General features: G+C 71.5%; 108 protein-coding genes (2 of these 108 running past the window's edge). 51 read left to right on the top strand and 57 right to left on the bottom strand.

Annotated features, from left to right (window positions below; translation table 11 throughout):
• Both LRD69_RS18900 and LRD69_RS18895 read right to left on the bottom strand, forming a co-directional pair.
• Positions 1–175, bottom strand: partial view of a serine/threonine-protein kinase gene (locus LRD69_RS18900; protein ID WP_277327763.1) — the 5' end (the start) only. Its footprint begins 1,622 nt before the window's first position; the window shows 175 of its 1,797 coding nt (coding positions 1–175); the start codon lies at positions 173–175; its stop codon lies beyond the left edge, outside the window.
• A 316-nt stretch (positions 176–491) separates the two neighbouring features.
• A complete protein-coding gene (locus LRD69_RS18895) occupies positions 492–1,370 on the bottom strand; it encodes a menaquinone biosynthesis protein (protein WP_277327762.1) in 879 nt (292 codons plus the stop codon).
• A 340-nt stretch (positions 1,371–1,710) separates the two neighbouring features.
• Here LRD69_RS18895 and LRD69_RS18890 point away from each other — a divergent pair, with 340 nt between their 5' ends.
• Both LRD69_RS18890 and LRD69_RS18885 read left to right on the top strand, forming a co-directional pair.
• The gene (locus LRD69_RS18890; RefSeq protein ID WP_003967102.1) at positions 1,711–1,914 is read left to right on the top strand and encodes a cold-shock protein; all 204 of its coding nucleotides are present in this window, start codon (positions 1,711–1,713) and stop codon (positions 1,912–1,914) included.
• A gap of 173 nt (positions 1,915–2,087) precedes the next feature.
• A complete protein-coding gene (locus LRD69_RS18885; RefSeq protein ID WP_277327761.1) occupies positions 2,088–2,915 on the top strand; it encodes a MerR family transcriptional regulator in 828 nt (275 codons plus the stop codon).
• A gap of 58 nt (positions 2,916–2,973) precedes the next feature.
• On the opposite strand, the gene LRD69_RS18880 is transcribed toward LRD69_RS18885, so the two are convergent.
• Positions 2,974–4,200 (bottom strand): amidohydrolase family protein, encoded by a 1,227-nt coding sequence (locus tag LRD69_RS18880; RefSeq protein ID WP_277327760.1) that lies wholly within the window; start codon positions 4,198–4,200, stop codon positions 2,974–2,976.
• A 261-nt stretch (positions 4,201–4,461) separates the two neighbouring features.
• Here LRD69_RS18880 and LRD69_RS18875 point away from each other — a divergent pair, with 261 nt between their 5' ends.
• The 3 genes from LRD69_RS18875 to LRD69_RS18865 all read left to right on the top strand — a co-directional run bounded on the left by LRD69_RS18875 (position 4,462) and on the right by LRD69_RS18865 (position 8,163).
• Positions 4,462–7,428 carry a BTAD domain-containing putative transcriptional regulator gene (locus LRD69_RS18875; RefSeq protein ID WP_277327759.1) on the top strand — a complete coding sequence of 989 codons (2,967 nt, stop codon included), beginning with the start codon at positions 4,462–4,464 and terminating at the stop codon, positions 7,426–7,428.
• Between the two features lie 210 nt (positions 7,429–7,638).
• Complete coding sequence (locus LRD69_RS18870) at positions 7,639–7,830, top strand: hypothetical protein (RefSeq protein ID WP_030975677.1); 192 nt, start codon at positions 7,639–7,641, stop codon at positions 7,828–7,830.
• A gap of 195 nt (positions 7,831–8,025) precedes the next feature.
• The gene (locus LRD69_RS18865; RefSeq protein WP_277327758.1) at positions 8,026–8,163 is read left to right on the top strand and encodes a hypothetical protein; all 138 of its coding nucleotides are present in this window, start codon (positions 8,026–8,028) and stop codon (positions 8,161–8,163) included.
• 110 nt (positions 8,164–8,273) lie between these two features.
• Here LRD69_RS18865 and LRD69_RS18860 read toward each other — a convergent pair whose 3' ends face one another.
• Positions 8,274–9,830, bottom strand: a complete 1,557-nt coding sequence (locus LRD69_RS18860) for a FadD3 family acyl-CoA ligase (protein ID WP_277327757.1) — start codon at positions 9,828–9,830, stop codon at positions 8,274–8,276.
• 91 nt (positions 9,831–9,921) lie between these two features.
• Here LRD69_RS18860 and LRD69_RS18855 point away from each other — a divergent pair, with 91 nt between their 5' ends.
• From LRD69_RS18855 to LRD69_RS18845, 3 genes are read left to right on the top strand one after another with little or no spacing between them, the layout of a single operon-like run.
• Complete coding sequence (locus LRD69_RS18855) at positions 9,922–11,070, top strand: lipid-transfer protein (RefSeq protein ID WP_277327756.1); 1,149 nt, start codon at positions 9,922–9,924, stop codon at positions 11,068–11,070.
• 1 nt (position 11,071) lies between these two features.
• A complete protein-coding gene (locus tag LRD69_RS18850; RefSeq protein WP_277327755.1) occupies positions 11,072–11,512 on the top strand; it encodes an OB-fold domain-containing protein in 441 nt (146 codons plus the stop codon).
• Between the two features lie 4 nt (positions 11,513–11,516).
• Positions 11,517–12,311, top strand: a complete 795-nt coding sequence (locus LRD69_RS18845; protein WP_277327754.1) for an enoyl-CoA hydratase/isomerase family protein — start codon at positions 11,517–11,519, stop codon at positions 12,309–12,311.
• Between the two features lie 24 nt (positions 12,312–12,335).
• Here the strand turns inward: LRD69_RS18845 and LRD69_RS18840 are convergent, their stop codons facing one another.
• Positions 12,336–12,890, bottom strand: a complete 555-nt coding sequence (locus LRD69_RS18840) for a hypothetical protein (RefSeq protein WP_277327753.1) — start codon at positions 12,888–12,890, stop codon at positions 12,336–12,338.
• A 168-nt stretch (positions 12,891–13,058) separates the two neighbouring features.
• Here LRD69_RS18840 and LRD69_RS18835 point away from each other — a divergent pair, with 168 nt between their 5' ends.
• The gene (locus LRD69_RS18835; protein WP_277327752.1) at positions 13,059–13,730 is read left to right on the top strand and encodes a hypothetical protein; all 672 of its coding nucleotides are present in this window, start codon (positions 13,059–13,061) and stop codon (positions 13,728–13,730) included.
• 129 nt (positions 13,731–13,859) lie between these two features.
• Here LRD69_RS18835 and LRD69_RS18830 read toward each other — a convergent pair whose 3' ends face one another.
• Positions 13,860–16,277, bottom strand: coding sequence for a PQQ-binding-like beta-propeller repeat protein (locus LRD69_RS18830; protein ID WP_277327751.1), 2,418 nt, complete (start codon positions 16,275–16,277; stop codon positions 13,860–13,862).
• Between the two features lie 175 nt (positions 16,278–16,452).
• The gene (locus LRD69_RS18825) at positions 16,453–17,535 is read right to left on the bottom strand and encodes a VOC family protein (protein WP_277327750.1); all 1,083 of its coding nucleotides are present in this window, start codon (positions 17,533–17,535) and stop codon (positions 16,453–16,455) included.
• Between the two features lie 314 nt (positions 17,536–17,849).
• Here LRD69_RS18825 and LRD69_RS18820 point away from each other — a divergent pair, with 314 nt between their 5' ends.
• A complete protein-coding gene (locus LRD69_RS18820) occupies positions 17,850–18,497 on the top strand; it encodes a TetR family transcriptional regulator (protein ID WP_277327749.1) in 648 nt (215 codons plus the stop codon).
• Positions 18,498–18,626: 129 nt separating this feature from the next.
• Here LRD69_RS18820 and LRD69_RS18815 read toward each other — a convergent pair whose 3' ends face one another.
• Together LRD69_RS18815 and LRD69_RS18810 are read right to left on the bottom strand one after the other, a co-directional pair.
• Complete coding sequence (locus LRD69_RS18815) at positions 18,627–19,121, bottom strand: nitroreductase family deazaflavin-dependent oxidoreductase (protein ID WP_277327748.1); 495 nt, start codon at positions 19,119–19,121, stop codon at positions 18,627–18,629.
• Positions 19,121–20,359: an acyl-CoA dehydrogenase family protein gene (locus LRD69_RS18810; RefSeq protein ID WP_277327747.1), complete on the bottom strand. Its 1,239-nt coding sequence runs from the start codon at positions 20,357–20,359 to the stop codon at positions 19,121–19,123. Before LRD69_RS18810 ends, LRD69_RS18815 begins: the two co-directional genes overlap by 1 nt.
• Positions 20,360–20,497: 138 nt before the next feature.
• Here LRD69_RS18810 and LRD69_RS18805 point away from each other — a divergent pair, with 138 nt between their 5' ends.
• From LRD69_RS18805 to LRD69_RS18780, 6 genes are all read left to right on the top strand, one after another.
• Positions 20,498–21,679 (top strand): acetyl-CoA acetyltransferase, encoded by a 1,182-nt coding sequence (locus tag LRD69_RS18805; protein WP_277327746.1) that lies wholly within the window; start codon positions 20,498–20,500, stop codon positions 21,677–21,679.
• Positions 21,680–21,820: 141 nt separating this feature from the next.
• Positions 21,821–22,180, top strand: a complete 360-nt coding sequence (locus LRD69_RS18800) for a DUF805 domain-containing protein (protein ID WP_277327745.1) — start codon at positions 21,821–21,823, stop codon at positions 22,178–22,180.
• 139 nt (positions 22,181–22,319) lie between these two features.
• Positions 22,320–22,997, top strand: a complete 678-nt coding sequence (locus LRD69_RS18795; protein ID WP_277327744.1) for a pyridoxal 5'-phosphate synthase — start codon at positions 22,320–22,322, stop codon at positions 22,995–22,997.
• Between the two features lie 111 nt (positions 22,998–23,108).
• Entirely contained in the window at positions 23,109–24,017 is a 909-nt protein-coding gene (htpX, locus tag LRD69_RS18790) for a zinc metalloprotease HtpX (protein ID WP_277327743.1), read from the top strand.
• Between the two features lie 18 nt (positions 24,018–24,035).
• A complete protein-coding gene (locus LRD69_RS18785; RefSeq protein WP_277327742.1) occupies positions 24,036–24,620 on the top strand; it encodes a hypothetical protein in 585 nt (194 codons plus the stop codon).
• 22 nt (positions 24,621–24,642) lie between these two features.
• The gene (locus tag LRD69_RS18780) at positions 24,643–25,245 is read left to right on the top strand and encodes a DUF1707 domain-containing protein (protein WP_277327741.1); all 603 of its coding nucleotides are present in this window, start codon (positions 24,643–24,645) and stop codon (positions 25,243–25,245) included.
• Between the two features lie 34 nt (positions 25,246–25,279).
• On the opposite strand, the gene LRD69_RS18775 is transcribed toward LRD69_RS18780, so the two are convergent.
• Together LRD69_RS18775 and LRD69_RS18770 are read right to left on the bottom strand one after the other, a co-directional pair.
• Entirely contained in the window at positions 25,280–25,690 is a 411-nt protein-coding gene (locus LRD69_RS18775; RefSeq protein WP_277327740.1) for a Zn-ribbon domain-containing OB-fold protein, read from the bottom strand.
• Positions 25,687–26,139, bottom strand: coding sequence for a DoxX family protein (locus LRD69_RS18770; protein ID WP_277327739.1), 453 nt, complete (start codon positions 26,137–26,139; stop codon positions 25,687–25,689). Before LRD69_RS18770 ends, LRD69_RS18775 begins: the two co-directional genes overlap by 4 nt.
• A 172-nt stretch (positions 26,140–26,311) precedes the next feature.
• Here LRD69_RS18770 and LRD69_RS18765 point away from each other — a divergent pair, with 172 nt between their 5' ends.
• The 5 genes from LRD69_RS18765 (at position 26,312) to LRD69_RS18745 (ending at position 32,326) form a co-directional block, all read left to right on the top strand.
• Positions 26,312–27,502, top strand: a complete 1,191-nt coding sequence (locus LRD69_RS18765; RefSeq protein ID WP_277327738.1) for an NAD(P)/FAD-dependent oxidoreductase — start codon at positions 26,312–26,314, stop codon at positions 27,500–27,502.
• 279 nt (positions 27,503–27,781) lie between these two features.
• A complete protein-coding gene (locus LRD69_RS18760) occupies positions 27,782–28,240 on the top strand; it encodes a carboxymuconolactone decarboxylase family protein (RefSeq protein WP_277327737.1) in 459 nt (152 codons plus the stop codon).
• A gap of 253 nt (positions 28,241–28,493) precedes the next feature.
• Positions 28,494–30,722, top strand: a complete 2,229-nt coding sequence (locus LRD69_RS18755; protein WP_277327736.1) for an acetate--CoA ligase family protein — start codon at positions 28,494–28,496, stop codon at positions 30,720–30,722.
• Positions 30,723–30,817: 95 nt separating this feature from the next.
• Positions 30,818–31,657 (top strand): enoyl-CoA hydratase-related protein, encoded by an 840-nt coding sequence (locus LRD69_RS18750; protein ID WP_277327735.1) that lies wholly within the window; start codon positions 30,818–30,820, stop codon positions 31,655–31,657.
• A gap of 72 nt (positions 31,658–31,729) precedes the next feature.
• The gene (locus LRD69_RS18745) at positions 31,730–32,326 is read left to right on the top strand and encodes a flavin reductase family protein (RefSeq protein ID WP_277329785.1); all 597 of its coding nucleotides are present in this window, start codon (positions 31,730–31,732) and stop codon (positions 32,324–32,326) included.
• A gap of 8 nt (positions 32,327–32,334) precedes the next feature.
• On the opposite strand, the gene LRD69_RS18740 is transcribed toward LRD69_RS18745, so the two are convergent.
• Both LRD69_RS18740 and LRD69_RS18735 read right to left on the bottom strand, forming a co-directional pair.
• On the bottom strand, positions 32,335–33,672 hold the full coding sequence (locus tag LRD69_RS18740; RefSeq protein ID WP_277327734.1) for an MFS transporter: 1,338 nt from the start codon (positions 33,670–33,672) through the stop codon (positions 32,335–32,337).
• A 197-nt stretch (positions 33,673–33,869) separates the two neighbouring features.
• Entirely contained in the window at positions 33,870–35,102 is a 1,233-nt protein-coding gene (locus LRD69_RS18735) for an MFS transporter (RefSeq protein ID WP_277327733.1), read from the bottom strand.
• Positions 35,103–35,284: 182 nt separating this feature from the next.
• Between LRD69_RS18735 and LRD69_RS18730 the strand changes: the two genes are divergently transcribed.
• On the top strand, positions 35,285–36,274 hold the full coding sequence (locus LRD69_RS18730; protein ID WP_277327732.1) for a helix-turn-helix domain-containing protein: 990 nt from the start codon (positions 35,285–35,287) through the stop codon (positions 36,272–36,274).
• Between the two features lie 88 nt (positions 36,275–36,362).
• Here the strand turns inward: LRD69_RS18730 and LRD69_RS18725 are convergent, their stop codons facing one another.
• The 3 genes from LRD69_RS18725 to LRD69_RS18715 form a co-directional block, all read right to left on the bottom strand.
• Complete coding sequence (locus LRD69_RS18725; RefSeq protein WP_277327731.1) at positions 36,363–37,412, bottom strand: Zn-dependent alcohol dehydrogenase; 1,050 nt, start codon at positions 37,410–37,412, stop codon at positions 36,363–36,365.
• A complete protein-coding gene (locus tag LRD69_RS18720) occupies positions 37,409–38,560 on the bottom strand; it encodes an acyl-CoA dehydrogenase family protein (RefSeq protein ID WP_277327730.1) in 1,152 nt (383 codons plus the stop codon). Before LRD69_RS18720 ends, LRD69_RS18725 begins: the two co-directional genes overlap by 4 nt.
• Positions 38,561–38,629: 69 nt before the next feature.
• The gene (locus LRD69_RS18715) at positions 38,630–39,544 is read right to left on the bottom strand and encodes an SDR family oxidoreductase (protein ID WP_277327729.1); all 915 of its coding nucleotides are present in this window, start codon (positions 39,542–39,544) and stop codon (positions 38,630–38,632) included.
• Positions 39,545–39,644: 100 nt separating this feature from the next.
• Here LRD69_RS18715 and LRD69_RS18710 point away from each other — a divergent pair, with 100 nt between their 5' ends.
• Entirely contained in the window at positions 39,645–40,571 is a 927-nt protein-coding gene (locus LRD69_RS18710) for a cyclase family protein (RefSeq protein WP_277327728.1), read from the top strand.
• 13 nt (positions 40,572–40,584) lie between these two features.
• Here LRD69_RS18710 and LRD69_RS18705 read toward each other — a convergent pair whose 3' ends face one another.
• From LRD69_RS18705 to LRD69_RS18690, 4 genes are all read right to left on the bottom strand, one after another.
• Complete coding sequence (locus LRD69_RS18705; protein ID WP_277327727.1) at positions 40,585–41,079, bottom strand: ATP-binding protein; 495 nt, start codon at positions 41,077–41,079, stop codon at positions 40,585–40,587.
• Between the two features lie 489 nt (positions 41,080–41,568).
• A complete protein-coding gene (locus LRD69_RS18700; RefSeq protein ID WP_277327726.1) occupies positions 41,569–42,525 on the bottom strand; it encodes an acyl-CoA dehydrogenase family protein in 957 nt (318 codons plus the stop codon).
• Between the two features lie 7 nt (positions 42,526–42,532).
• Positions 42,533–43,687, bottom strand: coding sequence for an acyl-CoA dehydrogenase (locus LRD69_RS18695; RefSeq protein WP_277327725.1), 1,155 nt, complete (start codon positions 43,685–43,687; stop codon positions 42,533–42,535).
• Positions 43,687–44,886, bottom strand: a complete 1,200-nt coding sequence (locus LRD69_RS18690; protein WP_277327724.1) for an amidohydrolase family protein — start codon at positions 44,884–44,886, stop codon at positions 43,687–43,689. The genes LRD69_RS18695 and LRD69_RS18690 overlap by 1 nt, the downstream gene beginning before the upstream one ends.
• Before the next feature lie 179 nt (positions 44,887–45,065).
• Here LRD69_RS18690 and LRD69_RS18685 point away from each other — a divergent pair, with 179 nt between their 5' ends.
• On the top strand, positions 45,066–46,610 hold the full coding sequence (locus tag LRD69_RS18685) for an AMP-binding protein (protein WP_277327723.1): 1,545 nt from the start codon (positions 45,066–45,068) through the stop codon (positions 46,608–46,610).
• Between the two features lie 170 nt (positions 46,611–46,780).
• Here the strand turns inward: LRD69_RS18685 and LRD69_RS18680 are convergent, their stop codons facing one another.
• Complete coding sequence (locus LRD69_RS18680) at positions 46,781–47,302, bottom strand: EF-hand domain-containing protein (protein ID WP_277327722.1); 522 nt, start codon at positions 47,300–47,302, stop codon at positions 46,781–46,783.
• Positions 47,303–47,395: 93 nt separating this feature from the next.
• On the bottom strand, positions 47,396–47,770 hold the full coding sequence (locus tag LRD69_RS18675; RefSeq protein WP_277327721.1) for an STAS domain-containing protein: 375 nt from the start codon (positions 47,768–47,770) through the stop codon (positions 47,396–47,398).
• 276 nt (positions 47,771–48,046) lie between these two features.
• Between LRD69_RS18675 and LRD69_RS18670 the strand changes: the two genes are divergently transcribed.
• Positions 48,047–48,658 (top strand): sigma-70 family RNA polymerase sigma factor, encoded by a 612-nt coding sequence (locus LRD69_RS18670; RefSeq protein ID WP_277327720.1) that lies wholly within the window; start codon positions 48,047–48,049, stop codon positions 48,656–48,658.
• Positions 48,655–50,031, top strand: a complete 1,377-nt coding sequence (locus LRD69_RS18665) for a zf-HC2 domain-containing protein (protein ID WP_277327719.1) — start codon at positions 48,655–48,657, stop codon at positions 50,029–50,031. The genes LRD69_RS18670 and LRD69_RS18665 overlap by 4 nt, the downstream gene beginning before the upstream one ends.
• A 12-nt stretch (positions 50,032–50,043) precedes the next feature.
• Here LRD69_RS18665 and purU read toward each other — a convergent pair whose 3' ends face one another.
• Together purU and LRD69_RS18655 are read right to left on the bottom strand one after the other, a co-directional pair.
• Entirely contained in the window at positions 50,044–50,922 is an 879-nt protein-coding gene (purU, locus tag LRD69_RS18660; RefSeq protein ID WP_277327718.1) for a formyltetrahydrofolate deformylase, read from the bottom strand.
• A 28-nt stretch (positions 50,923–50,950) separates the two neighbouring features.
• A complete protein-coding gene (locus tag LRD69_RS18655) occupies positions 50,951–51,397 on the bottom strand; it encodes a hypothetical protein (protein ID WP_277329784.1) in 447 nt (148 codons plus the stop codon).
• Positions 51,398–51,571: 174 nt separating this feature from the next.
• Here LRD69_RS18655 and LRD69_RS18650 point away from each other — a divergent pair, with 174 nt between their 5' ends.
• Entirely contained in the window at positions 51,572–52,852 is a 1,281-nt protein-coding gene (locus tag LRD69_RS18650; RefSeq protein ID WP_277327717.1) for an ABC transporter substrate-binding protein, read from the top strand.
• A 160-nt stretch (positions 52,853–53,012) separates the two neighbouring features.
• On the opposite strand, the gene LRD69_RS18645 is transcribed toward LRD69_RS18650, so the two are convergent.
• Positions 53,013–54,332 (bottom strand): hypothetical protein, encoded by a 1,320-nt coding sequence (locus LRD69_RS18645; protein ID WP_277327716.1) that lies wholly within the window; start codon positions 54,330–54,332, stop codon positions 53,013–53,015.
• 149 nt (positions 54,333–54,481) lie between these two features.
• A complete protein-coding gene (locus LRD69_RS18640) occupies positions 54,482–55,864 on the bottom strand; it encodes a transcriptional regulator (RefSeq protein WP_277327715.1) in 1,383 nt (460 codons plus the stop codon).
• Positions 55,865–56,174: 310 nt separating this feature from the next.
• On the opposite strand from LRD69_RS18640, the gene LRD69_RS18635 reads away from it, so the two are divergent.
• From LRD69_RS18635 to LRD69_RS18625, 3 genes are read left to right on the top strand one after another with little or no spacing between them, the layout of a single operon-like run.
• Positions 56,175–56,852 carry a bifunctional DNA primase/polymerase gene (locus LRD69_RS18635; protein WP_277327714.1) on the top strand — a complete coding sequence of 226 codons (678 nt, stop codon included), beginning with the start codon at positions 56,175–56,177 and terminating at the stop codon, positions 56,850–56,852.
• A 40-nt stretch (positions 56,853–56,892) separates the two neighbouring features.
• Positions 56,893–57,747: an ABC transporter ATP-binding protein gene (locus LRD69_RS18630; protein ID WP_277327713.1), complete on the top strand. Its 855-nt coding sequence runs from the start codon at positions 56,893–56,895 to the stop codon at positions 57,745–57,747.
• A complete protein-coding gene (locus tag LRD69_RS18625; RefSeq protein WP_277327712.1) occupies positions 57,744–59,396 on the top strand; it encodes a transporter in 1,653 nt (550 codons plus the stop codon). Before LRD69_RS18630 ends, LRD69_RS18625 begins: the two co-directional genes overlap by 4 nt.
• A gap of 65 nt (positions 59,397–59,461) precedes the next feature.
• Here the strand turns inward: LRD69_RS18625 and LRD69_RS18620 are convergent, their stop codons facing one another.
• Both LRD69_RS18620 and LRD69_RS18615 read right to left on the bottom strand, forming a co-directional pair.
• Positions 59,462–60,355: an alpha/beta hydrolase gene (locus LRD69_RS18620; protein ID WP_277329783.1), complete on the bottom strand. Its 894-nt coding sequence runs from the start codon at positions 60,353–60,355 to the stop codon at positions 59,462–59,464.
• 680 nt (positions 60,356–61,035) lie between these two features.
• Positions 61,036–61,728 carry a metal-dependent transcriptional regulator gene (locus LRD69_RS18615; protein WP_277327711.1) on the bottom strand — a complete coding sequence of 231 codons (693 nt, stop codon included), beginning with the start codon at positions 61,726–61,728 and terminating at the stop codon, positions 61,036–61,038.
• 211 nt (positions 61,729–61,939) lie between these two features.
• Between LRD69_RS18615 and LRD69_RS18610 the strand changes: the two genes are divergently transcribed.
• Positions 61,940–62,707, top strand: coding sequence for an SIS domain-containing protein (locus LRD69_RS18610; RefSeq protein WP_277327710.1), 768 nt, complete (start codon positions 61,940–61,942; stop codon positions 62,705–62,707).
• Between the two features lie 63 nt (positions 62,708–62,770).
• Here the strand turns inward: LRD69_RS18610 and LRD69_RS18605 are convergent, their stop codons facing one another.
• Positions 62,771–64,123, bottom strand: a complete 1,353-nt coding sequence (locus LRD69_RS18605) for a PAS domain-containing protein (protein ID WP_277327709.1) — start codon at positions 64,121–64,123, stop codon at positions 62,771–62,773.
• Positions 64,124–64,489: 366 nt separating this feature from the next.
• Positions 64,490–65,116 (bottom strand): pyridoxamine 5'-phosphate oxidase, encoded by a 627-nt coding sequence (pdxH, locus tag LRD69_RS18600; protein ID WP_277329782.1) that lies wholly within the window; start codon positions 65,114–65,116, stop codon positions 64,490–64,492.
• 225 nt (positions 65,117–65,341) lie between these two features.
• On the opposite strand from pdxH, the gene LRD69_RS18595 reads away from it, so the two are divergent.
• Positions 65,342–66,442 (top strand): citrate synthase 2, encoded by a 1,101-nt coding sequence (locus LRD69_RS18595; protein ID WP_277327708.1) that lies wholly within the window; start codon positions 65,342–65,344, stop codon positions 66,440–66,442.
• A gap of 140 nt (positions 66,443–66,582) precedes the next feature.
• Here the strand turns inward: LRD69_RS18595 and LRD69_RS18590 are convergent, their stop codons facing one another.
• Genes LRD69_RS18590 through LRD69_RS18555 form a run of 8 tightly spaced genes read right to left on the bottom strand, consistent with a single transcriptional unit; the run spans position 66,583 to position 76,867 of the window.
• Entirely contained in the window at positions 66,583–67,176 is a 594-nt protein-coding gene (locus LRD69_RS18590) for a TetR/AcrR family transcriptional regulator (protein WP_277327707.1), read from the bottom strand.
• Positions 67,164–67,898: an enoyl-CoA hydratase family protein gene (locus LRD69_RS18585; protein WP_277327706.1), complete on the bottom strand. Its 735-nt coding sequence runs from the start codon at positions 67,896–67,898 to the stop codon at positions 67,164–67,166. Before LRD69_RS18585 ends, LRD69_RS18590 begins: the two co-directional genes overlap by 13 nt.
• Positions 67,895–69,514 carry a 4-coumarate--CoA ligase family protein gene (locus LRD69_RS18580; protein WP_277327705.1) on the bottom strand — a complete coding sequence of 540 codons (1,620 nt, stop codon included), beginning with the start codon at positions 69,512–69,514 and terminating at the stop codon, positions 67,895–67,897. The genes LRD69_RS18585 and LRD69_RS18580 overlap by 4 nt, the downstream gene beginning before the upstream one ends.
• Before the next feature lie 47 nt (positions 69,515–69,561).
• Positions 69,562–70,758, bottom strand: a complete 1,197-nt coding sequence (locus tag LRD69_RS18575) for an acyl-CoA dehydrogenase family protein (RefSeq protein ID WP_277327704.1) — start codon at positions 70,756–70,758, stop codon at positions 69,562–69,564.
• Entirely contained in the window at positions 70,755–72,704 is a 1,950-nt protein-coding gene (locus LRD69_RS18570; protein WP_277327703.1) for a biotin carboxylase N-terminal domain-containing protein, read from the bottom strand. Before LRD69_RS18570 ends, LRD69_RS18575 begins: the two co-directional genes overlap by 4 nt.
• 8 nt (positions 72,705–72,712) lie before the next feature.
• On the bottom strand, positions 72,713–74,311 hold the full coding sequence (locus LRD69_RS18565) for a carboxyl transferase domain-containing protein (protein WP_277327702.1): 1,599 nt from the start codon (positions 74,309–74,311) through the stop codon (positions 72,713–72,715).
• A gap of 49 nt (positions 74,312–74,360) precedes the next feature.
• Entirely contained in the window at positions 74,361–76,076 is a 1,716-nt protein-coding gene (locus tag LRD69_RS18560; protein WP_277327701.1) for an acyclic terpene utilization AtuA family protein, read from the bottom strand.
• Positions 76,073–76,867, bottom strand: a complete 795-nt coding sequence (locus tag LRD69_RS18555) for a TIGR03084 family metal-binding protein (RefSeq protein WP_277327700.1) — start codon at positions 76,865–76,867, stop codon at positions 76,073–76,075. Before LRD69_RS18555 ends, LRD69_RS18560 begins: the two co-directional genes overlap by 4 nt.
• 132 nt (positions 76,868–76,999) lie before the next feature.
• Here LRD69_RS18555 and LRD69_RS18550 point away from each other — a divergent pair, with 132 nt between their 5' ends.
• On the top strand, positions 77,000–77,743 hold the full coding sequence (locus LRD69_RS18550) for an NUDIX domain-containing protein (protein WP_277327699.1): 744 nt from the start codon (positions 77,000–77,002) through the stop codon (positions 77,741–77,743).
• A 28-nt stretch (positions 77,744–77,771) separates the two neighbouring features.
• On the opposite strand, the gene LRD69_RS18545 is transcribed toward LRD69_RS18550, so the two are convergent.
• On the bottom strand, positions 77,772–78,749 hold the full coding sequence (locus LRD69_RS18545; RefSeq protein WP_277329781.1) for an EamA family transporter: 978 nt from the start codon (positions 78,747–78,749) through the stop codon (positions 77,772–77,774).
• A gap of 162 nt (positions 78,750–78,911) precedes the next feature.
• On the opposite strand from LRD69_RS18545, the gene LRD69_RS18540 reads away from it, so the two are divergent.
• Complete coding sequence (locus LRD69_RS18540; RefSeq protein ID WP_277327698.1) at positions 78,912–79,814, top strand: LysR family transcriptional regulator; 903 nt, start codon at positions 78,912–78,914, stop codon at positions 79,812–79,814.
• 80 nt (positions 79,815–79,894) lie between these two features.
• Positions 79,895–81,037, top strand: a complete 1,143-nt coding sequence (locus LRD69_RS18535; RefSeq protein WP_277327697.1) for a serine hydrolase domain-containing protein — start codon at positions 79,895–79,897, stop codon at positions 81,035–81,037.
• A gap of 43 nt (positions 81,038–81,080) precedes the next feature.
• On the opposite strand, the gene LRD69_RS18530 is transcribed toward LRD69_RS18535, so the two are convergent.
• The gene (locus tag LRD69_RS18530; RefSeq protein ID WP_277327696.1) at positions 81,081–83,906 is read right to left on the bottom strand and encodes an FAD-binding and (Fe-S)-binding domain-containing protein; all 2,826 of its coding nucleotides are present in this window, start codon (positions 83,904–83,906) and stop codon (positions 81,081–81,083) included.
• A gap of 277 nt (positions 83,907–84,183) precedes the next feature.
• Here LRD69_RS18530 and LRD69_RS18525 point away from each other — a divergent pair, with 277 nt between their 5' ends.
• From LRD69_RS18525 to serC, 6 genes are all read left to right on the top strand, one after another.
• Positions 84,184–85,665: an ATP-binding protein gene (locus LRD69_RS18525; protein WP_277327695.1), complete on the top strand. Its 1,482-nt coding sequence runs from the start codon at positions 84,184–84,186 to the stop codon at positions 85,663–85,665.
• Positions 85,662–86,108 (top strand): roadblock/LC7 domain-containing protein, encoded by a 447-nt coding sequence (locus LRD69_RS18520; RefSeq protein WP_277327694.1) that lies wholly within the window; start codon positions 85,662–85,664, stop codon positions 86,106–86,108. Before LRD69_RS18525 ends, LRD69_RS18520 begins: the two co-directional genes overlap by 4 nt.
• Entirely contained in the window at positions 86,105–86,470 is a 366-nt protein-coding gene (locus LRD69_RS18515) for a DUF742 domain-containing protein (protein ID WP_277327693.1), read from the top strand. The genes LRD69_RS18520 and LRD69_RS18515 overlap by 4 nt, the downstream gene beginning before the upstream one ends.
• A complete protein-coding gene (locus LRD69_RS18510) occupies positions 86,451–87,101 on the top strand; it encodes an ATP/GTP-binding protein (RefSeq protein WP_277327692.1) in 651 nt (216 codons plus the stop codon). The genes LRD69_RS18515 and LRD69_RS18510 overlap by 20 nt, the downstream gene beginning before the upstream one ends.
• Positions 87,102–87,168: 67 nt before the next feature.
• Positions 87,169–88,377 (top strand): cytochrome P450, encoded by a 1,209-nt coding sequence (locus LRD69_RS18505; RefSeq protein ID WP_277327691.1) that lies wholly within the window; start codon positions 87,169–87,171, stop codon positions 88,375–88,377.
• A 93-nt stretch (positions 88,378–88,470) separates the two neighbouring features.
• Positions 88,471–89,589 (top strand): phosphoserine transaminase, encoded by a 1,119-nt coding sequence (gene serC / locus LRD69_RS18500; protein WP_277327690.1) that lies wholly within the window; start codon positions 88,471–88,473, stop codon positions 89,587–89,589.
• 64 nt (positions 89,590–89,653) lie between these two features.
• Here the strand turns inward: serC and LRD69_RS18495 are convergent, their stop codons facing one another.
• The 3 genes from LRD69_RS18495 to LRD69_RS18485 form a co-directional block, all read right to left on the bottom strand.
• Positions 89,654–90,064: a DUF4259 domain-containing protein gene (locus tag LRD69_RS18495; RefSeq protein WP_277327689.1), complete on the bottom strand. Its 411-nt coding sequence runs from the start codon at positions 90,062–90,064 to the stop codon at positions 89,654–89,656.
• A 70-nt stretch (positions 90,065–90,134) separates the two neighbouring features.
• Positions 90,135–90,659, bottom strand: coding sequence for a GNAT family N-acetyltransferase (locus LRD69_RS18490; RefSeq protein ID WP_277327688.1), 525 nt, complete (start codon positions 90,657–90,659; stop codon positions 90,135–90,137).
• 52 nt (positions 90,660–90,711) lie between these two features.
• Positions 90,712–91,716: a WD40 repeat domain-containing protein gene (locus LRD69_RS18485; protein WP_277327687.1), complete on the bottom strand. Its 1,005-nt coding sequence runs from the start codon at positions 91,714–91,716 to the stop codon at positions 90,712–90,714.
• A gap of 58 nt (positions 91,717–91,774) precedes the next feature.
• Here LRD69_RS18485 and LRD69_RS18480 point away from each other — a divergent pair, with 58 nt between their 5' ends.
• Complete coding sequence (locus LRD69_RS18480) at positions 91,775–92,473, top strand: GDSL-type esterase/lipase family protein (RefSeq protein WP_277327686.1); 699 nt, start codon at positions 91,775–91,777, stop codon at positions 92,471–92,473.
• A 41-nt stretch (positions 92,474–92,514) separates the two neighbouring features.
• Here the strand turns inward: LRD69_RS18480 and LRD69_RS18475 are convergent, their stop codons facing one another.
• From LRD69_RS18475 to LRD69_RS18465, 3 genes are all read right to left on the bottom strand, one after another.
• The gene (locus LRD69_RS18475) at positions 92,515–92,679 is read right to left on the bottom strand and encodes a hypothetical protein (protein WP_277327685.1); all 165 of its coding nucleotides are present in this window, start codon (positions 92,677–92,679) and stop codon (positions 92,515–92,517) included.
• Between the two features lie 62 nt (positions 92,680–92,741).
• A complete protein-coding gene (locus LRD69_RS18470; protein ID WP_277327684.1) occupies positions 92,742–94,541 on the bottom strand; it encodes a serine/threonine-protein kinase in 1,800 nt (599 codons plus the stop codon).
• Between the two features lie 204 nt (positions 94,542–94,745).
• Positions 94,746–95,186 (bottom strand): hypothetical protein, encoded by a 441-nt coding sequence (locus LRD69_RS18465; protein ID WP_277327683.1) that lies wholly within the window; start codon positions 95,184–95,186, stop codon positions 94,746–94,748.
• Between the two features lie 117 nt (positions 95,187–95,303).
• Between LRD69_RS18465 and LRD69_RS18460 the strand changes: the two genes are divergently transcribed.
• Genes LRD69_RS18460 through LRD69_RS18445 form a run of 4 tightly spaced genes read left to right on the top strand, consistent with a single transcriptional unit; the run spans position 95,304 to position 98,574 of the window.
• Positions 95,304–96,080 (top strand): helix-turn-helix transcriptional regulator, encoded by a 777-nt coding sequence (locus tag LRD69_RS18460; protein WP_277327682.1) that lies wholly within the window; start codon positions 95,304–95,306, stop codon positions 96,078–96,080.
• Positions 96,077–96,259: a DUF397 domain-containing protein gene (locus LRD69_RS18455; RefSeq protein WP_277327681.1), complete on the top strand. Its 183-nt coding sequence runs from the start codon at positions 96,077–96,079 to the stop codon at positions 96,257–96,259. The genes LRD69_RS18460 and LRD69_RS18455 overlap by 4 nt, the downstream gene beginning before the upstream one ends.
• 9 nt (positions 96,260–96,268) lie before the next feature.
• Positions 96,269–97,513, top strand: coding sequence for an ATP-binding protein (locus LRD69_RS18450; protein ID WP_277327680.1), 1,245 nt, complete (start codon positions 96,269–96,271; stop codon positions 97,511–97,513).
• Positions 97,510–98,574 (top strand): tetratricopeptide repeat protein, encoded by a 1,065-nt coding sequence (locus LRD69_RS18445; protein ID WP_277327679.1) that lies wholly within the window; start codon positions 97,510–97,512, stop codon positions 98,572–98,574. Before LRD69_RS18450 ends, LRD69_RS18445 begins: the two co-directional genes overlap by 4 nt.
• 18 nt (positions 98,575–98,592) lie before the next feature.
• Here the strand turns inward: LRD69_RS18445 and LRD69_RS18440 are convergent, their stop codons facing one another.
• From LRD69_RS18440 to LRD69_RS18415, 6 genes are all read right to left on the bottom strand, one after another.
• Entirely contained in the window at positions 98,593–98,871 is a 279-nt protein-coding gene (locus tag LRD69_RS18440) for a hypothetical protein (protein WP_277327678.1), read from the bottom strand.
• A 29-nt stretch (positions 98,872–98,900) separates the two neighbouring features.
• On the bottom strand, positions 98,901–99,764 hold the full coding sequence (locus LRD69_RS18435) for an ABC transporter permease (protein WP_277327677.1): 864 nt from the start codon (positions 99,762–99,764) through the stop codon (positions 98,901–98,903).
• A complete protein-coding gene (locus LRD69_RS18430) occupies positions 99,724–100,578 on the bottom strand; it encodes an ATP-binding cassette domain-containing protein (RefSeq protein ID WP_277327676.1) in 855 nt (284 codons plus the stop codon). Before LRD69_RS18430 ends, LRD69_RS18435 begins: the two co-directional genes overlap by 41 nt.
• Positions 100,575–101,030, bottom strand: a complete 456-nt coding sequence (locus LRD69_RS18425; protein ID WP_277327675.1) for a MarR family transcriptional regulator — start codon at positions 101,028–101,030, stop codon at positions 100,575–100,577. The genes LRD69_RS18430 and LRD69_RS18425 overlap by 4 nt, the downstream gene beginning before the upstream one ends.
• Before the next feature lie 186 nt (positions 101,031–101,216).
• A complete protein-coding gene (locus LRD69_RS18420) occupies positions 101,217–102,578 on the bottom strand; it encodes a C1 family peptidase (protein WP_277327673.1) in 1,362 nt (453 codons plus the stop codon).
• A gap of 290 nt (positions 102,579–102,868) precedes the next feature.
• Positions 102,869–103,363 (bottom strand): hypothetical protein, encoded by a 495-nt coding sequence (locus LRD69_RS18415; protein WP_277327672.1) that lies wholly within the window; start codon positions 103,361–103,363, stop codon positions 102,869–102,871.
• Positions 103,364–103,574: 211 nt separating this feature from the next.
• On the opposite strand from LRD69_RS18415, the gene LRD69_RS18410 reads away from it, so the two are divergent.
• Positions 103,575–104,570 (top strand): aldo/keto reductase, encoded by a 996-nt coding sequence (locus LRD69_RS18410; RefSeq protein ID WP_277327671.1) that lies wholly within the window; start codon positions 103,575–103,577, stop codon positions 104,568–104,570.
• Positions 104,571–104,680: 110 nt separating this feature from the next.
• On the opposite strand, the gene LRD69_RS18405 is transcribed toward LRD69_RS18410, so the two are convergent.
• Positions 104,681–105,214 carry a PadR family transcriptional regulator gene (locus LRD69_RS18405; protein ID WP_277327670.1) on the bottom strand — a complete coding sequence of 178 codons (534 nt, stop codon included), beginning with the start codon at positions 105,212–105,214 and terminating at the stop codon, positions 104,681–104,683.
• A 93-nt stretch (positions 105,215–105,307) separates the two neighbouring features.
• On the opposite strand from LRD69_RS18405, the gene LRD69_RS18400 reads away from it, so the two are divergent.
• Positions 105,308–106,087: an alpha/beta hydrolase gene (locus LRD69_RS18400; protein WP_277327669.1), complete on the top strand. Its 780-nt coding sequence runs from the start codon at positions 105,308–105,310 to the stop codon at positions 106,085–106,087.
• Positions 106,088–106,219: 132 nt separating this feature from the next.
• On the opposite strand, the gene thpR is transcribed toward LRD69_RS18400, so the two are convergent.
• From thpR to LRD69_RS18385, 3 genes are all read right to left on the bottom strand, one after another.
• The gene (thpR, locus tag LRD69_RS18395; RefSeq protein ID WP_277329780.1) at positions 106,220–106,783 is read right to left on the bottom strand and encodes an RNA 2',3'-cyclic phosphodiesterase; all 564 of its coding nucleotides are present in this window, start codon (positions 106,781–106,783) and stop codon (positions 106,220–106,222) included.
• Between the two features lie 273 nt (positions 106,784–107,056).
• Positions 107,057–108,391 carry an MFS transporter gene (locus LRD69_RS18390; protein WP_277327668.1) on the bottom strand — a complete coding sequence of 445 codons (1,335 nt, stop codon included), beginning with the start codon at positions 108,389–108,391 and terminating at the stop codon, positions 107,057–107,059.
• Between the two features lie 98 nt (positions 108,392–108,489).
• On the bottom strand, positions 108,490–108,930 hold the full coding sequence (locus LRD69_RS18385) for a MarR family transcriptional regulator (RefSeq protein WP_277327667.1): 441 nt from the start codon (positions 108,928–108,930) through the stop codon (positions 108,490–108,492).
• A gap of 135 nt (positions 108,931–109,065) precedes the next feature.
• Here LRD69_RS18385 and LRD69_RS18380 point away from each other — a divergent pair, with 135 nt between their 5' ends.
• The gene (locus LRD69_RS18380) at positions 109,066–109,299 is read left to right on the top strand and encodes a hypothetical protein (protein ID WP_277327666.1); all 234 of its coding nucleotides are present in this window, start codon (positions 109,066–109,068) and stop codon (positions 109,297–109,299) included.
• A gap of 4 nt (positions 109,300–109,303) precedes the next feature.
• On the opposite strand, the gene LRD69_RS18375 is transcribed toward LRD69_RS18380, so the two are convergent.
• Positions 109,304–110,761 (bottom strand): NCS2 family permease, encoded by a 1,458-nt coding sequence (locus LRD69_RS18375; protein WP_277327665.1) that lies wholly within the window; start codon positions 110,759–110,761, stop codon positions 109,304–109,306.
• A gap of 187 nt (positions 110,762–110,948) precedes the next feature.
• Here LRD69_RS18375 and LRD69_RS18370 point away from each other — a divergent pair, with 187 nt between their 5' ends.
• Positions 110,949–111,233, top strand: coding sequence for a DUF2530 domain-containing protein (locus LRD69_RS18370; RefSeq protein WP_277327664.1), 285 nt, complete (start codon positions 110,949–110,951; stop codon positions 111,231–111,233).
• Positions 111,234–111,415: 182 nt separating this feature from the next.
• Positions 111,416–112,666, top strand: partial view of an HAD-IC family P-type ATPase gene (locus LRD69_RS18365; protein WP_277327663.1) — the 5' portion only. Its footprint extends 1,218 nt past the window's final position; 1,251 of the gene's 2,469 nt are visible here — the first part of the coding sequence; it begins with the start codon at positions 111,416–111,418; its stop codon lies off the right edge, out of view.

Raw genomic sequence — 112,666 nt, 5'->3', positions numbered from 1 at the left:
ACCGGGCCCGGAACTGTTCGTCGAGCGCGAAGTGGGGATGGACGACCTTGACCGCGACGGTGCGTCCCCCCGCGCTTCGCCCCAGATAGACCCGGCCCATGCCGCCCGCGCCGAGTCTGCCGAGCAGCCGGTAGGGACCGATGGTGAGCGGTTCGCCGGCTTCCAGCGGCTGCATACGGACTCCCCCTGTGGACCGGCCGGACCTCCGACCGAAGCCTAGGGGGCGAGGGTCATGCGATCACAGAGAAACCATCCGCCGATTTCGCCCCTATGGGAACGAACAGCGGTTTTCGACACCGTGAAAGGCGCGAATACATCGTTCACTCGAACGATTCCCGGGTTCGCCCCGGACACACCCCGGACACCGTCACCTATTCGGGGATACGGCGTACGGGGTGGCCGGCCGCGGCATTCGCGGCATTCGCCGGAAGGGAATCCGCGGAACCGGGAAATAAATACCGGACAACGAATAGCGCCGGGCGACCGGCGGATCAGTGGTCGAGCAGCTCGACGTCCACATCCGCCGGGAAGCCGGTCGTCGGTCCGGTCCGGCGCGCGAACTCCTTCACGCCCTCCAGCTGGGCCGTACCGAAGCGGAAGTCCAGCGTCGTGAAGTACCGCTCCAGCAGCTGCGCGTCGAAGACCTCCCAGCGCGCGGCGGTCTCCGCGACCTTGGTGACCTCCTCCAGGGAGAGGTCGCGCGAGGCGAGGAACGCCCGGTGCACCTCGTTCACCATGGCCGGGTGGGCCGCCAGGTAGTCCTTGCGGGCGGCCCAGACGGCGAAGACGAACGGCAGCCCCGTCCACTCCTTCCACATCTGCCCGAGGTCATGGACCTGCAGGCCGAGCCTCGGCGCGTCGTGCAGGGAGGCGCGCAGCGCGGCGTCGCCGATGAGCACGGCGGCGTCCGCCTCCTGCATCATCAGGCCGAGGTCGGGCGGGCAGGTGAAGTAGTCCGGCGACACCTCGTACCGCTCGGCGAGCAGCAGCTGAGCGAGGCGTACGGAGGTCCGCGAGGTGGAGCCGAGCGCCACCCGGGCCCCGTCGAGCTCCTCCAGCGGCCGCTGCGAGACGATCACACATGACATGACGGGCCCGTCGCAGCCGACCGCGATGTCGGGGAAGGCCACGAGCTGATCGGCGTTGCGCAGGTACTCGACCAGCGTGATGGGGCCGATGTCGAGATCACCGCGTACCAGCTGCTCGCTGAGCTTCTCCGGGGTGTCCTTCGACAGCTCCAGGTCGAGCAGGGTCCCGGTCCGTGCCAGGCCCCAGTAGAGGGGGAGGCAGTTCAGGAACTGGATGTGGCCGACGCGCGGCCGGCTGCGACGGTCGTCGCCTGCTGCGGGAGAGACGGTTGAATTGTCCACATCGCGAGGCTAGACCCGTGCGGGGAACGCGGCGCCACCGGGGCTCGGGGCTCGCCCGATCCCCTCGTCCGGGGGAGTCCGGAGCGTCCTCGGACGGCTCCCGGGCGACCCCCGGACCGCCGTGTTCGTCAGCTCCTCGGCACGGCAATCAAACATCCGAGTGAAGTGATCTTTCCCTCTACCCCTCCACACATGCTGCGTGCTAGGCTCAACGCCAAGTTGCAGTTTGGTTTCCCTTGCAGTACAGAGCCTGCGGAGCATGTAACCCGCAGGCTTTTGTAGTTTTCAGACTTCTTTGCAGGTTCTGGAGCAGGGCAACCCTTTGGCCCAAGGAGGGCTTATGGCTACCGGAACCGTCAAGTGGTTCAACGCTGAAAAGGGCTTCGGCTTCATCGCCCAGGACGGCGGCGGCCCGGATGTCTTCGTTCACTACTCCGCGATCAACGCGTCCGGGTTCCGCTCCCTCGAGGAGAACCAGGTCGTGAACTTCGACGTCACTCAGGGGCCGAAGGGCCCGCAGGCTGAGAACGTCACCCCGGCCTAGTTGCCCGGGTCGGCCGATCGCGGCCGGTATTGCAGTACCCAAGGAGCCCCGCTCCTCCGCTTCGGCGGGGGAACGGGGCTCCTGCCCTTTCCCGCCCCTGTCCCCGCTCCGTCCGGCCACCGCTGCATCCGCTTGACCTTCACACCGTGTCAGGCCGTGCACTGGGAGACGTCATGTTCACCATCGGAGACTTCGCCAGGTACGGACGGGTGTCGGCCCGCATGCTGCGTCACTACGACGCGATCGGGCTGCTGCCGCCGGACCGTACCGACCCTGCCACCGGCTACCGCTTCTACGGTGCCGCCCAGCTCGCCCGCCTCAACCGCATCATCGCGCTGAAGGATCTCGGCTTCACGCTCCAGCAGGTACAGGCCGTCCTCGACGAACAGGTCGGCCCGGAGGAACTGCGCGGGATGCTGCGGCTGCGGCAGGTGGAGCTGGAGGCGGCCATGGCGGCAGCGGCGGCGCGGCTGGCCCAGGTCGAGGCGAGGCTCCGGTCGATCGAGAGCGAGGGGCACATGCCCACGGACGAGGTTGTGATCAAGACCGTTCCTGCCGTACGCGTGGCGGAGCTGACGGGAACGGCGGCGGGCTACCAGCCGCAGGACATCACTCCGGTGATCAACCCCCTGTACGACCGGCTGTTCCCGCTGCTGGAAGCGGCCGGGATCAGGCCCACCGGTCCCGGCATCGCACGGTACGAGGACGCACCGGACGGCGACGGCACGATCGTCGTGCACGCCGGGGTGACGGTCACGGCGCCGGCCGGCCCGGTGGGCGACACCGGCGTCACGGTGGTGGAACTGCCCGCGTTCGAGGCGGCGACCATCGTCCACCGCGGTTCGATGGACGGGGTGCTGACCACCGAGCAGACGCTGGCCCGCTGGCTGGACACCCATGGATACCGCTCGCTCGGCTACACGCGGGAGGTCAATCTGGAGTGCCCCGAGGACAAGGACGAGTGGGTGACGGAGCTCCAGGAGCCGGTCGTGAGGGCCTGACCACGGCCCGCGGGGCCCGCCGGAGACGGTGGGCCCCGTGCCGCACCGCCCTACGCGCTCACGCCCCCGGCCCCGCCCACAGCCCCTCGTCCGTCAGCCCCAGCAGGTCGATCGCGTTGCGGCGTACGATCCGGTCCACGACGTCCGCGTCCAGGTGTCCCATCTGCGCCTCGCCGACCTCGCGGGACTTGGGCCAGGTCGAGTCCGAGTGCGGATAGTCCGTTTCGTACAGCACGTTCCCCGCGCCGATCGCATCCAGGTTCTTCAGCCCGAAGGCGTCGTCGAAGAAGCACCCGTACACATGCTCGCCGAACAGCTCCGACGGCGGCCGGTGCACCTTGTCGGCGACTCCGCCCCAGGCCCGGTTCTCCTCCCAGACCACGTCGGCGCGTTCCAGGATGTACGGGATCCAGCCGATCTGGCCTTCCGCGTACATGATCCGCAGGTTCGGGAAGCGTTCGAACTTGCCGCTCATCAGCCAGTCGACCATCGAGAAGCAGCAGTTGGCGAAGGTGATCGTCGAGCCGACCGCGGGCGGCGCGTCGGCCGAGGTGGACGGCATCTTCGACGACGAACCGATGTGCATCGCGATCACGGTGCCCGTCTCGTCGCAGGCCCGCAGGAACGGATCCCACTCGTCCGTGTGAATGGACGGCAGGCCGAGATGCGGAGGTATCTCCGAGAACGCGACGGCCCGCACCCCGCGCGCGGCGTTCCGTCGGACCTCGTCGGCGGCGAGCTGCGCATCCCAGAGCGGGACGAGGGTGAGCGGGATCAGCCGGCCCTGCGCCTCGGGGCCGCACCACTCCTCCACCATCCAGTCGTTGTACGCCCGCACGCCGAGCAGTCCGAGTTCGCGGTCCTTCGCCTCGGTGAACGTCTGACCGCAGAACCGCGGGAAGGTCGGGAAGCAGAGCGCGGACTGCACATGGTTGATGTCCATGTCGGCGAGCCGGTCCGGCACCGCGTACGAGCCCGGGCGCATCTGCTCGTACGTGATGATCTCCAGCTTGATCTCGTCCCTGTCGTAGCCGACGGAGGTGTCGAGCCGGGTCAGCGGCCGGTGCAGGTCCTCATACACCCACCAGTCACCGATCGGGCCGTCATCGCCCCGCGCACCCATGACCGGTGCGAACCTGCCGCCCATGAAGGTCATTTCCTTCAGCGGGGCCCGGACGATGCGCGGGCCGCGGTCGAGGTACTTCGACGGGAGCCGGTCCCGCCAGACATGAGCGGGCTCCACCGTGTGGTCGTCCACCGAGATGATCTTCGGGAAGGTCTCCATATGCACCACGGTAGCGCTAATCTGACGAACCGTCAGCTATCGTGACCGGACCCCGGTCCCGAATCGTTGTCGAGGGCTTGTGCAGAGAGTCACCCATTGCTGACGTGTCCGCCCATGACAAGGCAGACTGTTGAGCGCGATACCAGCGGTAGGGCGCAATCCGGATCGACTCGGCCCACATGGGTGCACCAGTGGGCCTTCCGGGCGGAAGCAACAGCGGTACGGGCAGGACTGGCGGGGCGGGCAGGACAGGGGGCATCAATGGACCGTGACAACGGGCCACGCGCGCGTGTTCCGGAGCAGCGGGCTCCGCAGCAGCGGACGGCCGACACCGGCCTCCGCTTCGCCGTACTCGGCCCGGTACGCGCCTGGCGCGGCGACGAACCACTGCCCTCCGGCTCACCGCAGCAGCGGGCGCTGCTGATCGCACTGCTCCTGCGCGACGGCCGCACGGCCACCGCCGCCGAACTCATCGACGCCATCTGGGGCGAGGAGCCGCCGTCCCAGGCGCTCGCCGCCGTACGGACATACGCTTCCCGGCTGCGCAAGATCCTCGACCCGGACACACTGATCAGCAACGCCGGCGGGTACGCGATACGGACCCGGCCCGACGCGCTCGACCTCACGGCGGCGCAGGAGCTGGCCGCGGACGCGGAGAAGGCGCGGGCCGGCGGCGACCGTTCCCGGGCCCGTGCCCTGATCAATGAGGCGCTGGCGCTGTGGGACGGCGAGCCGCTGGCCTCCGTCCCCGGGCCGTACGCCGAGAACCAGCGCACCCGGCTGGAGGAGTGGCGGCTCCAGCTCACCGAGACCCGGCTCGACCTCGACCTGGAGCTCGGCTGCCACGCGGAGGCGGTCTCCGAACTCACCGCACTCACCGCGGCGCACCCCCTGCGGGAACGCCTGCGCGAACTCCTCATGATCGCCCTGTACCGCAGCGGCCGTCAGGCGGAAGCACTCGCCGTGTACGCCGACACGCGTCGGCTGCTCGCCGACGAACTCGGGGTGGACCCGCGCCCGGAGCTCTCGCAGCTCCAGCAGCGGATCCTGCAGGCCGACGAGGAACTGGCCAACCCGGCCGCCGAGGCGGCGCCCGCACCGGCCGCCGTCCGCCCGGCCCAGCTCCCGGCCACGGTCCCGGACTTCACCGGCCGCGCCTCCTTCGTACGCGAACTGGGCGACCGGCTGGCGACCGCCGAGGGTTCGGTCATGGCGGTATCGGCGCTGGCCGGCATCGGCGGCGTCGGCAAGACGACCCTGGCCGTGCACGTCGCCCACCAGGCGCGCCCGCACTTCCCGGACGGCCAGCTCTACGTCGACCTGCAGGGCGCGGGCCCGCGGGCGGCGGAGCCGGAGACGGTGCTCGGTGCGTTCCTGCGGGCGCTCGGCACCGCGGACTCGGCGATCCCCGACTCCCTGGACGAACGGGCGGCGCTGTACCGTTCCACGCTCGACGGCCGCCGCATCCTGGTCCTCCTGGACAATGCCCACGATGCCGCCCAGATCCGCCCGTTGCTCCCCGGCACCGAAGGCTGCGCGGCGCTGGTCACGAGCCGCGTCCGCATGGTCGACCTCGCGGGCGCGCACCTGGTGGACCTCGATGTGATGTCCCCCGAGGAGGCGCTCCAGCTCTTCATCCGGATCGTCGGTGAGGAACGGGTCCGCTCGGAGCGCAAGGCGGCCCTGGACGTGGTCGCCGCGTGCGGTTTCCTCCCCCTGGCCATCCGCATCGCCGCCTCCCGCCTGGCCGCCCGCCGCACGTGGACGGTCTCGGTCCTGGCCACCAAACTCGCCGACGAACGACGCCGCCTGGACGAGCTGCAGGCGGGCGACCTGGCGGTGAAGGCCACCTTCGAACTCGGCTACGGCCAGCTGGAACCGGCCCAGGCCCGCGCGTTCCGCCTACTGGGGCTGGCGGACGGCCCGGACATCTCCCTGGCGGCGGCAGCAGCGCTGCTGAACCTGGAGGTGCATGCGGCGGAGGACGTGCTGGAGTCCCTGGTCGACACGTCACTGCTGGAGTCGGCGGCGCCGGGCAGGTACCGGTACCACGACCTGGTCCGGCTCTACGCGCGCGCATGTGCGGAGCGGGACGAACAACCGCCCCAGGAGCGGGAGTTCGCGCTGTCGCGGCTGCTGGACTTCTACCTGGCCACGGCAGCGGGGGTGTATGCGCTGGAGCGGCCGGGGGATCGATTGGTGGACCACTTGGAACCGACGAGCTATCCGGGCCTCGCATTCGCGGACCGGCACGCGGCTCTGGACTGGCTCTACGCGGAAGCCGGCACGCTTCTCGCCTACGTACGCCAATCGACCGGCCCCGGCACCTTGCGCCGGGCCGTGGACCTTCTCTGGGCGGCGCTGGATCTGGGCGAGTCCGGTGCCAACTCGAAACAGTACGAGACCACCGCTTTTGCCGTACGGAACGCTGCCCGCACCTGCGACGACCGACGCACCGAGGTGCGCGCTCTGGTCACACTGGCCGATGTGCACCACACGTCGGGGCGCTTCGACCAGGCCGAGCAGGAGGCAGAGGACGTCATGCGGCTCGTCGAAGCCGACCTCGATCCGTTGCCCGGCTGCTGGGCCCCGAATGCTCGCGGCATCATGGCGCTCTACCAGAGCCGGCACGACGACGGCGAGACATATCTGACCCAGGCCATCGACAGCTTCCGTCGGATTCAGGACCGGCCGGGCGAGGCGAGCGCGCTGTGCAACTTGTCGCGCATTCACCTGGCCACAGGCCGCACCAACAGTGCTGTGTCTCTGGCCCAACAGGGCATAGACATATACGACAGCCTGGGTCATGCCCTCCGAAGTGCCAACGGTCGCTATGCGCTCGGCATGGCTCTCACGCAGAGTGGCCAGTTCACCGCTGCCACGGAGAGACTTCTGGAAGCACTGGACGTCTTCCGGGACAGTCGCCAGCGCCTGTGGGAAGGGATGACTCTCTTCAGGCTCGCCGAGGTCGACCTCGCTGCCGGATGCTCGGCCGATGCCGCGACCAAAGCCGAGCAGGCTCTGACCGCGCTGCGAGGCATCGGTGGCGAATGGCGGAGGGGCAACGTGCTCACCGTGCTCGGACGCGCCCTTGGGGAGATCGGGCAGTTCGGGCGCGCTCAGGTCTGCTGGCGCGAGGCCCTGGTCATCTACGAGGAACTGGGTTCGCACGAGGCGGCCGATGTGCGCACCCTGCTGTCTGCCGTTGCCACCGTGACGGCTGCGTAGGACGCCCGCCGGAGGCGTTCATCGTTCGTTTATCACGATCCGGCAGTCTTCTTCTCAGTCGATCCGTCGCGTCGGGGGGCAGACGGGGCGACAGACGGCCGCGGCACTAATGTGAGCGGCCCTGAAAGGCCCGTCCGGCAGTCCACGGGGGAACAGCCGGGCGGGCCTTGCCCACCCATCACGAAGAAATGCCAAGGGGAGCAGATCAACATGGCTGACGCGACGAAGAAGGACACGGAGATCAAGCCGCAGGACATGCACGCCACGGGTGGTGACGCCGACCAGATCACCACTCAGGACATGCACGCGACCGGTGGAACGATCAAGCCGCTGGACATGCACGCCACGGGTGGCACGGCCACGACCGACGACATGCACGCGACGTCGGAGCCCACGAACTAGATCTACTTTTCGGCGGGGGCACGGGGGACGGCCGCGGCGGCGCGGAGGGGGAGCCGTCGCGGCCGCTGCATGTCCGCGCAACATCAGTGCAATCGAGTCATTGTTCGACTGGTTTGCGGCTGAGGGACCGCCATCGCCCCCCTGTCACTAGCGTCACTTCACGTCCGGAAGCTCTCTCCTATCCCAGGAGTTGGAATGACCCGCACGAAGAAGACGCTTGTCGCCGCCGCGTTCGCCGTGGCCGTCGGCCTCGGCTCGGCAACCCCGGCCCTGGCCGACCAGCATGCCATCGGCGACACCCCCGTCACCACGCAGGACCAGCACGCCACCTGAGCCACCGCGCGCACGAAGGGGCCGAGCCACCCTGGCTCGGCCCCCTTTCCGCATCCCCGCCTCACCGCCGGCCGCCCCCGCATGGTGGCAGAAACCTGATCGGTCGGGCGCTACCCCCGCCCCCGCAGCTCCCCCTTCACCACCTTCCCGCTCGCGTTCCGCGGCAGTTCCCTCACGAATTCCACCGCTCTCGGCACCTTGTAGTTCGCCAACTCGCGCCGGGACCAGGCGATCAGGTCGTCGGCCGTCAGCGTCGCGCCCACGCGCCGGACCACGTACGCCTTGCCCACCTCGCCGAGCCGCGGGTCCGGGATGCCGATCACTGCCACGTCCGCCACGTCCGGATGCAGGCCCAGGAGTTGTTCGATCTCGGCCGGGTACGCGTTGAAGCCGCCGACGATGAACATGTCCTTGATCCGGTCCGTGATGCGCAGGTTGCCCGCCTCGTCGAGGATGCCGATGTCGCCCGTGCGGAGCCAGCCGTCCGGGGTGATGGTGGTGGCTGTGGTGTCGGGGTCCTCGAAGTAGCCCTGCATCAAATGGAAGCCGCGCACCAGGACCTCGCCGGGCGTGCCGGGGGCCGCCAGGACGCGGACCTCCGTGTCGGGGATCGCGCGGCCCGAGGTGGAGGAGATCACGTCGGGCCGGTCGCCGCGGCGGCACATCGTGACGATGCCGCTCGCCTCGGAGAGGCCGTACGCCGTCAGAACCGTGCCGATGCGCAGTTCCGTGCGCAGGCGCTCCACAAGCCGGAGGGGGACGACCGCCGCCCCCGTCACCACCAGGCGCAGGGCGGAGAGGTCGTACGCCGTCCGCGCCGGGTGGTCCAGCAGGGACTGGTGGAGGGTGGGTGGGCCGGGGAGGACCGATATGCGTTCGGCGGCGATGTTCGCGAGGACCGTGTCCACGTTGAACACCGGCTGCGGGACCATGGTCGCGCCCCGCATCAGGCATGCGATGACGCCCGCCTTGTAGCCGAAGGTGTGGAAGAACGGGTTCACGATCAGATAGCGGTCGCCCTCGCGCAGGCCCGCCAACTCGCTCCAGATCGCGTAGCAGCGCAGGGTCTGGGCGTGGGTGATCACGGCGCCCTTGGGACGGCCCGTGGTGCCCGAGGTGTAGATGATGTCGGAGGGGGAGGCGGAGGTGATCGCGGCGGCCCGTTCCCGTACCTCCGCGGGCGATATCCGCTCCCCCGTCGCAAGGAAGTCCTTCCAGGTGACATAGGACTCGGGGGCCGCGTCCGCCAGCACCACCACCTTTTCCAGGTGGGGGAGTTCCACCTCGGACCGGCGCAGCGACGCCACGTACGACGTCCCCAGGAACGTACCCGTGACGAAGAGCAGCTTCGCCCGGCTGCGCTGCAGGATGTACGCCGCCTCCGTGCCCTTGAAGCGCGTATTGAGAGGGACCAGGACCGCGCCCGCCGTGACCGCTCCCAGCGCGGAGACGATCCAGTCCAGCGTGTTCGGCGCCCAGACCGCGACCCGGTCCCCCGGCTCCACACCCGAGGCCATGCATGCGGCGGCGGCACGCTCGACACGGTCGCCCAGTTCGGCGTACGAGATGCGGGTGCGGCCCTCGACGACCGCCTCCCGGTCCCCGTACCGTTCGGCCGCCGCCCGCACCAGCCCCGGGATGCTGCCCCACTCCTCGTCGCCGCGCATCGCATGCCCCCTGACCGAGTAGCTGACTATCCGTCAGATTAGCTGTAGCCTCTGCCGCTGTCAGCAGTCATGACGGCCCCGGAGGTGGCGGGTGGCGACGCTCAAAGACGTGACGGCGATAGCCGGTATCGGGCAGACGGCCTTCGCGAAACAACTTCCCGAGTCCGAGAAGACCTTGGCGTGCCGGGCGATCGTCGCGGCGCTCGACGACGCGGGCATCGCCGCGTCGGAGGTCGACGCGTTCGCCTCGTACACGATGGAGGAGACCGACGAGGTCGAGGTCGCCAAGGCGATCGGAGCCGGCGACGTCACATTCTTCTCCAAGGTCGGCTACGGCGGCGGCGGTTCGTGCGCGACCGTCGCGCATCTCGCCGCGGCCGTCGCGACCGGGCAGGCGAGCGTCGGGGTCGCGTGGCGGTCACGGAAACGCGGCTCCGGGCCCCGACCCTGGAAGAACACCACCGTGCAGCTGCCGACCCCGGCCCAGTGGACCCGCCCGTACGGCCTGCTGCGTCCGGCCGACGAGATCGGGATGCTCGCCCGGCGGTACATGCACGAGTACGGGGCCACCCGCGACCATCTCTTCAACGTCGCGCTCGCATGCCGCAACCGGGCCAACCAGAACCCCGACGCGGTGATGTATGAACGCCCGCTGACCCGCGACATGTATATGACCTCGCGCTGGATCAGCGAGCCGCTCTGCCTCTTCGACAACTGCCTGGAGACGGACGGGGCGCTGGCCTGCGTCATCGTCTCCGCGGAACGGGCCCGCGACTGCCGGCACAGGCCCGTCTACATCCACTCGGTCGCCCAGGGCCTGCCCGCCCAGCACCACGGGATGGTCAACTACTGGAACGACGCCCCCCTCACCGGCCCCGCCTGGACGGCCGCCCGGCAGCTGTGGAAGCAGGCCGACTTCGGGCCCGACGACATCGACGTCGCCCAGATCTACGACGCGTTCACCCCGCTCATCCCGCTCTCGCTGGAGGGCTACGGCTTCTGCGGGCGCGGCGAGGGCGCCGCGTTCACCGAGGGCGGAGCACTGGAGAGCGGCGGACGGCTGCCCATCAACACGGGTGGCGGCGGACTCAGCGAGGGGTACGTGCACGGTTTCAACCTCATCAACGAGGGCGTGAAGCAACTGCGCGGCACCTCCACCGCACAGGTACCGTCCGCTGCCACCTGCCTGGTCACCGCCGGTGAGGGCGTGCCCACCTCCGCCGTACTGCTGAGGAGCTGAGATGGATTCGCTGCTGCTGCCCGTCGTCGACGAGGACGGCGCGCCCTTCTGGGAGTACGCCGCCCGGAGCGAACTCCGCGTCCAGGCATGCGCCTCCCCCGACTGCGGCAGGCTCCGCTTCCCGCCCCGGCCCTGCTGCCCGCACTGCCGGTCCTTCGAGAGCGAGTGGCGGGCGATGAGCGGGCGCGGACGCATCTGGTCGTACGTGGTGCCACATCCGCCGCTGCTGCCCGCGTACGCCGCCCAGGCTCCGTACAACGCGGTCGTCGTCGAACTGACCGACGCCCCGCACATCCGGCTGGTCGGCAATGTGGTCAGCGGTCCCGACGCACCGCTGAACTCGGTCGATCCGGCAAGGCTGCGGATCGGGGCGCCGGTGAAGGCCGTCTTCGCACCGGTGAGCCCGGAGTTGACCATGGTCCGCTGGCAGCTGGAGCGGTGACCCGATGGCGTTGCGCACGGAGACCGACAAGGAGACCGGGGTCGCGGTCGTCACCCTGGACCGGCCGGAGAAGCTGAACGCGATCGATCTCGCGACGGCCGGCGAACTCGCCGCCGCCTGGCGGGCGTTCCGCTTCGACGACGGCGTGCGGGCCGTCGTCCTGACAGGTGCGGGCGGCCGGGCCTTCTGCACGGGGATCGACCGCGGCGTGGAGGTGCCGCAGCCTTCCTCCCCGTACACGATCGACGATCCGCTGCTCGCGATCGGCCCGAAGGCGAACGACCTGTGGAAGCCGGTGATCGCGGCCGTGGAGGGGATGGCCTGCGGCGGGGCGTTCTATCTGCTGGGCGAGGCGGAGTTCGTCATCGCGTCCGAGGAGGCGACGTTCTTCGACCCGCACACGTCCTACGGCATGGTCAGCGCGTACGAGGCGATCCACATGGCGCAGCGGATGCCGTTCGGGGAGGTCGCCCGGATGTCCCTGATGGGTACGGCCGAGCGGGTGACGGCCCGTCGCGCGTACGAGACCGGGCTGGTCAGCGAGGTGACGGCGGCCGGCGGCGCGGCGGAGGCCGCGGTGCGGGCGGCGGGCGTGATCGCGTCGTACCCCACGGAGGCGGTGCAGGGGACGGTACGGGCGGTGTGGTCCGCGAAGGAGGCGGCGAGGGCGCAGGCGCTGGCCCATGCACCGCACCTGATCGCGCTCGGGAACCTGCCTGCCGAGCGGCAGAGGGAGCTGTTCGAGGGGCGGGGGCGGCGCGGGCGCGGGTCCGGCCACGGGGAGTTCCGGCTGCGGTGAGCCGGAACTCCCCGTACTCGACGGTCAGGGCTTGAGCTCGGCCACGGCCCGGCACTTCTTCACGCGGGCCACCCTGCTCGGGTTGTGCATCCGCACGGAGACGGTCGCGCTGTCGTCACCCGTCAGCTCCACATCCGCTTCGCCGGTGTCGACGGTGTTGCCGCTCGCGTCGAGGAAGGTGACGTCGACCTCGTACGTGTACGTGCCGGACTCCTGCACGCTGACCTGGACGGTGGAGGATGTCACGGCCCGCCGCTTGCCCTTGCGGGGCTGGACACAGCGGATCACGGTCGCCCGGGGCGCGTTGCCCGCCGCGGCGGCGGGGGTCGCGGTCTCGTACGTGGAGCCGCCGGACGAGGTGCTCGACGAGTCGTAGTCGGAGTCGTAGTCATCGTCGTCGTAGGTGCTCTGGTGGTAGCTGCCGTTGCTCTTCTTGGAGGTGGAGCAGCCACCGCCACTGCTCGAGCCGTGGCTCTTGCTGCCCCGGCTCCTCCCGCTGTGGGTCGACGTCGAGAAGCCGGTGAGTGCCAGCACCACCACGACGAGTACCGCTGAGAGTTTCAGATGCTGCCGCATCATCGATGCAGCCCCCCTTGTTTGTTGTCATGCTTCCGTCGAACAGTCGCGCGACACAGTAGCGGCCGGCCGATCCGTCCCTGGTGGCGGGGGTGAACGGCCGGGCGTAGCGTCGACGCCGAGAGCGGTGCAGGTCCGCAACGCGATCCGCACGCCCACAGGAGGCCGGCGATGATCCGCAACATCCTCGGCTCGATCGTCGCTCTCGCAGGAGCGGCGGCCGCCGTGCTGAGCCCCTTCCGTGACTGGTACGACGGCCGCCTCGGCCGGAATTACCGGGTCGCAGACCTCGTCAACGGCATCAGTGCGGACAGCAACGTGATCACCGGTGTGCGGCCGGGCCTGTGGGGGTCGATCTGGCTGCCGCTGCTGTTCGGTGCCGCCGTGACCGTGGTGGGTGTGCTGCTGCGGTCGAGGCTGCTGGTGGCGTTCGCGGGAGTGGTCGTACTCGGCTTCACCGTGCTGTGGATGGTGCGGCAGGGGCAGGCGACCGGGAGTCTCACCGTGGCGTCGGACGGGACCGGGCTGCAGACCGGAGTGGCGTACGCGGCGGGAGGCGCGGCGCTGATGCTGCTGGGGGCGGTCCTGATGCCGGGGCGGCGGGCAGGCGGCAGTCGCCTCCGCCGCGGGGACCGGAACCGGCCGTACGCGGCGCCGGGATCGGCGGAGCCGGATACATGGCCGCCCACGCAGGAGCCGGGGCCGTCGGTGCAGACGAGTCCGTGGCCGGAGCCGGAGGCCGACCCGTACACAGGTCCGGGCCCCTCCCGCGCGGACCAGGACACGGCGACGTACCCGGTGCAGGACGAGGGTCCCGAGGGCCGGCGTCCTCCCCGACCGTGACATGCCTCCCACGGACGGCGGCGTACGCGAACGCCGGACCGGCCGGGAGGAGCACTCCTCCGCGACCACGGCAGCCCCCGCGCCGCGCCTCGTCCTCGGAAAACGGGGCGGCCCGGACGCCGCCCGCCCCTACGCCCGGGACCTGTTGCCCGTCCCCGTGCCCTTCAGCGCGTCCAGCGCGTAGACGCAGCGGTCCTTGCTGCAGGCGTACACCACGCCGCCCTGCACCACCGGCGAACCGGTGATCTCGCCGCCCGTCGCCAGCTTCCACCGCAGCTGGCCGCCCGCCGCGTCCAGCGTGTAGAGGACGTGGTCGGCGGAGCCGAAGTGGACCCGTCCGTCGGCCACGACCGGGGCGCCGACGACGCCCCCGCCCGCGGCGAACCGCCACTTCGGGGTGCCCGTGACCGCGTCGAGCGTGTAGAGCGCGTTGCCGCTGCCGACGTGGACGTTGCCCGCCGTCACCAGTACCGGTTCGATCGACGGGCGGGCCTCCGTCGCAATGCGCCAGCGGTCCTTGCCGGTCGACGCGTCGAGTGCGTACACCGTGCCGAGGTAGTCGGCCAGATACACCCCGCCGCCCGTGACCGCGGGTCCCGGCGCGACAGCCGGCGGGGAGAGGAAGACCGCGGGCGACTCGAAGTGCCAGCGCACCCGGCCCGCCGCGCTGTCGACGGCGAGGACCCGGGTGCCCGCAGCGATGTACACGCAGCCGTCCTGCGCGGGGGTCACCCGGACCGGCACCCCGCCGCAGGACGCCGCGTCGCCGATCGGGTACGACCAGCGCTCGATGCCCGTGCGGGCGTCGACGGCGCGCAGCCGGGCGTCCTGCCACAGATACACGGTGCCGTCGTGGAGCGCGGGTCCGGCCTCCGCCGTCTCGAAGTCGGTCTGTACTCCGCCCGTCTCCCACAGCTTCTCGCCGGTGGACGCCTCCCACGCCTGGACGCCGCCGCCGCGCGTGCCGGTGACGACCGTGCCCCGGTCGGCCTTGAGCGAGTACACCCAGGCGTCCGTCTGCAGCCGCCACCGTTCGGCGCCCGTCAGCGCGTCGAGGGCATACAGCGAAGGGCCGTCGGAGCCGTGGATGCGGCCGCCGTCGAGCGTCATCGACCAGGCCACGTCACGGGTCTTGAACTGGCGCCGGCCGTTGCCGACGTCCAGGGCGTGCACCTCGAACGACGTCACGTACAGCAGGTCCCCGGCCACGACCGGCGTGCCCCACACGTCGTTCGACATCCGGAACCGCCAGGGGCGCCAGCGTTCCGGCCCGGCGGGGGACCCGTCGGGGGCGTGCGAAGGAGCGGGGACGGGTGCGGGCGGGGCGGCCGAAGGGGCCGTGCCGTTCAGCCCGGTGGGCGGGCGCACCCAGCCGGTCGCGGGACCGGCCTCGGCGCCGGCCATGGCCCGTACGTCCCCGGCACGCGGCCCGGGCCCGATCGGCACCTTCGCCCCGGCCAGCCGCACCGGACCGCCCCCGTCCGGCGCCTGCCCGGCCGAAGGAGCGGGGGACGGCGATCTCAGGTCCGCGCCGCTGCGCCACGCCGGCTCCCAGTCCGCGCCCGGCGGCGGCTGCTCGGGCGGCAGCGGCATCGGCATCGGAGCGGGCGCGGGGGCGGGGGCGACCGGAGCGACGGGCGCCGCCGTGCGTCCCCCGCCGCGCCGCAGCTCGATCATCGCGGTGGCCGGTGCCGGCAGCCAGGCCGACGCCGTACCGCTGTCGTCGCTGCCGGAGGCGAAGAGATGCGGGGCGAGCTGCGCCTGCAGATCGGCGGGGCTGGGCCGCCGCCCCGCCTCCATCTGCATGCAGGACTCGATCAGGGGCCGCAGATCGTCGGGCAGGCCCTCCACATCGGGACCCTCCCGCAGCAGCATGAAGACCGTCTCGACCGGGTTGGCCCCATGGAACGGCGCATGGCCTGTCGCGGCGAAGACCAGCGTCGAGCCGAGCGAGAACACATCGCTGGCACCCGTCACACTGCGCGAGTCCCGCGCCTGCTCGGGCGACATGTACGCGGGGGTGCCGACCGCCACATTGGTCATGGTCAGCCGGGTGTTGGAGACACCGGACGCGATCCCGAAGTCGATCACCCGCGGGCCGTCCTCGACGACGAGCACGTTCGACGGCTTGAGATCGCGGTGGACGAGGCCCGCACCGTGGATGGACTGCAGGGCCTCGGCGATCCCGGCGGCCAGCCAGCGCACCGCCTGGGTCGGCATCGGGCCGCACTCATTCACTATCTCTTCGAGCGAGGGTGCGGGCACATACGCGGTGGCCAGCCACGGCACGGCGGCGCGCGGGTCGGCGTCGACCACGGCGGCCGTGTAGAACCCGCTCACCGCGCGGGCGGCCTCCACCTCACGCGTGAAGCGGACCCGGAACAGCTGATCCTCGGCGAGCTCCGTACGAACCGTCTTGATCGCCACCCGCCGGCCGGACGCCGAGCGGGCGAGATAGACCAGCCCCATGCCGCCGGCCCCGAGCCGTCCCAGCACCTCGAACGGGCCGATCCGCCTCGGGTCGTGCTGCGTCAGCCGCTCCACCACTTGCCTGCCACCTCCCCGTACGGGCTCCAGGAACAGAAGCCCGCCAAAAAAAACCCGCCCCGTGCAGGGTCTCACCGCTGGGCACCACCCGGCGGTGCGCACCCCGATTGTTCCTGGCTGAGGCGACGGTTGCGAACCCGGGGGCGGATCGGGGTGTCACCTGTCACTCTGCCCTCTACCCGGACACCAGGGGCTGAAGTACGGCGAACTCGGCGCCCTGGTCGTCGTGGAGCACCGCCATCCGCCCGTACGGGATGTCGAAGGGCGGTTCGGAGACCCGGCCGCCGAGCCGCACCACCGTCTCGGCCGTGGCGTCGCAGTCCTCCACGGTGAAATAACTGAGGAAGTAGCTGGGCATCTCGGCCGGGAACGCGTCGGTGATGACGCTGCGCCCGGCGACCGCGGTGTCGGGGCCGGGCTCGGTGCCCGCCGGGGACCACATCCGGAAGTCGACGCCGAAATCGGCCGTGCCGGGTTCGGAGCTGCGGGCATCGCCGGTACGTGCCTCGCCCTCACCGGACTCCACGGCACGCACCTCCTCCTCGCCCTCACCGGACTCCACGGCACGCACCTCCTCCTCGCCCTCACCGGACTCCACGGCACGCACCTCCTCCTCGCCCTCACCGGACTCCACGGCACGCACCTCCTCCTCGCCCTCACCGGACTCCACGGCACGCACCTCCTCCTCGCCCGGCTCTCCGGTACGCGGCTCGTCGGCGCCGGCACCGTCGGTACGCCTCCCGCCCAGATCGGTCCCGCTGAAGCCGAACACGTCCTCGTAGAAGGCGTCCACACGATCCTTCCGGCGCGTGTACACCTCGGTCCAGCAGTAGGATCCCGGCTCGTTCTGTTTCTCGAACCCGCCGCGGACACCCGCCTGCCAGAGCCCGAAGACCGCGCCCCCGGGGTCGGCGGCCTGCGCGAGCACCCCGGCGTTGCCCGCCCGTACGGGTTCGGTGATCACCTGGCCGCCCGCCTGCCGGATCCGGTCGACGGTCGCCGCGATGTCGTCGGTGGCGAAGTAGATGCCCCAGGCGGTCGGCATCCGGCCGTCCCGCTTGGCGGCGAACGCGGCGACGAGCTTGCCGTCGCTGAGGGCATCGGCGTACGGAGCGTCGGCATACGCGCCGTCCGAGTCCGCGTCCTTGCCCGACCGGAACGTCCACCCGAAGAGTTCACCGTAGAAGCGCTTGCCCGCTTCGAGGTCCGGGAGCTGCACATCCACCCAGCACGGCGTGGACGGCGCGAATGCGGCCATGGGCCCGGGTCCTTCCTTAGCAGTGACGCCCGTCACACCCAAAGTAGCCGCGAGCCGGGCGTGTCGCGCAACGACAGCTTCGACCGAATGCGCTACAGAACATACTTTCGATAGCGGTCGATTCACCCCTATACCGCAGTGCGGAAAGTTATCCACGGAAGTTGTCCACAGGCTGTTGATAACACTATTCAGGCTGTGGATCGCCATCGCCGAAATCCGGCCACTCCCACCCACAGCACCCCACCACAGCTGGGGAACTCCCCATTTGCAGTCGGCCGAATCGCGCTCGGATCACCCCTCGGTAAGCTGACGGCATGACAGGACAAGTACGCACCGTCGACGGCCGCGTAGCCGGTCGACGCGGACAGGCGACGCGGCAGAAGCTGCTCGACTGCCTCAGCGAGATGCTCAGCTCCTCGCCGTACCGGGACGTCAAAGTCATCGACGTCGCCCGGAAGGCAGGGACTTCACCCGCGACCTTCTATCAGTACTTCCCCGACGTCGAGGGCGCGGTCCTCGAGATCGCGGACGAAATGGCCAAGGAGGGCGCCGCATTGACCGAGCTGGTCTCGGGCCGCTCCTGGGTCGGCAAGGCCGGCTGGCAGACCGCGGAAGAACTCGTCGAGGGATTCCTCGACTTCTGGCGGCGCCACGACGCGATCCTGCGCGTGGTCGACCTCGGCGCGGCCGAGGGCGACAAGCGCTTCTACAAGATCCGCATGAAGATCCTGAACTCGGTCACCAACTCCCTTACCGACTCGGTGAAGGAGCTCCAGTCGAAGGGCAAGGTGGACAAGGACATCAGCCCCGCGGCGATGGCGGGTTCACTGGTCGCGATGCTGGCCGCGGTCGCCTCGCACCAGAAGGGCTTCCAGACCTGGGGCGTCAAGCAGGCCGAACTCAGGCCAAATCTCGCACTGTTGGTGCATCTGGGCATCACCGGAAAGAAGCCGGCCAAGTAGCGCCGGCCCCGGATCCCCCTGCCCGCGGGCACCGTACGGCCGTCCCGGGCTGCGTACTTCCTGTCTCACGACGGCGGACCACATGCTGTGGTCCGCCGTCGGCGCATCACGGCGCGGGACGGGCGCGGATCACGCACTCGGACGCGACTCCAGCCGGAAGAGCCTTATCTCCCGTTCCACCCGGGCCTGGTACGTGGCGTACGGCGGCCAGAACGTCAGCGCCGCCCGCCACACCTCCTCCCGTTCCGCACCCTCCAGCAGCCGGGCGCGCACCGCGATGTCGTGGCCCTTCCAGTTGATGACGGCGTCGTCCGGGTGGGCCAACAGGTTCGCGGTCCAGGCGGGATGACCCGGACGGCCGAAGTTGCTGCCGATGAGAATCCACGAAGGGTCACCGCGCTCGCCCCGCTCCGGCATGCAGGCCAGCGGGGTGGTCCGCAGGTGCCCGCTCCTGGCGCCGGGCACGGTCAGGATCACGCCCGGCAGCAGCTGTGCGCTGAGCAGCACCTTGCCGCGGGTGAGCCGGTGGACCGTGCGGTCCATGGCGGGCACGACGTGCGGGGCGAGCCTGGCGAAGGTGCGGGTCGAGGACACCTTCTGGACCAGCCGGACTCCGAGCGCCATCAGACCGCCACCTCGACGCGCGCCGCCGGCCCCGTCCCCTGCCCCCGGCCCCGTCCCCGGACGTCCGGTGTGAAGAACCCGGCCTGTTCGGCGGCGTGATCGCGCAGCCGGTGGACCGGCCCGAAGAGCAGCTCGTCGCCTGCGGCCCGCTTGAAGTACAGATGCGCCTCGTGTTCCCAGGTGAATCCGATCCCGCCGTGCAGCTGGACGGCCTCGGCGGTGGTGATCCGCAGGGCTTCCAGCGCCTGGGCGAGGGCGAGCCCGCCGGCCGCGGGGTCCCAGGCCGCGTAGTACACCGCGGACCTGGCCGCCTGCACCCGTACGTAGAGATCGGCGAGCCGGTGCTTCACGGCCTGGAAGGAGCCGACGGCGCGGCCGAACTGCTCGCGCGCCTTGACATATGCGACGGTCCGGTCGAGTGCGCTCGCCGCCGCCCCGACCGCCTCCGCCGCCAGTGCGACGGCGGCCGTGCGCCCGACGGCGGCCAGGGCGCCCGACGGGCCGGCCGCATCGGCCGTGTCGTCCGCGCCGAGCAGTTCCGCGGCGGTGTCGCGCAGTTCGACGCGGGCCGGCGACCGGGTCTCGTCGAGCGAGGTCTGCCGGGTGCGGACGAGCCCGGCCGCCTCGTCCGCACGGACGAGGAAGAGGAGCGTACGGCTGCGCGGGAAGCCGCCCGCATGGGCGGCGACCAGCAGAAGCCCTGCGCTGTGTCCGTCGAGGACCTGCGCGGCCTCGCCGTACAGCCGCCACCCCTGCGCGCCCTGCCTGGCCTGTACGCCGCCGGCCCGGCCGCCGCCCGCCCAGGCTCCGCCGGTGGTGTCGCCGGTGAGGCCGAGGGCGGCGGACAGTGAGCCGCCGGGGACGGCGAGGGCCGCGGTCAGTTCGCCTGCGGCGATGCGAGGCAGCAGGGCGGTGCGCTGGGCCTCGGTGCCGACTGCGGCGATGAGGGGTGCGGCGAGCACGGCGGTGGCCAGCAGGGGGGACGGCAGCAGGGCGCGGCCGGTCTCCTCGCAGGCGACGGCATGCTCGACCGGACCACAGCCGGCCCCTCCGTATTCCTGGGTGAGGGTGAGACCCGGAAGCCCGAGCTCCTGGGAGAGTTGCCGCCAGAGGGTGGCGTCGTACCCGTGCGCAGTCCGTACGGCGCTCCTGACCTCGCCGGGGCCGCAGCGTTCGGCCAGCAGCTCGCGCAGGGTGCGGCGGATCTCGTCCTGTTCCGCGGTGAAGGCGGCGTCCATCGTCGGGCTCCTTCCCCTCAGGGGCCGCAGGCCTCTGATCTGACGGGTCGTCATGTTAGGCGGGATGGCGCGAGAAACCCAGAGCCGCGCACCCGCCCACCCATTCCCTTGCACCGCATCTGATGTACCGTCAGATTCATGCCTTCCTCACCCGCCTCTCCCCCGCGCAAGGTTGCTGTCGTCGGCATATCCCTCGCGGACTGCGGACGCGTCGACGGCTCCACTCCGTACGCGCTCCACGCCCAGGCCGCCCGCCGGGCGCTCGCCGATTCGGGCCTGGACCGCTCGGCCGTCGACGGTTTCGCCTCCGCCGGACTCGGCACGCTCGCCCCGGTCGAGGTCGCGGAGTATCTGGGCCTGAAGCCCACCTGGGTGGACTCCACCGCGGTCGGCGGTGCGACCTGGGAGGTGATGGCCGCCCACGCCGCCGACGCCATCGCGGCCGGCCGCGCCGACGTCGTGCTGCTGGTGTACGGGTCCACGGCGCGCGCGGACATCAGGGCCGGGCGCCGCACGTCGAACCTGTCGTTCGGCTCGCGCGGCCCCCTCCAGTTCGAAGTGGCGTACGGGCACTCCCTGATCGCCAAGTACGCGATGGCCGCCCGCCGCCATATGCACGAGTACGGCACGACACTGGAGCAGCTCGCCGAGGTCGCCGTCCAGGCGCGGGCGAACGCCGCGGCCAACCCGGACGCGATGTTCCGGGACCCGATCACGGTGGACGACGTCCTGTCGGGCCCGGTGATCGCGGACCCGTTCACCAAGCTGCACTGCTGCATCCGCAGCGACGGCGGGTGCGCGGTACTGCTGGCGGCCGAGGAGTTCGTGCCGGACACGGCGAAGGACCCGGTCTGGATCCTCGGCACGGGCGAGTACGTCTCGCACGCCACGATGTCCGAGTGGGACGACTTCACGGTCTCCCCGGCCGTGGTCTCGGGCCGCCTGGCGTTCGAACGGGCCGGGGTGCGACCCGCGGACATCGACCTGGCCGAGATCTATGACGCCTTCACGTACATGACGCTGGTGACGCTGGAGGACCTGGGCTTCTGCGCGAAGGGCGAGGGCGGCGCGTTCGTCGAGAAGGGCCGTATCGGTCGGTCCGGCGAACTTCCGGTGAACACCGACGGGGGTGGGCTTTCGGCCTGTCATCCTGGGATGCGCGGGCTCTTCCTCCTGGTGGAATCCGTCCGTCAGCTCCGTGGTGAGGCGGGAGAACGGCAGGTCAGAAGGGCGGACGGCAGCTTTCCAGAGCTGGCCGTGGCCTCGGGAACGGGTGGCTGGTTCTGTTCCTCGGGCACGGTTGTGCTCGGGCGGGGCTGAGGAGTCCGCACCCGCACAGGCACCGTCTGAGAGCGCTCTCTTCATAACTTTTTGACCCGCGCACTTCAAGCCACTTAGGTTCTGGCGTTCCAGGGCTCGATCCAACGAGGACGAGCCTCTCCATCGTCCTTGGGGGGACACATGCACTGGTATCTCGATGTTCTGAAGAAGTACGCGGTGTTCAGCGGCCGTGCGCGCCGCCAGGAATTCTGGATGTTCATCCTCTTCCACTTCATTGCCGCCATCATCGTGGTGGTGCTCGACGTGGTGCTCGGCACGTCGTTCCTGATCGCGATCTACTCGCTCGCCGTCCTGCTGCCCATCCTGGGTGTCTTCGTACGCCGCCTGCACGACACCGGCCGCTCCGGCTGGTGGCTGCTGTTCTGGCTCGTCCCGCTGGCGGGCCCGATCACGGTGATCGTCTTCACGTGCCTCGAGGGCGACCGCAGCGACAACGCGCACGGCCCGGACCCGAAGTCCGCGTACGCCCCGGCCCACTGAGGCCTGGCGGCCTTCCGGCCGCACGATCGACCGCATGACCGTGTGCTCCCGCTCTGAGCACACACCACACAGGGCGTCGCCCGGCTTCCCACCGCCGGCCGGCGCCCTGTGGGCCGTCCGGCGTGCATGATGGGGCGGCATGACGGATGCACCGACCGCTGCCCAGCGCACCTTCCGGGACCTTCTGCACGCCCAGCGCGTATGGGACGTCGAGCTGCCCTCGTTCGATCCCGCCGCCGCGCCCCGCGCCCCGCTCCCCCTGTTCCACGCCTGGTTCGCCGAGGCGGTGGCCGCCGGGCAGGCCGAGCCGCACACCATGACGCTGGCCACCGTCGACGCCGACGGACATCCCGACGTGCGGACGCTGATGCTGCACGACGCGGACGGCCGCGGCTGGCACTTCGCCACGCACGCCACCAGCGCGAAGGGCCGTCAGCTCGCCGCCCGGCCGTACGCGGCGCTCGGTTTCTACTGGCCCGCGCAGGGCCGGCAGGTGCGCGTACGAGGGCCCGTCACCGTGTGTACGCCCGCCGAGAGCCGGGCCGACCTGCACGCCCGCTCGACCGGGGCGCTGGCCTCGGCGCTGGTGGGGCACCAGAGCGAGGTGCTCGGCTCCTACGAGGCGCTGGGCCGGGCCTCCGACGCCGCCTGGGAACGGGCGCAGGCGGAACCGGCTGCGGACGTGGCGAGCTGGACACGGTACGTGGTCGAGCCGCACGAGGTCGAGTTCTTCCAGGGCGACGCCAGGAGGCGCCACATCCGGCTGCGCTACCGCCGGGACGGCGGGGTGTGGGAGCGCGAGCTGCTCTGGCCGTGACCGGCCCTCCGGGCCGCCCGGCTCACTCGTCCCGTCCGGCTTCATCCGGCTTATCGGGTTCCCACAGGAAAGGAGCACTATGGGAGACAGGTGAGTTGCTGGAGGCATTCCATGACACGAACCCGTTCCCGCTACGCCCCCGACCACGGTCTGACCACGCGCATGGTCACCACCATGTTTATGATCGGACTGCTGTACGTGGTCCTGGTGGGCGTGCTTCTCGCGGTGCTGCGGGGCGCCTGGCCGATCATCCTGATCTTCACCGGCGGTCTGTTCATCGCCCAGTTCTGGTTCAGCGACCGCATCGCCGCATTCAGCATGGGTGCCCGCGAGGTCACCCCGGAGGAAGCACCCGAGCTGCACGGCACCATCGACCGGATCTGTGCCCTGGCGGACATGCCGAAACCCCGGGTGGCCATCGCCCGGACGGACGTACCGAACGCCTTCGCCACCGGCCGCGGCGAGAAGACCGCACTCGTCTGCGCCACCACCGGGCTCCTGCGCAGACTCGAACCCGAGGAGCTGGAAGGCGTCCTCGCGCACGAGATGTCGCACGTCGCCCACCGGGACGTCGCCGTCATGACGATCGCCTCGTTCCTCGGCGTCCTGGCCGGCATCGTCACCCGCGTCGCCCTCTGGGGCGGCTTGTCCCGCAACCGCGGCAGCGACCCCGTCGGCATCGCGATCATGCTGATCCCTTTGGTCAGCGCCGTCGTGTACTGCCTGAGCTTCCTGCTCACCCGGCTGCTCTCGCGCTACCGCGAACTCTCCGCCGACCGCGCCGCCGCCCTCCTCACCGGCCGCCCCTCCGCGCTCGCCTCGGCGCTCACCAAGGTCAGCGGTCAGATGGCCAGGATCCCGACGGAGGACCTGCGGAAGGCGGAGCCGTACAACGCCTTCTACTTCGTCCCGGCGTTCTCCTCGAAGGAGAGCCTCAGCCGGCTGCTCTCCTCCCACCCGACCCTCGAGCAGCGCCTCGACCAGCTGGCCCGCATCTCCACCGAACTCACCCGCCCGTAAGGAACCAGGGAGCCCGCAGTGGGTCTTCTCGACACCATCCTCGGCCGCAGCAAACCGGTCCGCCCCGACCTCGACCAGCTCTTCGCCGTACCCTCCGCGGCCCTCACCCTCCAGGCGGGCGCCGGCTTCACCCCCACCGGCCTGGGCTCGGTCTGCTTCGCGGGAGTGGAGGGCGGCACCTTCGCCCGCATCCGGCAGGACGTCCAGGAACTGCTCGACGCGGACACGGACCGGGGCGGCATCCCGGTGGAGTTCAGCCAGGACACGTACGGCTACACCTGGCTGCTCTCCCGCCGCTCACCCGACGATGTGGCCGCCCTGGTCAACGATCTGCACGCGGTCAACACGCTGCTCCAGGACGGCGGATTCGGCCCGCAGCTGCTCTGCTCGCTGATCGGGTTCCGGGACGGCGAGGGGCGGTCGCTGGCGCTGGTGTACCTGTACAAACGCGGTGCGTTCTACCCCTTCGCCCCGGCCGGGGACGGCGCCGAAAAGCGTGACAACCAGCTGGAATTGCAGATCAGGGCGACGCTCGGGGACGACCTGCGGGTGGAGAAGGATCTCGCGCGATGGTTCCCCGTCTGGGGCGCGCCCGGACTCTGAGCGTTTCCGTATCATCAGGTGCATGACCGCCGAGCCCCCGAACTCCGTCAGTCGGCTGCGTGCCTCCGACGCCGACCGTGAAGCCGTGGTGGACCAGTTGAGGGAGGCGGCGGCCGAGGGCCGTATCGACCTCGACGAGCTGGACACGCGCCTGGGCCAGGCGCTGGTCGCCAAGACCTATGCCGAGCTGGCGCCCCTCACCGCCGATCTGGGGCCCGCGCCGCGGGATCAGGGAAAGCCGCTGGTCCTCAAGGGCGGCATCCACGGCGCGGCGCGCACAGGACGCTGGAAGGTCCCCGCGCACATCGACGTGGACGGCGGCATGGGCGGGGCCAGGCTCGACTTCACACAGACCGAATGCCGGCTGCGCGAGATCCAGCTGGAGGTCAACGGGCAGATGGGCGGGGTCAGGATCATCATCCCGGCGGGCTGGGCCGCGGAGACCGACGAGGTCGATCCCGGCCTGGGCGGCTTCAAGGACCGGACCAGGGACGAAAGGCTTCCGGGCACCCCGCTGATCCGCGTCACCGGAACAGCCGGCATGGGTGGTGTGGTCATCCGCCACCCCAACGTCTGGGAGCGGTGGAAGCTACGGCGCGCACGGCGGCGCAGCAGGTCCTTCTGAGTCGTGCCGGGTGAGCGGCGGAGCCGGGGCCGTCTCACGGCTGGAAGACCGGTACCGCCTCGCCGCCCTCCTCCTGCCGGAAGGCGACCTGGAGTTCCATGCCGATGGCGAGGCGGGACTCCTCGCAGTCGACGATCTCCGTCATCATGCGCGGCCCCTCCGCGAGGTCGACGACGGCCGCCGTGTACGGGACGCGGGCGCCGAACGGCGGCAGGTCGTTGCGGTGGACGACGGACCAGGTGTAGAGCGTCGCGCGGCCGCTCGCCCGCTCCCAGGTGACGTCCTCGCTCCAGCAGTGCGGGCAGAACTCGCGCGGGTAGTGGTGGGGCCTGTCGCAGGCGTGACAGCGGCGCAGCAGCAGGTGGCCCTCGGCGGCCGCGTCCCAGTAGGGGCGGGTGAAGTCGTCGGGTTCGGGCAGGTCGAAGCGGGGGGTGCCCGTGGTCATCGGAAGAGTCCGATCGCCTCGTCGAGGGACCAGACCTGCCAGGACATGGCGAAGAGGGCGACGATCGAGATCAGCGCCATCATCGCGTTCTGCCCCTGCTCGGCCCAGTCGTGGATCATCAGCACCAGGTAGAGCAGGTTGAGGAGCAGTCCGCCGACGAGTGCGACGGGCGTCAGGAAGCCGGTGACCAAGCCGAGCCCCAGGGCGAATTCGGCGTAGACGACGATGTGGGCCATGACCTTGGGGCGGGGCGCGACGACTCGCCGGAAGCCGGTCCGCACCGCCGCCCACCGGTGCTTGCCCGCGACGTCCGCCGCCCAGGCGATGCCCGTACCGCGTTCGAACCAGCCTTTCTTGTCCTTGTGCCGCCAGCTCTCCAGCCACCAGAGGCCGAGCCCTATGCGGAGAACGGCGAGCCATTCGGCTGCGCCGAGCCAGATCGTCTGCATCAGGGCGCCTCCCACTCAAGGAATCTGACGGTACGTCAGTTCACCTGATCGGACACGGCTGCGCAAGAGGTGCGCAGAACGCGGACCAAAGGCACACACCCGTGATCAATTCGCAATCGATTCCGATCTTGACCGAGACCCATCGAGTAAGCACGCGATTACGCTCCGAACCATGTCCGACAGCACCTCTACCGCCGGTGACCCCAGCTCCGCGCTCACCGCCACCACGGAACACCGGCCCGTCTACGTCATAGGCGGCGGCCCGGGCGGTCTCGCCGCCGCGGCCGCCCTGCGCGCACAGGGCGTGCGGGCCGTCGTACTGGAGAAGTCCGAGAAGGTCGGCGCCTCCTGGCGCCGTCATTACGACCGGCTGCATCTGCACACCACCCGCCGCTGGTCCGCGCTGCCGGGGCTCGCGATGCCGCGCCGGTTCGGGCGCTGGGTCTCCCGCGACGACGTGGTGCGCTACCTGGAGAAGTACGCCGAGCACCACGAGCTGGAGGTGGTGACCGGTGTCGAGGTGTCCCGGATCGACCGGGCGGCGGACGGCACCGGCTGGCAGCTGACCGCAACCGGTGGACGGGTACTGACCGGGCGGGCCGTGGTCGTGGCCACCGGCTACAACCACACCCCGCGGGTCCCGGACTGGCCGGGCCGCGAGACGTTCACCGGCGCACTGGTGCACGCCTCGGACTACCGCAACCCCGCCCCGTACGCGGGCAAGGACGTTCTGGTCGTCGGCATCGGCAACACGGGGGCGGAGATCGCCGTGGACCTGGTGGAGGGTGACGCCTCCCGGGTGCGGATCGCGGTACGCACCGTTCCGCACATCGTGCGCCGCTCGACGGCGGGCTGGCCCGCCCAGGCGACCGGCATCCTGGTCCGCAGACTGCCGGTGCGGCTGGTCGACCGGGCCGGCCGGCTGATGGCCCGAGCAGCCGTGCCCGACCTCGCCGGACACGGGCTGCCGCGCCCGGACACCGGCCTCTACTCACGGGTCAAGGACGGCGCCATTCCGGTCCAGGACGTGGGCCTGATCGACGCGGTGCGGGACGGCCGGGTGGTACCGGTGGCAACGGTCGGCTCGTTCGACAAGGACACGGTGGTGCTGGCGGACGGGACCCGGATCACGCCGGACGCGGTGATCGCGGCGACCGGCTACCGGCGGGCGCTGGAGGGGCTGGTCGGGCACCTCGGCGTCCTGGACGCACGCGGCAAGCCGGTGGTGCACGGCGGCCGCACACCGGACCAGGCGCCCGGCCTGTACTTCACCGGGTTCACCAATCCGATCAGCGGCATGTTCCGCGAGATGGCCCTGGACGCGGAGAAGATCGCCAAGAGGCTCGCGAGGCGGGCCGGCTGACCCGGGGCCGCGCGACCCGCCGCTTCGCGATCCTGCGAGCCCCCGGCCCTGGGCCGGGATGGCGGGAACGCCCGGCAGTGCACGCACGCCGCTCCCGGACGGCCGGTGGCGATCGGGCGCTCCCCTGGCGTCCCCAGGGACACCGGGGGGCCTCCGCTCCGGCCCCCGCAAGAAAATCCTCGGCGCCCGTCACATCCGCTCAACGCGTTCCGTCAGTGCTCTGAAGGACGAAGACGAACGGGTGTCGCCCCAGGCCCCGAAGATCCGAGGAGCAGCATCATGGAAGCACGCATCAAGAGCCCTGCCGCCATCATCCCCGAGGCCATGCCCGCCATCCAGGACCTCCTGAAGGCCACACGGAACCAGGGCGTCCCGGACTCGACACTGGAACTCGTCCACCTGCGGGCGAGTCAGATCAACGGCTGCAGCTTCTGCGTCGACTACGGGGTCCGCAACTCCCGCAAGTCGGGCGTTGCCGACGAGAAACTGTTCACCGTGGCGGCCTGGCGCGAAGCGCCGTACTTCTCCGACGAGGAGCGCGCGGCGCTGGCGCTCACCGAGGCGGCGACCCGGCTGAGCGACCGGGGCGACGCGGTGCCGGACGACGTCTGGGACGCGGCGGCCGACCACTTCGACGAGCGGGGGCTCGCGGCACTGACCCTCATGATCGGCATCACCAATATGTTCAACCGCGTCAACGTCGCGACGAGGCAGCCGGCGGGCGTGCCGGCCTGGTAGCCGGCGCGCCGTCACGTCGGCACCAGGAGAGGGGCCTCCGCGACCGGAGGCCCCTCTCGCCCGTTCCGGGCCCGGACGCCCACAGGGGTGCACGGCGGCCCCCGAGTGCCCCTGCCCACTGCAGCCCGTCGTCGGTCTTTGTCTGCACACCCATTCCTGACGGAACGTCAGTTCAGTAATCTGACATAGCGTCAGCTTCGGGCTGGCCGGGTACAGGTACCCCGACGGACCTCTAGCAGAAGTGGGCGGAACGATGCTCGGATCGACTCACGGCACCCTCACCACACACTTCCGCGCCCGGGTGGTGGCCTGCGGCGAAGAGCCTCACGCGACCGTCCACAGCATGACGGCGGCCGCCGCGGAAGGCGACCTCGACGTCAGCGGCCGCCCGCTGCACGCCCCCGTGCCCGACCTGGACCGGTTCTTCCGGCCCGGGTCCGTGGCCGTCATCGGGGCGTCCGACACCGACGGCCGGCCCAACACCGGCATCACCCGGCAGCTCATCGCCTGGGCCGAGCGCGTCGGGGCGCGGCTGCACCCCGTCCATCCCACGCGGGAGTCCGTCTTCGGCCTGCCCTGTTCTCCTTCCGTCGCGGACCTGCCGGAACAGGTCGATCTGGCGGTGCTGCTGGTCGGCGACCCGCTCCCGGTGATCGAGGAACTCGGCCAGGCCAAGGTGAAGTTCGCAGTCGCCTTCGCCTCCGGCTTCGCCGAGACCGGCGAGGAGGGCGCCGCCGCCCAGGCGCGGCTGGCGGCCGCGGTGGAGCGGTCGGGGCTGCGGCTGCTCGGGCCGAACACCAACCTCAACGCGTTCGAGCCGTTCCGGGACGACCTCGACGGACCGGCGATCGCCCTCATCACCCAGTCCGGCCACCAGGGCCGCCCGGTCTACACCCTCCAGGAGCTCGGTGTACGCCTGTCGCACTGGGCGCCCACGGGCAACGAGGCGGATCTGGAGACCGCCGACTTCATCTCGTACTTCTCGCAACGTCCCGAGGTCGGGGCCATCGCCTGCTACGTGGAGGGGCTCAAGGACGGGCGTTCCTTTCTGCTCGCCGCCGACCGCGCGGCGCGGGCCGGTGTTCCGGTCGTGGCGGTCAAGGTGGGCCGCACGGAGACGGGGGCCAGGACGGCCGCGTCACACACCGGCAAGCTGACCGGCGCCGACCGGGTGGTGGACGCGGCGATGCGGCAGTTCGGTGTCATCCGGGTGGACGGGCTGGACGAACTCCAGGACACCGCCGCCCTGCTGGCCCGCGCACGGAAGCCGCAGGCCGACGGGGTCGTCGTGTATTCGATCTCCGGCGGCACGGGTGCGCACTTCTCGGACCTGGCGACCGGCGCGGGGCTGAAGCTCCCCACCCTGTCCGATGAGAAGCAGCGCGAGCTGCACGCATGGATACCCGGCTATCTGAACGTGGCGAACCCGGTCGACAACGGCGGGCACCCGGTCGGCGACTGGCGCGGCCGGAAGATCATCGACGCGCTCCTCGCCGACCCGGAGGTCGGCGTGCTGATCTGCCCGATCACCGGCCCGTTCCCCCCGATGAGCGACCGGCTCGCGCAGGACCTGGTGGACGCCGCGGAGACCACGGACAAGCTGGTGTGCGTGGTGTGGGGGTCGCCGGTCGGCACGGAGGACGCGTACCGCACGACGCTGCTCGGCTCGTCCCGCGTCGCCACCTTCCGCACCTTCGGCAACTGCATCTCCGCCGTGAAGGCCTATCTGGACCATCACCGGTTCGCCGCCTCGTACCGCTCGCCCTTCGACGAGGCGCCGCGCACGCCGTCGCCCTCGTTCCGCAAGGCGCAGGCCCTGATGCGCCCGGGCCATCAGCTGAGCGAGCACGCGGCGAAACAGCTGCTGCGGGCGTACGGCATCCGCGTCCCGCGCGAGCAGCTGGTCACCAGCGCGGCGGCGGCCGTACGGGCGGCGGGTCTGGTCGGCTACCCGGTCGTCATGAAGGCGTCCGGGGCACGGCTGGCCCACAAGACGGAGCTGGGTCTGGTCAAGGTCGGGCTCACCTCCGCCAGCCAGGTCCGCGACACGTACCGCGAACTGACCGACATCGCCCGCTACGACGGCATCGAGCTGGACGGCGTCCTGGTCTGCCAGATGATCGAGCGGGGCGTCGAGATGATGCTCGGCGTCACGCACGACGCCCTGTTCGGACCGACGGTGACGGTCGGGCTCGGCGGCGTACTCGTCGAGGTGCTGCACGATGCGGCGGTACGGGTGCCGCCGTTCGGCGAGGACCAGGCGCGGGCGATGCTCGGCGAACTGCGCGGCCGGGCCCTCCTGGAGGGCGTACGCGGCGGACCGCCGGTGGACGTCGACGCGCTCGTCGAGGTCGTGCTGCGCGTGCAGCGAATGGCGCTGGAGCTGGGCGACGACCTCGCCGAGCTGGACATCAACCCGCTGATGGTGCTGGGCCGCGGGCAGGGCGCCGTGGCGCTGGACGCGCTCGCCGTCTGCCACTGACCAGCCCCCCGCGCCGGCCGCCGCCCCACCGGTCACCCGGACCGGCCCGCCTCCGGTCCCGCCGCCCACCACGCCATCTGCCGAGGAGCTGCCTCATGCCGTCCTCCCCCGAAGACACCACCGAGCCCACCGGCCCGGTCGAACCGGTTGATTCATCGGTACTCCACGCCACCGACAACGGCGTCTCGTGGATCACGCTGAACCGCCCCGAGGCGATGAACGCGGTCACCTGGGACCAGCGCGAACGCCTCATCGCGCTCCTCGCCGACGCCTCCGCCGACCCCTCGGTCCGGGCCGTCGTCCTCACCGCCACCGGTCGCGGCTTCTGCGCGGGCGCCGACCTGCGCGGCGCCCCGTCGGCCGGCGAACGGATCGCCGGCGATGTGGCCCGCATCATCCGGCTCGGCGCACAGCGCCTGATCGCCGCGGTCCTGGACTGCGAGAAGCCGGTGATCGCGGCCGTCAACGGGACGGCGGCCGGCATCGGCGCGCATCTGGCATTCGCCTGCGACCTGGTACTGGCTGCCGACTCGGCGAAGTTCATCGAGGTGTTCGTACGCCGCGGCCTCGTCCCGGACGGTGGCGGTGCGTATCTGCTGCCGCGCCTGATCGGCCCGCAGCGCGCGAAGGAGCTGATGTTCTTCGGCGATGCGCTTCCCGCGGCGGAGGCGGAACGTCTGGGCCTGGTCAACCGGGTGGTCCCGGCCGAGGAACTGACCGCGGCGGCCCGGGAGTGGTCCCAGCGCCTGGCCGACGGCCCGACCCGCGCCCTCGCTCTCACCAAGCAACTCATCAACGCGTCCCTGGACACCGGCCGGGCGACGGCGTTCGCCGCCGAGGCGATGGCCCAGGAGATCAACATGACGACGCACGACGCCGGCGAGGGCGTGGCGAGCTTCATGGAACGCCGCACGCCGAAGTACCGGGGGCTTTGACGAACCGGACCGGCCCTCTTCCTATCTGACGATCCGTCAATTTCAATGGGGGGTGTGATGGGACACGCAGGCATGGCCGCCACCGCCGTCCGGTACCTCAGGTCCGTCGGCGCCGCCACGACCGCCGGCCCGGCGCCGGTCGATCCGCTGCCGCGCCCCGATCTGCGGGCCGTCGCCGACGGCGAACGGCCGCCCGTCGATCCGGCCGAATTCCGGCGTGTGCTCGGCCACTTCGCGACCGGCGTCACCGTCGTGACCGCTCACACCACGGACGGCCCGGCGGGGTTCGCCTGCCAGTCGTTCGCTTCGCTCTCCCTCGACCCGCCACTGGTCGCCTTCATGGTCGCCCGCACCTCGACGACCTGGCCGCGCATCGCCCACGCCGGGGCGTTCTGCGTCAACATCCTGGGCGCGCAACAGGGCGCGCTGTGCCGGAAGTTCGCGGTGAGCGGGGCCGACAAGTTCGCCGGAGTGACGTACGGGGCCGCTCCCGCGACCGGTTCGCCGCTGCTCAGCTCCGTTCCCGCCTGGGTCGACTGCCGCATCCAGGCCGTCCACACGGGCGGCGACCATCTGATCGTGGTGGGGCGGGTGGAGGCGCTGGGGGCGGCGGACGGGGACGGCCCGCTGCTGTTCCACCGGGGGGCGTTCGGGCGCTTCAGCGGGTGAGCGCCACCTCAGCCGATGCCCGCCGGCGCCACCGGCTCCGGGGTCCGGGCCTGCCGCCGGATCACCAGCGCCATCAGCGCCGCCGTCGCACACAGCGCCCCCGCCGCGTACCAGACCATGTCGTACGAGCCGAACGCATCGCGCGCCACGCCGCCCAGGAATGCCACCAGTGCCGCGCCAACCTGGTGGGAGGCGAGGACCCAGCCGAAGACGATCGCGCTGTCCTCGCCGTACTGCTCCCGGCACAGGGCCAGCGTCGGCGGGACCGTGGCCACCCAGTCCAGGCCGTAGAAGACGATGAAGAAGACCATCGGCGGGTGCACGGACGGCGCCATCAGCATCGGCAGGAACATCAGGGAGATGCCGCGCAGCGCGTAGTAGACGGCGAGGAGCCGGCGGGCGTCGAAGCGGTCGGTGAGCCAGCCGGAGAAGACCGTGCCGATGATGTCGAAGACGCCGATGACGGCCAGCAGCGAGGCGGCCGCGGTGATGGGCATCCCGTGGTCGTGGGCCGACGGCACGAAGTGCGTACGGATCAGGCCGTTGGTCGAGGCGCCGCAGATCGCGAACGTGCCCGCGAGCAGCCAGAACGGTCCGGTGCGGGCGGCGTCGAACAGGACGCGCACGGTGCGGCTCGCCGCCCCCCGCGCGGGCACCGGCTTCTCCACGTATCCGCCGCCGTACGGGGCCAGGCCCACATCGGCCGGGTGGTCGCGCATCAGGAACCAGACGAACGGCACGACGACGAGTGCGGCCAGGGCGACGGTGACCGAGGCCGGGCGCCAGCCGTGTTCCTCGACGATCCAGGCGCACAGCGGCAGGAAGACCAGCTGGCCGGAGGCGCCGGCCGCGGTGAGGATGCCGGTGACCAGACCGCGCCTGGCGACGAACCAGCGGTTGGTGACCGTCGCCGAGAAGGCCAACGCCATCGAGCCGGTACCCAGGCCCACCAGCAGGCCCCAGTAGATCATCAGCTGCCAGGCGGCCGTCATCCAGACACTGGCCAGAGCCCCCGCCGCGACCGTGGACAGGGCCACGACGACCACCCGGCGGATCCCGAACCGGTCCATCAGCGCGGCGGCGAACGGAGCGGTCAGTCCGTACAGCGCCATGTCGATCGAGACGGCCAGCCCGATCTCCCCACGGGACCAGCCGAACTCCGTGTTCAGCGGTTCGATGAGGAGGCCGGGCAGCGAGTTGAAGGCGGCGCCGCCGATGATCGTCACGAAGGTGACGACGGCGACGATCCAGGCGCGGTGAACGCGCCGGCGGGAGGGCCGACCGGGGGCTGCGGATACGGCCTGCCGGTCGTCGTCCCGGGCGGCGTTCTCGATTGTCTGGGTCACGTTCATCAGCATCCGGTCCTGGCCGCCTCACGGACGAGTGGCCCGGCGGACACTGTTCGCAGGAATCGGGCCACGAAGGCGGGCGTACGGTCACCCGCCCCGGAGACATCGGGTCCGGCAACGGCCCTCGTCACGCCCGCGCCCGGGCCCCGTGCCCGGCCGCGACCGTCAGCGACGCCCGGCAGCAGTCGCCCTCGTCACCCGATCCGCTCCAGCCGGCGGATCGGCCGGGCGGCCAGCAGCACCGCCACCGCCAGCAGGTTGATCACCGCTCCGGCGAGCAGCACCTCCGGTGCGCCCACCGCGTCCGCGACCGGTCCCGCCAGCGCCCGGCCCGCCGCCAGCATCAGCAGGGAGCCTGCCACGTCGTACGCATGGAGCCGGTTCAGGGCCTCCGGCGGGACGTGCGTCTGAACCGTCGTCGACCACATCACCAGCCAGAACGCGAACACCGCGCCCGACACGAACTGCCCGGCCCCCAGCGCGAACACCGGCATCCCGAGGCCCAGCACCACGAGGTTCAGGCAGACCCCGGTCAGCGCGATCGCGCCCGCGGCGAGCGGGCGGCGCGGTCTCAGCCGCAGGGCGAGCAGGCCGCCGACCACACTGCCCGCGCCGTTCACCGCCATCATCACGCCGTACGTCCCCGAGCCATGCGCCTCGGTGACCTCGACCGCGGTCAGCGGGAGCATCGGGCCGAGCACGGTGAATCCGTACACCGTCCAGATCGCGATCACGCCCCACAACCAGCTGCGCGCCCTGAACTCCCGCCAGCCGTCCACCAGTTCCGCGACGAAGGTGCCGCGGTGCGTCTCGTCCGACGGCATCGGGGCGAGCCGCAGCAGGAAGAGGCAGACGCCGGAGACCGCGAACGTCGACGCGTTCGCCGCGTACACCGCTCCGGCGCTCGCCAGCCCGACCAGCATTCCCGCGAAGGCCGGGCCCGCCATGGTCATCAGCGCCTCGGAGACCCGGAGCACCGCGTTGCCGCGCTGCACGTCCAGCGCCACCCGGGGCACCGTCGACGCGACGCCCGGCTGGAAGAGTGCGGCGCCGACGCCGGCCACCGCGCTCAGGGCGTACACGGCCCAGAGCGGGGGGTTGCCGGTCGCGAAGGAGATGGCCAGCACGGATGCCCCGACCAGCCGCAGCGCGTCGGCGATGATCATCATCCGACGGGGGGTGAACCGGTCCGCCAGTACGCCGCCGAAGAGCACGAACAGCGCCAGCGGGCCCATCCAGGCGGCCAGCGCGAAACCGACGGAGGAGTGCGGGCGGCCGGCGCCCAGCAGGCCCGCGGTGAGCGCCACCGGGATCATGCCGTCGCCGAAGAGCGCGGCGGTACGGGCGATGAAGAAAAGCCGGAAGTTGCGGTTCCAGAGCTCACCTCCCGGACGGTCGCCGTCCCACCCCGCATCCCGGGGCGACAAGGGACCCGTACGGCTCGGGGCGGGCGACCGGGAGGGGACGCCTTCGCGGTCCGCCCCGGGAGGGGTAACGGGAATGTGTGCGCGCTCTGCTGACTTTTCCTTCACATCAGTGACATGTATCAGTTTAAGGTCTATACCACTAGGTCCTGTCCACGGCCGAGAGGTGAAAGGGGCCCGCGTCCATGCGGCACCGCGTCGTCGTCCTCGCCCTCGACGGGCTGCTCCCCTTCGAACTGGGCATCCCGCAAAGGATCTTCGGCCGGGCGCGGAGCGCCGACCCCGGCGACCCGGACCCGAACCTGTACGAGGTCGTGACCTGCTCCGTCCGGCCGCCCGGGCCGGTCACCACCGACGCGGACTTCACCATCATGGTCGGGCTGGGCCCCGAGGCACTGGCCACCGCCGACACGGTCGTCGTCCCCGCCTCCTACGAGCTCGGCCCGGTCCACGACGAGGGCAGGCTGACGGACGAACTCGCCGCGGCCTTCGCGTACATCAGGTCGGGCACCCGGCTCGTGTCGATCTGCACGGGCAGTTACGTCCTCGCCGCCGCCGGGTGTCTCGACGGGCGCCCCGCCACCACGCACTGGTCGTCCGCCGACCACTTCCAGCAGCTGTTCCCGCGGGTCCGGGTCGATCCGGACGTGCTGTTCATCGACGACGGGGACATTCTCACCTCGGCCGGCGTCGCCGCCGGCATCGACCTCTGTCTGCACATCGTGCGCCGCGACCACGGCACGGCCGTCGCCAACGAGGTCGCCCGCCGCATGGTCGTACCGCCGCACCGGGACGGCGGCCAGGCGCAGTACATCCGACGCCCCGTGCCCGAGGACCGGTCCGCGACCACGACGGGTGCGCGGGCCTGGGCGCTCGGGCGGCTCGACCGGCCGATCCTGCTGCGCGACATGGCGCAGCAGGAATCGATGAGCGTCCGGACGTTCACACGCCGGTTCCGTGAGGAGGTCGGGATCAGCCCCGGACAGTGGCTGACCCAGCAGCGGGTGGAACGGGCCCGCGGCCTCCTGGAGTCGACGGATCTGTCGGTCGATCAGGTGGCGCGGGACGCGGGGTTCGGGACGCCGACGTCACTGCGCCAGCACATGCAGGCGGCGCTGGGGGTGTCACCGACGGTGTACCGGCGGACGTTCCGCGCGGGAGCGCGGAGTCGGTGAGCATGCGGATGCGGCGCCCGAGCGCCTGGGGCCTTTCGTTTGGATCATGCTGGGCTCGCGGGGCCCGGCATGATCCAAACGAAAGGCCCTAGAAGACCAGCACACCGCGCGCCACTCTCCCGTGGTGCGCGTCGTCCGCCGCCTTCTCGAAATCCTCCACCGGGTAGGTCTCCGTGACCAGTTCGTCCAGCAGCAGCGTGCCCTGCCGGTACAGGTCCGCGTAGAGCGCGATGTCGCGCTGCGGGCGCGAGGAGCCGTACCGGCAGCCCAGGATCGACTTGTCCAGATACATCGACGAGACGAGGAACGACGCCTCCGCCGTCGCCGCCGGGACACCCAGCAGGACCGCCTGGCCGCGCCGGTCGAGGAGGTCGATCGCCTGCCGGATGAGTTCCGTGCGGCCCACGCACTCGAAGGCGTGGTCCGCGCCGGACGGCAGGATCGCGCGTACGCCGTCCGCCGACGGCAGGAAGTGCGTCGCGCCGAACTGCCGCGCCACCACCTCCTTCGCCGGGTTGGCGTCGACCGCCACGATCGTCAGTGCGCCCGCGATCCGCGCGCCCTGGATCACGTTGAGCCCGATTCCGCCGGTGCCGATCACGACGACCGTGTCGCCGAGGTCGACCTTCGCCCGGTTGAGCACGGCCCCGACCCCCGTCAGTACACCGCAGCCGATCAGGGCCGCGGACGTCAGCGGGATGTCGGCGGGAATCCTCACCGCCTGCACGGCCTTGACGAGGGTCCGTTCGGCGAACGCCGAGTTGGAAGCGAACTGGTACAGCGGCTTGCCACCCCGCGAGAACGGCTGCCCGGGCCTCCCGATCGCCTTGCGGCACATCGTCGGCCTGCCCCGGTCGCACTGGGCGCAGGCGCCGCAGTTGGCCAGCGTGGACAGCGAGACATGGTCGCCGGGCACGACATGCGTGACGCCCGCGCCGACCGCCTCCACCACGCCGGCGCCCTCGTGCCCGAGCACCACCGGCAGCGGGAACGGAATGGTTCCGTCCACGACCGAGAGGTCGCTGTGGCACAGGCCCGCGGCGGCCACCGCGACCAGCACCTCGCCGGGGCCCGGGTCGCGTACCTCCAGGTCGTCGACGACCTCGGTCCGTGTGCCGTCGAAGACGACGCCTCTCATCTCGGCTCCCTCGGTAGGCCGAGCACCCGCTCGGCGATGATGTTCCGCTGGATCTCGTCCGAGCCGCCGTAGATGGTGTCGGACCGGGCGAAAAGGAACAGGCGCTGTGCCTCGTCGAGTTCGTACGGTGCGGTGGGCGTCCAGTCGTCCGGCCCCACGGCCGCGGCGGCGCCCCTGACCTCCACGGCGAGCTCGCCGAGGCGTTTGTGCCAGCCGCCCCAGAGGAGTTTCGCCACGCTCGGGGCGCCCGCGTCGCCGGAACCGCCCAGGGTGCGCAGGGCATTCCAGCGCATGGTCTTCAGCTCGGCCCACTGCCGCACGAGCCGTTCGCGCAGTACAGGGTCGGCGACCGCACCACCGGCCACGGCGGTGCGGAGCACACGGTCCAGCTCCGCGGCGAAGCCGATCTGCTGGACGAGGGTGGAGACACCGCGCTCGAGAGCGAGCAGCCCCATGGCGACGGTCCAGCCGTTGCCCTCACCGCCGACGACCTCCTCGGCGACCGCGCCGTCGAAGAACACCTCGTTGAACTCGCTCGTCCCCGACATCTGACGGATCGGCCGTACCTCGACCCGGCCCGGCTGGTCCATCGGCACCAGCAGGAACGACAGCCCGTGGTGGCGCTGCGAGCCCGGATCCGTGCGGGCGAGGACGAAGCACCAGTCGGCTTCGCGGGCGAGCGAGGTCCAGATCTTCTGGCCCGTGACGGTGTACCGGCCGGTGCCGTCCGGTACGGCGGTGGTCCGCACCGCGGCGAGGTCGGAACCGGCGCCGGGTTCGCTGTACCCCTGGCACCAGAGTGCTTCGCCGCGGGCGACGGCGGGCAGGAAGCGCTGCTTCTGGGCGCGCGTGCCATGGGCGATGAGGATGGGGGCCAGGAGGTTCTCGCCGATGTGGCCGACGCGGGCGGGGGCGCCGGCGCGGGCGTACTCCTCCGCCCAGGCGATCTGCCGGGTGAGGGTGGCCTGCCGGTTTCCGTAGCCGGTTTCGCCAGCGTCCCAGCCGAGGCCGATCCAGCCGGCGCGGCCGAGCTCCTGCTCCCAGGCGCGGCCGCCCTCGGTGGCGCAGGGCCGCCCGAGGCGGTCCTCCAGCCAGGACCGTGCCTCCTGCCGGAAGGCGTCGTCCGCTGCGTCGAACGCGAAGTCCACGTTCCCTCCTCGGGGTCGGACGGGCGGGCGGATGGTCGGTCACCGGACGGCCTGGCCGCCCGGCACCGGTCACGCGTTGGGCCGTGCCCCTCGCGCCGCCGCAGCCGCCATCTCCTCCAGCCGCGCCAGCATCGGCATCGGATCCACCCCCACCGTCCCCGGCAGGAAGTCGGCGATCCGCTCCGGCGTCCAGGCCCCCTCCGCGTACCCCGCGCGCAGTTCCCTCGGCTGGGCCCAGACCGCGATCTTCGGGCCGGCGATCGTGTAGACCTGGCCGGTGATCCGCTCGGCGCGGGCCCGGTCGCTGAGCAGGTAGACGACCAGGGCCGCCACCTCCTCCGGTTCGCCGATCTCCTTCAGCTCCATAGGGACGTTCGCCGACATCCGGGTCCGGGCCACCGGGGCCACCGCGTTCGCCGTGACGCCGTACTTGTGCAGGCCGAGCGCCGCACTGCGGACGAGCGAGATGATTCCGCCCTTCGCGGCGCTGTAGTTGGCCTGGGCGACGCTGCCCTGGTGGTTGCCGCTGGTGAAGCCGATCAGCGTGCCGCCGCCGTCCTGTTTCCGCATCACCGCGGAGGCCGCCCGGAAGACGGTGAAAGTGCCCTTCAGATGGGTGGCGACGACCGGGTCCCACTCCTCCTCGGACATGTTGAACAGCATCCGTTCGCGCAGGATCCCGGCCACGCACACGACGCCGTCGATCCGGCCGAACTCCGCCAGCGCCGTGTCCACGACCCGCTGCCCGCCCGCCATCGTGGAGATGTCGTCGGCGACCGCGACGGCCGTGCCGCCCGCCGCCTCGATCTCCTTGACGACGGACTCGGCCACCTCGCTGCCCGGTTCGCCGCCCTCGACGGAGACGCCGTAGTCGTTGACCACGACCCGGGCCCCTTCCGCCGCCGCGGCGAGCGCGACCGCTCGTCCGATGCCACGGCCGGCACCGGTCACGGCCACCACCTTGCCTGCCAAGAAGTTCCCCATGCCGGCCCCTTCCCACGGTTTCTGACGGACCGTTAGATTTTACGGGCAGTCGGCTCCGTCAGCACAAGACCCGGCAACCCACGGATTCCAGGAGGCATCGATGTCCTTGCCGGCCGAGTTCCACGAGATCGCCAAGCGCGTGAACAACTGGGGGCGCTGGGGCGCGGACGACGAGATCGGCACGCTCAACCTGATCACCGACTCCGTGGTACGGGATGCCGCGGCCACCGTCCGCACCGGGCAGCGCATCCCTCTCGCGCTCCCCCTCCGGCAGGACGGGGTGCAGAGCGGGCTGATCCCCGGGCGGGTGAATCCGCTGCACGCCATGGTCCAGATCAACCAGGAGCTCTTCGGCCCCGGCACGGTGGCGACCAGCGACGACATCGTGACGCTCGGTCTGCAGGCGGCCACCCACTGGGACGCGCTCACGCACGCCTCGCACTCCGGGAGGATCTACAACGGCCGCCCGGCCGACACCGTCACCGCGCACGCCGGCGCACAGTTCAGCTCCATCGCCGCACCCCGGCACCTCGTCTCCCGCGGCGTGCTGCTGGACGTGGCGCGCGCCCACGGCGTGGACCGGCTGCCCGGCGATCACGCCGTGACCCCGGAAGACCTGGACGCGGCCGAGGAGTTCGGCGGGGTCCGGGTCCGGGCCGGTGACCTCGTGCTCGTACGGACCGGGCAGGTCCAGGTGTATCTGGCGGGCGACAAGCAGGCGTACGCCTATCCGTCACCGGGTCTGTCGGTCCGGACGCCCGAGTGGTTCCATGCGCGCGATGTCGCCGCGGTCGCCAATGACACGCTGACGTTCGAGATCTTCCCGCCGGAGATCGAGGATCTGTGGCTGGGCGTGCATGCGCTGGATCTGGTCGAGATGGGCATGCTGCAGGGCCAGAACTGGAATCTGGAAGGGCTGTCCACCGCCTGTGCGGAGGCGAAGCGCTACGGCTTCCTGCTCTCCGCGATGCCGGAACCGTTCGTCGGTGCCACTGGCACCCCGGTGGCACCGGTGGCCGTCCTGTGAGAGCCCCGGATGTTCATGCGTGAGGGATGACGGCGGCGGGCGACGGCTCGTACCGTGCCTGGTCATGCGCCCCGGCCTGGATCTGGACCTGCACCACCGGCACCCCCCGGTCCACCTCGCACCAGATCTGCTTGCCGGCGCCCTCCGGCTGCCAGCCCCAGCGGTCGGCGAGTCCGTCGACCAGCTCCAGGCCCCGGCCACCGGTGTCCTCGCCCACCGCGCGCCTCTGCTGCGGCGGGCGGCAGCTGCTGTCGGCCACCTCGACCCGTACGGTCCCGGCCGCCCCGGCCGTGCCTGTCGCGCCGAACAGCATGCGCAGCACCGCCGGACAGCCGGTGTGGACCACCGCGTTGGTGACCAGTTCCGAGATCAGCAGGATGAGCGTCTCGGCCAGCGGCTCGTCGTCCCTTATCCCGGACCCGGCCAGCCTCGACCGCGCCCACCTACGGGCACGCCCCACCTCTGCGGGATCCGGCCCGACCTCCAACTGAACCTGAAGCACCTGCACCGCTCACACCATCCGAACCGGCGGACACATCGCCTCGCGCCTCCTCGGGATCACGGAACGTGATTCCCTTACGAGACAGCATGGTTGACGTACAGTCACCGCAACAAGCGCTTCGGGCATATTCCAGCGCGAAGGAGTACGCGTGGTGCATACTGTGCGACGCGCGTCGCGGGGAGTCGAACAGAAGCGCGCCGAGGCCTCGAGAACCGTTCCCCGGGCGGGCACCGCGCGACTTCCTGGAGCGCGAGCAGGGCACCTCGGCCGGACCGGAGTCGCCACATCGGCAACATCCGGACCACTTGGTTCCAGAACCACTCGCATCCAACGGAGCGTACCCGAGCCGACGGCAACTGCGGCGTGTGACGAATCACGCAAAGGACACAAGCCGGTATCGACGCCCTCTGACTGCACTGCGTAACTCCGTAGCGTGAACCTCAGGGGCCTCTCCCGTCACCAGGATGTGCGCGGCGCCCGTCGGCACCCCACCCCTCAACAGCGGTCCAGATCGGCCGCGAGCGACTCCTCCGCCTCGGCCGCCGTCAGCCACTGCCCGGCTCGCAGCCAGGCCCTCTTGAGGTGCAGATGCACGTCCGCCTCCCAGGTGAAGCCCATTCCGCCGTGCACCTGAAGGCAGTCGCGCGCGTTGCGGACGGCCGCCTCGTCGGCGAGCAGTTTGGCGCCCGCGATCTCGGCCGGGTCCGCGGTCACGGCTGCCGCGTACACGGCGGTACGGGCCAGTTCGGCGCGCACCAGCATCTGGGCGCACAGGTGTTTGACCGCCTGGAAGGAGCCGATCGGCGCACCGAACTGCTTGCGCCCACGGGCGTGTTGAACGGCCATATCGGTGGTGCGCGCGGCGCTGCCGAGCTGCTCGGCGGCGGCCAGCAGGGCGCCTTCGAGCCGAAGCCGCGCCCCGTCGGCCCCGGGCACCGGGTCCCCGGGCGCGGCCGGGACCGTCACGCGGTGCAGCGGCGTGAGCGGGTCGAGTGACCGCACGGGACGGGCGCCCCGTACGAGCGCGCGCAGCGCATCCCCCTCCACCACCCGCACCACCTCTCCCGCCAGGAAGATCAGCGCATCCGCCGCGTCCAGATGGGACACCGGCCGCCCTGCGTCCAGCACCGCGACCACCGACCGGCCCTCGGCCGCCCCTTTCACCGCACCCGCGGCAAGATGCGTGGCCACCAGCGGCCCGGGCAGCAGCACCCGTCCCGCCTCCTCGAACAGCAGGACCGACTCGGGCAGGCCCAGCCCCACCCCGCCCGCCGACTCCGGCAGCCGCAGTGCGAAGAACCCGGCCGCGCCGAGCTCCCCCCACATGCCCGGGTCGACGTCCGTGCCGGCGTCGAGCGCGGCCCGCATCCGGTCCCTGCCGAAGCGTCCGGCGAGCAGGTCCCGTATCCCCGCCCGCAGGGCCCGCTGGTCGTCCGAGAGCTGGAAGTCCACAGTCCGCTCAGCGCCCCTTCGGCAGGCCGAGGATCCGCTCGGCGACGATGTTCTGCTGGATCTGCGAGGTGCCCGCGGCAATCGTGTACGAGAGCGATGTCAACCGGTCCAGGACCCACTCCCGGTCCAGATCGGCTCCGTCGGCGCCGAGCACCTCGGCCGCCGTGTCGTACAGCTCCTGGCGAGCCTGCGAGTAGCGCAGCTTGAAGACCGAGCCGCCGGTGCCGGGCACGCCGCCGCTGCGCTGCGCCTCGCCGACGTTCCACTGCGTGAGCCGCCACAGCGCCCGGAACTCGGCGTTCAGCCTGCCGAGCGTCCTGCGCAGCACCGGGTCGTCCCAGCGGCCGTTCGCCCGGGCCTCGGCGGCCAGGGCGGCCAGGGTGCGGCGGCAGGCGACGACCTCGCCGACGAACGCCGTACCGCGCTCGAAGGACAGGGTGACCATGGTGACCCGCCAGCCGTCGTTCTCCGCGCCGACCCGGTGGGAGACCGGCACCCGCACCTCGTCGAGGAACATCTCGGCGAATTCGGTGGACCCGGCGAGCGTGCGCAGGGGGCGGACGGTGACGCCGGGGGCGCCCATCCGCATCGCGAGCCAGCTGATCCCCCGGTGCCGGGGCGCCGCCGGATCCGTACGCACCAGCAGCTCGCACCAGTCGGCGACCTCCGCGTGCGAGGTCCAGACCTTCTGGCCGCTGACCACGTAGTGGTCGCCGTCGCGGACCGCCCGGGTCCGCAGCGCGGCCAGGTCGGAGCCCGCTTCCGGTTCGCTGAACCCCTGGCACCAGATCTCGTCGCCGCGCAGGACCGGCGGCAGCCAGCGGGCCCGCTGGCCGGCCGTGCCCTCGGCGGCGATCGTCGGCCCGGCGTGCAGCAGCCCGACGAAGTTCGCCCCGACGTACGGCGCCCCGGCCTTCTCCGTCTCCTCCAGGAAGATCAGATGCTGCGTGGGGGTCGCGCCCCGCCCGCCGGCGTCGACGGGCCAGTGCAGGCCCGCGTACCCGGCGTCGTACAGCATCCGCTGCCAGGCGGTGTCGTACGCCCGCCGTCCCGGCCAGTCGTCCGGGCGGGGCCTGGCGGGCAGCCCGGGCAGCACCGCGGCGAGCCACTGCCGCAGCCGCGCCCGGAACTCCTCTTCCTCCGGCGTGCACGACAGGTCCACTACCTGTCCCTGTCCAGGTCGAGGTCCAGCATCCGGATCGCGTTTCCGCGCATCAGTTTGTAGACCGTCTCGTCGTCCAGTCCCTTGACGTGGTCGAGGGCGACCTCCTTGGTGTGCGGGAAGGTCGAGTCGACGTGCGGGTAGTCGGTCTCGAACGTGGCGTTGTCCCGCCCGACCACATCGAGCGACGCGACCCCGTGCTTGTCGCGGAAGAAGCAGCAGAACATCTGCCGGTAGTAGTACGCCGACGGCGGCTCGGGGATGAGATCGCGCACCCCGCCCCACGCGCGGTGCTCCTCCCACACGTCGTCGGCGCGCTCCAGGGCGTACGGAATCCACCCCATCTGGCCCTCGCTGTAGGCGAGTTTCAGTTGCGGGAACCGCACCAGCACCCCGCTGAACAGGAAGTCCATCATCGAGGCCATCGCGTTGTTGAAGGAGAGCGAGGCCTGTACGGCGGGCGGGGCGTCCGGCGACGCGGCCGGCATCTGCGAACTCGACCCGATGTGCATGTTGACGACCGTGCCGGTCTCCTCGCAGACCGCGAAGAACGGGTCCCAGTAGCCGGTGTGGATGGACGGCAGACCGAGATGGGTGGGGATCTCGGAGAAGGTCACCGCCTTCACCCCGCGTGCGGCGTTGCGCCGGATCTCGGCGACCGCGAGACCGACGTCCCACAGCGGAATGAGACACAGGGGAATCAGCCGGCCGCCGCTGTCGCCGCACCACTCCTCGACCATCCAGTCGTTGTAGGCGCGTACGCAGGCGAGCGCGACCTCCTTGTCGTGCGCCTCGGCGAAGGTCTGCCCGCAGAAGCGGGGAAAGGTCGGGAAGCAGAGCGACGCCTCGACATGGTTGAGGTCCATGTCCTTGAGCCGTTCGCCCGGATCCCAGCAGCCCCGGCGCATCTCGGCGCGGGTGATCCCCTCCAGGGTCATGTCGTCGCGGTCGAAGCCGACGGCGGCGATGTTCCGCTTGTACGGGAACTTCAGGTCCTCGTAGATCCACCAGTCGGTCGGCGGCCCGTCCGGATCCATCGTGATGACGTACTTGCCGCCGGTGTACGCCAGTTCGCCGATGCCCGCGGTGAGCGGCTGCGGGCCGCGGTCGCGGTACTTGGCGGGCAGCCAGGCCGAGAAGAGGTGCGGCGGCTCGATCACATGGTCGTCGACGCTGACGATCCGAGGCAGTTCCGTCATGGTGTCCCCTTCGGCGTGCACGGCACGTATCCGAGCCCCGCCCGCTACATATCTGATGACCCGTCAGATCTGGTTCCGGCCCCCAGGCTAGCCCCGCACCCCTGGACCGACAAGGCGCAGCGCTCTACGCTCTGCGCACGATCTGACTACCCGTCAGCAATGAGGGAGCGGGGAACGCAGTGAACGAGACCGCACACGCCCTGGGCGCATCGGCCACCTTCTGGGAGCTCATCGAGCGCCGCGCCGCGCTGACCCCGGACCGCCCCGTCCTCATCCAGGACGAGCGCACCCTCACCTTCGGCGAGCTGCGCGACCGCTGCGAGCGGGTCGCGGCGGGGCTGTACGAGCTGGGGGTGCGCCCCGGCTCCGTCGTCGCCTGGCAGCTGCCGACCCGCCTGGAGACGGCCCTGCTCTCCTTCGCCCTCACCCGGATCGGGGCCGTGCAGACGCCCGTCATCCCGTTCTACCGGGACCGCGAGGTGGGGTTCGCGCTGCGCGAGTCGAAGGCGGGCTTCTTCGCCGTACCCGGCACCTGGCGCGGCTTCGACCACACCGCGATGGCACACCGGCTGGCGGCGGAACCGGACCGTCCGCCGCTGGTCCTCGAGGCGTACGAACAGCTGCCGGACGCCGACCCCGCGGTGCTCCCTCCGCCGCCCGCCGACGGCACGGCGGTGCGCTGGATCTACTGGACCTCGGGAACGACCTCCGACCCGAAGGGGGTCCTGCACACCGACCGCAGCCTGATCGCGGGCGGCTCATGCCTGGCCCACGCGCTGCGTCTGTCGGCCGACGACATCGGCTCGATGGCGTTTCCGTTCGCCCATATCGCCGGGCCCGACTACACCGTGATGCTGCTGCTCTACGGCTTCCCGGCGGTTCTCTTCGAGCACTTCGCCATGCCCGGCGCCCTGGACGGCTACCGGCGCCACGGGGTGACGGTCGCCGGCGGCTCGACCGCGTTCTACTCGATGTTCCTGACCGAACAGCGCAAGGACCCCGCGGTCAAGGTGGTCCCCACCCTGCGGCTGCTGGCGGGCGGCGGGGCGCCGAAACCGCCGGAGGTCTACCACGCGGTCGTACGGGAGATGGGCGTCCAGCTCACCCACGGCTACGGCATGACCGAGGTCCCCATGATCACGATGGGCGCGCCGGACGACACGGTGGAGCAGCTCGCCGAGACGGAGGGCAGGCCGCCCGAGGGCATGGAGATACGGATCACCGACGAGGACGGCAAGCCGCTGCCGAACGGCACGGACGGCGAGGTACGGCTGCGCGGGGAAGCCGTCTGCCAGGGCTATCTGGACGCGGCCGCGACACGGGACGCGTTCGACGGGGACGGCTTCCTCATCACCGGCGACGTCGGCCGTCTCCAGGAGAGCGGCCACCTGGTCCTCACCGGCCGCCTCAAGGACATCATCATCCGCAAGGGCGAGAACATCTCCGCCAAGGAGATCGAGGACCTCCTCCACCGCCACCCGGACGTGGCTGACGCGGCGGTGATCGGTCTGCCGGACGCGGTGCGCGGGGAACGGGTCTGCGCGGTCGTCGAGCAGCCGGCCGGGGCGGGGGCGCTGTCGCTGGCGGCGCTCGCGGGATATCTGCGCGCGGAGGGGCTCGCGGTGCACAAGGTGCCGGAGCAGTTGGAGGTGGTGGACGCGCTGCCGCGCAACGAGACGCTCCGGAAGGTGCTCAAGTACAAGCTGCGGGAACGGTTCGCCTGACGCCCGCCGGCCCGGCGACGGGATCTCGACCTGGCCCTCCGGGCGATCCGTGCAGCGGGTCGACGGCGACCCCGTCAGCCGCCTCGCGGAGGCGCTCGCGGACCGGTGAAGGTGGGACCGGGTGCGGCCCCGGCGAGAGGGTCACGCACCCGGCCCGGTCGGTGGCGCGCCTACGCGTCGGGTTCGATCACCGTGAAGTAGACGGCGAACGCGGCGACCGCGTCCTCCTCGGCGATCCGGCCGTCATGGTCCGTGTCCAGGCTCCGGGCCGCCAGGCTCGCCGACTCGGCGCTCGCACCGAGCACCTTCAGCGCCCGCTCCACGGCCGGCACCGACGCCGCGCCGTCGTCGTCCTTGTCGGCCACGGCGATCGCGGCGCGCAGGAACGGGCGGGCGATCTCCGCGAACCGCTCCGGGCTGTCGCGCAGGCGTTTCACGGCCCCGCCCACGAACTCCTCGCGCGTGACGCGCTGGTCCCCGTCGACGTCGGCGATGCCCGCCATGCCCTGCCAGAAAGCCTCGGCCCCGGTGTAGAGCGCCTGGCCCTTGTCGCAACGGGCCGTCGTGCCGAACTCGGCGAGCAGACGGGCCGCGGCGGCGTTGAAATCGGCGCGATCGATGTATCCGTTGCCGTCCTGGTCGAAGGCGGCGAAGCGGAAGGCGATCTTGCGCTCGTACTCTGCGCTGTCCATGCGGGGAGCGTACGACGCCGAGCGGCGTCACGTGTCACTTACGCGCGCCACCGGTGTGACAACCTGGTACTCACACCGAGTTCCGGACACGTTTCAGGCCGGGAGCGGCCGGGCTTTCTCGTCGACGGCCGCGAACCGGTCGGGGAACACCGCGAACAGCCGGCGTACCCCGAGAGCGGCCAGCACCCGGTTGACGTGCGAGCCCTCCTCGGCGCCGCGGGCGGGCAGGATCAGCCGCAGCCGGCCCCCGCAGGAGCTCATGAGCCGGCGGGCGGCGACCAGTACGCCGACGCCGCTGGAGTCGCAGAACATCACCTCGGAGAGGTCGAGCACCACGTCGTGGCGCCCGAGGGCGACCGCGTCGTGGACGTGCCGGCGGACGACGGGAGCCGTCACCAGGTCCAGTTCGCCGCAGATGTGCAGCACGGTCCAGACGCCCTGCTCGGTCTCGGCCACCTTCAGAGTCACGCGATCCGGCCTCTCGTTCCAGGAATCCCGACGATCCGGAAGTACTCGTTCCTCTGGCGGCTGCCCCACCGCGCATCCATGAAACACCGACCTACCGAGGAAGACACAGGCGATTTCAGGCAGAAATGATCACTTGAGGTCCGATTTCAACGCCCTGGAGCGCCGCATTCCCTACCATCCAGGGCGTGCTCAGGGGCGCACTTGCCGCAAAGAGACGTTCATGGTCGGCGTGGCCGACTACATTCGAGGCGACGAGGGCACAGGGCTGGGGGTCCTATGGCGAAAGACACACCACCCCGCTGGGACCGCAGGATGCAGCAACGGCTGGCACGCGGCGAGGCGGCGGCCCTCGGCGAGCTCTACGACCGCTTCGCCTCGCTCGTGCACAGCCAGGCCCACCGGATGCTGGACGACGAGTCGGCCGCCGACCTGGTGACCCGCGAGGTCTTCGGCTTTGTGTGGGAGAACCCCGACGCGTACGACCCCAAGCAGGGTTCGATGCGGTCCTGGGTGGCCCGGCTCACCCACCGTCAGTCCGTGCAGCGTCTGCGCGGTGCGCAGACGTCCCCGTTCTCGCGGGACTACGACGACGCGGCCGACGACGGGCCGGACGGCACCGCGGACCGGCAGGACCTGGAGGAGCGGGTGCAGCGCGCCACCGCCGCGGCCCGCGCCGACTACATCGTCGCCTCCATGCCCGCACCGCTGCGGGCCGCGCTGGAGCTCGCGTACATCCAGCGCAGGGACTACCGGCAGACCGCGGCCGACCTCGGGGTGACCGAGGACGAGGCCCGCCGGCGCCTGCGGCTCGGGCTGCAGCTGCTGTCCACCGCGCACACCCGCCCGCTGGAAGGGTTCTCGCCGCCCGGATACGGACGGGCCCTGTGAGCGCGGGCGACGGCGCGGACGGACGCGACGGCAACGAGCGCGACGACGAGGTACGGCGCATACCGGGACCGAGGGCCGCCGCGGACGACTTCGACCTCGACGCCGTACCGCCGCCCGCCCCGGGCACGGACCGGCCGCAGGGGACGACACCGGAACCGGAGGCCGGGGAGCCCGGGCCGGCGGCTCCGGAACCGTCGCTGCCGGCGCCCCGGCCTGCCCTGGTGCTCCCCCACCGCGTCCTCAAGTCCCTCCTCGGCGCGTGGGCCCTGGCCGCCTGTTCCGCGGACGAGACCGAAGCCGTCGAGGCGCACCTCACCGAGTGCGCCGCGTGCGCCGACGAGGCGCTGCGGCTGCGCGACGCGGTCGGCCTGCTGCACACCGACGGCAGTCTGGACCTCGACCCGATGCTCCGCTCCCGGGTGCTCGACGCCTGTCTGAGCCGTCGCCCCGCCACGATCCCGGTGCCGGACTGGGCCGCTCCGTACGACGCGGAGACCGCCCGGCTCGATGCGCTGCTCCGCGACTTCGGTGACTCGGAATGGCATGCGCCGGTACGGCTGAAGTGGTTCGAGCGCGAGCGGGCGGTCAACCGGAAGACGACGGTCGCCGGCGTGATCGGCCATCTCATGACCGTCGACGGCCTGGTCAGCACGGCCCTCGGCCTGGACGATCCGCTCGGCGGCGCTGTCGCCAGGGTCGGCAGGCGGGGCCCGGGCGACCCCGGTGCGGCCGTCGCCGCCCTCCCGGCCTCGCCGGCGGCGCGCACCGAGGCGTACTGGTCGGCCGCCCGGCGGCCGCCGACCCGGGCCATCCGCCAGCCCTGGCGCGAGCAGAGCCACGCCCTCATCCGCACGGTGTCGTTCGCAGGACGCGGGGTCGCCGAGCTCTCCGTCTCGTACGGGGACTTCGCCCTTCCGCTGCAGGACTCCCTGCTGGACCGGGCCTTCGAGTGCTGGGTGCACGGCGGCGACATCGCGGACGCGGTGGACTATCCGTACGAGGCCCCGTCCGCCGCCCATCTCCACCGGATGATCGACCTCGCGGCCCGGCTCCTCCCGGCCGCCCTCGCCGGGCGCCGCCGGGCCGGGCTCGCGGCGCCCGCACGCCACCTGGTGACGGCCGGATCGCCGGGCCGCTCGCTCCATCTGGAGATCGAGGGCTCGGGCGGCGGCAACTGGTACATCGCGCTGGACTCCCCGGCCGCGCTCGGCTCGCCCGACCACACGGTCGCGCAGGTGGCGCTGGACGGCGTCGAGTTCTGCCAGCTCGTCGCGGGGCATGTGTCACCCGTCGAGGCGGCCGCCGGCCAGGAGGGCGACCGCGAGGCGATTCGCGACGTGCTGTTCGCGGCGGCGTCCCTCAGCCGCCTGTGAGCCGTACCGCCCTCAGGCGAAGATCACCGTACGGCGGCCGTTGAGCAGGATGCGCCGTTCCGCGTGCCACTTCACGGCGCGGGCCAGTGCCTGGCACTCCACGTCGCGCCCGATGGCGACCAGCTGGTCCGGCGTCACGCCGTGGCCCACCCGCTCGACCTCCTGCTCGATGATCGGCCCCTCGTCGAGGTCGGCGGTCACATAGTGCGCCGTGGCACCGATCAGCTTCACGCCCCGGGCGTGCGCCTGGTGGTACGGCTTGGCGCCCTTGAAGCTCGGCAGGAAGGAGTGGTGGATGTTGATGATGCGGCCGCTCAGCTGCTTGCACAGATCGTCCGAGAGGACCTGCATGTAGCGGGCGAGGACGACCAGTTCGACGTTCTCCTCGCGGACCAGCTCCAGCAGCTGCGCCTCCGCGTCCGCCTTGTTCTCCCTGGTCACCGGGATGTGCCGGAACGGAACGCCGTACGAGGCGACGAGCTCGGCGAAGTCCGTGTGGTTGGAGACGACGGCCGCGATCTCGACCGGCAGCGCCCCGATCCGGGAACGGAACAGCAGGTCGTTGAGACAGTGGCCGAACTTGCTGACCATCAGCACGACCCGCATCCGCTCCGACGCCCGGTGGATCTGCCAGTCCATCCGGAACGAGTCGCCAATGGCGGCGAAGCTGGCCCGCAGCTTCTCCACGTTCACCGGGGTGTCCGCCGTGAAGTGGACGCGCATGAAGAACAGACCCGTGTCGTGGTCGCCGAACTGCTGGCTGTCCTCGATGTTGCAGCCGGTCATGAAGAGATAGCTCGACACGGCGTGCACGATGCCCTGTTTGTCCGGGCACGAGAGGGTGAGGACGTACTGCTCGGGGGTGATGTCGGCAGGCTGCGGCGCGGTCATGCCCGTAGCGTGCCACACCGCCCGCGGTTCAGGCGGTTCTGGTCATGATGCGAAGCACATCGAGCGAACGCGGCGGAACGTCCGGGTCCTCCCCGTCGTTCGTGGCGAGCAGCACATGGGCCTCACGGGCGGCCCGTACGGCCTCCGGCCACCCGTGGTGCTCCAGGTAGGCGGAGACGGGGGCGTCCGCGCCGACCTGGTGCATGATGCGCAGCACCCGCAGCACGGCGACATCGACGAGGGCCGCCTCGCCGGAGTCGCGGAATATCGTGCCCACGTACTTCTCGGCGGACCAGTTGTCCAGCCAGGTGTCCTCGACCAGGCGGTACACGGCGTCGGTGACGTCGCCGTACCCTTCGCGGCCGGCCAGCCAGCACTCGTGGTGGAAGACGGGGTCGGAGAGCATGTGCAGCGCCGAGCGCACATTGCTGCGCCAGCGCCACCAAGGAACGTCATTGAGCGGCATGCCGCCCATGGTGGAGGAGCGACGGCCGCGACGGGAAGTGTTCTCCGAACCTTGCTGCACGGTTGTCGATCGTACGTTCCTCTCATCCGGGTCCGCACCGCCCCCTGCAATTCACCTGGACGTCACCGAGCGTTGAGCGAAGCACACATCAGCGTTACCCCGCAGGCGGAAATGTTCATGCCCATGACCGGATGGCGACGCCTCACCTCCCCCCGCCCCTACAAACTCCTCACATGTGTGGCGGCGGCCGGGGCCTTGCTGATGACCGGCTGCGGTGTGCTCCCTGGGGCCTCGGGGGACTCCAGGGAGCCCATCACCGTCATGACCTGGGCCCCCGACGGCTCCGCCGGCCCCGACACGGCGAACATGGTGGGCATGACCGCCATGGCGCGGGCCTACGCACGCTGGGTGAACAGCAACGGCGGGATCGACGGCCACGAACTGCTCGTCACGCGGTGCAACGAGGAGGACACCTCGATCGGTGCGGCGAACTGCGCCCGGCGGGCGGTCAAGGAGAAGGCGGTCGCGGTCGTCGGCTCGTACAGCCGGCACGGGCAGGCCTTCATGGCGCCGCTGGAAGTCGCGGGAATCCCGTACATCGGCGGCTACGGCGCCTCCGAGGAGGAGTTCAACAGCTACGACTCGTACCCCGTCAACGGCGGCCAGTCGGCACTGCTCGCGGGCAACGCCCAGCAACTGGCACGTGGTTGCGACCGGGTCTCCGTGGTGCGGCCCGACACCCTGGGCGGCGACACCCAGGCATGGCTGCTCAGCACCGGCCTCAAGGAGGCACACCGGCCCTCCCCCTCGGACGTCAGGGCGGCCGAGGCGGCGACCTCGTACGACCAGGCGGCCGGGAAGGCACTGCAGGGGGCCGGGACGTCCGGCGGCTGTGTGACGGCGGTGCTCGGGGACCGTACGGAGACGTTCTTCGACTCCTTCCGCAGGCTCGAGGCCTCGTACGGGGACGTACGGATCTCCTCCGTACTCGGCAGCGTCGACCAGCCGATGATCAACCGCACGGGTGGGCGGGAGAGCCCGTTCGAGGGGGCGTACATCACCGGGTGGTACCCGGACGCGGGGGACCCCCGCTGGGACGAGATGCGCGGCACGATCCGCAAGTACGCCTTCGGCGACAACCGGATCGACCCGGACGACACGGGTGTCCAGACGACATGGATCGCGTACACGGTGCTGAAGAAGATCGTCGAGACGATCGACGAGCCGCAGATCACGGCGGGCAAGCTCACGGTCGCGCTGAACCAGGGCGTCCAGGTGGACACCGGCGGCCTCACGCCGCCGCTGCGATGGCGGTACGCGGACATGCTGGGGTCGTCGGCGTATCCGCGGATCGTGAATCGGAAGGTGACGTTCCAGGTGGTACGGGAGGGGCGGCTGGTGGCGGAGAAGAAGGGGTTCGTCGACGTGACGAACACCTTGTCCAACGCCAGCGCGAAGGGCTGAGAGTCGCCCGGCGGCGGAGAACCAACCCCTCCGGCGACGGAGAAGCGGGCGCCGGAGGCCGGGCCCCGGCGGAGCCCGCACACCGGGTGCAGCGGGAAAGCGCGGGGCGGGGGGTGAGGGCCCGCCGCAGGCGCACCCTCACCCCCCGCCCCGCGCCGGGTCAGAGTTCCGTCGCCGCCCGCCGGGTCAGCCCGTACTTCGAGGCAATCGCATTCCACAGCCCCGACGCCTGCTGCTTGGCCTGGCTCGCGTCGCCGCTCGCCCGGTCCGCCTGAGACTTCTCCGGCGTCGCCCGCGCCTTGCCGTGCCGGCACACCTTCTTGCCGTCCTTGGCCTGCCCGGCCCATGCCGCGTAGTGGTCGTCGGCCGAGGCCGAAGCCTGCCATGCCTTCGTGAGCGCAGCGGTCAGCTGCGCGTGGTTCGGCAGCTTGTCGACGGACAGCCCCTGCAGGCGCGTCACCAGTTCGCGACGCTGCCGGGCGGCACCCTGAAGGTCCGTGACCGCCTGGTCGAGATCCTTGCAGGACTTGGTCTTCTCGACGGCCCCGATCACCGCGGAGCGGCTGTTGTTGCTGTCCGCCAGCAGCCTGTCGAGCTCCTCGGCCTGCGGCTTCGCCGGGTCGGCCGCCGCCTGCACGGACTGCTCGGCGGCGGGTGAACTCGCCGCGGCCACCGCCTGCTTGTCGTCCTTCTTGTCGTCGCCGCCGCTCATCAGCGCACCCGCCCCGAGCCCGACGATCGCGCAGCCCACGACGACTGCCGCGATCAGCGGAATGTGCGACGGCTTCTTGCGCTGCCCGGCCCGCCCCTGCGGCGGGTCGCTGTGCTGCTGCATCTGCGGCTGCTGGTAAGGGGGCTGCTGCCGGCCGGCCTGGTACGGCTCCGCCGGCCCGGGGTCGAACCGCGGCATCTGCTGTGTGGCGCCCGCGGGTTCCTCGTTGCGGAACAGGTTGTCGAACTCGGCGGGCGGCTGCCGCTCGCCGGGGGTTCCGGGCCTGATGCCGTACGGGGCGCCGTCGGGCACCGGCGGGATGTACTGGGTCGCGTCGGCGTCGGAGGGCGCTGCGGGCGGCTGGGCGTGCGCCAGGAACTGGGTGGCCTCCGCAGGGCTCTCGGGCGGCAGGCCACCCGGCGCGGGACCGGCCGGGACCGGCGCGATGTACTGCGTGGCATCGACGTCCCCACCCATGCCCGCGCCCGGCCCGACCTCCGGGGGCAGTGGCTGCGCATACGGCTGGGGCTGCGGTTCGTGTCCGTACGCCACCGGACCCTGGCCGTACTGGCCCTGCTGGTTGTACTGGCCGTGCGGCGCCTGCGGCCCCCAGGGCCCGCCCCACGGCTCCCCGCCCGCCGGAACGGCCTGATCGGCCTGTCCGCCCGGTATCCAGGGCTCGCCGCCACCTGCGGGCAGCACGACACCTTCGTGCGCGGGCCGTACAGCAGGGAGCTGCTGTTCGTCACCCTGTCCGCTCTGCGTCACCGGGACTCCTACGTGTATACCTACGGCATCGTCGGCTCACGCTATCGGGTGGCTACCACCCTGTGCCAAGCGCCCGTTGTCACCGATCCTCCCGCCGCCCGGGCAGCAACACGCAGCGTCGCCGCGACGCAGTGATGAGTCACCACCGGTCAGGCCGCCTGGAGTTCCAGCCGCGCCCCGAACTCCCGTACCGCGGGCTCGTCCCCGTACGGCACCAGCCGCTGCTGCAGGTCGTCCAGATACTCCGCGCCCCGGCCGGACCGGACCGTCCCCAGCAGCTCCATCGCCCGCGTCCCCGTGTGACACGCCTGCTCCACCTCGCGCAGCTGCACCTGCGCCGTGGCGAGCAGCACCAGGCCGATGCCGCGGCGGCGGGCCCGGGACTCCGGGTGGCCGGCCAGGGATTCCGCCGCCCGGCGGGCGGCCGCCTCCGCCTGGCCGAGGTCGCGGTGGCAGTGCGCCAGCTCGTCGGCCAGATAGGCGTGGTCGAAGTGGGCGATCCAGGTGGGGTCGTCGCCCGCGTCCGGCTCGGCGTGCTCCAGTGCCGTCAGCGCCCGGCCCATCGCCTCCTGGCAGGTACGGGCGTCGCCGAGCAGCGCGTGACCGCGCGCCTCCGCCGCGTGGAACATCGCCTCCGCGCGCGGGGTGACCCGCCCGCGCGCCCCCTCCTGGGCGGCCCGCGCCAGCTGGGCGATCTCCCGCGGGTTGCCGAGCTGCGCCGCGAGATGGCTCATCGACGCGGCCAGCACATACCCGCCGTACGCCCGGTCGCCCGCCGCCTGCGCCAGGCGCAGCGCCTGGATGTAGTACCGCTGGGCGAGCCCCGGCTGTCCCGTGTCGACCGCCATGTACCCGGCGAGCTCGGTGAGCCGCGCGACCGCCGCGAACAGCTGCCGCCCGACCGATTCGCGGTACGCCCCCGAGAGCAGCCCGGACACCACGCTGTTCAGGTAGTGCACCAGGACCGGCCGGACGTGCCCGCTGCCGAACCGGTGGTCGAGGTCGACCAGCGCGGCGGTCATCGCCCGCACCGCTTCGACGTCCGGCATCCCGACCCGGGCCCCGGCGGGCCGCGCCACCAGCGGATCGGCGGCGGTGATCAGCCAGTCCCGGCTGGGCTCGACCAGCGCCGAGGAGGCGACCGCCGAACCGGACAGGAAGTCGCGGCGGCCGACATCGCTGCGCCACAGCTCGCAGACCTGCTCGATCGCGCCGGTCACGGTCGGCGCGAACTGCAGTCCGATGCCGGAGGCCAGATTCTTGCCGTTGGCCATCCCGATCTCGTCGATCGTGACCGTACGGGCGAGTTTGCGGCCGAGCGCCTCGGCGATGATTCCCGGTGCCCGGCCGCGGGGTTGCTGTCCGCGCAGCCAGCGGGCCACGGAGGTCTTGTCGTAGCGCAGATCGAGGCCGCGCTCCGCACCGACCATGTTGACCCGCCGGGCAAGTCCCGCATGGGAACATCCGGCTTCCTGGATGAGCGCCTGGAGCCGTTCGTTCGGCTGGCGGGCGACGAGAGGCCTGGCTGCCATGTTTCCCCCTGAGACCGCAGTGATCGATGAGGAGATCACTGCCCGGTGTTTGCACAAGAAATGCGTACATGCATCGTGTTGGTGGCCTTCACGATATTCACGGTGTTCCTCATGCCTTTGTTGTCGTTCGGTACGTATTCGCCTTGGGCGAACTGTTCCGGATTCCCCCCATGTGGCTACCCGCCCCGCGACGCACCGCGTCATGCGCGCCCCCACCCATGCATCCATGCGCCCCACGTGCAGGATCGTTGCGCCGGAGCCGCGTTCGCCACGCCCGTAACCCCAGGTGGTTGCGGGAGTTGAGGTGGTCGTGGAAGAGCCCATCAAAGTCACGGAAGCCGCACAGGTCCCCGAACAACGAGGAGAGCAACTGCTCGACGCCGCAGTGCGGTACACGGAAGAGCGGCACTGGGACGTGTTCCCCGGCACCTGGCTGGAGGCGGTGGCGGGGGCGGAGCGGTGCTCGTGCGGGGAGGCCCGCTGCGCCGCCCCCGGCGCCCACCCCGACCGGCCCGACTGGGCGAGCCGGTCGACCGGCAGCGCCGCCGCGGTCCGCCGGTTGTGGTCCAAGCACCCCCGGGCCTCGGTCCTGTTGCCCACCGGACGCACCTTCGACGCGATCGACGTACCGGAGTCCGCCGGCTTCCTGGCACTGGCCCGGATGGAGCGGATGAGTCTGCCGCTCGGCCCCGTCACCTGCACCCCCGACCGCCGGATGCTCTTCTTCGTGCTGCCCGGCGCGGCGGCCAAAGTGGACGATCTCGTGAGGAAGCTGGGCTGGAACGCCACCGCCATCGGTCTGTTCGGCCGCGGCGAAGGCCACTACGTGGCGGGGCCGCCGACCCGGGTCGGCGGGCGCGGCGCGGTGCAGTGGGCCCGTCGCCCCACCCCCGCCAACCGGTGGCTGCCGGATGCGGTGGAGCTGATCAGTCCGCTCGCCTACGCCTGTGGGCGCGAAGCCGCCGACGCACGCGCGCGCCTTTCGTAGTCTGTCCCCCATGAACGGGGACAGCGAAAGGCAGTGCACCATGTCGGACCCGACACCGTCGGACGGGACAGCACCCGCAGCAGAATCCGTACCGAGGAGCACAGGGGAGGCGGGCGAAGCGCCCACGGCGCCGCCCGCCGTCCGCGTGCACGGCCTCTGGAAGCGGTTCGGCGAACAGGTCGCGGTCGCCGGGATCGATCTGGAGCTGCCCGCAGGCAAGTTCATCGGACTGGTCGGACCCAACGGTGCGGGCAAGACCACCACGCTGTCGATGGTGACCGGGCTGCTCCGGCCCGACCACGGAACGATCGAGGTCGGCGGGCGCGACGTCTGGCGCGACCCGGTCGACGTGAAGGCCAGGATCGGCGTCCTGCCGGAGGGACTGCGGCTCTTCGATCGCCTCTCGGGGCGTGAACTCCTCGCGTACACGGGCCGGTTGCGCGGCCTGCCGGGCGCCGAGGTCGACAAGCGGGCCACCCAGCTCCTGGACGTACTGGACCTGGCGGGCGCCCAGCACAAGCTGGTCGTCGACTACTCCACCGGCATGCGCAAGAAGATCGGGCTCGCGGCCGCGCTGCTGCACAACCCCGAAGTGCTCTTCCTGGACGAGCCGTTCGAGGGCGTCGACCCGGTCTCCGCGCAGACCATCCGCGGGGTTCTCGAGCGGTACACCGGCTCGGGGGCGACCGTCGTCTTCTCCAGCCATGTGATGGAGCTCGTCGAGTCGCTGTGCGACTGGGTGGCCGTGATGGCAGGCGGCACGATCCGGGCCCAGGGCACTCTCTCCGACGTACGCGGCGGGGCCTCGTCCCTGCAGAACGCGTTCCTCGAACTCGTCGGCGCGGGCAGCCGGGACACCGGCGACTCCCTCGACTGGCTGGGCGGCGCCCGATGAGCGTGCTCGACGCCCCCGTCACACCCGCCGCCCGCCCCTCCGACGGCCGGGGCGGCGAAGGCCTCGTCCCCGTCTTCGTACGGCTCAAGCTGACGCTGCTGCGCAACGGACTGCGGCAGTCGTCGGGGCGACGGGCCGCGTACATCACGTCCGTCGTCGTCACGCTGCTGATCGCGGCCGGCCAGCTCATCGGTCTGACCGCGCTGCGCGGCCACGCGCACGCGGGCTCGCTCGTCGTGCTGCTGACGGCGCTGCTCGCGCTCGGCTGGGCGGTGATGCCCCTGTTCTTCCCCAGCGGCGACGAAACCCTCGACCCCAGCAGGCTGGTGATGCTGCCGCTGCGACCGCGCCCGCTGGTCGGCGCACTGCTGATGGCGTCCCTGATCGGCATCGGGCCGCTGTTCACCCTCTGCCTGCTGGTCGGCTCGGCGTTCGCGGTGGCGCACGGCGCGGCGGCCGTGGCGTGCGCGGTGGTGGCCGCGCCGCTGGCACTGCTGGTGTGCGTGGCACTGGCGCGGGCCGTCGCCACGGCCAACACCCGGCTGCTGACGTCGCGCAAGGGGCGCGATCTGGCGGTGCTCAGCGGGCTGGTGATCGCGGTCGGCATCCAGTTCGTCAACTTCGGTGCGCAGCGGCTCGGCCGGTCCGGTGGGCTGGCCACGCTCGACCCGGCCGCGGACGTGGTGCGCTGGCTGCCGCCCGCCTCGGCGATCGGCGCGGTGGACTCCGCGGCCCAGGGGTCGTACGGGCGGGCCGTGGTGCAACTGCTGCTTTCCGTCGCGGCACTGGGTGCGCTGGTGTGGCTGTGGCAGCGGAGTCTGGTGAAGCTGATGACCGCCCCGGACGGTTCGACGCTCGCCGCCGCCGATCCGGACCGCAAGAAGTCCGCGGCGGGCCGTTCCCGGCTCTCCGCGCTGCTGCCCGAGGGACGTACGGGGACGGTGATGCGGCGCACCCTGCGGTATGTCGCACGGGACCCGAAGACCAAGTCCGCCTGGGTGACGGCGCTCGCCATCGGTCTGATCGTGCCGTTGCTCAACGCGGTGCAGGGCACCGGCTCGGTCTACTTCGCATGCTTCGCCGCCGGAATGCTCGGCATCCAGATGTACAACCAGTTCGGACAGGACACCTCCGCGTTCTGGATAGTGGCTCTGACGATCTCATCCACCCGGGACGCGTACCTCGAACTGCGGGCACGAGCGTTGGCGTTGCTGGTGATCACCCTCCCGTACACGGTCCTGGTGAGCGTGGCGACGGCGGCGGTGCTCGGGGACTGGCAGGTGCTCCCGGGCGTCCTGGGGCTCTCGCTGGCCCTGCTGGGGGCGATGCTGGCCACGGGTGCGATGGCGTCGGCCAACTTCCCGTACTCGATACCGCAGGACGGTGCGTTCAAGAACGTGGCACCGGGGCAGGCCGGGCTCGCCTGGATCTCGATCTTCGGTGGCATGGTCTCGGCGGCGGTGCTGTGCGCGCCGATGATCGTGGCGACGATCTGGCTGCATCTCGCCGATGCGGAGGACTGGTTGTGGCTGCTGCTTCCGGTGGGCGGCGGGTACGGGGCGCTGATCACCTGGGCGGGGCTGCGGCTGGCGGCTCCCCGCACGGCGAACCGGCTCCCGGAGATCCTGGCGGCGGTCAGCAAGGGGTGAGCCGGGTGGGGGCAGCCGCGGGGTTCGCCGGCAGGCGGCGTGCGGCGGGCGCCGGACGGCTGCCGTTACGAGGAGACCGGTTCGCGGTCGGTCTGGGGGTCCTCGGCGTACTGCTCGAGGAACGGCTCGACCGCCGCGCGCCAGCCCTCCGGCTGGTCGTAGTGGACGAGATGACCGGCGTCCGCCACCTCCGCGTACTGCCCGCGCGGCAGTACACGGACCATCTCCTGGGCCTCCGCACGGCCCAGCTCGCCGTCCAGGCCGCGGAGCACCAGCGTCGGGCACCGCACCTGCGCCAGCTCCTCCCAGTGCGCGTCGTGGACCCAGGTCGCGCGGGACTGGAGCATCTGGCGTCGGGAGAAGACCGGTCGCCAGCCGTCGGCCCGCTCGGCCATCACCTCGGCGAAGAACTCGCCTCGGGACGGGTTCGGCCGCTCCACCCAGGGGTCGTCCTCGCCGAACCACTTCCGTACGTCGGAGAGCGTCGCGAACGGCACCGGCCAGGACTTGAACCAGTCCTCCCACTCCCGCTGCGAGGCCGCGCCGAGCGCGGAGGCCCGCATGTCGCAGATGACCAGGGCCCGGACGAGGTCGGGGCGCTTCGCGGCGAGCTGCCAGGCGGTGAGGGCACCCATCGAGTGGCCGACGAGCGTGACGGGGGCGAGGCCGAGCTGTTCGATCGCCGCCTCCGCGTCGGCGACATACGCGTCACGCGTGTACGGGCCCTCGGCCGGCTTCTCGCTGCGTCCGTGGCCCCGCTGGTCGAGGCCGACGGCCCGGTACCGCTCGGCGAGCCAGCGGGTCGTGGACGCCCAGTGCGAGGCCCGGCCCATCAGTCCATGGAGCAGTAAGACCCCGGGGGCGCGCTCGCCCTCCGTGCGCCCTTTGGGCGGGTCGGCGAACTCCCAGGCTGCGAGGCGTACGCCGTCGGATCCGGTCACATCGATGCGCCGCACCATATGTCCTGGCACCCCCTTCGGGTCCTCGATCACCGCTCGTTCACCGCGTGGTGGCGTCACGCCAGACTATCGAACCTTTATTCGAACAACGGGTTCCGGCTCGCAACACCCCTCGTTCGAGTGACGGCCTCCAAGGATTGACGTCGGCCGCGGAGGGGAGATCTTCTGCGGGAGGCGGGCCACTCGGGGATGAGGGCCCGTGGGGACCGACCTTGAGAGCTCGGGGCTCCGGGTCGGAACAGGGGAGGACAGGCCCCGGCGCCGCGCGGCGCCGGGGCCCTCTCATGTCCGGGGGGCGCGCGGAACGGCCCGCGCCGGCGTGCGGGCCGCCGGGGTCGTGCGGGCCTGTGGGCGCCGGGGCATACGCGGGCGGGGCGGCGCGGCCTGCGTGGCCGTACAGCGCCGCCCGGCAGCCTGCGGGGCCGGCCGGGGCGTTCGGGCTCGGGCCGGCCGCCTTCCGGTTCACACGCCAGTACGACGGGCGCATCCGCTGCTCCCTCCCCGACCGCGTGGCCAGGCGGCCGCCACTCTCAGGTATGCCTCAGCCACAGCCTGGCACGCGAACCGTCAGAGCGCTGCAATTCCGGACGGAAAAACGGAAAGCGGACGTTACGGTTCAGCGTCCGGGGCGGCCGCGCGCGCATCCTTCCGGGTGCGTGCGGGTACTGGTGTGCGTGCGTTCAGCGCTTGGCGACGAACACGTGCGAGGCGACTTCGGCGTCCAGCTCCGCCGCCTCGCCGCTGCTGCCGACCAGCACCCCGCCGGGCGACTGCGTCACGCTGACCACGGAGCCGGGCTGCACGCCCGCCCGCCGCAACGTATACATCAGCTGGGCATCCGTCTGGATCGGCTCGCCGATCCTGCGCACCACCACGGTCTTGCCGTCGGATCCCGGGTCGAGCTCCGACAGGCTGACCATCCCGTCGTCGAGGAACGGGTCGGCCTCGGCCTTCTCGCCCAGCTCCTCCAGGCCCGGAATCGGATTCCCGTACGGCGACTCCGTCGGGTGCCGCAGCAGCTCCAGCACGCGGCGCTCCACGGCCTCGCTCATCACGTGCTCCCAGCGGCAGGCCTCCGCGTGCACCTGCTCCCACTCCAGGCCGATCACGTCGACGAGCAGGCACTCGGCGAGCCGGTGCTTGCGCATCACCCGGGTCGCCAGCCGTCGGCCCTCCTCCGTCAGCTCCAGATGCCGGTCGCCCGCGACCTGCACCAGGCCGTCACGCTCCATGCGCGCGACCGTCTGGCTGACCGTCGGACCGCTCTGGTCCAGCCGCTCCGCGATCCGGGCGCGCATGGGGACGACGCCTTCCTCTTCGAGTTCGAGGATGGTGCGGAGATACATCTCCGTTGTGTCGATCAGTCCGGACATTCGTGCCCCTCGATGCTGTGACATGAAAACGCCGTGCGCAGGCCCTGGACCAATTCTGACGCATAGCGCTGACAACCGTGCCCTGCCGGCCGAACCCTGGACCGTATGTGCGGGCCACAAGCGCTATTGACAGGTCAGTGGTCCAGACCGCAACGTGATCCGCGGCACAGACACCCCACGGTCACCCACCACCGCCGAAAGGGCCTCCTCGATGAGCGACAGCACGCTGGCCGGTCAGTTCTTCGACGCAGCGATCGGCCTGCTGGAGCGCGTACGCGACGAGGAGTCCGGCAACATCGCGGCGGCCGGGACCGCGATCGCCGACACCGTCGCAGCGGGCGGCAGGCTCTTCGCGTTCGGCGCCGGCCACTCGTCGCTCGCCGCCCAGGACGTCGTCTACCGGGCCGGCGGGCTGGCCCTGATGAACCTGCTCGCCGTCCCCGGCACCCTCGGCGTCGACGTGATGCCCGCGACGCTCGGCTCGGCACTGGAGCGGGTGGGCGGTCTGGCCGGTGCGGTGCTCGACTCCAGCCCGGCGAGCGCCGGCGACCTGCTCGTGATCATCTCGCTCTCCGGGCGCAACACGCTGCCCGTCGAGATGGCGCAGGGTGCGCGTGATCGCGGGATCACGGTCATCGGCGTCACGTCGGTGGCGTACGCGGAATCGGACACGACGCGGTCGCTGCACGGCTCGGGCGGGTTCCTGCGGGACCACTGCGACATCGTCCTCGACAGCAAGATCGCGATCGGCGACGCGGAGCTGACCGCGGACGGCGTCGAGGCGCCGTTCGCCCCCGCGTCGACGGTGGTCACGAGCGCGGTGATGCAGGCGATGATGGCGACGGCCGCCGAGCGGTTGGTGGAGCGGGGGATCGAGCCGCCGCTGCTGCGGTCCGGGAACGTCGACGGTGGACACGAGTGGAACAGGCGCGTGATGACCGAGTACGCGGACCGGATCTTCTACCAGCACGGAAGGTGACCGCGGCCGTCCGAAGGGCGTTCGTGCCCCGGTCACCGAACGGGCTCGGGCGCCCGGTGGCCCTCAGAGGGCGGGGGGCGAAGGCAGGGTCTGCGACAGGTCCACCGCCGTGGCCACCCTCGCCGCCACGCTCTCCGCGTACTCCGCGTCCGGGCGTTCGAACGGCGGACGGTGCGGGGAGCGCAGGAACGTCACCACGCCCAGCGTGCGGCCCCGGCTGCGCAGCACCGCGCACAGGGCGTGCACCGAGTTCTCCGGCCACTGCCGCTCGTCCGCCCAACTCCCTTCACCCTCACCCGCGCTGGACCGCACCGAACCCGTACGGTCCACCGCCTGCAGCGCCGGGTGCCCCGGAACGTAACGCACCGGGAAGCCCCCGCCCGTCACCGGCAGACACGGGCCCGGGGCGTCGGCCGGGGTCGCCGCCGCACGCACCAGCCGCTCCCCCGCCAGCAGGTCGATCAGCGCATGATCGGCGAAGCCGGCCAGCGCGTAGTCCAGGTAGGTCGTCGCCGCCTCCATCGGGTCCTCGCACTCGGCCGCCGACCGGCACGCCCGGTACAGCTGATTCGACCGGAACCGCGCCCGGTCCGCCTCCTGCGCCGCCACCTTCTGGGCCGTCACATCCTGGAACAGCCAGCCGACCCCGAGCGGGACCGGCTCCTCCGCGAGCGGCGACGCCAGCTGCAGGAACCCGCTGCGCCAGCAGCGCCGCCGGTCACCGTCCGACGTCCGCAGCGTCACCCAGAGCTCGGCGGGCGCGGACGCGGACGGGGTCCCTTCGGCGAGGACGTGCTGCAGCGCGCCCTCCAGATCCTCCACCCCCTGCACGACCAGCTCCGCGAGCGGACGTCCCAGCAGCGTCGTACGGCCACCGCCCAGCGCCCGCGCCGCGTACGCGTTGACGACCGTCGGCCGCAGATCCACATCGACGAGGACGACGCCCCACGACGTGTCCTCGAACATCGCCTCGCTGAGCGCGATCGACCGCTCCAGGTCGATCTGCGCGTGCACCTCGCTGAACGCGCAGTACACCCCGGCCGGCCGGCCGTCCGCGCCCCGGACCCCGGCCGACTGCATCCGTACGAGCACCCGCCCGCCGTCCTTGCGCAGCAGGGCGAACTCGTGCACCTGACGCCCCGGCGCGTCCATGGCCGCCATCAGCCGCCCCTGCACCTCACCCGCGTCCGCACTGCGCACCGCCCACCCCGCGAACCCGGCGCGCCCCACGGCCTCCTCGGCCGACCAGCCGAGAATCCGCTCCGCCTCACGGTTCCAGTGGGTGACCGTGCCGTCCGCGCCGAAGGCGCAGAGCGCCGCGTCCATACCGTCGAGCAACGCCGCGAGCAGCTCCGACCCGGGCATCGGATCCGGCCCGAGAGCGTCGGTGGTCCCACTGCCCCTGGAAGCACTCATCCCGGACCCCCTGCAGGACGCGTCCGCCATTGCTGCACGTCAGATCATTGAACTCGAACGTGACCCAGCACACACCGGCTTTCCGGAAAATCGACACCTGCCGATTCCGCGTTAATTCGGTTGTGCGACTGCGGAGGGGTTCCTAGGGTGTGCCGTACACGCGAAAGGAGGTGATCGGGAAGTGCAGTCTTCTCGGACTCGTGAGGTGACTGCGGGCTGACGCCCGTCGTCGCGCTCTTGCAGTGCAGGCCGGACGCCGGCCAATCCCAAGCAGTCACCGACCCGCGGGCTCGCCGGTAAGTCCGGCCGGCCCCTCCGCAAGGAGGGACCAGAGCCCGCGGGTTTCTGCGTGTCCGGGCCGCCCGGTCACGGGCTGAGGCGCTCCACCCGCCAGCCGTCGCCCTCGCGTACGTACCGCAGCCGGTCGTGCAGCCGGTTCTCGTGGCCCTGCCAGAACTCGATGGTCTCCGGTACGACGCGGAAGCCGCCCCACTCGGGGGGTGCGGGGATGTGTTCGCCCTCCGGGTAGCGGGCCGCCAGTTCCTCGTACCGGTCGATGAGCTCCTGGCGGGAACCGATCAGCGACGACTGCTCGCTCGCCCAGGCACCCAGCTGGGAGCCGTGCGGGCGGGTGCGGAAGTAGGCGACCGTCTCCTCGCGGGCGATGCGGGCCGCGGTGCCGGTGACGATGACCTGGCGGGCCAGCGGGTGCCAGGGGAAGAGCAGCGACACATACGGGTTGGCGTCCAGTTCGCGGCCCTTGCGGGAGGCGTAGTTGGTGAAGAAGACGAAACCCCGGGCGTCGTACTTCTTCAGCAGCACCGTGCGGGAGGACGGGCGGCCGTCGGGGGTGGCCGTGGAGACCACCATGGCGTTCGGCTCGTGGACCATCCCACCTGCGGCGATCTGCCGGAACCAGTGGGCGAACTGCTGCATCGGGTCGGCGGCCAGCGTGTCCTCGGTGAAGCCCTCGGAGCGGTACTGCTCGCGCATGGCGGCCGGATCGGTGGTGGAATCGGAAGGGGAATCTGCGGTGGGCACGGGATCATCCTGCCGCAGCGGCGCAGTTTGCCCGGCGAGGAGGGGTGTCAACCACGCACCGGTAATCCCGGGCTCTGTGCGGGATGTCACGCTTCCCCGCGTCGTGGGAACCCGCCAATATCTTGGGGCAGGCCACTGTGGCCTCCGTACAGCCGCCGAATTCGAGGGAGCCGCATGATGTCCGACTTCGTACCCGGGCTCGAGGGAGTCATCGCGTTCGAGACGGAGATCGCCGAACCCGACAAGGAGGGCGGTTCGCTCCGCTACCGCGGGGTCGACATCGAGGATCTCGTCGGTCATGTGTCGTTCGGGAACGTGTGGGGCCTGCTGGTCGACGGGGCGTTCAACCCCGGGCTGCCGCCCGCCGAGCCGTTCCCGATCCCCGTCCACTCGGGTGACATCCGGGTCGATGTGCAGTCCGCGCTGGCGATGCTGGCGCCGGTGTGGGGGCTGAAGCCGCTGCTCGACATCGACGAGGAGACCGCGCGCAACGATCTGGCGCGGGCCGCCGTGATGGCACTGTCGTACGTCGCCCAGTCGGCACGCGGCCAGGGGCTGCCGATGGTGCCGCAGAGCGAGATCGACAAGGCGCAGTCCGTCGTCGAGCGGTTCATGATCCGCTGGCGCGGGGAGCCGGACCCGAAGCATGTGAAGGCCGTCGACGCGTACTGGACGTCGGCCGCCGAACACGGCATGAACGCCTCCACGTTCACTGCCCGGGTCATCGCGTCGACGGGCGCGGATGTGGCGGCGGCGCTGTCCGGCGCGGTCGGTGCGATGTCGGGGCCGCTGCACGGCGGTGCGCCGTCGCGTGTCCTCGGGATGATCGAAGAGATCGAGCGGACCGGTGACGCCACCGCGTATGTGAAGCAGGCCCTGGACAAGGGTGAGCGGCTGATGGGCTTCGGGCACCGGGTGTACCGGGCGGAGGACCCGCGGGCGCGGGTGCTGCGGCGCACGGCGAAGGAGCTCGGCGCGCCGCGGTTCGAGGTGGCGGAGGCGCTGGAGAAGGCGGCGCTCGAGGAGTTGCACGCGCGGCGCCCGGACCGGGTGCTGGCGACGAACGTGGAGTTCTGGGCGGCCATCATGCTGGACTTCGCGGAGGTCCCGGCGCACATGTTCACGTCGATGTTCACGTGCGCGCGTACGGCGGGCTGGTCGGCGCACATCCTGGAGCAGAAGCGGACGGGGCGGCTGGTGCGTCCGTCGGCGCGCTATATCGGTCCGGGGCCGCGTGATCCGCGGGAGATCGAGGGGTACGGCGACATCACCGGGTGAGCCGCCGGGTGCCGGACGGGCGCGGTGTCCCATGCCGGGGCGCCGCGCCCTTCGTGCCCGGTCGGGTCGGACTCGATGCGGAAGCTGTTGGCCGGGCCGTCCCGACGCCGGCGTACGCCTGGGAGTCCCTGCCCCGGTGCTCAGCCCAGTGCGTCGTCCACCAGGGCCGCCCACTGGGCGACGACCCGCCCGCGCCGGGCGGTGTCGTCGGTCAGTACGTTGGCCAGGCCCAGGCCGCGGGCCATGTCGAGGAGGCCCTGGACGGTCTCGCGTGCGCCGGGCTTCGTCTCGTCAGCGGCGAGGAGTCCGACGGCGATGCGGTGGGTCTCGCGGCCGACGCGGGCTTCGAGTTCGCTGACGCGGGGGTGCAGCGACGCCTCGTTCGATGCGGCGACCCAGAGCTGGAGTGCGGCGCGGAACAACGGGCCCGTGTAGAGGTCGACGAGGGCGGCGACGACGGCCGTGCGGCCCTGTACAGGCAGGGCGCGCAGGGCGGCGGAGCGTTCCTCGGCGACGTATTCGACGGCTGCGGTGAACAGGTCCTCGCGGGTGGGGAAGTGGTGCTGGGCCGCGCCGCGGGAGACACCTGCGCGTTCGGCGACGACGGAGACCGTGGAGCCTGCCCAGCCGTGTTCGGCGAGGCAGGCGACCGCGGCTTCGAGCAGCCGCCGGCGGGTGGCGCGGCTGCGGTCCTGCTTGGGGGTCCTGTCGGTCGAGGGCGTCACAACACCCATGCGGGGTCCCGTCGTTCGAGGAAGGCCGTCATCCCTTCTCGTGCCTCGGCGGAGGCGAAGAGTGCTGCCGAGCGGGCGATGAGGTCTTCGGCGTACTGGTCGAAACTTTCCCGCACAGTAGCCGTGACCAGCTCCTTCGATGCCGCCAGCCCCTGGGGTGAGGCCCTGCGCAGCCCGTCGAGTACGGGTATGAGCGCCTTGTCCACGTCCTCCGTGGCGATCGTGACGAGGGAGATGCGGGCGGCTTCCGCCGCGTCGAAGCGTTCTCCGGTGAGGTAGTAGCGGGAGGCCGCGGCCGGGTCCAGGCGGGGCAGCAGCGGCAGGGAGATGACGGCAGGGGCGAGGCCCAGTCGTGATTCGGTGAGGGCGAAGGTGGAGGCCGGTCCGGCGACCGAGATGTCGCAGGCCGCGAGGAGGCCGAGGCCGCCCGCGCGGACGTGCCCGTCGACGCGGGCGACGACCGGTTTGGGCAGGGTCACGATCTCCCGCATCAGGCCGACGAACGCCTGGGGATCCGGGGGTGCGGCGAGGTCGGCGCCGGCGCAGAACGTGGTGCCGGTGTGGGTGAGGACCACGGCCCGTACGGTGTCGTCCGCACCGAATGCGGCGAGGGTGTCGCGGAGTTCGGTGACGAGCCGCGCGGAGAGCGCGTTGCGGTTCGCCTGGGAGTCCATCCGTACGGTGGCGATGCCGCGTTCGTGGCCGGTGCGGACCGATCTCATGCCTCTCCCACCTTCTCCTTCGCCGTTCCGGCGGCCTTCTCCCGGTCGCGCAGCTCGCGCCGGAGGATCTTGCCGGAGGTCGCGCGCGGTACGGCGCCGATGAATTCGACCTGTCGGATCTTCTTGTACGGGGCGACGCGTTCGGCGACGTACGCCATGACGTCGTCCGCGGTGAGGCCGTCGGCGGCGACGGTCGTCTGCCGGACGAGGTAGGCCTTGGGGATTTCGTTGCCGTCGGTGTCGTGGACGCCGATGACGGCGGCGTCCGCGATCGACGGGTGGCCGAGCAGGAGTGCTTCGAGTTCGGCGGGGGCGACCTGGTAGCCCTTGTACTTGATGAGTTCCTTGACCCGGTCGACAACGTGGAGCCAGCCGTCGGCGTCGACGCGGCCGATGTCTCCGGTGTGCACCCAGCCGTCGGTGTCGATCATGTCGGCGGTGGCTTCGGGGCGGCCGAGGTAGCCCTTCATCACCTGCGGGCCGCGGATGAGTATCTCGCCGTCGGTGTCGATGCCGGCGTCGCGGTCCGGGTCGTCGAGGGAGACGATCCGCATCTCGGTGCCGGGCAGGAGTCTGCCGACGGCGCCGGGCGGCGGGTTCTCGGCGGCGAGCGGGACGACGTGGGTGCCGGGTGAGAGTTCCGTCATGCCGTACGCCTGGCGTACGGGCGGCAGTCCGAGGCGGCGGGAGCAGGCGTCGGCGAGAGCGGCGTCGAGCGGGGCTGCGGCGCTGACGATGTACTCCAGCGACGACAGGTCGTACTGGGCGACGGACGGGTGTTTGGCGAGGGCCAGCACGATCGGCGGGGCCACGTACAGGCCGTTGATCCGGTGCTTCTCGATCGCGGCGAGGAACTGGCCGAGGTCGAAGCGCGGCAGCACGACGACGGTGGCGCCGGACCGCAGTGGGGCGTTCATGAGGGCGGTGAGCCCATAGATGTGGAAGAACGGCAGCACGGCGAGGATCCGGTCGCCGGGGTTCATCGGGATGAAGGGCCGCAGCTGCTCCAGGTTGGTGGCCATGGAGCGGTGGGTGAGCATGACGCCCTTGGGTGTGCCGGTGGTGCCGGACGAGTACGGGAGTGCGGCGACGTCCTCGGCAGGGTCTATGGCGATCTGCGGTTCGGGGGCGGTGGAGGTGAGCATGTCGAGTACGGAGGTGTGCCCGTCGGCCCGGTCGCAGACGAATATCTCCTCGATGCCGCCGACGAGTTCGGCGGCCCGGCGGGCGGTCTCGAGGAGCGGGGAGACGGTGACGATCCAGCGCGCGGAGGAGTCGCGGAGCTGCTTGGCGAATTCCTCCGCGGTGGCGAGCGGGTGGACGGTGGTGACGGTCGCGCCGGCTCGGGTGGCGCCGAAGAAGACCGTCGGGTAGGCGAGGGTGTTGGGGCTGTGCAGGGCGACGACGTCGCCCTTGCGGACCCCGGCGGCGGCGAGCGCCGCCGCGGTCCGGCGGTGGAAGGTGTCGAGCTGCCGGTAGGTGAGGCGGGTGGTGTCGTTCGTGCCGTCGATCAGGGCGACCGTGTCGCCGTGGGTGGCCGCCTGTCCGAGGACCGCTTCGTGGATGGGCAGGTCGAGCACCGGGACGGCGGCGTACGCGCTGCGGAACACATTCATCGTGGTGGGTCCCTTCGATGCGGCGTGGAGGGACAGAGTCCCCCGAATCAGTACGACTTGGGGAGACCCAGGGACTGGTGGGAAACGTAGTTCAGGATCATCTCCCGGCTGACGGGTGCGATCCGGGCGACGCGGGAGGCGGTGATCAGGGACGCGATCCCGTATTCGCGGGTGAGGCCGTTGCCGCCGAGGGTGTGCACGGACTGGTCGACGGCTTTGACACACGCCTCGGCGGCGGCGTACTTCGCCATGTTGGCGGCCTCGCCCGCGCCGATGTCGTCGCCCTCGTCGTAGAGCCGGGCGGCCTTCTGCATCATCAGGCGCGCCAGTTCGAGTTCGATGTGGGCCTGGGCGAGCGGGTGGGCGATGGCCTGGTGGGAGCCGATGGGCTCCTTCCACACCTGCCGGGTCCGGGCGTACTCGACGGCGCGGCCGAGCGCGAACCGTCCCATACCGAGGGCGAACGCGGCGGTCATGATGCGTTCGGGGTTGAGTCCGGCGAAGAGCTGGAGGAGGCCCGCGTCCTCCTCTCCGACGAGCGCGTCGGCGGGCAGCCGCACGTCGTCCAGGACGAGTTCGAACTGCTTCTCCGGTGCCTGGAGTTCCATGTCGATCTGCGAGCGCTGAAATCCTGGGGCGTCGCGCGGGACGATGAAGAGGCAGGGCTTGAGCCTGCCGGTCCTGGCGTCCTCGGTGCGCCCGACGATGAGGGTGGCGTCGGCGATGTCGACGCCGGAGACGAACACCTTGCGCCCGGTGAGCAGCCAGCCTCCCCCACTCTCGGCTCCGCTCGAGCGGGAGGGGCCCCCTTCGTCGCGGCGGGCGGTGGTGGTGATGCGGTGGGAGTTGGATCCGGCGTCGGGCTCGGTGATGCCGAAGGCCATGGTGAGGGAGCCGTCCGCGAGGCCGGGGAGCCACTGCTGCTTCTGGGCGTCGGTGCCGAAGCGGGCGATGACGGTGCCGCAGATCGCCGGGGAGACGATCATCATGAGGAGCGGCGATCCGGCCGCCCCCAACTCCTCCAGCACTATGGAGAGTTCCACCATGCCGCCGCCTCCGCCGCCGCACTCCTCCGGGAGGTTGACCCCCAGGTAGCCGAGCTTGGCGGCTTCGGCCCACAGCTCGCGGGGATGGGCGCCGTCGCGGACGACGGAGGTCATGTAGTCGCGTCCGTACCGCTTTCCGAGTGCGGCGACGGCGGCGCGCAGGGCTTGTTGCTCTTCGGTTTCGAGGACGGTGCTCATGGGGTCGGTTCCTCCTGTGCGTCTTGCACGACGGCGAGCAGGGCGCCGACCTCCACCTGGAGGCCGGGTGCGACATGGAGCGCGGTGAGGGTGCCGGCGGCGGGAGCGAGGATGCGGTGTTCCATCTTCATCGCCTCCAGCCAGATCAGGGGCTGCCCGGCCCGGACGGCGGCGCCGGGTGCGAGGCCGTCGGCGAGCCGGACGACGGTGCCGGGCATGGGGGCGAGCAGGGAGCCGGGTTCGGTCCGCTCGGTGGGGTCGGTGAAGCGGGGCAGCTCGGTGAAGGTGTACGAGCCGGTGGCACCGTCCACGTACACCCGGTCGTGGTGGGTGGTGAGGCTGAAGTGGTGGGTGACGCCGTCGCCGGTCTCGACGGTGACGCTGTCGGGGGTGGCGGTGAGGATGCGGGCACCGTGGGCCTCGATCGCACCGGTGCGCGTGGTGCGGTAGGCGATCTCGTACGCGGCGCCGTCGGGTTCGCTGCGGTAGCGCTTGATCTGGTTCTGGGAGGGGACGTTGCGCCAGGCGCCGAAGCGGGACGTACCGGCCCCACCCGGGTGCCGGGCGGCTTGGGCGGCGGTCGCGGCGAGGGCCGCGAGGTGCCGGTCCGTGTCGTCGCCCGGAGTGCGGGTGAGGGCGGCCAGGTGGCGGTCGTAGAAGCCGGTGTCGGGGCGGGCCGCGGTGAAGTCGGGGTGGCGCAGGGACCGTACGAGCAGGTCGCGGTTGGTGACCGGGCCGTGGATGCGGGTGCGTTCCAGGGCGCGGGCGAGGAGCCGTACGGCCTGGGTGCGGGTGGGGGCGTGGGCGATGACCTTGGCGAGCATCGGGTCGTAGTGCATGCCGATGGTGTCGCCGCCGGTGTATCCGGTGTCGAGCCGCAGACCGGGTGCGTCGGGCACGTCCAGGGTGAGCAGTGGTCCGGTCTGCGGCTGCCAGCCGCGGGCCGGGTCCTCCGCGTAGAGCCGGGCCTCGACGGCGTGCCCCTGCGGGGCCGGGGGCACGTCGGACGGGAGCGGTTCGCCCTCCGCGACGGACAGTTGCAGGGCGACGAGGTCGAGTCCGAAGACGGCCTCGGTGACCGGGTGTTCCACTTGGAGGCGGGTGTTCATCTCCAGGAAGTACGGACGCCCATCGGCGGTGACAAGGAACTCGACGGTCCCCGCACCCCGGTATCCGACGGTGCGTGCGGCGGCGGTCGCCGCCTCGTGCAGCCGGGTGTGCAGCGCGTCGTCGAGGCCGGGTGCGGGGGCCTCCTCGATGACCTTCTGGTGGCGGCGCTGGAGCGAGCAGTCGCGGGTGCCGAGCGCCCAGACGGTCTCGTGCGCGTCGGCCATGATCTGGACCTCGACGTGCCGGCCGCGCTCGACGTACGGCTCGGCGAACACCTCGCCGTCCCCGAAGGCGTGGGCGGCTTCCGCCTCCGCGGCCTGCAACTCGCCTTTCAGGTCGGCCAGTTCCCGTACCACCCGCATGCCGCGTCCGCCGCCGCCCGCCGCGGCCTTCAGCAGCAGCGGCAGATCCGCGGTGGTCACCGTCGCCGGGTCGACGGGGGCGAGCAGCGGCACACCGGCGGCGGCCATCAGCTCCTTGGCGCGGGTCTTGGACGCCATGGCCTCGATGGCCTTGACCGGCGGTCCGACCCAGACGAGCCCGGCGTCCTGCACGGCCCGGGCGAACCCGGCGTTCTCGGAGAGGAAGCCGTAGCCGGGGTGCACGGCGTCGGCGCCCGCCGCGAGGGCCGCCCGTACGACGAGTTCACCGCGCAGATAGGTGTCGGCGGGCGCGGCCCCCGGCAGCCGTACGGCGGTGTCCGCCTCCCGCACGTGCAGCGCACCGGCGTCCGCGTCGGAGTACACGGCGACGGTGGCGATGCCCAGTTCCCGGCAGGTGCGGAAGATCCGGCAGGCGATCTCGCCCCGGTTGGCGACGAGCAGAGAAGTGATCACGTTCGTCCTCACATCCGGAAGATGCCGAAGCCGCCGCGGGCGCCCTCGACCGGTGCGGTATGGATCGCGGACAGGCACATCCCGAGGACGGTCCTGGTGTCGCGCGGGTCGATGACCCCGTCGTCGTACAGCCGCCCGGAGAGGAACATCGGCAGCGACTCGGTCTCGATCTGCTGCTCGACCATGGCCCGCAGCCCGGCGTCGGCCTCGTCGTCGTAGGGCCGTCCCTTCGCGGCGGCGGAGGCCCGGGCGACGAGGGACAGCACACCCGCGAGCTGCTGCGGCCCCATGACGGCGGACTTGCTGCCCGGCCAGGCGAACAGGAAGCGCGGGTCGTAGGCGCGCCCGCACATGCCGTAGTGCCCGGCCCCGTAGGAGGCGCCCATCAGCACGGAAAGGTGCGGGACCCGGGAGTTGGACACCGCGTTGATCATCATCGCGCCGTGCTTGATGATGCCGCCCTGCTCGTACTCCTTGCCGACCATGTAGCCGGTGGTGTTGTGCAGGAAGAGAAGGGGGATGTCGCGCTGGTTGGCGAGCTGGATGAACTGGGCGGCCTTCTGTGACTCCTCGCTGAACAGCACCCCCTGTGCGTTGGCGAGGATGCCGACGGGGTAGCCGTGCAGCCGGGCCCAGCCGGTGACGAGGCTTGTCCCGTACAGCGGTTTGAACGCGTCGAAGTCCGAGCCGTCGACGAGCCGGGCGATGACCTCGCGCGGGTCGAAGGGCACCTTCAGGTCCCCCGGCACGATCCCGAGCAGCTCGTCCTCGTCGTACTTCGGCGGCGCGGCGGGTTCCGGATCGGTGTGCGCCTTGCGCCAGTTGAGCCGTGCCACGATCCGCCGCGCCTGACGCAGCGCGTCGTGCTCGTCGACGGCGAAATGGTCGGCGAGACCGGAGGTGCGGGCGTGCATGTCGGCGCCGCCGAGGGACTCGTCGTCGCTCTCCTCGCCGGTCGCCATCTTCACCAGGGGCGGTCCGCCGAGGAAGACCTTCGACTGTTCCTTGATCATGACGGTGTGGTCGGACATCCCGGGGACGTACGCCCCGCCGGCCGTGGAGTTCCCGAACACCACCGCGACGGTCGGGATGCCGGCGGCGGAGAGCCGGGTGAGGTCCCGGAACAGTGCGCCGCCGGGGATGAAGATCTCCTTCTGGGACGGCAGATCGGCCCCGCCCGACTCGACCAGGCTGATGCAGGGCAGCCGGTTGGCGAAGGCGATCTCGTTGGCGCGCAGGGCCTTCTTCAGGGTCCAGGGGTTGGAGGCGCCGCCGCGTACCGTCGGATCGTTGGCGGTGATCAGGCACTCCACGCCCTCGACGACCCCGACGCCCGTGACGAGCGAGGCGCCCACGGCGTACTCGCTGCCCCAGGCGGCGAGCGGTGACAGCTCCAGGAACGGGGTGTCGGCGTCGACCAGCAGCTCGATCCGCTCCCGGGCGAGGAGCTTGCCGCGCGCCCGGTGCCGCTCGACGTACTTCTCGCCGCCGCCCGCGAGGGCCTTGGCGTGCTCGGTGGTGAGCTCGGCGAGCTTGTCGAGCATGGTGGCGCGGTTCGCGGCGTATTCGGGGCTCGCGGTGTCGAGCCCGGTGGGCAGGACGGTCATGCGTGGGCCTCCGGTGCGTCGGTGGTGTCGAGCCCGGTGGGCAGGACGGTCATGCGTGGGCCTCCGGTGCGTCGGTGGTGTCGAGCAGGGCGACGGGGACGGGCAGGTACCGGGAGCGCAGCCACTCCCCCACCGCCTTGGCCTGCGGATCGAACCGGGCCTGCGCGGCGACGCCCTCGCCGAGGAGGCCGTGGACGACGAAGTTGAGTGCGCGCAGGTTCGGCAGAACGTGCCGTACGACGGTCAGCCCGGCGGTCTCCGGCAGGAGTTCCCGCAACCGCTCGACGGTGAGCTCGTGGGCCAGCCAGCGCCAGGCGTCGTCCGTGCGGACCCAGACGCCGATGTTGGCGTCGCCGCCCTTGTCACCGCTGCGGGCCCCGGCGACACGGCCGAGCGGGGCGGACCGGGTGCTCCCGGCGGGCAGCGGCTCGGGAAGCGGCGGCGGCTCCACCGCATCGAGTTCCCTGGTCCGTGCGGGGGCGGGCACGCTCTCACGCTGCCCGGCCGGACCCACGGCGATGTGCTCGACCTCCGCCGCCGGCACGTATCTCGCCTCGAACACCCCGTAGGGCGCGCCCTTTCCGGGCGGGGCGGTGACATGGAAGCCCGGGTAGCTGCCGAGGGCCAGCTCGATCGCGGCCCCGGACACCGCCCTTCCGACCGTCTCCGGCTCCTGGTCGCGCACGACGAGCCGGAGCAGGGCGCTGGCGGTCTCCTCGGTGCCGGCGTCGGCCCTGTCGGTACGGGCCAGCTCCCACCGCACCTCGTCCGGCCTGCGCCCTGCCCGCGCGAACGCATCCGCGCACTGGTCCCGCACCAGCTGCGCCTTGGCCTCGATGTCGAGCCCGGTGAGGACGAAGACCACCTCGTTGCGCCAGCCGCCGAGCCGGGTGAGTCCGGCCTTGAGGGCGGGCGGCGGGGCCTCGCCGCGCACCCCGGAGATCCGCACGCGGTCCGGGCCGTCCTGGGTCAGCCGTACGGTGTCGAGCCGTGCGGTGACGTCCGGGCCGGCGTACCTGGCGCCCCCGGTCTCGTACAACAGCTGCGCGGTGACGGTCCCGACGTCGACGAAGCCGCCCGTGCCGTCGTGCTTGGTGATCACGGACGAGCCGTCGGCATGGATCTCGGCGAGCGGAAAGCCGGGGCGGCGGATGTCGTGGCCGCGGAAGAACGCGTAGTTGCCGCCGGTGGCCTGGGCGCCACACTCCAGGACGTGCCCGGCGACGACGGCCCCGGCAAGGGCGTCGTAATCGTCCGGGCCCCAGCCGAAGTGGGCGGCGGCGGGCCCGGTGACGAGCGCGGCGTCGGTGACCCGGCCGGTGACGACGACGTCGGCCCCCGCGCGCAGGCAGGCGGCGATTCCGTGGCCGCCGAGGTAGGCGTTGGCGGTGAGGAAGCCGTCGGGCACCGGCAGGCTGTCGCCCTCGACGTGCGCGACCCGGACCGGCACGCCCACCTTTCGGGCCAACTCCCGTACCGCGTCGGCCAGTCCGGCGGGGTTGAGCCCCCCGGCATTGGCGACGATCTTCACCCCTCGCTCATGGGCGAGGCCGAGTCCCTCCTCGAGCTGCTTGAGGAAGGTGGTGGCGTAGCCGCGCGACGGGTCCTTCAGCCGGCTCCGCCCGAGGATGAGCATGGTCAGCTCGGCGAGATAGTCACCGGTGAGGACGTCGAGGGGACCGTCGGTGAGCATCTCGCGCACGGCGTCGAAGCGGTCGCCGTAGAAACCGGAGGCGTTCCCGATCCGCAGCGGCGCGGCGGTCACCGGGCGCCGCCTGCCGGTGCGCGGCCGGGTCCGGGCGGGCCGGCGAAGGCCTGCGCGATGTCCAGCCAGCGGTCGGCGTCGGCCCCGACGGCACGTACGGCGAGGTCGTCGCGGTGGGCGCGCTGGGTGACGAGGAGGCAGAAGTCGTGCAGCGGCCCGGTGACGCGCTGCGCGGCGTCCTCAGGTCCGTACGCGATCACCTCGCCGCCCGGCGCGGTGAGTTCGACCCGGAATTCCTGGCCGGGCGGCTTGATCCCCCGGACGAAGAACGCGTAGTCACGGGCGCGCACCCCGATGCGGGCGACGTGCCGCAGCCGGGCGGCCGGTTCGCGTACGACACCGAGGGCGTCGGCGATGTCCTGCCCGTGCGCCCAGGTCTCCATCAGCCGCGCGGTCGCCATGGACGCGACGCTCATGGGCGGCCCGTACCAGGGGATGCGGGCGCCGGGCGGGGCGGCGCGCAGGACCTGCTGGAGCCGGTCGCGCCCGTCGCGCCAGCGCCGGAGCAGCGCCTGCGGCGCCGTCGCCACGATCTCCTCGGCGGCCCGGTCGACGAAGGTGCCGGGGTCGGCCTGCGCCTTGGCGGCCTCCGCCGCGAAGGCGTCCGGGTCGGTGACGGCGAGCAGGGCGACCTCGTCGGTCCAGGTCAGATGGGCGATCTGATGGGCGACGGTCCAGCGTTCGGCGGGGGTCGGACCGGCCCACTGTGCCGCAGTCAACTCAGCGACGATCACGTCGAGTTCGTTGCTCTCGCTGCGCAGATCGTCGAGCACGGCTGCAGCATCGGACACGGTGCGCTCCCCTCGGGGCCGGCGGTGTGCCGAGGAGCATGTCAGCGGACCGTGAAACAAGCAAGCATGCTTGCATTGTTTGATACATTCGACTCCCCGGCCGGGCCGGGTCCCGGCTGCTAGCCTCCGCCGATGACTGACGAACCTCGCACCGCGGGCGTGCGTTTCGACGACAACAAGCTTGTCCTGGAGGAGCATCGGGACGAGGGCGGCCTCTACTACGCGTTTCCGGGCGCCGCCCCGAGCGCCTTTCCGGACACCCTCGCGGACGGCCGGACCGCCGCCGGCCGGCCGGTCGCGCTGCCGCTGCCCGAGGCGCTGCACGCCCGGATCCGCCCCATCGGCACGGCGGAGAGCGTCCTGCGCGCCTGGTCCCAGGGGGCTTCCCCGCAGGACACGGCCGCCCTTGACGACCCGACGGCAGTCGCCCCGACCCGGGTCCGCGGCGGTGCGATCGTCATCCGCGACGCGCGGATGCTGCTGATCCGCTTCGAGCAGGACGAGGGCTCCCACTACGAGATCCCGGGCGGCGGCGTCGAGGCCGGTGAGACACCGGAAGCGGCGGCGGTCCGCGAACTCCGGGAGGAGACCGGCCTGCACGGAACGGTCGTACGTGAGGTGGCCCGGATCTGGCGGGGCGGCACCCGGGGCCACTACTTCACGATGGAGACCGAGGGCGAGGTCGGCGCCCCGGAGACCCTGGACAACTACGGCGGCGCCCCGGTCTGGGTCCCGGTCTCCGCGCTGCCGTCCACCCCCCTCTGGCCCCGGCGGCTGTCGTGGCGGATCGCCCACTGGCACGGTTCCGCCTGGCCGGTGCCTCCGGTGGAGCTGGCGGATTCGATCTGGGACCTGGACGCGGCCTGCGCGTGGTGACGGATCGAGCGGGCCGGCGGGACGGCCCTCAGGCGTTCGCCCTCAGGCGCCGGTCGCCGGCCACCTGGCTGCGGACGGCTCCCATGCTCGCCCCGATGACCAGGGCGATCGCCAGCGCGTCGGTGGCGGTCAGCGCCTGGTCGAGGATGAGGAAGCCGGCCGTCGCCGCGATGGCCGGTTCCAGGCTCATCAGTACGGCGAACGTGGGCGCGGGAAGCCGGCGCAGCGCCATCAGCTCCAGGGTGTACGGGAGTACGGAGCTCAGCATCGCCACCGCCGCACCCATGGCCACCGTCGACGGCACGGCGAGTTTCGCGCCCGATTCCACGAGGCCCAGCGGCAGCGACAGCACCGCGGCGACCACCATCGCCAGAGCCAGTCCGTCGGCCTGCGGGAAGCGGCGGCCGGTGCGGGCGCTGAAGACGATGTACGTCGCCCACATCGCGCCGGCGCCGAGGGCGAACGCGGCGCCGAGGGGGTCGAGGCGGTCGAAGCCACCGCCGCCCAGCAGGAACACCCCGCCCAGTGCGAGCCCCGCCCAGACGAGGTTGACCAGGCGGCGGGAGGCGATCACCGAGAGCGCCAGCGGGCCGAGCACCTCCAGCGTGACCGCCACGCCCAGCGGAATACGGTCGAGCGCCTGGTAGAAGAGCATGTTCATGGCACCCATGGCGACGCCGAACGCGACCACCGTCCCCCAGTCGGCCCGCGAGTGGCCGCGCAGCTTCGGACGGCAGACGGCCATCAGGACGACCGCGGCGACCGCCAGCCGGAGCGTGACCACCCCGAGTGCACCGGCCTTCGGCATCAGGAGCGCCGCGACCGCCGAGCCGAACTGCACGGAGAGTCCGCCCGCGACCACCAGCGCCACCGGGGCGAGGGCCGCCCTGCGGCCACCCTGACGCCGTCCCGGAGGAACGGGGCCCGCCGCGTCCAGGGCCGACACCGCCTCCGGCAGGGCGACGGCTGCTGCGGCCGGCTCCGCGGTACTGCGCTGGTCGTTCACGTGGCGGCCTTCGTCCTCGATGAGCTGAGCGGAATGGAGTGCACTGTGTTGCACTTGCCAATTTAAGATACTGCACTGTCGGCGTGCGGCCCGCCTCTTCACCGTAGAGACCTGCGCGCGGCGCGTGAAATGCCGCGTGCGCTCCCGTTATGCTCCCCACGCATGAGCACAGGACAGGACTCGGTCCACGGCTCCGGACGCCCCGTCGAGCTGCGTCATCTCCGCGCCTTCCTCGCCGTCGCCGATGCGGGCAACGTCACCCGCGCCGCAGCCGCGCTCGGGCTCACCCAGCCCGCCGTCTCCCGCACCCTCGCCGCCCTGGAGCAGCACCTCGGAGTCCGGCTCGTGGACCGCTCCACCCACCACCTCGCCCTCACCCCCGAGGGCGTCGTCTTCCGGGACAAGGCCGCCGCCGCGGTGGCCGCCTTCGACGAGGCGGTCGACTCCGGCGGCCTGCGCCACTGGCCGCTGCGGCTCGGGCACGCCTGGTCCGCGCTCGGCCCGTACACCACACCGCTGCTCCGCAGCTGGCAGGAGAGGTACCCGCAGACGCCCCTCGAACTGCTGCGGATCGACGACCGCACGGCCGGGCTCACCCGCGGCGAGGTCGACGCGGCGCTCCTGCGCGGGCCCGTCGACACGCCGGGACTGGTCACCGAGGTGCTGTTCGACGAGGACCGGGTGGCCGCGGTGACGGCGGACGGGCCGCTCGCCGTGCACCGCACGCTCCGTCTCGCCGATCTCGCGGACGGCACCATCGTCCTCAACACCGTCTCCGGCACCACCACCGTCGACCTGTGGCCGCCGCACGCCCGCCCCGCCGCCACGCTCACGGTCGCCAACACCGACGACTGGCTGACCGCCATCGCCGCCGGCCGCGGCTCCGGGGTGTCGGCCGCCTCCACCGCCGGCATGCATCCGCACGCCGGGGTCGCCTACCGTCCGCTGGTCGACGCCCCGACCGTCCCGCTGCTGCTCGCCCGGCGTGACGCACCCGGCCATCCGGCGCTGCCGAAACTCGCCGCGCTGGCCCGCGAGATCATCGGGGAGGACCTCTCCGGGTGAGGGAATTTCCTTGCCCCGCCGTGGAGTTGGGGTGCGGTGAGGGCCGAGCGGAGGCCGGCCGCCATCCGGGGGGGATCACCATGACGAACGACATCACCGTGCACGGAACCGTCGCACCCGGCTTCGAAGGTGTACGGGGCACGTACGCCGCCGTGCTCGCCGAGGACACCACCGAACCCGGGTCCCAGCTCGCGGTGCTGCTGCACGGCCGCACGGTCGTCGACCTCTGGGCCGGGGACGGGATCGAGGCGGATTCGCTGCCGGCCGTGTTCTCGTCCACCAAGGGCGCCGCCCACCTGGTCGTCGCGCTGCTGGTCCAGGACGGCGTCCTGGACCTGGACCGCACGGTCGCTTCCTACTGGCCCGAGTTCGCCGCGGAGGGCAAGGGCGAGCTGACCCTGCGGGAGCTGCTCGCGCACGCCTCCGGGGTGATCGGGGTGGAGGGCGGTTTCTCGGACGAGGAGCTGGCCGACGACCGGTTGCTCGCGGCCCGGCTGGCGGGGCAGAAGCCGTTCTGGAAGCCCGGCACGGCGTACGGGTACCACGGCGTGGTGATCGCGGCCCTCACCGGCGAGGTGGTGCGGCGGGCGACCGGGCGGTCGATCCAGGAACTCTTCGAGGAGCGGATCAGGGTTCCCTATGGACTGGACCTCTACCTGGGGCAGCCCGCGTCGCTCGAACCCCGCTACGTCCCCGCCCGGCCCATGGCACCCACTGCGGAGCAGGCGGCCGCGCTGGCGCTCGCTCCGGTCGAACCGGCGAGCCTCAGGGCTGTCGCCTTCAACTACCCGACCGATCTGACCGCCTGGATCAACACCCCGTCCGTGCGGGCGCTCGGCCCGGCCTCGGTGGGCGGCGTGGGCTCGGCGCGCGGGCTGGCCGGGATGTACGCGGCCGCCATCTCGCACGTGGACGGCCGGGCCCCGCTGCTCGGGGCGCGGACGCTGGCCGAGTTCGCCCGCCTGCACGCCGCCGGCACCGACCTGGTGACCGACGAGAAGGACCACTTCGGGCTCGGCTTCGAGCGGCCGTCGGTCCGGTACCCGTCGTTGGGTGAGGGGGCGTTCGGGCACTGCGGCGCCGCGGGGTCGCAGGCGTTCGCCGATCCGGCGGCCGGGGTGGCGTACGGGTACACACGCCGCCGGTACGCCTTCCCGGGCGGGGCGGCTCCGGAGAACGAGCGGTTGGTGGCAGCGGTGGTGCGGGCGGTGGAGGGGAGCTGATCGCTCCCCGCCACGCCTCTTCCCGAGCCCGGGCCCCCGCTGCTCACTCGCCGCGGGGGCCCGCGGTGTCGTCGACGGGGCCACACCCCTCCGCCAGCAGTTCCGCCAGGTGTCTCCCCCGCACACCCGCCAGCTGTGCCAGCTGGGTGCGGCAGGAGAAGCCGTCCGCAAGGACCTCCGTGCCGGGTTCCGCGTCCCGTACCGAAGGCAGCAGCTGCTCCTCCGCACAGGCCACCGACACCCCCCAGTGGCCCCGTTCGAAACCGAAGTTCCCCGCAAGTCCGCAGCAGCCGCCGCTCAGTTCTCCTGTCAGTCCGGCGCGTTCGCGCAGCCGCCGTTCCGCCGCGTCGCCGAGGACCGCGTGCTGGTGGCAGTGCGTCTGGCCGACGACGGGGCGGTCCAGGCGCGGGGGCTGCCAGTCGGGGGCGTACTCCTCCAGGTACTGCGCCAAGGTGCGTACGGAGGCGGCGAGTTCGGTGGCGCGGGGGTCGTCGGGGAGGAGTTCCGGCAGGTCGGTACGGAGGGTGGCGGCGCAGCTCGGCTCCAGGACGACGAGCGGATCGCCGAGGGAGGGCCCCATCCGGTCCAGGGTGCGGCGCATGACCGTGCGCGCCTTGTCCAGCTGGCCCGTCGACACATAGGTGAGGCCGCAGCACACGCCCCGCCCGAGGAGGACGGGCGTACGGCCCGCCGCCTCCAGGACCCGGACCGCCGCCCTGCCGACCTCCGGCGACAGATGGTCGGTGAAGGTGTCCGGCCAGACGGTCACCACCCGGTCGCTCGGCAGGGTCAGCGGTCTGCGCCTGCCGGCCCACCGGGTGAACGTCTCCCCCGCCAGTACCGGAATCGTCCGCTCCGGTGCGATGCCTGCCAGCCGCTTCGCGAGGGCGGCGAGCGGGCGGACGCGGGCCAGTGCGTTCAGCGCCCCCGCGAACGGCGAGGCGAGCCGCAGCCACTGCGGCAGCCGGCCCATCGCATAGTGGGCCGCGGGGCGCAGCCGCCCGCGGTAGTGGTGGTGCAGGAACTCCGCCTTGTACGTGGCCATGTCCACGCCCACCGGGCAGTCGCTCCGACACCCCTTGCAGGACAGGCAGAGGTCGAGCGCACCGCGCACCTCCTCGCTGCGCCAGCCGTCCGTGACGACCTCGCCGGCGAGCATCTCGTGCAGCAGCCGCGCCCGGCCGCGGGTGGAGTGGGCCTCCTCGCCGGTCGCCCGGAACGACGGGCACATCACGTCCGTGCCCGTCGGCCGCGCCGTCCGGCACTTGCCGACGCCGACACACCGCCGTACGGCCGCCGAGAAGTCGCCGCCGTCGTCCGGGTAGCCGAAGGTGACGTCCACCGGGCGTTTCGGCAGGACGTCGAAGCGGAGGTTCTCGTCGAGGCGGGCGGGTCGGGCGAGTACGCCGGGGTTCATCCCGCCGTACGGGTCCCAGGCGTCCTTGAACTGCCCGAAGAGCGCGACGAGTTCGTCCCCGTACATGCGGGAGAGCAGTTCGGCCCGCGCCAGCCCGTCGCCGTGCTCTCCGCTCAGCGAGCCGCCGTGCGCGACGACGAGCGCCGCCAGCTCCTCGGAGAAGCGGCGGAAGCGGGCCACGCCGTCACCGCTCAGCAGGTCGAAGTCGATGCGTACGTGGATGCAGCCGTCGCCGAAGTGCCCGTACGGGGTGCCGCGCAGCCCGTGCTCGGCGAGCAGGGACCGGAAGTCGCGCAGATAGGGGCCGAGGCGGGCGGGCGGTACGGCGCAGTCCTCCCAGCCGGGCCAGGCCTCACTGCCGTCGGGCATCCGGGTCGCGGTGCCGGACGCGTCCTCCCGGATGCGCCACAGGGCCCGCTGACCGGCCGGGTCGGTGACGACGGCCGCGTCCACGGCGTCGGCCGCCCGCAGGATGCGCTCGGCGTGTGCCCGCGCATCGGGCGGGGTGGCGCCGCCGGTCTCGACCAAGAGCCAGGCTCCGCCGCGCGGCAGGCCGGCCGGTTCACGCACGAGGTCGGCGGCCATGCCCTCGACGGTCAGGGGGTGGTACGGGAGGAGGCCGGGGGCGGCTTCGGCGGCCGCGGACTCGTCGGCGTACCCGAGTACCGCGAGCGCGCGGGCGCTGGGCACCTCGACCAGCCGGACGGTCGCCTCCGTCACCACGCCGAGCGTGCCCTCGCTGCCGCAGAAGGCGCGGACGAGGTCCGGGCCGCGCTCCGGGAGCAGGGCGTCGAGGGCGTATCCCGAGATGCGGCGCGGGAGTTCCGGGAATCCGGTGCGCAGGAGGGCGAGGTGACCGGCGGCCAGTTCGCGGAGGCCGGTGGGGGCACCGTCCCAGCCGCCGCGTCCGGTCAGCCCGATCGTGTCGCCGCCGTAGCGGGCGACGGTCAGCGCCTCGACGTTGTCGGCGGTGGTGCCCCAGGCCACCGAGTGCGAGCCGCAGGAGTTGTTGCCGATCATCCCGCCGAGCGTGCAGCGGCTGTGCGTGGACGGGTCGGGGCCGAAGGTGAGGCCGTGCGGTGCGGCGGCCGCGCGCAGGTCGTCCAGGACCACGCCCGGCTGGACGACGGCCGTACGGGACGCGGCGTCCAGCTCGACGACCGACCGGAGGTGACGGGTGAGGTCGAGGACCACACCGGTGCCGGTGGCCTGCCCCGCGATGGACGTGCCGCCGCCGCGCGGCACGACGGGGACCTCGTGTGCGCGGCAGACGGCGAGCGCGGCGGCGACGTCGTCGGCGTCGCGCGGGGCGACGACGCCGAGCGGCACACGGCGGTAGTTGGAGGCGTCCATCGTCATCAGTGCCCGCGCGGCGGCGTCGAACTCCACCTCTCCGCGCACGGCGCTGGAGAGGGCTCGCGCAAGGGAGGTCCGGTCCTGCTCGTCAGCCATGTGCCCAGGATGCCGCCGATCGGGCCGCGGCCCGGCCGCCGGAGCCGTCCGCCCCCCGCGTTTCCCCCGAATACGTCAGTACGTCGGAATTCGTCGGGCCCACGGTCACATACACAACAGAGAACACCACAAGCGCTTCACAAACAGATCGTCAATTCTCATATAGTGGCCCGGACTTGATTAGGAATTGCCAGATCCAGTTATTACGTTCACCCCTTCCCGTACCCGACTGTCCGGATCCGTCCCTGTCCCGCACCGTCCGCCCCAAGGAATCCGCTTGCGCTCCTCATCACGGCCGGCCGCACTGGCCCTGCTGGTCTCGGCGGCCCTCACCGGTTCCCTGTGTCTGTGGGCGGTCGCGGCCGCTCCCTCCTCGGTCAGAACCCCACTGGCCTGGGGGGCGAGCGCTGCCGCCGTACTGCTGTCCGTCGCCGTGGCCACCGCCGTCCACTCCCGGGCCGCCCTGCGCCTGCTGCGCGCGCGCCGCGCGGCGGAGGCCGAGCGGTTCAGCGCCGAGACCTCGCGCATGGTGTCGTCGTCCGCGGCCGAGGCCCAGCGGTTCACCGCGGAGACGGCCAGGATCAAGGCCGCCGCCTCGGCCGAGACCGCCAAGGCCGCCGAGCAGGCGGCCGCGGAGACGGCCAGGATCGCCGAACAGGCGGCCGCCGAAACAGCCAGGCTGGAGGCCGAGACCGAGCGGCTGGGCGCGGAGATCGAGCGGCTCACCGCCCGCGCGGCCCGCAGCGACACGCTGCGCTCCGCCGCGGTCGCCGCCTGCGCCAACGCCGCGGGCCGGATGCAGGCCCTCGCCACCGGCATGCTCGCCGACCTGCGCGAGATGGAGCACCGGCACTCCGCCGAGGACGTCCTCGGCGATCTGCTGCACCTGGACCACCGCACCGCCCAGGCGGGACGCCTGGCCGACTCCATCGCCGTGCTGACCGGGGCCCGCTCGGGGCGCCGCTGGGCGAAGCCGATCAGGATGGAGTCCATCCTGCGCGGCGCGATGGGCCGGATCAACGGCTACCAGCGGATACGGCTCCACTCGACCAGCGACGTCGCCATCGCCGGCCACGCCGCCGAAGGGGTCATGCACGCCCTCGCCGAACTCCTCGACAACGCCGCCAACTTCTCGCCGCCCACCGCGGAAGTCCATGTGTACGTCGAGGAGGTACCGGCCGGTGTCGTGCTGACCGTCGAGGACAGCGGTCTGGTGATGAGCGAGGTGCAACTGCGGCGCGCCGAGCGTGCGGTGTCGGCCACCGACCAGGACCTCACCGGTCTGTCCGGCACCCGGCTCGGCCTCGCCGTCGTCGGCCGGCTGGCCCGGAAGCACGGACTGACGGTGTCGTTCCGGCCGTCCGCACGGGGCGGCACGGGGGCGCTGATGATGCTTCCCCAGGAGCTGATCACCCGGATCCCGGTGGCCACCCCGGAACCCGCCCCGGTCCTCGCGGCGGCCCCCGCCCCCGAACCCGCCGCCGCGGCACCGGGGGCCGGCCCCGCATCCGACGCGCCCCGCACCGGCACGGCGTCCTCCGAGCCCTCCGCATCCGAGCCGGCGCTCGGCGACAGCGGCCTGCCCAAGCGCCCCCGGGGCCGTACTCTCGCCGCCGCCGAGTCCCGTACCCGCACGAACGGCACGACCGCACCTCCCCGGCCCCGTACCGCAGACCCCAAGGACCAGGCAGCACGCTTCAGCAGCTTCCGCCAGGCTGTACGGCCCCACTCCCCGCACCCGGAAGGCAACACCCCATGACCGCGACCACCGACGAGAAGCTCAACTGGCTGCTGGAGGGGCTCCTGGAGCGAACCCCCGGGACCCGGCACGCCCTCGTCCTGTCCAGGGACGGCCTCAAGCTCTGCCGCACCCCCGAGCTCACCGTCGACCAGGCCGACCAGCTGGCCGCGATCTCGGCCGGCATCCAGAGCCTGTCCCACGGCGCGTCCGTCGAGTTCGGTGACGGCACCGGCGGCGTACGTTCCGCGATGGCCGAGTTCTACGGCGGCGTGCTGTTCATCGTCGAGGCGGGCGCGGGCGCCCATCTCGCGGTCGTCGCCGACGACGACGCCGATGTCGGCCTCGTCGGGCACAACATGAGTGAGCTCGTCGAGCAGCTCGGTGAGCACCTCGTCGCCCCGCCGCGCACGCCCTCGGGGACCGTCGAAGTCACCACCACCGACGTGACCGCCGACGCATGACCCGCCGCCCCCGCCCCGGCCGGGACGACTCCCCGGACCGGCTGTACACCCTCACCGGTGGCCGCAGCCGGTCCGGTTCGGACGCGTTCGACCTGGTGACGCTGGTGGTCTCCGAATGCGAGCCGGTCCCCGGCATGCAGTCGGAGCACATCACGATCCTGCGGATGTGCAAGCGGCCCACCGCGGTCGTGGAGATCGCGGCGGGCCTCGGCCTGCCGGTCGGCATCGTCCGGATCATGCTGTCCGATCTGCTGGACACCAGCCGGATCAGTGCTCGCCACCCCCGTACCGCCCGTGTCGCGGACCGGCTCCCCGACCCCGACATCCTGGAACAGGTGCTCGTTGGACTCCGCAATCTCTGACCGTGCCGCCCTGCAGGCGACGGCCGACAACGGACTGAAGATCGTCGTCGTCGGCGGCTTCGGGGTCGGCAAGACCACCATGGTCCGCTCCGTCAGCGAGATCCGTCCGCTGAACACGGAAGAGACCATGACCCGCGCGGGCGAGGCCGTCGACCGTCTCGACGGTGTGCAGTCGAAGACGTCCACGACCGTCGCCTTCGACTTCGGCCGGATCACGCTCGACGAGCGCTCGGTGCTGTATCTCTTCGGCGCCCCCGGTCAGGAACGCTTCTGGTTCCTGTGGGACCGGCTGTTCGCGGGGACGCTCGGTGCCGTCGTGCTCGTCGACACCCGCCGGCTGGCCGACTCCTGGTACGCGATCGACCGTCTGGAGCACCATGGCACGCCGTTCATCGTGGCGTGCAACGACTTCGGCGGCCCGCTCCACACCGAACAGCAGATACGTGAGGCGCTCGACCTCTCGGACGACGTGCCCCTGGTGGAGTGCGACGCGCGGGACCGCTCGTCGAGCAAGTACGTACTGATCACGCTCGTCGAGCACCTCCAGGCGCTCGCGCAGGGCAAGGTGCCCGCCCCGTCCGCCGCCCGCCCGGAGACCACGCAGCACAGGACCCCCGAGCCCAGCTCGTGACCCGGCCCCCGGCCCCACGTCGCGCACGGCCGCGCACCGATCTCCCCCCACCTGCAGGAGGCCAGAGATGACCCGCATCGCCCTCGACCCCTTCGTCACCGATCTCGACGGCGAGAGCGCCCGGCTGCGCGCGGCCGGCCCGCTCGCCGAGGTGGAGCTGCCGGGCGGGGTGCACTGCTATGCGGTCACCCACCACGCCGAGGCTCGGCAACTGCTCACCGACAGCCGGGTGGTCAAGGACATCAACGTCTGGAGCGCCTGGCAGCGCGGCGAGATACCGATGGACTGGCCGCTGATCGGCCTCGCCAACCCGGGCCGCTCCATGCTGACGGTCGACGGCACGGACCACCGCCGGCTGCGCACCCTGGTCGCACAGGCGCTGACCGTGAAGCGGGTGGAGCGGCTGCGGGCCGGCATCGAGGCGCTGACGACGGCGAGCCTGGACCGGCTGTCGGCACTGCCCCGGGGCGAGCAGGTCGACCTCAAGGCGGAGTTCGCGTACCCGCTGCCGATGAACGTGATCAGCGAGCTGATGGGCGTGGACGGCGCCGACCACCCGCGGCTGAAGGAGCTCTTCGAGAAGTTCTTCTCGACGCAGACGCCGCCGGAGGAGGTCCCGCAGATGATGGCGGACCTCGGCGCCCTCTTCACGAGGATCGTCGACGCCAAGCGCGAGAACCCGGGCGACGATCTGACGAGCGCCCTGATCGCGGCGTCCGAGGACGGCGACCACCTCACCGACGAGGAGATCGTCAACACCCTCCAGCTGATCGTCGCGGCCGGTCACGAGACGACGATCAGTCTGATCGTGAACGCGGTCGTGGCCCTCCAGTCCCACCCCGAGCAGCGCAAGCGGGTGCTCGGCGGGGAGGTGCCGTGGGAGAACGTGATCGAGGAGACCCTGCGCTGGAACACGCCGACCTCGCACGTGCTGATCCGGTTCGCCACGGAGGACGTCGAGGTCGGCGACAAGGTGCTGCCGAAGGGCGAGGCGCTGATCGTCTCCTTCGGTGCGCTGGGCCGCGACGAGGCACAGTACGGGCCGACCGCCGGTGACTTCGACGTCACCCGCTCCCCCAACCGCCACATCGCGTTCGGCCACGGGCCGCATGTGTGCCCGGGTGCGGCTCTGTCGCGGCTCGAGGCGGGGGTGGCGCTGCCCGCGCTGTACGAGCGGTTCCCGGATCTGGAACTCGCCGTCCCGGCCTCCGAGCTGCGGAACAAGCCGATCGTCACCCAGAACGACCTGCACGACCTGCCGGTCGAGCTGGGCTGATCCGCCGTCCGAGGTGCTCCACGAGCCGGATCGGGCGTCTCATCGGACGGACACGGGCCTCGGCCGTGTCCACGAGGCACTACGCTCCGGTTCGTGGCCGATATCCAGATTCCCGCTGACATCAAGCCCTCCGACGGACGCTTCGGCGCCGGTCCTTCCAAGGTGCGGACGGAGGCGCTCGACGCGCTGGCCGCCACCGGAACGTCTCTTCTCGGTACGTCCCACCGCCAGGCCCCGGTCAAGAACCTGGTCGGCTCGGTGCGTCAGGGTGTGCGCGACCTCTTCTCCCTCCCCGAGGGCTACGAGGTGATCCTGGGCAACGGCGGCTCGACCGCCTTCTGGGACATCGCGACGCACGGCCTGATCGAGACGAAGTCCCAGCACCTCAACTTCGGTGAGTTCTCGTCGAAGTTCACGAAGGCCGCGAAGCTGGCCCCGTGGCTCGCCGACCCGAGCGTCATCTCCTCCGACCCGGGCAGCCACCCGGAGCCGCAGGCGGAGGCGGGCGTCGACGTCTACGCGTTCACGCACAACGAGACGTCGACCGGTGTCGCCATGCCGATCAAGCGCGTCGCGGGCGCCGACGAGGGCTCGCTGATCCTGGTGGACGCCACCTCCGGCGCGGGCGGTCTGCCGGTCGACGTCGCCGAGACGGACGTCTACTACTTCGGCCCGCAGAAGGTCTTCGCCGCCGACGGCGGCCTGTGGATCGCCGCCTTCTCCCCGGCGGCCCTGGAGCGCGCCGCGCGGATCCACGCCTCCGGCCGGCACATCCCGGAGTTCTTCTCGCTGCCGACGGCGATCGACAACTCGCTGAAGAACCAGACGTACAACACCCCGGCCCTGGCCACGCTGTTCCTCCTGAACGAGCAGCTGACCTGGATCAACAGCCAGGGCGGCCTGGACTTCTCGACCGGCCGCAGCGCCGCGTCGGCGCAGAACCTGTACGGCTGGGCCGAGGAGTCGAAGTACGCGGCCCCCTTCGTCACCGACCCGGAGAAGCGCTCGGCCGTCATCGGCACGATCGACTTCGCGGACGAGATCGACGCCGCCGCGGTCGCCAAGGTGCTGCGCGCCAACGGCATCGTCGACACCGAGCCGTACCGCAAGCTCGGCCGCAACCAGCTGCGTGTCGCGATGTTCCCGGCGATCGACCCGGCGGACGTGCTGGCCCTGACGGCCTGCATCGACTACGTGATCGAGAAGCTGTAACGAGCAGCTGTACGTCCACGAGGGGCTTCGGTACGGATCCGTACCGAAGCCCCTCGTGCGTTCCTCACCCCGCCGCCTCCGCCAGGACCGCCCGGAGCCGGCCGATCCCCTCCGCCCACGGCGCCCCGTGCCCGCTCTCGCTCCACAGCTCCACCAGCTCGGACGGCTCGGCCGCCACCCGGTCGAGGGCCCGGACCGCGAGGCCCCGCAGCTCCACGGGCAGTTCGGGGAGCTGCTCGTCCGGTCCGTACACGGTCGTCACGGGCTCCCCGCCCGGGCACTGCGCGGCCACCAGAGCGGCCGCCGCCACGGCCACGACGCCGTCGTCGGAGTCCAGGTACGCCGTGGTCCCGACGACGGCCGTCAGCGCGTCCCGGATCAGCTCGGCCCGCTCGTTCTGCGGGGCGTCGTCGAGATCCCCCGAGAAGTCCGCTGCGGTGTCATTGTCGAAATGACCGATGTCCCAGGTGCCCATGGTGCCCCTCCCTCTGCGGTCCGGCCATCCTCGCAACCACCACTGACAACGGGCCCGTCCGTGCACGTCGTCACCGCCCGGCACCGGAAGCGGCGTCCGTGCGGTGCCACCGCCGCTCCCCGTCCTCCCATGTGTCGGTGGGGACGAGTCCCGCCGCCGCGGCCACCGCGGCGGATGCGGCGTGGCCGGGGTGGATGTGCGCGACGACCGTACGGACCGTGCCCCCGGCCAGCAGGTGTGCCACCAGCCCCGCCGCCGCCTCCTTGGCGTGGCCCATGCCCTGCCACTCGGTACCGACGACCCAGGCGACCTCGGCCTGCGGGCCTGCCACCGTGGCCTGGACCCAGCCCGCCAGGCGGCCGTCGGCGCGTACCCGGAGCACCCAGTTCCACCAGCGTTCCGCAGGGTCGGGAGAGCCGGACTCCCAGCGGGTGTAGCGGGCCCTGAGGGCGTCCGGGGTCTCCGGGGCGCCGCCCGTGAACCTGTGCAGGGCCGGATCGGCGAGGACCGCGGCCATCTCGTCGGCGTGCACGGCGCGCAGCGGCAGTGCGTCGAGCCGCTCGGTGGAGAACGCCTCCGGCCCGTGGTTCGTCATGGCCGCCCGCCCCTGCCTGCGGACCGCCGGGCCGCCTGCCGGGCGCGGCAGCTCAGCCACGGTTGCGACGCCGGTTCGCGAGGACGAGTACACCCACGGCGGCGAGCACGATCGCCCCGACCAGCGTGCTGCCCTTCACCGGGGTGCCGCCCCCGCCCCCGTCGCCCGCGGGCGACGACGCGCCGCCGCCGTCCTTCGACGGTGCCTTGGCGTCACCGCCGCCGCTCCCGCCCCCGATGTCCACGCGCACCACGTCGCTCCGTGCGCCCTCCGAGCCGAACATCAGCGCCGAGCCGTCCGCGGTGTACGTCACCGATTCAGCCTGTCCCTGCAACGGCGCGTCGACCCGGTGGTCGGCGCCGAGCCGCCCGTTCTCGAACGCGTAGCCACGGGCGCTGAAGTAGGACCGCAGCACCAGTTCCCTGCCGTCGGGCGAGAACGCCCCGTCCGTCACCCACGGCACCTCCCCGACCCGCCGGAACACATTGGTCCCGCCGGTGGTGAGCTGCGCGGGCCCTTCGTACAGCCCGCCGCCGTTCTCGTTCTTCGAGGCGATGTAGACCCGGCCGGTCTTCGGGTGGACCATCAGCGCCTCGGCGTTGCGCGCGCCGTCGGCGTACTTCACGTCGAACTGGGTCGCGCGGACCGTCGCGTCCTTCAGCACCTTCGGTTCGGGGAACCGGTAGATCCAGACGTGGTCCCAGCTGCCGTTCAGGTTGTCGCCGATGTCGCCGACATACAGGTTGCCGTCGGGCCCGAGCGAGATGGCCTCCACGTCGCGCGGTGCGCCGACCCCGCGCATGGTGATCGTCGCGACGGTCTTCCCGGTCCGGGAGTCGACGGCGTAGACGTACGGGCCGTCCTCGCTGTCGTTGTGCGTCCAGTAGACGCCCGGGTGGGCGCGGCTGGCGGCGAGGCCGCTGGACTCGGTGATGCGGGGGTCCTCGATCGTGAAGCTGCGGTCGGCAGCTCCGTCGTCGGCCGTGGCCGGGGTCGCGGTCACCCCGGCGAGGACGAGCAGCGCGGCGGCGCCGGAGACAGTCAGATACGAACGCATGGGCCAAGTGTCCATCGTCACGTCGCAGCCCGCCGTGATGATCCGCCATGATGACCGCATGCGTTTCATGTTCGTCGGCGATTCCATGACCATCGGGCGCGCCGGCGACTTCACCTGGCGCTATCGGATGTGGCAGCACCTCGAGGCGGCCTTCGACGGCCCGTACGAGATCGTCGGCCCGCGCACCGAGCTGTACGACACCGTGACGAACACCCCGGTCTCGTACGCGTACGGCGATCCGGAGTTCCCCGCGGAGGCCCGCCGCCATCTGGCGGGCTGGGGCGAGGGGTGGCTGCACATGGCCCCCGTGATCGCGGACACGGTCGCTGCGGCCCGTGCCGACGTGCTGCTCGTCTCGCTCGGCCTGATAGACCTCGGCTTCTACACCGACAGCGGGCAGACGGCCGAGAACGTCCGCGCGTTCCTCACGGCCGCCCGCACCGCCAACCCGCATGTCCGGGCCGTGCTCCTGCCGGTGATACCGAACGTCCGGGCCGAGTCCGACGCCCCGTTCGCCGCCGAGTGCGACCGTTTCAACGAGCTGCTCGCGAAGGCCGTCGCCGATCTCGACGAGCCGACGTCCCCGATCCTGCTGGCGTCGCGCCCCGCCGCGTACGACATCCACGCGGACACGTACGACGGTACGCACCCGGGCCCCACGGGCGAACAGAAACTGGCCGCGACGTTCGCCGACGCGATGCACCAGGCGTGGGGCGTGGGAGGCCCCTACGCCGGGGGTCGCGCACTCCTGGTCTGACGACGCCGCGGCCGGCGTGAAATCCGCCGGAACCTCAGCGCTCACGGCGTTCCGAGCATGGTCAGGGAGAGCTGGGTCAGCTCCTCCGTCAGCCAGTCGGGCGTGACCCGGCGCGGGCGCCGGCCGTGGTGGGCGAGGAACTCGTCGGCGCAACTGCGTTCACCGGCCGGACCGCTGTCACCGCAGGCCGGCCTTTCCCGTGACACGACGGAGCGTTGACGCCGCCTCCGGCGCCGGCCGGCACATGGCCGGCCGGAGGGGCGCCGGCTCAGCCGCCCGAGCGGGAGGTGACGGCGTTGCGCCAGACGGTGAGGTCCAGAGTCATGTACGTACTGGGTGAGTCCTGGTCCGAGAAACCCTGCACGGTCACGAGTCCCATGTGCCCCGTCCCCGTGATGACGCAGATCTGCCGCCCCTTCGAGAGCGTGTTCACATAGATGTTCGCGGCGAAGCGGGTCTCCTGGAGGCAGGTGTCGAGCGATCCCTCCTGCGCCGGATCGAGCAGCACCAGGTTGCCGCCCTCGCTCTCCGCGTCGAGGTATCCGCCCGTGTCGTAGGAGAGTTCGTACCCACCGTCCTCGCCCTTCTCGGGCCGGAGGCTGTCGTCACCGAGCGTCAGGTGATAGCCGGCCGTGAGGTTGATGCCCTTGCCGACGATGGGCTTCGGCGCGGGCTTGACGGACGGCGTGGATGCGGCCGTCTCACCGCCGCCGCTCTCCTGGCTCTCCGGCGTGCCCTGCTTGTCCTGCCCGTCCTGCACCGGACCGCCGCTCTGCGTCTGCTCCCCCTTGTCCTTGAGCAGGAGGTAGGTGCCGCCCCCCGCAACGCCGAAGACCAGCGCGGCGGCAAGGGCGATGACCGCTCCCCGCCTGCCCGCGCTCTTCGGCGGCCGGGGACCCTGCGGGACGGGCTGCCCGGGGTACATGGGGCGCGCCTGCGGGTACCCGGAGGCCTGGGTCGGGGCGTACGCGTGGGCGTGGGCGTGGGGCTGCGCCTGGGCGGGTGTCCGGTACTGCTGCTGAGGGGGCTGGTACGCCACGGGCGGGCCGAAGCCCGCGGGTGCGGCGGCCGGGGCCACCGGCGTCGTGGGCGAGTACGCCGCGGACGGGGCGGTGGCCGGGGGCGGCGGGGTCTGGACGGGGGCGGGGGCCGCCGTCCGTACGGTGATGTCGGCGGCGACCGGGCCGGGCAGCCAGTCCTCCGGGCGGCGCAGCACCGTCTCCGCGTTCGCGGACTGGCAGAGCCCGATGACCTCGGCGATCGACGGCCTGTCCGCGGGATCCTTGGCGAGGCATCGGGTGACCAGCTCCGACAGCCGCTCCGGCACCCCGCTGAGGTCCGGCTCCTCATGGACGATCCGGTAGAGCACGCCGTGCGAGGTCCCCTCGCCGAAAGCCGGTGTCCCCGTCGCCGCGTACGCCGCGACCTGACCGAGCGCGAAGACGTCGGTGGCCGCGGTCACCCTGCGCCCGGCGGCCTGCTCGGGGGCCATGAACGAGGGGGTGCCGATGGTGACACCGCTGCCGGTGAGCGAGGTCGCGTCGGCGGCGTACGCGATACCGAAATCGATGACGCGGGGCCCGTCGGCGGCGAGCAGCACATTGGACGGCTTGAGATCACGGTGCACGATGCCCGCGCCGTGGATGACGTGCAGAGCCTCGGCCATGCCCGCGATCAGCAGCAGCACCGTGTCGACGGGCAGCGCCCCATGGGCGACGACCGCGTCGGCGAGCGAGGGGCCCGGCACATACGCGGTGGCCAGCCAGGGCTGCGCCCCGTCGGTGTCGGCGTCGATGACAGGTGCGGTGAACAGCCCCTGCACCCGCTGCGCGGACTGCACTTCCTGGGCGAACCGGCGCCGGAACTCGGCATCCTCGCCGAATTCGGGGCGGATCACCTTGATGGCCACGGGCCGCCCACCGGGTGTGTACGACAGATACACCTTGCCCATGCCGCCCGCGCCGAGCTTGGCGGCAAGCCGGTATCCGCCGATGGTGGTCGGATCGTCCGCCGCGAGCGGCTGGAAGACCTGGGAAGAACTCCCCCGGGCCGGGTGCTGACTACTCATCAATTCACGTCTCCCCCGTGGAACATCACCGACGAGACGGCACCCTATCCAAGGACGGGCCGTCGGCGCCCACCCTGCCGGACGCACCGCACCCCGGTCGCCGAGCAGTCGGTTCGGCGACCACTCGGCGGCACATCTCGCCATCGGGAGTCGTGATGCCGACAGGGCCGGTGGCGGCAGGGAAGAAGCGGGAGGCCGATCCGGTCAGGAGCCGGCAGGGCGCCCACCCGTCCCCTCCGCCAGAACGTCCACCGTCAGCCCGTGCAGCAACACCGCATCCACGAACGGCGTAGAGGTGGTCGGCAGCGAGCGCCAGTCCAGCGGCCAGGTCGGTCCCCGCAGTGCGGGCACCCCGACGAACGCCGCCGTCCGCCCACCCCGGCTCATCACTTCCGCCCCTGCCGGCCAGTGGTGCGCGTTCGCGGACAGCGGCGGCAACAGGAAGTACACGCCCTGCTCCCCCACCCTCGAGCGCACGATGGGACCCGCGTCGAACCCGGTGAACCGAACGATTTCGCTGGCGACTTGCTCTCCGGCCACGCCGGTGATCCGTACGGCATCGAAGTGGATACCCGCACAGCGAAGAGCATGCCCGCGCGCAGGCACCCACGAAGGCGCCGGGTCCGGTGAACTTTTCCGTTCCATACGGAAAGTGTGGGGCCGCACACGTACCGTGACCAGGGACACAAGGCGTCTGTGCACTGTTGTGCACTTGGGAGGTGGGTTGTGCACTCCGGCGGCCAAGGGGGCGGCACCGCCCAGATGTTCGGGACGTTGTTGCGCTTCTACCGGGAACAGGCGGGACTGTCGCAGGAGGTCCTGGGTCTGAAGATCGGCTTCTCGAAATCGCAGGTGGCGATGGTGGAGCGGGGGCAACGGCCGCCGAGGGGAAACTTCATCGCGCGGGCGGACGAGGCGCTGGGTGCACAAGGTGCACTGAATGCGGCGGGAGCAGAGCTGACGTTCAGCCACTTGGCCTCGTGGTTCGAGCCGTTCGCCACTGAAGAGGCGAAAGCGTCGGCCAGGCACGAGTACGAGACGCATGTGGTCCCTGGCCTGCTTCAGACGGAGGAGTACGCCCGCGCGGTCTTCACCAACCACCATCCGTCTCTCGACGATGAAGAGATCGAAGGGCGGGTCGCAGCCCGTTTGAAACGGCAGGAGCTGCTCGCCCGCAGACCGGTCGCAGACATCGGCTTCGTCCTGGAGCTGCACCCGCTCACGCGGCCCATCGGGGGCCATCAGACACGCAAAAGGCAGCTGCGCCACATCCTCGATGTGGCGCAGCTGCGGAACGTACAGATACAAGTGATGGCACCGGAGCGGATCAGCCACGCGGGACTCAACGGTCCCTTCGTCCTGCTGGAGACGGCTGAACGGAGCCGCCTCGCCTATATCGAAGGACAAAGCGGCAGCTTCTTCATCACCGAACAGCCTGACCTGGGCAACCTGTTCGGAAAGTATGGGATTCTGCGGGCGCAGGCGCTCAGCCCGGAAGCGTCCATGAAGCTGATCGAAGAGGTGGCAGGGGAAGAATGAGCACCGACCTCAACTGGTTCAAGAGCAGCTACAGCGGCGATCAGAGCGGCAACTGCGTCGAGGTCGCCACCCGCCCCCGCACCGTCCACGTCCGCGACTCCAAGGACGTCACCGTCCCCGCTCTCGCCCTCTCCCGCGCCGCCTGGACCGCCTTCCTGGGGTATGCCACCGCTCAATAGGGTGGAGGCATGTCCCATGAGTCGCCCCTGATCCAGAGCCTGCGTACCGCTGTTGCCGCGGCGCCCACCGACGTACCGCTCCGGCTCCATCTAGCCGAATTGCTGCTCGGTGAGGGGCTGAGCGACGCGGCCGTCAGCGAAGCCGCCGTCGCGCTGCAGCATGCGCCGGGCGACGCCGGTGCGCGAGCGCTCATGGTCCGGGCGATGGGGATGCCCGCACCCGAGGCTCCCGAGGCGCCGGCGGCCCCCGCTCCGACGGGGTTCGACTGGCGTGCCGCCGAGGACCAGGTCAAGGACGCCGTACCGCCGCGCTTCGTCACGCCCGAGGCTCCCGTCCCCGTCGCCGGCCAGGGCGACTCCGATGACGCCGCGGTCTGGGAGGTCGACACTCCCGGTTCCGTCACGCTCGCCGACGTCGGCGGCATGCAAGAGATCAAGGACCGTCTCGAAGCCGCGTTCCTCGCTCCCATGCGCAACCCCGAACTGGGCAGGCTGTACGGAAAGAGCCTGCGCGGCGGGCTGTTGATGTACGGGCCGCCCGGCTGCGGCAAGACGTTCATCGCGCGGGCCGTCGCGGGTGAGCTCGGGGCGAGCTTCATGTCCGTGTCGATCAACGACGTGCTCGACATGTGGATGGGCAACTCCGAGCGCAACATGCACGAGGTCTTCGAGACAGCCCGCCGCCAGGCCCCGTGCGTGCTGTTCCTCGACGAGGTCGACGCGCTGGGCGCCAAGCGGAGCCGTATGCACCACGGCGGCATGCGCAACACCGTCAACCAGTTGCTCACCGAACTCGACGGCGTGGACGGGGCGAACGAAGGCGTGTTCGTGCTCGCCGCGACCAATGTCCCCTGGGACGTCGACATCGCGCTCCGCCGCCCCGGCCGCCTCGACCGCACCCTGCTCGTGCTGCCGCCGGACGCCCCCGCGCGCGAGGCGATCCTCCGCTACCACCTGCGCGACCGGCCGATCGAATCCGTCGACCTGGGCAAGCTGGTCAAGGTCACCGAGGATCTGTCCGGCGCGGACCTGGCGCATCTCTGCGAGTCCGCTTCGGAGCGGGCGCTGCTCGACTCGACGCGTACCGGCACGGTCCGGATGATCAACATGAAGGACCTGCTGGCCGCGGCGAAGGAGGTGCGGCCGTCCACCGACCCGTGGTTCGCCTCGGCGCGCAATGTGGCGATGTTCGCCAACGAGGGCGGCATGTACGACGAGTTGCTCGCCTACCTGAAGAGGAAGCGCAAGCTGTGAGCACGACGGGGCAGGACCTCACCGAGCAGGCGTCCGCGCTGCTCTCGCTCGACCGCGTCGACGAGGCGAAGGAACTGCTGGCGAGGCGGCTGGCCCAGGACCCCGAGGACGTCCGCGCCTGGGCGAAGCTGGCCCGCTGCCATCTGCGGGTCAAGGAGTACGACAAGGTCGTCGAGGCGACCGGGGCGGCGCTGGCGATCGACCCGGAGTACGTCGACGCGCTGATCGTACGGACCTACGGGATGCGCCGGACGACACGGCCGGACGAGTCGCTCGCGGCGGCGCAGGAGGCGGTGCGGCTCGCCCCGCTCATGTGGCAGTCGCACGTCGCGCTCGCCGAGGCGCTCGGTGCCTGGCAGCCGCGCTGGCCCGAGGTGCTGGAGGCGGCGCAGGAGGCGGTCAGGCTGGGGCCGGAGGAGACGGCGGCGTACTACGCGCTGTGGAAGGCCTCACTGCTCAACGGCCGGGGCGACATCACCGCTCTGGCGGTGCGCGAGACCCTGCGGATCGACCCCACCGACGCGTGGGCGCTGCAGGAACACGCGGACAGACAGGCCCGGGCGCCCGGGGTGCGGCCGAAGAAGCAGGCGGAGGTGTACGCGTCGGCGCTCGCCGCCGACCCGGCCTCGGACCGGATGCGCATGGGGCTGGACCGTGCGGTGTTCCAGATGCTGCGCGGCACCCGGTGGCTGGCCGTGCTGAGTCTGGTGCTGGCCGGCGGGGCGATCGATCTGTTCCCGTCCGACGGGGACGGCCCCGGGCTGCCGCTGCCGCTCGGCACCCGGCTGTACGCGCTGGCACTGATCGGCGTGATCTGGGCGTTCGGCGCGTGGCGGCGGTACCGGAAGCTGCGGGCGGGGGTGCGGCTGAGCGTGCGGTCGCTGGTGCGGCGGATGTTCTGGGCGCGGCTGGTGCTGGCGCAGGCGGTGCTGGGGACGCTCTGCGCGGTGGCGATCGTCGCGGTCCCGTGGACGGACCGGGGGGTCCCGCAGGTGGTGTTCTGGGTGGGGCTCGGGCCGACGCTGCTGACGATCTGGTTCGACCGGCCGCGCACGCGGTAGCGGCGACGCGCGGGGGCGTCAGCTCTCCGGTTCCTCGACCAGGCCGCAGGCGAAGGGGAGCGACGCCAGGAACTCCCGCCGCCCCGGATCCGGTTCGGCTTCGGCGAGATCCCCGAGCACCTGCAGGAACCGGTCGAGCTGTTCGGAGGGCAGTTGCGTGAGCACCCGGGTCAGGCTCTCCGCCATCTTCACCGCGGAGTCGGGGTCCACCTCGTCGTCGCCGCAGCTGTCGAGGAACCACAGACTGTCGACGACCAGCCCGGCAAGCACAGGAACCAGTGGATCGGTGTCGGCCATGCCGAGAACGTAGCCCACGTACGACGTGGTCAGCGGGCCAGTCGGGGAAGCAGGGAACCCGCGGCGACGATGCCGGCCAGTGCGGCGAAGGCGAGGACCGCCAGGTCGAGGCCGAGGTGGGCCGGCGTACCGATGAGCAGGCCGCGCAGGGCGTCCACCTCGTAACTGAGCGGGTTCACCCTGCTGACGGCCTGGAGCCAGCCGGGCATCACGGCGACCGGGTAGAGCGCGTTGGAGGCGAAGAACAGCGGCATGGTGATGGCCTGGCCGATGCCCATCAGGCGGTCGCGGGTCAGAACGATCCCGGCGATCGACATCGACAGGCAGGAGAAGAACGCCGACGCGAGGACGACCACCACGACCACGCCGAGCAGGCGCAGCGGGTTCCAGGTCATGCCGACCCCGATCACGGCGGCGATCACGATGACGACCGCCGCCTGGATCACGGCTTTCACCCCGGCGGCGAAGGCCTTACCGGTCACCAGGGCGGTCCGCGGCGTCGGAGTGACCATGAGTTTGGTGAGGACGCCCGAGTCCCGCTCCCAGATGATCATGATGCCGTAGAAGATCGCGATGAACATGGCGGACTGGGCGATGATGCCGGGCGCCAGGAAGTCGAGATAGGGGACGCCGCCGGTGGGAATCGCGTGGATGCGGGAGAACGTCACGCCGAAGATCAGCAGCCAGAGCGCGGGCTGCACGGCGCGGGTGTAGATCTCGGTGCGGTCGTGGCGCAGCTTCTGCATTTCGACGACGCACATCGCGGTGACGCGCGCCGGGACGACGCGCCAGCCGGTGCGGGGCGGCGGCGGGTCCCGCAGGAGAGCGAACCGCTGGTCGGGCGAGGCCGGTTCAGCCGAGGCGGTGTGCGGTGCGACGGGTACGGCGGACATCTCGGAACGCTCCCTTCTCATCGGCGGATCCGGGGCCGGGGTCGCCCAGGCCGCTTCCGGAGTGGTACCGGAAGACGTCCTCCAGGGTCGGCGGCGGCAGGCCGGTCTCACCGGACTTCCGGCGGTGGGCGACGAGTTCGCTCTTCAGCTGGGCCGGCGTGCCGAGCGCGCGGAGTCTGCCGAGGTGCATGAGCGCAATCCGGTCGCAGCGCTGGTCGGCCTCGTCCATGGAGTGGGTGGTGACCAGCACGGTCATCCCGGTGCCGGTACGGATCTCGGTGATGCGGTCCCAGACGCTGTCGCGCGCGATCGGGTCCAGGCCGATGGTCGGCTCGTCCAGGATCATCAGGCGCGGCGCGCTGACCAGGGCCTGGGCGAGTTCGAGTCGCCTCACCATGCCACCGGAGTACGTGGCGGCGAGCCGGTGCGCCTGCGGGCCGAGACCGACCGCGTCCAGCGCCTGCCCGACGCGGGCCGCGCGCTGCCGGCGGGGCACGTCGAAGACACGGGCGAAGAGGGAGACGTTCTCCCGGCCGGTGAGAGCAGCGTCGGCGGACAGCTGCTGCGGTACGTAACCGAGCAGGCGCCGTACGGCCATCTTCTGCCGGGCGGCGTCATGGCCGAATACCTCGATGACCCCGGCCGGTACGGGCAGCAGGGTGGTGATCGCACGCATGGTGGTCGTCTTGCCCGCACCGTTGGGCCCGAGGAGGCCGAACACCTCACCGGGGTGGACCAGCAGGTCGAGGCCGTCGACGGCCTTCGAGGTGCCGAAGGAGTAGCTCAGACCGGTGCAGCTGAGAGCGGGGGTCACGGGGGCTCCTCTCCTTCGCGCAGCGACTCGGCGAGTCTGCGCAGTGGCGGGAGCGCGGCGGTCAGCGCGGCCCGGTCCTCCGCGTCGAGCCGCGCGACGTGCTCGCGGAAGAGCGCGTCGCGCCGGGCGCGCCACTCGCGCAGCCGCTCGGCGCCCGCGGGGGTCGGGTGGAGCAGCGCCGCACGCCCGTCGCCGGGGTCGGTCTCACGGCGCAGCAGCCCTTCCGCGACCAGACGGTTGACCAGGGTGCTGACGGAGTTGGCCGCGAGGCAGAGGTCGTGCGCGGCGGCCGAGACGCGGATGCCCGGCTCGTCGGCCACCAGCCGGAGCAGCTCTGCGTGGGCGCCGCGCAGCCGGGGTGCAGGCAGGCCGTTCCACAGCCTTCGCCGGGCGAGCCGCTGGATGCGGGGCAGAAGTCCGGCGAGCTCCTCAGGTGGATCACCCGCCGCCATGCGTCCAGTTTAGCTCTGTATGCGAGGTATCGGCCGCGTGATCGCCGCCGTGTGCGAGGGCCGCGGTCCGGCCGGAGGAACCGGGTGTACGGCAGCGCCGGCCGGCGGCCGTGGGCATGAACGTGCCCGTACCGCCGGCGGGGCGGGCCGTCACCCACCCCGCCGGCGGCTTCGAGCGGGCGGGCCTCAGTCGGCGAGTGCACCCATGGGGTCCCAGGCCGGCAGGACGATCGGCGGCTCGTCGAGGGCGGCGGCCAGCTCCGGCGGCAGCGCGGAGCGCCGCACCGCGACCTCGAAGACGTGCTCGCCGAACCACGAGTCGTTCATGGTCCAGAAGCCCTTGTCGGCCTTCTCGTCGCCCCAGCTGTTCTCGACCCGCCAGCGACGCGGGGCGCCGTCGACCACATCCACGCCGGTCAACAGCATCGCGTGCGTCATCTGGGTCTCGTGGTGGACGAGCCGTGCCGCCTTGTCCAGCTCGAACGACGTGTCGTAGACGGCCTCGTAGTCGAACAGATCGGCGTCCCAGATCCCGAGGTCCGCACGCATCATCCGGGCCACGTCGCAGCCGAACCAGACCGGCTCGCCGCCGACGATGGCGTCCATGCTGAGGCGCTTCAGCAGGTCCATCTCCACGTTCAGGTAGACCACCGGCGGAGCTTCGACGATGTTGCCCAAGTACTCGACGGTGAAGGTGCGGCCGACCGGACTCGACTCCCGCGGGTCGTGGACGATACAGACGTAGTCGTCGAGGGGTATCTGCACGTACGACTTCGCGAACTCGGCCGGCGTCATCCAGCCGGCGCGGTGGAACTCCTGGTCCTTGTCCCGCCACTGCCACAGGAACCGCTGCGGCGGTGTACCGAGGTGGATGCTGAGTACGCGGTGGACGGCGGCCAGCACCTCTCGCTTCTGCACGCGCTGCGCCTCGGCCCCCTCGGCGGCCGCCCGGCGCAGATCCCGGGCACCCCGGCGGAGCAGGCTCTTCAGGGCCCGGTTCATCGGTCCCGTCGCCGACGAGCTGTTCGTCTCCGGCATCGCCGACTTCGGCACCAGGCCGTGCTTGGCGACCAGCGCCACGAACATGTTCCACTGGCCGCCGTCGCTGATGGGGTCCCCGAGCAGGTGCGCCACCGTCCGGTCGTCGACGTCCCGGTCGGAGGTCTCGATGACGGCCTCGAGGAAGTGGTTCGCCCGCTCGAACTTGTCCCACCAGAGCAGGTAGTTCTGGGAGAACTCGAAGTCCTTCACGCCGAGCTTCTGTGCAGCGCCGACGCGCAGCAGGTTGAGCCCGGCGAACATCCAACAGCGTCCGCTCTGCTTCTGGTTGGTGACCTTCCAGTCGTCCAGGTGGTGGGAGACCGAGTGGTCGACGGCGGTCACGATCCGCCGGTCCAGAGCGATGTCGTCCACGGGCGTCTGGGTCACGGCGTTCTGCATCAGCCGGTTCGCGGGCCGAGAGGCGAACTCCTTCTCGAAGACCTCGAACTGCGCCGGGGTGAGACTGCGGTCGGTGGCCTGATGGGAGTGAGGGTGTCCGAGCGTCACAGTATCCGCATCCAGTTCTCGAGTCGGCCCGTGATCGCGCGGGCCCGGGGCAGGCGGGAGGGAAAGCGTTCTCACCGTCGCACGGCCGTTCGGCCACAGTCAACGGACTTGCCTACGCGATCGATGAGGTGACCTGCCATGACCTGCCGTGACCTGCCGCGACGCGCCGAGCACGCATCCGCCCGCGTCCGTGGCGGTGGTTCGCACCGGCTTGCCGCCCACCCGGCCACCGCGGCCGCACCGAACGCGGCCCGGAGCAACCCGCCGGCCGCGCGTGGGCCGCGGCGCGCTCACCGCTCCGGGAACCGCTCCCCGCACCTGCTGCAGAACACCGGTGCCGAATCCTCCGAGAGGCGGCCGCAGTCGGGACAGACCCGGTCCAGCATGCAGGGGCCTTCGCCGCCTTCGTACGTCACCGGGACCTCGGCCGAGGGCTTGATGGCCAGGCCCGGACGGCGGCGGTGGACGGTGAGGTACGCCAGCCCGTCCGGGCCGGCCACGAGGGCCCGGCGGGACGTGCGGGGCAGCTGGACGACCGTGGTGGGGGCCAGTTCCAGGAACTCCTCACCCATGACCACGCGCCCGGTGCCCGCGACCACGACGAGCAGCACGTCCAGGACGTCCTCCTGGTGCTCCCCCACCTCGGCGCCCGGCGGCAGCCGTACGAGATTGGCGTCCAGGTCCCGCCCCTGATCGGCCAGTCGCCACAGAGCGCCGCGCTGCTCGGGGGCGGCGGTGGCGAGCAGTTCGTCGAGTACTGCCAGGACCCGCGGGATCGGACTCATGGCAGCCACGCTACGCCCCGCCGCACGGTGGGCCCCTTCGACCCCGTTGGTCACCGCGCGGGAGCCGGCGAAGGCACCGCCGGCCGTGATCGACCGCGGGCGGCAACCGGCCGGGCGGTCCCGGGGGTGCCGGCCCGGTTCGCCTCGCGCAGGCGGGCGCTCACGGGTCACCCTTGCTTCGAGCGGACTCGAAGGCGTTGGCTTGGTGTCCATGAAGTACACGCAGCTCGGACGCACCGGACTCAAGGTCAGCCGCCTCGTCCTCGGCACCATGAACTTCGGCCCGCAGACCAATGAGGTGGACAGCCACGCCATCATGGACTCGGCGCTGGACACGGGTCTGAACTTCTTCGATACCGCGAATGTCTACGGCTGGGGCGAGAACAAGGGCCGCACCGAGGAGATCATCGGCACCTGGTTCGCCAAGGGCGGCGAACGCCGCGACAAGGTGGTCCTGGCCACCAAGATGTACGGGAACATGGCCGCCGACGGCGAAGCCTGGCCCAACCACGACAAGCTCTCCGCCGTGAACATCCGGCGCTCCGTCGAGGCGTCGCTGAAGCGGCTCCAGACGGACTACATCGACCTCTACCAGTTCCACCACGTCGACCGGAACACCCCCTTCGACGAGATCTGGCAGGCCATCGACGTCCTCGTCCAGCAGGGCAAGATCCTCTACGCGGGCTCGTCGAACTTCGCCGGCTACAAGATCGCCCAGGCCAATGAACTGGCCGCCCGGCGCGGGTCGTTGGGCCTGGTGAGCGAGCAGTGCATCTACAACCTGATCGAGCGCCGCGCCGAGATGGAGGTCATCCCGGCCGCGCAGGACTACGGCCTCGGCGTCATCCCGTGGTCCCCGCTGCACGGCGGCCTGCTGGGCGGCGTGCTCAAGAAGGAGCGCGAGGGCACCGCCGGACGTTCGGCCTCCGGCCGCAGCGCGGACGCGCTGAAGAACTCGGCGCAGCGCGAGAAGATCCAGGCCTACGAGGACCTGCTCGACAAGCACGGCCTGGAGCCCGGCGAGGTCGGCCTGGCCTGGCTGCTCACCCGGCCCGGCGTGACGGGGCCGATCGTCGGGCCGCGCAACCAGGAGCAACTGGACTCGGCGCTGCGGGCTCTCGACCTCGAACTCTCCGCGGAGGTGCTGGAGTCGCTGGACGAGATCTTCCCGGGCCCGGGTCCGTCTCCCGAGGCGTTCGCCTGGTGAGGACGGCCTGACGAGCTCTCAGTTCCTTTCCGGCGGGCCGTCGCCGTCCCGTCCCCGTACCGGGGGCGAGGACGGCGACGGCCCGTTCGGCATTTGTCCGGGAGTGCGGCTCAGCGGGCCTCGAGTTCCTCGAGCGTCGTCCCGAGCCAGCTCAGTTCCGCCTTGCTCGTCGCCCGGGCGATCTTGAGGACCCCTTGGCGGAACGGGTCGTCGAACGCCTCGGCGCCGAGCGGGCGCACGCCGTCGGAGTCGTAGAAGAAACTGCTCGGCTCCTGCAGAAAGCCGAGCCTGCGCCGCAGCACGGCGGCCTGCTCGGCCGGGGACGCCAGGTGGCGCAGGAAGGCGAGCACGGTGAACCAGCGGTTCTCGTCGCTGATGTCCACCTCGTCGGCCTCGCGCAGACGGCGCCGCAGCTCCTCGCGCCCGTCGTCGGTCAGCGTCAGCATGTGGCGGGGCGCTGCCCTGCTGCCCGGCTCGGTCCGGCGCTCCAGCCAGCCGGCACGCTCCAGGCGCTTGATCGCCGGATAGAGCGTCCCGTCCGCGATGGGGCGGACGTGTCCGGTGAGGTGGGCGACCCGACGCTTCAGCTCATAGCCGTGCAGCGGCTGCTCGTACAGAAATCCCAGGATGGCCAGTTCCAGCATGTGCGTATCCTCTCCGATTTCCCCTCACCCTATACATCGATACCGATGTATAGTCGTGCCGAGGCTTTGTCCGGTGCACGGCAAGGAGGAATCATGCAGAACGCTCAAGTGACGGCCGACGGTGCGCGCATCAGGTGGGTGGAGCTCCCCGGCAGCCCCGGCTCGTCCCGCACCCAGGTCTTCCTGCACGGCCTCGGGGCCTCGTCCGGCCCGTACTTCACCGCGAGCGCCGTCCATCCGCTGCTCGCCGGGCACCGCTCGCTGCTCATGGACATGCTCGGCTTCGGCATCAGCGACCGGCCCACGGAGTTCGGCTACACGCTCGAGGAGCACGCCGACGCGATCGCCGTCGCGCTCCGGGCCGCCGGCGCCGGCGCCACGGACGTCGTCGCGCACAGCATGGGCGGCGCGGTGGCCATCGTGCTCGCGGCACGCCATCCGGACCTGGTGGCGCGGCTCGTGCTGGTCGACGCCAACCTGGACCCCGTCGCCCCGGCCCCGCCGCGGCCGGGCACCAGCGGGATCGCCGGCTACACCGAGGAGGAGTTCCTGGCCGGCGGGTGGAGGGAGATACGCGACCGGGTGGGGCCCCACTGGTGGGCGACCATGCGCCTCGGGGGCCTCGAGGCACTGCACCGCAGCGCGATGAACCTCGCCCGCGGTACGACCCCGACGATGCGTGAGCTGCTGCTGGAGCTGACGATCCCGCGCACCTACCTGCGGCCGGAGGCCGACGGACCGCTGCCCGGCGGGGACGCGCTCGTCAGGAGCGGGGTGCGGGTCGTGGCGGTCCCGGAGTGCGGGCACAACATCATGCTGGACAACCCCGAGGCGTTCGCGAAGGAAACCGCGCGGGGGCTGGAGCTCGCCTGACGGGAGCCGCGGTCAGCGGCTCAGCCTCCGACCGCGGCTGCCACGGCAACGACGGCGAACATCAGTACGAGCACAACGGCCATGATGCGGTTTCTGGTCTTCGGATCCACCCATCGAGCGTAACCGCACCGCTCAGTGCCCCAGCGACCAGGAGGCGACCACCTCGTACCGCGGCTGCTCCCCCGGCACTCCGGCGACCGGCAGATTGCTGCGTACGAGGGCGATCTCGCCGACCACCCACGGAGTGCCCTCGAAGGCGTCCAGGGCATCCACGTAGGGGTGCAGGTCCGCCTCGGTGCGACTGCGGGCGAGGGTGAGGTGCGGGGTGTAACGGCGGTGCTCGTCCATCGGGATGCCCGCGCGGCGGGCGGCGGCGTCGGCACGCTCGGCGAGGAGCCTCAGCGTGTCGAGGTCGCCCGCGGCCCCGGCCCACAGCACATGGCCGTCGAACCGGCCGCCGCGGTGGATGCGCAGCGGGAGCGGCTCGGTGCGCCGGGCGGCTCGCTCCAGCCGCTGGTGCAGATCGGGCAGCAGCGCGTCGTCGACCGCGCCGAGGAAGGCGAGCGTGAAGTGCCATGCGTCGGTGCCGGTCCAGCGCATGCGGTCGGCGCCGGGAAGGCTGTGCAGCGGGGCGACGGCCTTGCCGAGCTCCGCGAGGGCGGAGGCCGGCGGCAGGACGGCGACGAAGAGTCTCATGCGGCTCATGTGCCGAGTGTCGCACCGTACCGGAGCGTTCCGGTCACCGTGCGTATCGCCGTCGTGCGGGGCTGCCCGCGCCCGTACGGCAGCGGGGAGGGCTCCACGACGACCGTCGTGGGCACCGGCAGGATCCAGATGGCCGACGTCCTCGTCGGCCTCGCCTGCGCACCGGCAGGTTCCCCCGCGACGGTCAGCGCCCCCCTGCCACGCGAAACGGCCCCGACCGGTGTCCCCCGGTCGGGGCCCCGCCACGTTCCGTACGGACGGCCCTCAGGCCGCCGCCGCCAGCTGCTCGCGGGGGACGAACCGTACGTGCGGGTGGCCCGGTCGCAGGTCGACCTTGAGGCGCAGACCGCCGGCGCGGGCCAGCATGAGGCCGACACCGAGCGCGGCGAGCATCGAGAACGTGCCGCCGACCGCCATGGCCGTACGGACGCCGTACGTGTCGCTGAGCCAGCCGACGATGGGGGCGCCCACCGGCGTACCCCCGGCGAAGACCATCATGTACAGGCTCATCACACGGCCGCGCATGGCCGGGTCGGCGGCCATCTGGACGCTCGTGTTCGCGCTGATGTTGGTGGTCAGGCCGATCATGCCGATCGGGAGCAGCAGGATCGCGAACAGCCAGACGGACGGCGACATGGACGCGATGATCTCCAGGAGACCGAACGCCGTGCCCGCGGCCACCAGCATCCGCAGCCGCGAGGAGCGGCGGCGGGCGGCGAGCAGGGCGCCGGCCAGGGAGCCTGCCGCCATGAGTATGTTGAAGAACGAGTACATCCCGGCCCCGCCGCGGAAGATCTCGTCGGCGAAGGCGGTGAGCCAGATCGGGAAGTTGAAGCCGAACGTGCCGATGAAGCCGACGAGGACGATCGGCCAGATCAGCTCGGGGCGCCCGGAGACATAGCGCAGTCCCTCGCGCAGCTGCCCCTTGGCCCGCGGCACCACGACGGCCTTGTGGAGTTCGCTCGTGCGCATCAGGAGCAGTCCGACGAGCGGGGCGCCGAAGGACAGCCCGTTGAACAGGAAGGCCCAGCCGCTGCCGACCGTGGTGATCAGGACGCCGGCGACGGCGGGGCCGATCAGCCGGGCCGACTGGAAGTTCGCCGAGTTCAGGCTGACCGCATTGCGCAGCTGGGCGGGGCCGACCATCTCGGAGACGAAGGACTGGCGGGCCGGGTTGTCCACCACGGTGACCATGCCCAGCAGGAAGGCGATCAGGTAGACGTGCCACACCTGGACGGCGCCGGAGAGCGTGAGGGCCGCGAGGGCGATTCCGCACAGCCCGAGCGCCGCCTGGCTGACGAGGAGGAGCTTGCGCTTCGGGAGGCGGTCGGCGATGACGCCGCCGTACAGGCCGAAGAGCAGCATGGGGAGGAACTGGAGGGCCGTGGTGATACCGACGGCGGTGGCGGACCCGGTGAGGCTCAGAACGAGCCAGTCCTGCGTGATGCGGGACATCCAGGTACCGGTGTTGGAGATCACGGCGCCGGTGGCGAACAGGCGGTAGTTGCGGATCTTCAGCGACGAGAAGGTCCCGCCGGTCTTGCTCTCGTGGGTGGACGTCGGTGCGGGGGCGGAGTCTGCTCCGGATCCCGTACTCAAAAGGGTTCGCCTCCTCGGGCGTGGGCTGCGTGCGGACTGACGGGGATGCGGCCGTACGGGCGCTGCGCCGGCGGTCGCCCGGCCCACCGCCCGTACCGCTACAGGTGGGCGAGCTTCTCCAGCACGGGCGCGGCCTTGCGCAGCGTCTCCCACTCGTCCTCGTCCAGGCCTTCGGCGAGGGTGGCCAGCCAGGCGTTCCGCTTGGAGCGGCTCTCCTCGAGCATGGCTTCGGCCTGCTCGGTCTGGCTGACCATCTTCTGGCGACGGTCATCGGGGTGCGGTTCCAGTCTGACCAGCCCCTTGGCTTCGAGCAGCGCGACGATGCGGGTCATCGACGGAGGCTGCACATGCTCCCTGCGGGCCAGCTCACCCGGGGTGGCGGAACCGCAACGGGCGAGCGTGCCGAGCACCGACATCTCGGTGGGGCTCAGCGACTCGTCGACGCGCTGGTGCTTGAGGCGCCGGCCCAGCAGCATCACGGCGGAGCGGAGGGAGCTCACGGCGGCGGCACTCTCGCCGTCGTGGATCAGGTCAGGCATGTTTATTAGAGTAACTCATTACCTACTCTAAGGACCACTCGGATGATGCACTCGTATCGAATCGATCACCCAAATGAGTGAGTGAGATCCGGAAAGTGACGCGAAGCGACCTCTGAGGCCGTAACCCTGCTTGCCATGGGATCGACAGTGCTCAGCCTGCGGATAGACGGTGAGCTGCTCGACCGGCTCCGGCAGCACGCCGCCAGACGCGGAATGAGCGTCCAGGACTATGTCGTCCGGACGCTCATTCGCGACGACTTCGACGAGCGCTTCAAGGCGGCCGTGGAGGAGACGCAGAAGTTCTACGGGGCGGACGGACCGGCTGAACTGATCGGCCCGGGGGTCCGCCCCGCAGAGAGTGACGAGTGAAGGGTTACGACGTCAGACCGAGGGCCGGCATCGCGTAGTAGAAGACGAAGACCGCCGACACCACGTACATGGCCACCGGCACCTCGCGCCCACGGCCGGCCGCCAGGCGCAGCACGCAGAAGGCGATGAAGCCGATGCCGATGCCGTTGGTGATCGAGTACGTGAACGGCATCATCAGCATGGCCAGGAAGGCCGGGATCGCGAGCGTGTAGTCGCTCCAGTCGATGTCCCGGACCGATCCCGCGGTGATCAGGAAGCCGACCGCCAGCAGCGCCGGAGTGGCGGCCTGCGACGGAACCATGGTCGCCAGCGGCGTCAGGAACAGCGCCACCGTGAACAGCAGACCGGTCACCACGCTCGCCAGGCCGGTGCGGGCCCCCTCACCGACACCCGCCGTGGACTCCACGAAGCAGGTCGACGCCGAGGAGGAGCTCACACCGCCGGCGGCGACCGCGACGCCGTCCACGAACAGCACCTTGTTGATGCCGGGGAAGTTGCCGTCCTTGTCCATCAGCTTGGCCTCGTCGCCGACCCCGAGGATGGTGCCCATCGCGTCGAAGAAGCAGGACAGCAGCACGGTGAAGACGAAGAGGATGCCGGTGAGCAGACCGACCTTGCCGAAGCCGCCGAACAGGCTGACTTGACCGATCAGCCCGAAGTCGGGGCTGGCGACCGGGTTGCCCGGCCACTGCGGGACGGTCAGGCCCCAGGCCCCGGCCGGCAGGTCGGCAATGGCGTCGATGACCAGCGCGACGACCGTCATCGCGACGATCGAGATCAGGATCGCGCCCGGCACCTTGCGGACGATCAGCGCGAGGGTGAGCAGCGCGCCGAGGATGAAGACCAGCACCGGCCAGCCGTTCAGGTGGCCGTCGAGGCCGAGCTGAAGCGGCACCGTGGTGTGCGCGGCGTCCGGGATGCGGGAGACGAAGCCGGAGTCGACCAGGCCGATCAGCAGGATGAAGAGACCGATACCGATCGCGATGCCCTTGCGGAGCGACTTCGGTACGGCGTTCATGACGCGTTCGCGCAGCCCGGTCGCGACGAGCAGCATGACGACGATGCCCGCGAGGACGACCATGCCCATCGCGTCCGGCCAGCTCATCCGGGGGGCGAGCTGCAGGGCGACGACGGTGTTGACGCCGAGACCGGCGGCCAGCGCGATCGGCACGTTGCCGATGACACCCATCAGGAGCGTGGAGAACGCGGCGGTCAGCACCGTGGCGGTGACCAGCTGGCCGCCGTCGAGCTGGTTGCCGTACATGTCCTTGGCGCTGCCGAGAATGATCGGGTTCAGCACGATGATGTACGCCATCGCGAAGAACGTGGCGAAGCCGCCGCGGATCTCGCGCGCGACCGACGACCCCCGCTCGGAGATCTTGAAGAAACGGTCCAGGCCGCCGTGCGGCTGCGGCGCCGCCGGTTGCCTGGAGTCGACCGAAGCGGTGGCCGAGGGGGACATGTATGACCTCAGTCGTGCGTAGTGGGGGGAGAAAAGTAGTCAGCTTTGGACTTTTACACGAATAAATCGAGACAGCCGTAAGCAGATTCAGTATGAATACATAAGCCGAAGATCGCTATCTCCGCGCGTAGACCCTTGGGCCGACTGGCCCGAAGACCTCTGTATGCGGGCCGCATACACTGACCCCATGGCGAAGTGGACACCGACACACGAGGCACCCGAGCCCCTGGAGGGGCCCGTCGTCGCCACCATCACCGGCGGAACGATCCTCTGGTTCGTCCTCTTCCTCGTACAGCTGCCGTTCTACGGCTGGTTCGACGACCACGGGCACACCTGGTGGGTGTGGACATGCCTGGCCGGTGGCGGGCTCGGGCTGATCGGCATCTGGTACGTGCGGGGGCGCGACGCGGCGCTGAAGCGGGCGGCCGCCGCGAAGGACGCAGCGGCCGGCGCCACCGACGACGGCCACTGACCCCACCGGCCCCGGGACGCCCACTCGAGCCGCCGGCGCAAGCCCCTGACGCGCAGGAGCGGTGAACGCCGGGGACGGCCGCCCGGCTTCCCCGCCCGCGCCGGGCCCACCCCCTCCTCCTCCGGCCCGGCCCCCGGATCCCCGGCGGGTGAACCGAGCATTCCGCCCGTACCGTCGAAACCATGACGCAGCGGGCACTCAACTCCTCCGGGGGCCAGACACCCGGCCGGCCCCGGCCGGTCCCGATCGACGCCGGATCCGAGCTCGACCCGGTCCACCCGATGAGGCTGCCCGCTCCGGCCGTGAGCACAGGCGGGCTGACCGCGGCCGAGGTCTCCGAGCGGATCGCCCGCGGCGAGGTCAACGACGTACCCGTCCGCTCGTCCCGGTCCATCGGCGAGATCGTCCGCGCCAATGTCTTCACCCGGTTCAACCTGATCATCGGCGTGCTCTGGCTGATCATGCTGTTCGTCGCGCCGTTCCAGGACAGCCTCTTCGGCTACGTGATCATCGCCAACACCGGCATCGGCATCATCCAGGAATGGCGGGCCAAGAAGACCCTCGACGGCCTGGCCGTCATCGGCGAGGCGAAACCCACGGTCCGGCGCGACGGGGTCGCCGCCGAGATATCCACCTCCGAGATCGTCCTCGGCGATCTGGTCGAGCTCGGCCCCGGTGACAAGGTCGTCGTGGACGGCGCGGTGGCCGAAGCCGACAACCTGGAGATCGACGAGTCGCTGCTCACCGGCGAGGCCGACCCCGTACTGAAACAGCCCGGCGACCCGGTGATGTCCGGCAGCTTCGTCGTCGCGGGCGGCGGCGCGTTCTCCGCCACCAAGGTCGGCCGCGAGGCCTACGCCGCACAGCTCGCCGAGGAGGCGTCCCGCTTCACCCTCGTCCAGTCCGAGCTGCGCAGCGGCATCAGCACGATCCTCAAGTACGTCACCTGGATGATGGTGCCGACCGCGATCGGCCTGATCATCAGCCAGCTCGTCGTCAAGAACACCAACCTCAAGGACTCCGTCGCGCGGACCGTCGGCGGAATCGTCCCGATGATCCCGGAGGGCCTGGTCCTGCTCACCTCGGTCGCCTTCGCGATCGGTGTCGTACGGCTCGGCCGCAAGCAGTGCCTGGTGCAGGAGCTGCCCGCCATCGAGGGCCTCGCCCGGGTGGACGTCGTCTGCCTGGACAAGACCGGCACGCTCACCGAGGGCGGCATGGACGTCACCGAGGTGCGGCCGCTGGGCGGCGCGGACGACCCGTACGTACGCCAGGTGCTGGCCAACCTCGGCGCGTCCGACCCGAGACCCAACGCCAGCCTGCAGGCGATCATCGACGCCTATCCCTCCCCGAACGGGGAGGCGTGGCGCTGCACGGAGGCCCTGCCGTTCTCCTCGGCGCGCAAGTACAGCGGCGCCGCGTTCGACGAGGGC

Source organism: Streptomyces sp. JH14 (assembly GCF_029428675.1).
GTDB lineage: Bacteria > Actinomycetota > Actinomycetes > Streptomycetales > Streptomycetaceae > Streptomyces.
Note: the sequence above shows the minus strand (reverse complement) of the source record. Positions and strands in the feature narration are given on the sequence as shown.

Bases quoted from the DNA above. Each gene is read 5' to 3' on its own strand.
- LRD69_RS18540 (WP_277327698.1), top strand. From the start codon at position 78,912: ATGAGCACAGGACAGGACTCGGTCCACGGCTCCGGACGCCCCGTCGAG.
- LRD69_RS18765 (WP_277327738.1), top strand. From the start codon at position 26,312: ATGTCCGACAGCACCTCTACCGCCGGTGACCCCAGCTCCGCGCTCACC.
- LRD69_RS18845 (WP_277327754.1), top strand. From the start codon at position 11,517: ATGGCGTTGCGCACGGAGACCGACAAGGAGACCGGGGTCGCGGTCGTC.
- LRD69_RS18780 (WP_277327741.1), top strand. From the start codon at position 24,643: ATGACCGCCGAGCCCCCGAACTCCGTCAGTCGGCTGCGTGCCTCCGAC.
- LRD69_RS18850 (WP_277327755.1), top strand. From the start codon at position 11,072: ATGGATTCGCTGCTGCTGCCCGTCGTCGACGAGGACGGCGCGCCCTTC.
- LRD69_RS18400 (WP_277327669.1), top strand. From the start codon at position 105,308: ATGCAGAACGCTCAAGTGACGGCCGACGGTGCGCGCATCAGGTGGGTG.
- LRD69_RS18595 (WP_277327708.1), top strand. From the start codon at position 65,342: ATGTCCGACTTCGTACCCGGGCTCGAGGGAGTCATCGCGTTCGAGACG.
- LRD69_RS18730 (WP_277327732.1), top strand. From the start codon at position 35,285: ATGCGGCACCGCGTCGTCGTCCTCGCCCTCGACGGGCTGCTCCCCTTC.
- LRD69_RS18760 (WP_277327737.1), top strand. From the start codon at position 27,782: ATGGAAGCACGCATCAAGAGCCCTGCCGCCATCATCCCCGAGGCCATG.
- LRD69_RS18710 (WP_277327728.1), top strand. From the start codon at position 39,645: ATGTCCTTGCCGGCCGAGTTCCACGAGATCGCCAAGCGCGTGAACAAC.
- LRD69_RS18625 (WP_277327712.1), top strand. From the start codon at position 57,744: ATGAGCGTGCTCGACGCCCCCGTCACACCCGCCGCCCGCCCCTCCGAC.
- LRD69_RS18835 (WP_277327752.1), top strand. From the start codon at position 13,059: ATGATCCGCAACATCCTCGGCTCGATCGTCGCTCTCGCAGGAGCGGCG.
- LRD69_RS18590 (WP_277327707.1), bottom strand. From the start codon at position 67,176: ATGGGTGTTGTGACGCCCTCGACCGACAGGACCCCCAAGCAGGACCGC.
- LRD69_RS18715 (WP_277327729.1), bottom strand. From the start codon at position 39,544: ATGGGGAACTTCTTGGCAGGCAAGGTGGTGGCCGTGACCGGTGCCGGC.
- LRD69_RS18425 (WP_277327675.1), bottom strand. From the start codon at position 101,030: ATGGCGGCGGGTGATCCACCTGAGGAGCTCGCCGGACTTCTGCCCCGC.
- purU (WP_277327718.1), bottom strand. From the start codon at position 50,922: ATGACCGCGCCGCAGCCTGCCGACATCACCCCCGAGCAGTACGTCCTC.
- LRD69_RS18725 (WP_277327731.1), bottom strand. From the start codon at position 37,412: ATGAGAGGCGTCGTCTTCGACGGCACACGGACCGAGGTCGTCGACGAC.
- LRD69_RS18630 (WP_277327713.1), top strand. From the start codon at position 56,893: ATGTCGGACCCGACACCGTCGGACGGGACAGCACCCGCAGCAGAATCC.
- LRD69_RS18885 (WP_277327761.1), top strand. From the start codon at position 2,088: ATGTTCACCATCGGAGACTTCGCCAGGTACGGACGGGTGTCGGCCCGC.
- LRD69_RS18565 (WP_277327702.1), bottom strand. From the start codon at position 74,311: ATGACCGTCCTGCCCACCGGGCTCGACACCGCGAGCCCCGAATACGCC.
- LRD69_RS18580 (WP_277327705.1), bottom strand. From the start codon at position 69,514: ATGAATGTGTTCCGCAGCGCGTACGCCGCCGTCCCGGTGCTCGACCTG.
- LRD69_RS18860 (WP_277327757.1), bottom strand. From the start codon at position 9,830: ATGCGCGGCGACGAGGAGTGGGGCAGCATCCCGGGGCTGGTGCGGGCG.
- LRD69_RS18815 (WP_277327748.1), bottom strand. From the start codon at position 19,121: ATGGCGCTCGGAGTCCGGCTGGTCCAGAAGGTGTCCTCGACCCGCACC.
- thpR (WP_277329780.1), bottom strand. From the start codon at position 106,783: ATGAGACTCTTCGTCGCCGTCCTGCCGCCGGCCTCCGCCCTCGCGGAG.
- LRD69_RS18620 (WP_277329783.1), bottom strand. From the start codon at position 60,355: ATGGTGCGGCGCATCGATGTGACCGGATCCGACGGCGTACGCCTCGCA.
- LRD69_RS18505 (WP_277327691.1), top strand. From the start codon at position 87,169: ATGACCCGCATCGCCCTCGACCCCTTCGTCACCGATCTCGACGGCGAG.
- LRD69_RS18415 (WP_277327672.1), bottom strand. From the start codon at position 103,363: ATGAGTCCGATCCCGCGGGTCCTGGCAGTACTCGACGAACTGCTCGCC.
- LRD69_RS18655 (WP_277329784.1), bottom strand. From the start codon at position 51,397: ATGGGCGGCATGCCGCTCAATGACGTTCCTTGGTGGCGCTGGCGCAGC.
- LRD69_RS18800 (WP_277327745.1), top strand. From the start codon at position 21,821: ATGCACTGGTATCTCGATGTTCTGAAGAAGTACGCGGTGTTCAGCGGC.
- LRD69_RS18380 (WP_277327666.1), top strand. From the start codon at position 109,066: ATGGGATCGACAGTGCTCAGCCTGCGGATAGACGGTGAGCTGCTCGAC.
- LRD69_RS18650 (WP_277327717.1), top strand. From the start codon at position 51,572: ATGACCGGATGGCGACGCCTCACCTCCCCCCGCCCCTACAAACTCCTC.
- LRD69_RS18880 (WP_277327760.1), bottom strand. From the start codon at position 4,200: ATGGAGACCTTCCCGAAGATCATCTCGGTGGACGACCACACGGTGGAG.
- LRD69_RS18795 (WP_277327744.1), top strand. From the start codon at position 22,320: ATGACGGATGCACCGACCGCTGCCCAGCGCACCTTCCGGGACCTTCTG.
- LRD69_RS18640 (WP_277327715.1), bottom strand. From the start codon at position 55,864: ATGGCAGCCAGGCCTCTCGTCGCCCGCCAGCCGAACGAACGGCTCCAG.
- LRD69_RS18450 (WP_277327680.1), top strand. From the start codon at position 96,269: ATGTCCCATGAGTCGCCCCTGATCCAGAGCCTGCGTACCGCTGTTGCC.
- LRD69_RS18825 (WP_277327750.1), bottom strand. From the start codon at position 17,535: ATGGCCGCATTCGCGCCGTCCACGCCGTGCTGGGTGGATGTGCAGCTC.
- LRD69_RS18375 (WP_277327665.1), bottom strand. From the start codon at position 110,761: ATGTCCCCCTCGGCCACCGCTTCGGTCGACTCCAGGCAACCGGCGGCG.
- LRD69_RS18770 (WP_277327739.1), bottom strand. From the start codon at position 26,139: ATGCAGACGATCTGGCTCGGCGCAGCCGAATGGCTCGCCGTTCTCCGC.
- LRD69_RS18490 (WP_277327688.1), bottom strand. From the start codon at position 90,659: ATGACGAACCACGGGCCGGAGGCGTTCTCCACCGAGCGGCTCGACGCA.
- LRD69_RS18480 (WP_277327686.1), top strand. From the start codon at position 91,775: ATGCGTTTCATGTTCGTCGGCGATTCCATGACCATCGGGCGCGCCGGC.
- LRD69_RS18465 (WP_277327683.1), bottom strand. From the start codon at position 95,186: ATGGAACGGAAAAGTTCACCGGACCCGGCGCCTTCGTGGGTGCCTGCG.
- LRD69_RS18410 (WP_277327671.1), top strand. From the start codon at position 103,575: ATGAAGTACACGCAGCTCGGACGCACCGGACTCAAGGTCAGCCGCCTC.
- LRD69_RS18755 (WP_277327736.1), top strand. From the start codon at position 28,494: ATGCTCGGATCGACTCACGGCACCCTCACCACACACTTCCGCGCCCGG.
- LRD69_RS18745 (WP_277329785.1), top strand. From the start codon at position 31,730: ATGGCCGCCACCGCCGTCCGGTACCTCAGGTCCGTCGGCGCCGCCACG.
- LRD69_RS18495 (WP_277327689.1), bottom strand. From the start codon at position 90,064: ATGGGCACCTGGGACATCGGTCATTTCGACAATGACACCGCAGCGGAC.
- LRD69_RS18470 (WP_277327684.1), bottom strand. From the start codon at position 94,541: ATGAGTAGTCAGCACCCGGCCCGGGGGAGTTCTTCCCAGGTCTTCCAG.
- LRD69_RS18805 (WP_277327746.1), top strand. From the start codon at position 20,498: ATGCCTTCCTCACCCGCCTCTCCCCCGCGCAAGGTTGCTGTCGTCGGC.
- LRD69_RS18550 (WP_277327699.1), top strand. From the start codon at position 77,000: ATGACTGACGAACCTCGCACCGCGGGCGTGCGTTTCGACGACAACAAG.
- LRD69_RS18865 (WP_277327758.1), top strand. From the start codon at position 8,026: ATGACCCGCACGAAGAAGACGCTTGTCGCCGCCGCGTTCGCCGTGGCC.
- LRD69_RS18890 (WP_003967102.1), top strand. From the start codon at position 1,711: ATGGCTACCGGAACCGTCAAGTGGTTCAACGCTGAAAAGGGCTTCGGC.
- LRD69_RS18575 (WP_277327704.1), bottom strand. From the start codon at position 70,758: ATGAGCACCGTCCTCGAAACCGAAGAGCAACAAGCCCTGCGCGCCGCC.
- LRD69_RS18820 (WP_277327749.1), top strand. From the start codon at position 17,850: ATGACAGGACAAGTACGCACCGTCGACGGCCGCGTAGCCGGTCGACGC.
- LRD69_RS18810 (WP_277327747.1), bottom strand. From the start codon at position 20,359: ATGGACGCCGCCTTCACCGCGGAACAGGACGAGATCCGCCGCACCCTG.
- LRD69_RS18520 (WP_277327694.1), top strand. From the start codon at position 85,662: ATGACCGCGACCACCGACGAGAAGCTCAACTGGCTGCTGGAGGGGCTC.
- LRD69_RS18535 (WP_277327697.1), top strand. From the start codon at position 79,895: ATGACGAACGACATCACCGTGCACGGAACCGTCGCACCCGGCTTCGAA.
- LRD69_RS18840 (WP_277327753.1), bottom strand. From the start codon at position 12,890: ATGATGCGGCAGCATCTGAAACTCTCAGCGGTACTCGTCGTGGTGGTG.
- LRD69_RS18680 (WP_277327722.1), bottom strand. From the start codon at position 47,302: ATGGACAGCGCAGAGTACGAGCGCAAGATCGCCTTCCGCTTCGCCGCC.
- LRD69_RS18370 (WP_277327664.1), top strand. From the start codon at position 110,949: ATGGCGAAGTGGACACCGACACACGAGGCACCCGAGCCCCTGGAGGGG.
- LRD69_RS18615 (WP_277327711.1), bottom strand. From the start codon at position 61,728: ATGTCCGGACTGATCGACACAACGGAGATGTATCTCCGCACCATCCTC.
- LRD69_RS18530 (WP_277327696.1), bottom strand. From the start codon at position 83,906: ATGGCTGACGAGCAGGACCGGACCTCCCTTGCGCGAGCCCTCTCCAGC.
- LRD69_RS18455 (WP_277327681.1), top strand. From the start codon at position 96,077: ATGAGCACCGACCTCAACTGGTTCAAGAGCAGCTACAGCGGCGATCAG.
- pdxH (WP_277329782.1), bottom strand. From the start codon at position 65,116: ATGCGCGAGCAGTACCGCTCCGAGGGCTTCACCGAGGACACGCTGGCC.
- LRD69_RS18605 (WP_277327709.1), bottom strand. From the start codon at position 64,123: ATGAGTGCTTCCAGGGGCAGTGGGACCACCGACGCTCTCGGGCCGGAT.
- LRD69_RS18610 (WP_277327710.1), top strand. From the start codon at position 61,940: ATGAGCGACAGCACGCTGGCCGGTCAGTTCTTCGACGCAGCGATCGGC.
- LRD69_RS18775 (WP_277327740.1), bottom strand. From the start codon at position 25,690: ATGACCACGGGCACCCCCCGCTTCGACCTGCCCGAACCCGACGACTTC.
- LRD69_RS18405 (WP_277327670.1), bottom strand. From the start codon at position 105,214: ATGCTGGAACTGGCCATCCTGGGATTTCTGTACGAGCAGCCGCTGCAC.
- LRD69_RS18690 (WP_277327724.1), bottom strand. From the start codon at position 44,886: ATGACGGAACTGCCTCGGATCGTCAGCGTCGACGACCATGTGATCGAG.
- LRD69_RS18875 (WP_277327759.1), top strand. From the start codon at position 4,462: ATGGACCGTGACAACGGGCCACGCGCGCGTGTTCCGGAGCAGCGGGCT.
- LRD69_RS18440 (WP_277327678.1), bottom strand. From the start codon at position 98,871: ATGGCCGACACCGATCCACTGGTTCCTGTGCTTGCCGGGCTGGTCGTC.
- LRD69_RS18385 (WP_277327667.1), bottom strand. From the start codon at position 108,930: ATGCCTGACCTGATCCACGACGGCGAGAGTGCCGCCGCCGTGAGCTCC.
- LRD69_RS18870 (WP_030975677.1), top strand. From the start codon at position 7,639: ATGGCTGACGCGACGAAGAAGGACACGGAGATCAAGCCGCAGGACATG.
- htpX (WP_277327743.1), top strand. From the start codon at position 23,109: ATGACACGAACCCGTTCCCGCTACGCCCCCGACCACGGTCTGACCACG.
- LRD69_RS18485 (WP_277327687.1), bottom strand. From the start codon at position 91,716: ATGCGTTCGTATCTGACTGTCTCCGGCGCCGCCGCGCTGCTCGTCCTC.
- LRD69_RS18585 (WP_277327706.1), bottom strand. From the start codon at position 67,898: ATGAGATCGGTCCGCACCGGCCACGAACGCGGCATCGCCACCGTACGG.
- LRD69_RS18435 (WP_277327677.1), bottom strand. From the start codon at position 99,764: ATGTCCGCCGTACCCGTCGCACCGCACACCGCCTCGGCTGAACCGGCC.
- LRD69_RS18460 (WP_277327682.1), top strand. From the start codon at position 95,304: ATGTTCGGGACGTTGTTGCGCTTCTACCGGGAACAGGCGGGACTGTCG.
- LRD69_RS18750 (WP_277327735.1), top strand. From the start codon at position 30,818: ATGCCGTCCTCCCCCGAAGACACCACCGAGCCCACCGGCCCGGTCGAA.
- LRD69_RS18515 (WP_277327693.1), top strand. From the start codon at position 86,105: ATGACCCGCCGCCCCCGCCCCGGCCGGGACGACTCCCCGGACCGGCTG.
- LRD69_RS18670 (WP_277327720.1), top strand. From the start codon at position 48,047: ATGGCGAAAGACACACCACCCCGCTGGGACCGCAGGATGCAGCAACGG.